The following is a 114,438-nucleotide window of genomic DNA, read 5'->3' as shown; positions in this document are numbered from 1 at the left end:
TGCGCGATGAGCGCACCGGCGGTGCCGACGCCAGCGGCGAACGCCAACGCGCCTTCATCGACAGCCTGCGTGCCAGCGCCATCGCGATCGAAACCGATGCCGCCAATCGCCAGCACTACGAATTGCCGCCGCAGTTCTTCACCCTGTGCCTGGGCCGCCGGCTCAAGTACAGCAGCTGCTACTGGGACGCCACCACGCCGGATCTGGATGCGGCCGAAGAACGCATGCTGGCGCTGTACGGTGAGCGCGCCGAACTGGCCGATGGCCAACGCATCCTGGAGCTGGGCTGCGGTTGGGGCTCGCTGACCTTGTGGATGGCCGAGCGCTATCCCGGCGCCACCATCACCGCGGTGTCCAACTCGCGTCCGCAGCGCGCGCACATCCTGGAGCAATGCCGGGTGCGCGGATTGAGCAACGTGCAGGTCATCACCGCCGACGTCAACGCGCTGGCGCTGCCGCCGGGCAACTTCGACCGCGTGGTGTCGGTGGAGATGTTCGAACACATGCGCAACTACCGCGAGCTGCTGGCCCGCGTCGGCAGCTGGCTGGCGCCAGGCGGCAAGCTGTTCGTGCATATCTTCTGCCACCGCGACCTGGCCTATCCGTTCGAAGTGGCCGGCGAAGACAACTGGATGGGACGGCATTTCTTCACCGGCGGGCTGATGCCGGCGGCCGATACCCTGCTGCATTTCCAGCAGGACGTGGTCATCGAACAGCGCTGGGTGCTGTCGGGCGAGCATTACGAAAAAACCGCCAATGCCTGGCTGGAAAATCAGGACCGCCACCGCGAGCAGATCATGCCGCTACTGCGGCAGACCTATGGCGACGATGCGCAGCGCTGGTGGCAGCGCTGGCGGATGTTCTGGCTGGCCTGCGCCGAGCTGTTCGGTTACGACCAGGGCCGCGAGTGGGGCGTGGCGCATTACCGCTTCGTCAAACGCTGATTACGCACGCGCGCGCATCGAAACGACGAGGCGGCCCGCGTGAGTGAAGCGCGACATGTCGGCGTTCCACTCATGGGGTGCGCCGACAAGCGCGCTGGCGATCCTGCCAAGCAAACGTGTGAGCGGTTCTTCGCCGCTGTCGTCCACCAACGCTGCGCTGCATGTCCGAGCGCATGCGCGCAGATGACACGGCGTCGGCGCGCGATCGAGCCGCGCGCCGCGCTGCGATCAGCTCGCCGCAGCGGTGATCACGATTTCCACCTTCCATTCCGGCCGCGCCAGTCTGGCTTCGACCGTGGCGCGCGCCGGGGTGAAGCCGTGCGGCACCCATTCGTCCCAGGCCTTGTTCATGCCGTCGAAATCGGCGATGTCGGCCAGGAAGATTTCCGCACGCAGGATCTTGGTCTTGTCGCTGGCCGCCTGCGCGAGCAACTTGTCGATTTCACCCAGCACCTGGCGGGTCTGCCCGGTGATGTCTTGGCTGGTGTCTTCGGCAACCTGGCCTGCCAGGTAGCACACGCCGCCATGGACGGTCATTTCCGACATCCGCGGACCCGCATCGAATCGCTGCAGCATTTTCAGACTTCCTACGGTTGATTGACCCGGGCATTGTCCCGCGAATGCGGCAAACGTGCAGCCCCGGCGCGCATGTGCTGCGCCAACCACGCCCCCACCCGCACCATCCAGGCCACGATCAACACGATGGCGCTCTTCTGGCTGATGCCCAGCGGCGCGCTGGTGACCGTGACGTGGAACAGCAATACCGCAAATGCGCACAGCCCCAGGCCGAACGCGGCGGCGAAGTGGCCTTGCCACATCCGGTCGCGGCGGAAGTACCAGGACTGCAGCAACACCGCCGCGATCACGCACAGAAACGTCATGTCGGCCGAGAGCAGGTGCACCGGCATCGCCGCATCGGGCGCCAGCTCCGGCATCCAGCTATCGCCGATCGACACCATGCACAGGCCCACCGCCGCCGCCCAGAACAGCCCCACCACGGTGCGGCTGCGCGCGGGCAGTGCAAGTGCCGCATGCAGGCCCAGCGCCATCCACGCCATCGCGGCAGCCAGCACGCAATAGGCCGTGCGCAACAGCAGGCCATAGGCGCCGTGCAGATACGCGCTCAGCTGTGCGTCGATCCAGTCCAGATCGCCGCGCAGCCATTGCAGCAGCAGGATCAAGGCGATGAAGGCCAGGCCCGTGCAGGCGGCGACTGCGCCGGCCTGCCCGGCCCAGCGTGGCGGGCGGGCCGACCCGGGTGGCATCGCAGTGCCGCTGTTGTGTTGATCTTCCATCAGCAGCCTGTCTGTGTTGCAACAGTCATCGTGTCCATATCGGTCTCCTGCGGCACGTGGGCGCGGCGATGCCCTATGATGCGCGCGGCCGTCCTGAGCCGACACCTGTCGGCGCGACCGAACCCTGCGTTCACCTCATTCGGCATCCACGCGATCACCCTGCATGTACCTTGACACCGACCGGCCCATGCAGAGCAACCGCCCGCGCGGCACGCACCGTGCATGTGCCCTTCTTCCCCTTCAGCAGATCCCGTTTCCCTCATGACGGATACCTCCGTGTCTTCCCAAGCGCCGGCCAGCGGCTGGCGCCGCGCCTTGCCGGTGATCATCAGCCTGGCAATCCTGGCAATGGCGCTGCACGCGCTGTCGGGGCAATTCACCGACCATGGCTATCGGCAGATCCGCCAGGCCTTCCGTGCACTGGGTGCCGGCCAGATCGCGCTCACCCTGTTGCTGGGCTTGAGCAGCTACGCCTGCCTGGTCGGCTTTGACTGGGTCGGGCTCAAGCGCACCGGCAAGCGGCTGCATCCGGCGCGCGTGGGCATCACCGCCTTCATGGCGCATGCGGTGGGGCAGACGCTGGGCTTTGCCGCCCTGACCGGCGGCGCGGTCCGCCTGCGCGGCTATGGCAGCGTCGGGCTGACCCTGGCCGAGATCGGCCAAGTGGTGCTGATGAGCACGCTGGGCTTCGTCTTCGGTGCCTGGGTGTTGCTTGGCCTGGCGCTGCTGCTGGAACCGGAAGCGGCTGCACGTGCATTGCCGATCACCGCAGAAGGCATTCGTATCGCCGGCATCGCCTTGCTGGTCGGCTACGTCGCGATGCTGGGGCTGGTCGGCAGACAGGGCCGCGAATTCGGGATCCGCAGTCATCGCTTCTGGCTGCCCGACCGCACCACGGTGCTGGGCGTGACCGCGCTGAGCGTGGTCGAGCTGGGCCTGGCGGCCGCCGCGTTCTACGTGCTGCTGCCGCCGGACCCGGGCACCGGCTACTTCGGGTTTATCGGCATCTGGCTGGTGGCGGTGGTCGCCGGGCTGATCTCCACGGTGCCGGCCGGCCTAGGCGTGTTCGAGTGGAGCCTGCTCAAGCTGCTGCCGCATGTCACCCCCGCCGCGGTGCTGGCGGCCGCGCTGGCCTACCGGGTCACCTACTACATCGTGCCGCTACTGATCTCGGTGGCGATGGCGGCAGCCTCCGGCCTGGGCGCACCGGTGCGCGCCAGCGCCAGCACTGCACGCACGGTATGGAAGGCCTTGCGCCCGTGGTTGCCGCAAATCCTGGCGTTGGCGGTGTTTGCAGTGGGTGCGGCGCTGGTCATCGACGGCACCTTGCCCACCCCGCGTGCGCGCCAGGAAGTGGCGCCGCTGCCGCTGATCGAAACCTCGCATCTGCTGGTCAGCCTGGGCGGCATGGTGCTGCTGCTGATCGGCCAGGGCCTGCAACGCCGCAGCCATGCGGCCTGGGTGCTGGCGCTGGGCGTGTGCATCCTGCTGCCGCCGCTGTCGCTGTTGCGCGGCAGCCATATCTCGGTGTCGTTGTCGGCGGCACTGGCCGCAGTGGCGCTGTGGGCGGCACGCCGCGAGTTCTACCGCCAGGGCGCGCTGCTGGACGAAGCCTGGTCGTGGCGCTGGCTGAGCAATCTTGGCCTGGTGCTGGTGGCCACGTTCTGGCTGCTGTTCTTCGTCTACAGCCACGTCGAATACAGCAACGACCTGTGGTGGGAGTTCGCCACCTCGGCCAACGCGCCACGTGCGCTGCGCGCGGCGCTGATCCTGTGCGTGGGCGTGATCGTGTTCGGCATGGCGCGCCTGCTGCGTGGCGGCCGCCGCCCGATGCCGTCCGCCGATGCGCAGACCCTGCAGACGCTGGCGCCGATCCTGGCCATCAGTACCGACACCCAGGCCTGCCTGGCGCTGACCGGCGACAAGGCCTTCCTGCTCGACGAGCAGCGCCGCGGGTTTGTGATGATGCAGCGTTACGGCGGCTCGCTGATCTCGATGGGCGACCCGGTCGGCCCGCCCGAGGTCGCGCGCGCACTGATCTGGCGCTTCCGCGAGGAGGCCGACCATATGGGCCTGCGCCCGGTGTTCTACCAGGTCGGCGAAAAATACTGGCAGACCTACCTCGACATGGGCCTGACCCTGGTCAAACTGGGCGAAGAGGCGATCGTGCCGCTGGAAGGCTTCACCCTCGAGGGCCGCGACCGCGCCGATCTGCGCCAGGCCTGGAACCGCGGCAAGCGCGGCGGCCTGACCTTCCGCATGCTGCAGCCCGAACAGGTGGACGCGGTACTGCCGCGTCTGTCCGAAGTGTCCGAGCAATGGCTGGAAGAAAAGTCCGGCGAAGAGAAGGGCTTCTCGCTGGGCAGCTTCGATGCGGACTACCTGCGCCGCTTCCCGGTGGCAGTGGCCGAGGCGGAAGGCGAAATCGTGGCCTTCGCCAACGTGTGGTGGGCGCCGGCCGGCGGCGAGCTGTCGGTGGACCTGATGCGGCACAGCGCACAGGCACCCAAGGGCACGATGGATTTCCTGTTCATCGAGCTGTTCCTGTGGGGGCAAGCCAACGGCTATACGCGCTTCTCGCTGGGCATGGCGCCGTTGTCGGGCCTGGCCGAGCATCGCCTGGCCGGCCGCTGGAATCGCTTCGCCAGCCTGGTCGCACGTCATGGCGAGCGTTTCTATGGCTTCAGCGGCCTGCGCCGCTTCAAGTCGAAGTTTGCCCCGACCTGGCGCCCGCGTTATCTGGTCGCGCCCGGCGGCATGCATCTGCCGGCGGCACTACTGGATGTCACCCGATTGATCTCGGCGGATCCGGGCCGGCAGGAGTAAGGCCGCTCAATACCTGCGGTTTTACGCGAATGCCTCGCTCTGCTGCGGGCGCTTGCACGTGTGCCTGAAGGCATTGCCTGCCGATCAGCGCTAGCAGTATCGGGAGCGTGGTGCCGCGTCCGGTGGCGGGACCGTGTGGCGACATGGATGTCGCCACCGAGCCTCCAGGGATGGATTCACGGCGTGTCCCGGCACCGGATGCGGCGCCGCGCCGCCGACCAGCTCCGCACACCGATCAATCTTGCGCACGACATCTGGCGTTCCACGCGAATGCTTCGGTCTACTGCGGGCGCTTGCACGCGTACCGGCGTGGGACACGCCGCAAGTACGTCCGTGTAGGCTCTGGCGCGGCATCCATGCCGCTCGAGGTCCCACGCCGGTACCCGCGCAAGCACCACCGGTTGTTGTGGGTTGCGGAAAGAAATGCCGGGGGCCTGCAGGGCTGCAGGGAGCCAAACCGAATGGTGACAACCAGGTCGTTGACCTGGTTCGGCCTGGAGTTGGGCCGAACCAGGTCAGACATGCCGCGCTCGCTTACGGCTTCGACAGCGCGTGCAGCTGCTCCATGATCACTTTGGCCAGGGTCGCGTAATCGCCCTTGAAGTGGTGATCACCCGGCAGCGCGACCCGCTTGGCGGCCTGTGCCGACAGGCTTGGGCAGAGCGCGTCCTGATCGTCCTGGCCGTAGATGCACACGGTGGTGCCGGCGGGCAGCCGCTGCACTTCCGGCGCGATCGGCAGGCCTTCGTCGTCCGAGCCCAGCCAGTTGCTGACGTGGAATTCGTAATCGGCCAGCTTGCCCACCGACAACAGCGCGGTCATGCGCAGGTTCTGCTTGGTCTGCGCCGGTAGCTTGTTGATCGCGGCCGGCAACACGTCCGCGCCCTGCGAGAAGCCGATCAGCACCACCCGCTGACGTTGCCAGCGCTGCGCATAGAAACGCGCGATGCGATCCAGATCGGTGGCAAAGCCCTGCGGTGTGCGCTCGGTCCAGAAGTAACGCAGCGAATCCAGGCCGACCACCGGGATGCCCTGCGCGGCTAACGCATCGGCCACCTCTTCGTCCAGACCTGCCCAGCCACCGTCGCCGGAGACGAAGATCACGAAGGTGTCGTCGTCGCTGTCGCCATCGGGCTTGGCCGGCAGCTCCACCACCGGCAGATCTTCCAGCCCGCCCGGTGGCGGCGGCAGCGCCACGCCCTTCTGCTCGCCCAGCGAACGTGCCGCCGCGCGCAGGCCCGGCAGGATGTCGCCCTGCGCCGAACGCGTGAACGTGCGTGCCTGCGGCACCTGCTTGAGGAAGCCGTCTTCGGCCGCGGCCGGGCAACGCTTGTCCTGGCTGCCGGCAAGCACCCAGGGAATCTGCAACGGCACCGGCAGCAGCGTGTTGCTGCCCGGGCGCACGCCCGGCTGGCAGATCGCCTGGTCGGACACCGTCGCCGGGCACAGCCCGTCGGTCAGCACGCCGGCCAGCACATGCGGCTTGGCTTGCGCCGCGATCGCATAGGCCAGCGCAGCCCCCTCGCCGTCGCCGACCAGCAGCGGCAGGCGGTAGGTGGGGATGTGGTAGAAGGCCTGCACGTAGCGCGAGAAATTTTCCACATCGCCGACCGAGAACGCGCAGGTACCGCCGGCCTTGCGCAGCACCGCGTACAGATGCGCGGTATCCACCATCGCCACCATCGCGCCATCGGCACGCAGGCTTTCTGCCTGGGTCTGGCGCTTGACGTTGTTGCCGGTGCCGGTCAGCCAGATCACCACGCGCTGCGGCTCGCCCTTGGGCATCAGCACCGGCACCTGCTCGAAGCGGCCGTGGCTCACTGGCTGCGTGGTCTGCGCAGCCGCCATGCCCGATAGCGTCAACACCGCCGCGCCGCAGAGCGCGCTCCACATCTCAAGTCGTCGCATGTCGCACCATCGGGAAAAGTGGTTCAAAGATAATCGTTCCAGGCGGCCACGCGAAGCGCGGCGCTTCGCTTATCGCGCATGTGCTCGCTGACGCGCTTCCCAGGCGGCCAAGGCCTGCCGGTAGCGCGCCAGGTCTTCCGCGTAAAGATCGTGCACGCACAGCGGGCAACCGCTTTCGCAGCACTCGTTGGGCGCAGGCGGCTCGGGCGGCTGCGGGCGTGGATCGTGATCGGAAGCTGCGCGGTCGTGCATGCGCGCATTGTAGCGTGCGCCACGGCTGCGCCTGGATGAACCACGGCGCGCAGCGTGCCAGGTCAGCGCCCCAGTCGCCGGCGCAGATTGGCCCGCGCCGCAGCGTCGCAGCGCGCATGGAAGTAGTCGCTCAGGAAGATGCGCGGACGCTCGAGCAGGCCGGCCAGAAAGCGCCTGCGGTTGAGCCGAAACAGCAGGCTGGGGACATGCCCACGGTATTCAGCGGCAATGCCCTCGTCATACGCATCGAACACCGCTGCCGGTGCGGCCAGGATCGCCATGTCGCAGTCCAGGAACAACGCCGCTTCGGCGTCCACGTCCGCCGGCTGCAGTTGTCCGTGGCGTGCGGTGAGCAGAATCAGGCGCTGCACGCGCTGCAGATCCACCGATGCCTGCGGCCACCAGCGCGGGATGCAGTCCACCGCCCAGTTGGCGGATTCCGCCTCGTTGTCGCTGCGTCCGGGCTGATACACCGCATCGTGAAACAGCACCGCCAGCCAGACCTCGACAGGCTGCTGCCAACCCGGCCCTGCGGCGACCTCGGCGTAGTGCTGCAGCAGCGCACGCACATGGCCGAAGTGGTGATAGGCACGCGGTGGCGTGGCATAGGCCTGTTCGAGCGCGGCCAGGTGCTCGGGCTGCAATGGCAATGGTGTGGTGGTGGCATCCATGCACGCAGGCTACCGCGTACGCCTCTGCCTGCACATCAGCGCAGCGCCCACTGCCCTTCGATCTGGTAACGCGACTGGCCCAGGAAGCTGCGCACCAGCGCGAACTCGCGCACTGTCCACGCCAGCGCATCGCAGCGCCGTTGCGGCAATGACTGGTTGCAATACAGCAGCGTCATGTGCGGCGTGTACTGCGCGTCGCCGGCAATGCCCGCATGCGCCAGCTGCCGGCCCAGCGCGCCCTGCAGTTCGTACAGCCCGCGCACCTTGTCTTCGCCACGCAACACGCATGGCAGCTGCGAGCGCCGTCCACCAAAGGTGCCAACCCGATCGAACTCCACCTCGAACGCATCCAGCATCACGCGCTCGGCTGCCTGACTGGCGCGGCTCACCAGCGAAGGCGGCAAGCCGCCCGCGTAATCGCCCAGATGATGCAAGGTCACATGCAAGCGCTCGCGCGCCAGCGGCTTGCCGTCGACATGACCGTTGTGCAGCAGCCCATCGGCGATTGCCGCGGCGCGTTGGGCGGTGGTCGCATCGGCCATCACCGCAAAGAAAAGCCGCTCGGTGGTCTTCTCCTCACCAAGGCCAAGCGACAACTGCGCCTCGGCCGAAGACAGGTACAGGAACTGCTGTTTCATGGGCTGATTCCACGACCGCGTACGCGGACCTGCCGGAAGAAGGGCGGCGGATACTAGCAGACCAAACGCATGCGTGGCACGCATTCACCATCAATGTAAAAACGTGGAACGCGTGTAATGCGTGGAACAACAATCGCGCAGCATTGGCCACCTGCGACACAAAAAGAAACGGGCAGCTTGCGCTGCCCGTTTCCGCCTTTATCGGTTCACTCCGCAAGCTGCATCACCTGGATGCGCCTGGGGTCACGCGCGCAGCTTATGCGGCGTTCTTCATCGCATGCTTGCGGTTACGCATTACGTCGTGGCATGCGCGCACTTCCGGCAGAAGACGCAGTGCGGCATCGCGTGCGGCGGCCGGGGTGTCCTGGTCGGCGATGGTTTCGTCGAATGCCTTCAGCAGACGGTCTTCGGACTCTTCCAGCTCGGCAACGTAGCCATACTTGGTATCGCCCAACGTGGCGCGCACCTTGCCGTAGAACTGCTGCATGCTGCCGACCATGGTGCCGCTGGTTTCCGGCTTGCCGCCGACCGACGCAACCACACTGCTCAGATTGCTGACGATGTCGGACTTCACGCCGGCGATGCGGCGGAACAACGTTGCAAGTTCCGCATCACCCACCTTGGCGGCCGCTTCTTCGTAGAAGTCCTTGCCGTCACGGGAAATGGCGATGAGGTCGTTGAGGCTATGCTCGGTCTTGCTCTGAATGCTCATGTGTCGCTCCTGGTTGCGATGGGCCAGCGCTGCGCAAGTTGTGGATGCGTTTGCGCTGGCTTTCGGGGATGAGGCAATCGATGTGCTGATTGCATGCCTTTGCGTTGTGTACGGCCCTAGCTTGGCGGGATACACATAATCGACATGTGAGTGATGTGGTGATTGTCCTCACGCGATCATGCAGGCAATGAATGGCGATTCATCGATGCCAAGAGCAGGTCAAACCTACTTTGGCTGCCGGCTCGCCCACATATTGTCGACCAGGTTGGGATAGGGACGACCGGCCTCCTCGGCGCGCTGCTTGGCAGCGGCTTTTTGGCTTGCGGTCAGCGGCGTGGAGGCGGATTTACCCTTGGGCTTGCCGCGCTTCCAGGGCGGTGGCGTGTGTTCGGTCATGGCGCTGTACGGTCCGCTTGCAGTGGAGCATGCAGTCTCGACGTGCGCTCGTGAGTTGGCCGTGGATATGGCCTTGCGTCCGGTACGGACCAACGTCGCAACCAGCACGCCATCTGCCAGCTCTGCCACTCATCACTCTAACTGCAGCAGGCAGTCGAGGCCGGCAGCGCCTCAGTAGCTCGCCAACGACGCGCGCTGGCGGCGCTCCTGCCAGACCGCCAGCGCATACACCAGCAAGCCGCCCAGCGCAGTGGCCGCGCCCACGTAGCCTGTCGAGGTCCATCCCCACCCGGCCGTGATCGCCATACCGCCCAGCCACGGGCCCAGCGCATTGGCGGTATTGAACGCGGCATGGTTGGATGCCGCTGCCAGGGTCTGCGCCTCCGCGGCCACATCCATCAGACGCGTCTGCAGTGCAGGTGCCAGTGCGCCCATGGTGCCGACCGCCACGATGGACACGAAGACCCACAGGCCCGACTGCGCAGCCAACGGAAAGGTCAGCATCACCACCACCGACCACACCAGCAATACCGGCACCGCGCGGAACTGCATGCGGTCGAACAGCCAGCCGCCCAGGATGCTGCCGAGCACGCCGCCGACCCCGAACGCCACCATCGCCAGCGGGATCCGCGCCGGCTCCACGCCGGTCACCGCGGTCAGGGTGGGCGCCAGATAACTGAAGACGCAGAACATGCCGGAAAAACCCACCGCGCCGATCGCCAGGGCCAGCCATACCTGCGGCTGATTGAACGCGCGCAGCTCACGCAACGGCTGTTGCCGCGGCTCGTCCGGCGCAGGCGGCAGGCGCGCCGCCACTGCCGCAACCGTGCACAGCGCAAGCACCGACACCGCCGCATAGGCCCACCGCCAGCTCACGATCTGGCCCAGCCAGGTCGCCAACGGATTGCCGACCAGCAAGGCGATGCTCAGGCCCAGCAACACCCGGCCCACCGCAGTGGCGCGTTGGTTGGGCGGGCTGATCGACGCGGCCACCAGTGAAGCAACGCCGAAGTACGCGCCATGCGGCAAGCCGGCGATGAAACGGCACAGCAACATCGTGTGATAGCTCGGCGCCAGTGCACTGGCCAGATTGCCCAGCGCGTAGAACACCATAAGCAGCAGCAACAAGGTGCGCCGCGGCCAGCGCGCGCCAATGATCGCCAGCAACGGCGCACCGACCACCACGCCCAGCGCATAGGCGCTGATCACGTGGCCGACCTGCGGCTCGCTGATCTGCAGGCCCTGCGCAATCTGGGTCATCAGGCCCATGGTGGAAAATTCGCTGATGCCGATCGCAAAGCCGCCCATCGCCAACGCAAACAGGATCAGCACGTAATCGCGCCGTGACACGGGCGGCGTTGAAAGATCGGTATCGGACATGCCCGACTCCAGAATGACGGGGCGGCTTATTATTGTGCAACGCAGCAATCGACGGAAGCACGGCGCCTGCTGCGATTCAGCGCCAAGCCCCGGCACGTCACAGTCTGGCCGCTTTCGACGCGCCAGGAGACGCTGTGTCCTATCGCTATCGCTCGAATCCGCTTTGCTCCGCCACCATCGCTAGGGGGCACTCGCGATCGGCGCGGTGTCGCGCCTGGCGCGTGATCCACACCCAATTGGTTGCTGATGTCCAAATCCACTGAATCCCCGTTGTTCTCCCCCGTGCGCCTGGGCGCGCTGGATCTTGCCAACCGCGTGATCATGGCGCCGCTGACGCGCAATCGCGCCGCCGCCGGGCAGGTGCCCTCGCCGCTCGCCGCCGAGTACTACGGCCAACGCGCCAGTGCCGGCCTGATCGTGGCCGAGGGCACGCAGATCAGCCCGCTGGGTCAGGGCTACCTGGATACGCCCGGCATCCATACCGCCGAGCAGGTCCAGGGCTGGCGTGCGGTCACCGATGAGGTGCATCGCCGTGGCGGCAAGATCGTGCTGCAGTTATGGCATGTGGGCCGCGTCTCGCACACCAGCGTGCTGCCGCCGGGCGAATCGCCGGTCGCGCCCAGCGCCATCCGCGCCGAAGGCAAGACCTACACCAAGGACGGCTTCCAGGATGTCTCCGAGCCGCGTGCGCTGGCGCTGGACGAAATCCCCGCTTTGATCGAGGACTACCGCATCGCTGCGCGCAACGCCATCGATGCCGGTTTCGATGGTGTGGAAGTGCACGCGGCCAACGGCTACCTGCTCGACCAGTTCCTGCGGGACGGCTCCAACCGGCGCACCGACGCGTACGGCGGCGACATCGAAAATCGCACCCGCCTGCTGACCGAAGTGGTGCAGGCGATCGCCGACGAGATCGGCGCCGAACGCACCGGTGTGCGGCTGTCGCCGGTCACACCGGTGTACGGCATGCATGACTCCGATCCGCAGCCGCTGTTCGAACGTGCGGTGGAGCGTCTCAACCTGATCGGCGGGCTGGCCTTCGTGCACGTGATCGAAGGCGCAACCGGCGGTGCCCGCGACAACGTCGCCTTCGACTATGCCGCGCTGCGCGCAAAGTTCGACGGCGCCTGGATCGCCAACAACAGCTACGACAAGGCGCTGTCCGACCACGCCATCAACAGCGGTTACGCCGATGCGATCGCCTTCGGCCGGCCGTTCATCGCCAACCCGGATCTGGTGCGTCGCCTGCGCGAGAACGCCCCGTTGGCCGAGCTCGACCAGGCCACCCTGTACGGCGGCGGTGCCAAGGGCTACACCGACTACCCCGCCCTGCCGAACTGAGCGCGGCTGCAAGACGCCTGCGCTCACCGCCAGGCAGGCGCGGCCGATGTCCGGAATCGGGATGTACCACGCGTACATTCCGGTTGCTGCGCGCCGTCCGCACTCACCTGACGCCTGCTCGCTCCGTTTTGTCAGCCGCACCAGGTCTCGCCGCCACAGCGGATCGACCGGTCCGCACGCGCACGTTGGACATGAGCACGTCGCCGGCCCGGTATTTCGTGCAAGCGCGATACGCATCCCTTGCCCGATCGCCTAGCGCTAGGCGGCGGCCATCGTGCATCTGCCAACTCAATCGTTGAACCGGCGCGCAAGGCCAGGCGCTTGTGCGTGTATTCGCCCCAGGCTCGGCGAATACGCAAACGCGTACACAGCACGCCCCCCTCGCAACGCGGATGCCTTCGCAACGTAGCCATACCGGTAGCAACCACATGACGCGTACACCCGGCCCCGCTAGGATCGTGCCGACACTGCCCTCTGGAATGCCGATGCGGCCCCTGCTCACTGCCATTGTTTTTTGCACGCTGCTGGTCTGCGGGCCAGCGCTTGCGGTGCCGTTCTGGGGCGCGCGCCAGTCCAGCCCTGCCGAAACGGCGCCGGCCGACCTCAAGCCGGGCGAATGGATCTGGGGCGGCGTCAGCAAGGGCTGGGGGCCGATGGCGGTGATTGTCAGCCTCACCGAGCAACGCGCGTATGCGTATCGCAACGGCATCCTGATCGGCGTTTCCACCATCAGCTCCGGCAAGCCCGGGCACGAGACACCGACCGGTGTGTTCACCATCCTGCAGAAGGACAAGGACCACCGCTCCAACCTCTACAACGCCGCGCCCATGCCCTATCAGCAACGCCTGACCTGGGACGGCGTGGCCCTGCACGCAGGCGGCCTGCCCGGTTACCCGGAATCGCATGGCTGCGTGCATCTGCCGTCGGAATTCGCGCGGCTGCTGTTCGACAATTCCAACATGGGCATGGTGGTGGTGGTCGCGCAGGCCGGTGTGGATGCGGACGCGGTGGTGCATCCCCGTGCGCTCAGCCCGATCGACCCGGCCACCGGCGCGCAGCGGGCATTGCTGCCGCTGCCCAACGGCCAGAGCTTTGCATGGCAACCGGCGCTGGCACCCACCGGCCCGATCTCGATGCTGGTCAGCAGCAGCGATCAGCAACTGGTGGTGTATCGCAACGGCGTGGAAATCGGACGCGCGCAGGTGGCGTTGCGCGCGCAGACCGGCGCCGCGCCGCTGGGCACGCAGGCGTTCATCGTCGGCCAGGGCTTCCTGCCTGGCGAAGTGCCCGGCTTGCCCGGTCAACGCATGCCCAACTGGATGCGCATCGGCATCCCCGGCAGCAGCGCCGCGGCAGGACAGCCGCTGGATGCCGACACCATCGCGCGGCTGCAGGTGCCGCCGGCATTCCTTGCCGGCCTGCTGCCGCTGCTGACGCCTGGTGTGGTGCTGGTGGCCACCGACCAACGCATCCTTCCCGAAACCACCGGCGGCAAGCTGCAGGTGCTGGATTCGGACCCGCCCGAGGCGCCCTGAGCGCAGGCTGCGCCGCGTTATCACGGCGGCGAGTTGCAAGCTGCGCGTGAGCTCGCGCGCACATGCGTGCAGCCCAGCATCGGCATGCACTCGTATGCGCTGGCGGTGCCGAGCACTGGCCGCCCGCCCGGCGTCGTTGAGCGCGCGACCCGACGCGCGTTGCTGCGATTGTCAGCGCGACCTGCTTGGCAGATGATGCGGACATCCCTCATTGCCAAGGATGTGCGTGATGCGTTTACTCACTGCGGTTCTGCTCGGCAGCACGCTATTCGGTTACGCGTCATCCACCGCAGCGGCCGAGTCGCTGCGCCCTGCCGCACCAAACGCCGAATGCCTGGATGCGCGCAAGGTGACGGAGCTGCATCAAGCCGATCCGCGCACACTGGCAGTGGCCGAACAGGGCGGGCGGCTGTTCCGCATCAGCCTGGCGCAGGACTGCCCGCTACTGGCCGCACAAGCGGATGCGAGCCTGCTGGCGGCGCACGGCTGGGTCTGCAACGGTGCGCCGGCATACGTGAGCTCGGGCCAGCAGCACTGCGCGGTCAGCCAGATCGCCACACTGAGTGCGCGCGAATACGCCAGTGCGGCACGACAACGCGACAGCGGCATTCCGACCCTGGACGGGGTCAGCGTGCGCGAAGCGCGCCGGCGCAATTTCGCCGGCTCGTCCAGCTACTGCTTCAATCCCAGCATGCTGCGTTCGTGGTCGGAAGACGGCCAGGGCCTGGTGGTGGAAGTCTCGCCACGTCACCCCGGCACGCATCGCCACTACCGTGTCGAACTGATGGACAGCTGCCGAGAACTCAGCGGCGCGCCGCCGATCCGCTTCGTCTCCGGCATGGGCCTGAATGCGATCTGCGGCAATCCCGGCGACAAGGTCGATGTGCTCGACGAAATGGCGCTTGCCGGCGCGGCTGCCGGATCCGGCCAGCAGGGCGATCTGAGCACCACGCGTGGCGGCCTGGCCGCGCGGATGCGCCAGAGTTGCACAGTGGCGGCGGTGTATCCGCGCGATTGAGCATGCCGCAACGTAGGAGCGCGCGTGCGTGCGATGAGGCGGTATCGATACCGCTTCATCGCGCGCAAGCGCGCTCCTACACACGCTGCAGGCGGTGTTGCAGCCTCCGCAACAGCCTCAGGCCTTGCGCAGGAAACAAGTCTTCAGCACCAGGCCCTTGATCTTTTCCGAATTGCCTTCGATGTGCTCGGCATCGTCCTCGACCAGGCGGATGTTGCGGATCAGCGTGCCCTGCTTGAGCGGAATCGATGAGCCCTTGACCTTCAGGTCCTTGATCACGGTCACCGTGTCGCCGGCCTGCAGCAGGTTGCCGTTGCTGTCGCGCACCACCGTCGCAGTCGCGGCGGACTCGCCCGCGCTCCATTCGAAGCCGCAGTCTGCGCAAATCAGCAACGCGCCATCGGCATAGGTATTGTCCAGGCCACATTGCGGGCAGGCGGGAACGGAAGACATGCGATTCCTAGGTTCAAAATGGGCGTGGATTGTAGCCTCCCGGCCGCGCGATCACGTCTCCGGCACGGCGCCGGCGCGATAGTGCAGCGCTTGTCGAATGCCCTGCAGGTCGCACGTGCCCAACCCATCGGTTCCCCAAGCCCCCGGCGCTGCGCCAGGATCCACCGCGCCTGCGGCTGGCAAACCGGGCGCGGCAAAGAAAACCGGCTCGCATCTGGTCGTCTATGTCGCGCTGGCCGGCAACCTTGCCATCGCGATCGCAAAATTCATCGCCGCAGGCATTTCGGGCAGCTCGGCGATGCTCAGCGAAGGCGTGCACTCGCTGGTGGACACCGTCAACGAAGTGCTGCTGCTGTATGGCCTTCGCCGCGCCGCGCAGGCCCCCTCGCCGACCCATCCGTTCGGCTACGGGCGTGAGCTGTACTTCTGGAGTTTCATCGTCGCGCTGCTGGTCTTCGCGATGGGCGCAGGCGTGTCGCTGTACGAGGGCATCGTGCATCTGCGCAATCCCGAGCCGGCCAAGAGCCATCTGCTCGCCTACATCGTGCTCGGTGTATCGATCGTGTTCGAAGGCATTTCCTGGGTGGTGGCGCTGCGCGAATTCCGCGCCAAGAAGGGCCGCATGGGCTATTTCCAGGCATTCCGGCAGAGCAAGGATCCCAGCACGTTCACCGTGCTGCTCGAAGACAGCGCCGCCTTGATCGGTTTGTTCATGGCGGTGCTTGGCCTGGCCGGCGCACAGCTGCTGGACATGCCCGAACTCGATGGCATCGCCTCGATCGGTATCGCCTGCGTGCTGGCCTTCACCGCATTCCTGTTGGCGCGCGAAACCAAGGGCCTGCTGATCGGCGAACCCGCGCATGCGCACGTCACCGAATCGCTGCTGCGCATTGCCGCCAGCGATCCGGATGTGCGCGCCGCCAACGGCGTACTGACCATGCAGATGGGGCCGAACCAGGTGGTTGCCGCGTTGAGCGCCGAGTTCGAAGACAGCCGCACCACGCCACAGATCGAAGCCTGCGTCGGGCGCATCGAAGCGGCCGCCAAGCGTCAGCACCCCGAGCTCACCGCGCTGTTCATCAAGCCGCAGACGCCGGAAACCTGGCACGCGCGCCGCGCCCAGATCGAACGTGGCGCCGAGAAGGATTAGCGCACGGCAGGGCGTGGAATGCGTGCATCGCCACGCGGCCAAACGCCGCGCGTGACGCGCATCGATCGGCTCATCTTCGCACCGACGCATCGCGCAGGAAGCAGCTGCATCGCAGCGGTGACATCGTCACCACCAAGCTGATCCTCGCCCTAACCGCAGCCCCGGCTGCGGTTGCATCATCCGGGTCGATTGCCTACGGTATGCGGGCACCACCTCTTGGCGTCGTGAGTCAGCCGACGCATCCCACTCGATCACAAGTCATGGAGGTTTCCGATGGAAATCAGCCAGGGTCGCGTTGCGACCATTCATTACACCCTTTCCGACGACAGCGGCCAGGTCCTGGACCGTTCGACGCCGGACACGCCATTGAGCTACCTGCACGGCGCCGGCAACATCGTGCCCGGCCTGGAACAGGCGCTGGACGGCAAGCGCGTCGGCGAGACACTCACTGCCGATGTCGTGCCCGAACAAGGCTATGGCCCGCGCCATGAGCAGTTGATCCAGCAGGTGCCGCGCAAGGCGTTCCCGACCGATGTCGAGGTCGTGCCGGGTGTGCAGTTCGAGGCGCGCACCCAGCAAGGCCCGGTGCTGGTCACCGTCACCGAGGTGGGCCCGGAGCAGGTCACCGTCGACGGCAACCATCCGCTGGCCGGGCAGACCCTGCATTTCGCGGTCGAAGTCATCGAGGTGCGCGAAGCCACCACCGAAGAACTGAACGAAGGCCAGGTCGCCAGCGTCGCGGCCTGATGGGGTGCGCCGCGTGCCTGCGGGCATGCGGCAGTTCGGCTGCTGCGACGTCCGAACGCAGCGCGATGGGCGTCGCCGGCGGCAGAAGTAGTAAAGTGCGCGGCCCGCTCACAGGCCCGCTTGCATGAAACTCGGCATCGACTTCGGTACCAGCAACTCCGCCGCTGCGGCGATCGTCGATGGCCAGGTGGTACCGGTGCGCTTCGGCGAGGCCCTGCAGTTCCGCACCACGGTGTATTTCCCCGAGACCATGCGCGACCCGGACGATTTCAGCCTGACCCCGGCGCTGGAGTACGAAGTCGAACGGCTGATCGACTCCGGCCGTCGCGACGCCGCCGCGGCTGGCCGCACGTCCAGCAACGACAGCCTGCGCCGCGACGCGATCCGCATCGTGCGCCGCCAGTGGATGGAAGAGCAGGTGCGCGAGCCGCGCAGCTCCGCCGCCCTGCTGCAGAACGCGGTCTACGGCGACGAAGCGCTGGATGCATATTTCCTGGAAGGCGAAGGCAGCCTGGTGCAGAGCCCCAAATCGATGCTGGGCTATAACCTGCATCCGCGTGCGCGCCAGACCATCACCGGCATCGCCACGCATGTGCTGGAACACATCCGGCTCACTGCCTCGCGCCAGTTCGACTTCAATATCCGCAGCGCCACGCTGGGCCGCCCGGTGCAGTTCCGCAGTTCCATCGGCGAGGCCGGCAACGCGCAGGCGCTGGAGATTCTGCAGACCGCCGCCATCGCGGCCGGCTTCGACAGCGTGGATTTCCTCGAAGAACCCGCAGCGGCCGCGATGCATTACCACGTCAGCCACGACAGCCGTCACGACACCGTGGTGGTGGACATCGGCGGCGGCACCACCGACATCGCCCATGCCAGCGTCGGCGGCAGCGCCGCGCCGCAGGTGCACCGCGCCTGGGGCATCGCGCGCGGCGGTACCGATATCGATCTGGCGCTGAGTCTGGCCGCCTACATGCCGCTGTTCGGCCGCGGCATCACCCGCGTGCCCACCCACCATTACGTGGAGGCGGCGATGGTGCAGGACATGACCCGCCAACGCGAATTCCGCCTGCACAAGTACCAGGACGTCCCTGCCCCGTTCGACAAGCGCCTGCAGGCGCTGCAGGACACCGGCAACACCGCGCGCCTGTACCGCGGCGTGGAAGCCTGCAAGATCGCGCTCAGCGAGCGCGACCAGCACCAGGCCGGGCTGGACTTCATCGAACGCGGGCTGGAGGTGGAGGTGCAGGCCAGCGCGCTGGTTGCGTCCGCTTCCAGCTACCTGGGCGAACTGGAAGGCTTGCTTGCACAGGTCCGTGCCGACCTGGACGCGCCGCCGGCCACGCTGTTCCTCACCGGCGGCATGTCGCGTGCCGGCTATATCCGCGACACGGTGGCAGCCGCGTTCCCGGAATCGCGCCTGGTGCAGGGCGATCCGTCCTTCGGTGTGGTGCAGGGCCTGGCCTGGGCGGCGGCACGCCAGGCCCGTCCGTCGGACGGTTAGGCAACGCGGGCGCCTATCCGTTACAATGCACGGTTGCTGCACACCGCTTAGCCGGCTTGTCAGCAAGGCACGCTTGCCGTGCCGCCGCGATTGCGCACCGAACGCGACCGCACTTCTCGACACCGCTTCCGCGCGCGCCACCCTAGCCGCACGCGGTGTCATCGCACTTCCCCGCTACAGGAGGCCACATGGCACGTCCCGCGACCAAGCAGAAATCCCAGCCCAGCATCGCTCGCAGCGAAGGCAAGTCGCAGCCGCTCAGTCGTGAGCGCATCGCTGCCGACATCGCCGCGTTCCGCAAGACCGGCGGCCGGATCGAAGTGCTCACCACCAACTTCGGCCCTGCGCGTAACGATGGCGACAAGATCGCCTAAGCGTCACCCGCCACAAGCCGAAGCGTTGTACCGACGTGCCACCGCAAGGTGGCACGTTCGTTTCCGGCCGCAGTTGGCGCAGCCGCTCAGTTGCCGTAATCGATGCGCACCGAACCGGAATGCGACTCGAGCTTGATGTCACCATTGCCGGCACCCAGCCGGGTTCTCAGGCTCTTGCCCGGGCCGTACTCCGGCCGCTCCACCTGCCCGGCCACCGAACGGATGTCGCCGCTGAACACCTCTACCTGCAGCGCTGCCGACACGTTGCGCGGCACGCCCAGGCTGATCGCGCCACTGACGCTCTCTGCAGCGATGCTGCCGCCCGGCGCCAGACCGGCCACCGTCAGCGCCGTTGCGCCGGACACGCTCTCGGCGCGCAGCTGCGATACCTGCCCCGCGCCGACCCGGATCTGGCCGGAAACGGACTCGACCGACACTACGCCGCTGGCGCCGGCCGGCGCATCGATCTGCCCGCTGACCGTGCCCAGGCTCAGCCGTGCGCTGGCCACCGTGCTGCGCAGCGCGCCGCTGACGGTTTCCAGTTGCGCTTCCCTGGCGCGTCCGGCTGCGACCACGTTGCCGCTGACCGACTTGAGCTGCAACCGCGCCAGATCGACCTGATCGACATCCACCGAGGCACTCACCGCCTCCACCTCCAGCAGCGCCGCGCGCGGAACCCGCAGCTCCAGTTGAGCCCCCCTGCTGTTGCGGTTGCTACGCGGGTAGATCACCTCGAACTGCAGCCGGTCCGGACTTTCATCCACCTCCAGGCGTTGCCCTTCGCCCAGGGTACCGGTCAGCGCCACGTCGTCGCGGTCCCAGCCGCGCACGCGGATCTGCCCGGCGATGTTGTCCAGCTCCACGCGCCCGCCGCGCGTTAGTGGATGACTCTGCTTCACGGTGGTCTGCGCTGCCGCCGGCAGTGCGCAAAACGCAATCAGCAACAACACGGATAGATGGGCGTAACGCATGGGCATGCTCCTCAGCTTGGAAAGGACGTCTCGCCCTGCGAGGCGAGACGGGTCAGTTGCAGGCGCTTGGCATAGGTGCGTTGCAGCTGCGACAACAGGAATGCAGAGCGCGGACTCTGCGCAATGGCGTGGTGGATGGCCTGCGCACTCTGGTCCAGCTCGGCCAGCGCCGGGCGCAGATCGGCCGGCACCTGCTGCACCGGCACTGCGTCGATGGCCTGCTGGTATTGCCCGGCCATTGCCTGTGCCTGCGCCACCAGGCCAGGGCGCGCCGACGCTGGCGCTGACGCCTGCGTCGAGCGATCGAGCCCTGGCACGATCGCCACCATGGCCAGCGCAGCAGCAAGCGCCACACCGAACGCGGGCCAGGCCCAGGCACGCTGGCGGCGCGGCTGCAGGGCAACCACGTTGGTGTGCGGCGTCAGTGCGGGCGCGATGCGCTCCCAAAGCTGTGCCGGTGGCTGACGTTGTTGCGGCAACGCACGCAGACGCGCGGACAACGCAGCGTCATCGGTTGCGTGCGAATCAAGCGGATCGTGGTTCATGCAATATCTCCCAGCCGCACGCGCAGCAGGCCGCGCGCGCGATGCAGTTGCGCCTTGGAACTGCCGACCGCCATCTGCAGTTCGTCGGCAATTTCCTGATGTTTCCAGCCCTCGATGTCGTGCAACACCAGTACCGCGCGTGCGCGCGGCGGCAGCGTTTCCAGCGCGCGCTCCAGATCCATCTGGGTGGCCTGGCAGGCTGCGGCACCTGGAATGGCAGCGAGGATCTCGCCATCGACATCGTCCACCATCTGATCGCCCGCAACCGAGCGCGCACGCAGCTCCATCAGGGCCGTATTGACGGCTAGCCGGTGCAGCCAGGTGCCCAGCGCGCTCTGGAAGCGGAACTGCGGCAAGGCCTTCCATGCGGCAATGAAGGTCTCCTGCAGCACATCGTCGGCACGCGCCGCATTGCCGCCGCATAGCCGCCACACCACCGCGTACAGGCGCGGCGCATGACGGCGGTAGATGGCCTCGTAGGCGGTGCGATCGCCGCCTGCGGCGGCACGCGCCATCGCCGCATCGTCGCGTCCGGCCGGACCGTCACAAGCTGAGGCATCGATGGGCATGGAGGTGTCGAGCATATCCACTTCGATGCGCCGGGCAGCGCAAAGGTTTAAACCGCGCCCAGGTATTTTTTCGAGCACGGTTCCAGTAGCGACCGACCGGCCTACTGCGCCGCCGCCCGGCGGGCGCGGCCGGTGGTCGGAATCGGCATGGACCCGTAGTGCCACTTCGGTTCCGAGCGTGCCGTTCTTACCCACCTGACGACTGCTCGCTCCATTTTTAGCCGCTCTAAACCTTTTCGCCGGCCGCCGCATCCAAGCCTGCGATGGCGCAATCCTGCGCCGCATCGTTTGCCGGGAGCACGGCCGTTGGCCGCTCCAGGCGCAGGCCCCCTGATCGGACGTCGCCATGCCGCATGTTCTCGGAATACTGCTGAGCCTGTGCTCCACCCAGTGCCCGGCCCCGCTGCCGATGGATGCAGTGCAGCTCACGTTGACGCCTGCGCGCCTGCAGGCCTGCCTGCTGTACTTGCCGTCGACGCGGTTGTCATGCGTCGAGCTGAACTCACCGGCACACTGGTTGCCGGTGCGCCGCGCCGAGCAGCTGTGGCGGCGCGTTGTCGCGTTGTCCGCGCATGGCCGCAGTTCAACACGTTGACCGGTTGCAGCGTCATCATGAATTTCGGTCGCTGCTGGATCGCCGTGTTGGCCTCCATCAATGCGCATGGCAGCGAGCGCCCCGGCCACGTACAGCTGAGATGCGGCAATCCATCGCAGCACCCTTGAATCAAGCTCGCTGCCGCCACCGCTGAGCGCGCGTTCACCCCGCGCACCAGCTGCGCAATGACGCCCCCGTTACAATGGACGGTCTCTGTGAACCAGCACGATCCGATGTCCGCGTCCGATGCTTTGCCCACCATGATCCGTAGCCTGCTGCCGCACTGGAATCCGCAGTGGCTGACCGTGGCAGTGCTGACGGTCCAAATCGTGCTGATCCTCACCGTTGCCGCGCTAGTTCGGTTACTGCTGCGGCAAGTGCTGCGCCGCCTGTGTACGCGCTACAGCCTGCCGGCGGAAATGATGATCGGCATCCGTCGCGTGGGCAGCTTCGTCATCTCCGTCACCGCGGTGCTGACGGTACTGAACGTGCTGGGCGTATCCAGCGGCACCTTGTGGACCGCGTTCACCGGATTCGCGGCGGTCGGTGCCGTGGCGTTCTTCGCGGCATGGAGCGTGCTGTCCAATATCTTCTGCACCTTCCTGATCATCACCACGCGCCCGTTCCGCCTGCACGACCACATCGAGCTGCTGGAAGGCGGCGACAAGCCCGGCCTGAAGGGCCGGGTGATCGACATCAACGTCATTTACACGACCCTGGAAGAAACCGGCGACCACGCCGGCAGCGTACTGCAGGTTCCCAACAGCCTGTTCTTCCAGCGCACCACGCGCCGTTGGCGCGAGACCAGCCACTTCAACGCCAACTGAGAGCGTCTGAAAAGACGTAGTGAGCCGTTATCGGGGGACTCGGTCGGCGCGTCGCAAGGACACGACGTGCGAATGTCGCATGTAGATCAAAGCGATGGCCGCAGCCGCTTTGCGGCAAGCGCAGTCGTTTGCCAGTTGCGCTGAAGCCGCGTGCAATCAACGCAGCTGGCTGTCCTTGCTGCCCCGACGGTTGTAGCCGCCTTGCGCCGCCTGCTCCTGGTCGTGCGCCTGCTGACAGTTCACGCACAGGTGCACGCCCGGCACTGCCTTGCGGCGCGCCTCGGGGATGGGTGCATCGCACTCCTCGCAGTGAGTCAGGCTCGGACCCTGATGCAGCTGGCTCCGCGCGCGCTTGATCGCATCCTCGACGGTCGCATCGATCTGGTCCTGCACCGCCCCATCACCTGCCCATCCGGTCGCCATGTTCGCCTCGGCTTGTCTGCTCAGAACTCAAATATGGGCATGCGCCCGGGCAAATCCAAGCCGGGCGTGCACAGCGCGCTCAAATCAGGTGCTTTAGCATCCGCCCATTCGCACTCTTCGAGGAAGTCGCAATGGAACAACACGTCCACCCATTCTCCGAATTATTTGCCCAGTTGGGCCTGCCGTCGGATGAGGTCAGCATCCGCAGCTTCATCGACGAACACTCTCCGCTGCCGGGCGACATGCGCCTGGAGGAAGCGCCCTTCTGGACACCGGCGCAGGCGCAGCTGCTGCGTGAAGAGCGCCTCGACGATGCCGACTGGATCGTGACCATCGATCAACTCAATATCGCCTTGCACACCACTGCCGAAGACACTGGCATCTGACCCGCGCAAGAACGCAGCGAGTGTCCTGCGCTAGACCTCGCTCTGCGGCCCCGCTTGTCATTGCGTTGGTTGATCAGCTTGCAGGAACAAAAAAAGGAGCGGCCACTGGCCGCTCCTTTGCACTCCGGGCGATGTAGCCGGCATGCGAACCGCATACCGATGCACGCCTCGGGCGTCAGGTCACCTTTTTGGCGATCGTCATGCCGAGTACGAACAGCACGGTGGCGATGATGATGCCGGCCCAGAACAGGAACTTGGCAATCCCCATTGCAGCGCCCGCCATGCCGCCAAACCCGAGCGCACCGGCAATCAGTCCGATGATGGCGAAAATAATGGCCCACTTGATCATGTTTGTTGTCTCCTCATCCGGCACGGTGCCGTGTTCAGTCGTGTGCTTGCGCAGTCGTGCCGCAAAACATGCGCTGCACGCTACGCATCCGGATGTGCCGCATTCGTGAATACGCCTGACACATGACGCCACAATCGCGTGTGCAGATTCGCCAGCAGCGCCTGCATCGGCGATCATGCGCAGCTCGCAGCAATCGATTGGCATGGACACTCTTCGCTATCTCGCCGGTTACCCGCCCGCCGTCCTGGATCAGGTGCGCGAGCTGATCGCGCAGGACAAACTTGCCCTGGTGCTGGCACGCCGCTACCCGGATCGCCACAGCATCCGCACCGACCGGCAGTTGTACGACTACGTCAAGGCCATGAAGGAGAGCTACATGCGCTCCTCGCCCCCCCTGCACAAGGCGCTCTACGACAACCATCTGCAGGTGGTGAAGCATGCGCTGGGCACGCATACGGCAATCTCGCGCGTCCACGGCAGCCGGCTCAAGGCCAGCCGCGAGATCCGCATCGCCTCGATCTTCCGCGATGCACCCGAACCGTTCCTGCAGATGATCGTCGCCCACGAGCTGGCGCATCTGAAAGAGGCCGATCACAACAAGGCCTTCTACCAGCTGTGCAACCACATGAGCCCGGACTACCATCAACTGGAGTTCGACCTGCGCCTGTATCTGACCCACCTGGCGCTGTCCACGGACGCTTGATCGCGCACCGACAAGGCAAGGCAGCCCATCGCCGCGACCACCCGTCCGTAGCGACCGGTCGCCCGCCGGGGACGCGCGACCTGCACTGATCTCGGCGAGCCCGCCGTCGACCTATGCGGGCCGCATCGGCGCTCGCATGGGATCAGGCACGACAGGGTTGCCGGCCTCTCCTAGAATGCCTCCATGCAGGCACCGTCCCTCCAGCAGCTTACCCAGGCCGCACAGACCGCCCACCCTGCAGCAATGACGGCGCTGGCACATGCATTGGTGCGCACCGGGCAGCCCGAGCAGGCGCTGGCCTGGTACACGCGCAGCGCTGCCGCAGGCGATGCCGGCGCGCAGATCGAAGCCGGCCGCATGCTGGCCTACGGTGTGGGTTGCGAGGTGGACCTGGCCCGTGCGCAGGAACACTGGCAACACGCCGAGCGCCAGGATGTTGCGGCAGCGCACTATCTGTTGGCGACCGTGGCCGTCACCGACGCCCTGTTGGTGCTCGACACGCAGGCGCAATCCCGCTTGCATGCAGCGGCCGCAGCCAACTACCCGCCTGCGCTGCGCGCGCTGGCCATCCAGCACGGCCGGATCGATCACCCCGCGCAGCAACGCAGCTGCGTTGCCTTGCTGGAGCGCGCCGCCGCAGCCGGTGACGCATTGGCTGCCGCGCTACTGGCCGAGCGCCTGCTGCGTGGCGAAGGCGTCCCGCCGCAACCCGACGCCGCGGCGCAGCTGCTGCGGCAATTGCAGCCGCTGGGTATCGCCGCGGCGCCTGCCGTGCAGATCACACCGCCGGATCCGCTCGTCGACGATCCGCGCATCCGTTTTGCTGCCCGACATGTCGCAACGCGCCGCCACGACGCGCCCATGATCGAAGAAGTCTGCGGCGTGCTGTCTGCCGACGAGTGCCGCTTGTTGATGTTGCTGGCGCGGCCGCACCTGCGCGCCTCCGAAGTGGTCGACCCCGACGATGCGCGCACGCGCCGCGCGCCTATCCGCACCAGCCGCGGTGCCACCCTGGACCCCATCCTCGAAGACTTTGCCGCGCGTGCGGCACAGGCGCGCGTGGCGGCCTGTGCGCAGCTGCCGCTGACCCATGCCGAAGCGCTGTCGGTGCTGTGCTACGCGCCGGGTGAGCAGTACCGCGCGCATCGCGACTACCTGCCGCCCGGCACGATCGCGGCCGACCGCCCCACTGCCGGCAATCGCCTGCGCACCGCCTGCGTCTACCTCAACGACGTCGACGCGGGGGGCGACACCGACTTCCCGGTCGCGGGCGTGCGCGTGCGTCCACGTGCCGGGTCGGTGGTGTGCTTCGACAATCTGCATGCCGATGGCCGCCCCGACCCGGACTCGCTGCACGCCGGCCTGCCGGTCAGCGCAGGAAGCAAATGGCTGGGAACGCTGTGGTTCCGGCAGCAGCGCTATCGGCATTGGTGAACAGATTCATACACTAGCCCCCGCCGACGTGGTTTAAAATGTTGCAGCGCGACGTGATCGGACAGGGTCTGCAGACGTCGCGTTTTTGTTTCCCATTGCACGGGTTCCGGCCCGGCCTCAGGGAAGGCACATCACGCAGCCCCGCGGAGCCTTCGATGCTTTTCGAAACCCTCGACACCACCGGCCACGAGCAGGTGATTTTCTGTCACAACCGCGACGCCGGCCTTAAAGCGATCATCGCGTTGCACAGCACCCGTCTCGGGCCCGCGCTGGGTGGCGTGCGCATGCGCCCCTACCCCAACAGCGAGGCGGCGCTGGACGATGCGCTGCGGCTCAGCCGCACCATGACCTACAAGAACGCGCTGGCGGGATTGAATGTCGGCGGCGGCAAGGCGGTGATCATCGGCGACCCAAAGAGTGACAAGAGCGAGGCGCTGTTCCGCGCATTCGGCCGTTTTGTCGACACCCTGGGCGGGCGCTACATCACCTCCGAAGACGTCGGCACCGACGTCAACGACATGGAACAGATCTACCTGGAGAGCGAGTACGTCACCGGCGTGCACCAAGTGCATCGCGGCTCCGGCGACCCGGCCCCGTTCACCGCCTACGGTGCGTTGCAGGCGTTGATGGCCTCGCTCAATCGCAGGCTCGGCCACGAGGAAGTCGGCAAGACCAGCATTGCGATCCAGGGCCTGGGCCATATCGGCATGGAGCTGGTGAAGCTGCTCAAGGAACGCGGCGCCAAACTGTATGTGGCCGATCTGAACCCGGCGCTGGTGGATCGCGCGGTGGCCGAATACGGTGCCGAAGCGGTCAGCATCGAGGAGATCTACCAGGTGCCGGCCGATGTATTCGCACCCTGCGCGCTGGAAGGCGCGATCAACGAAGACACGTTGCCGCGGCTGAAGGCCAAGATCATCTGCGGCACCGCCAACAACCAGCTCGCCAGCGCCGCCATCGGCGAAGAGCTGCACAAGCGCGGCATCCTGTATGCACCCGATTACGTGGTCAATGCCGGTGGCGTAATGAACGTGTCGCTGGAGATCGACGGCTACAACCGCGAACGTGCGATGCGCCTGATCCGCAGCATCTATCACAACCTGGAAAAGGTCTTCGACCTGTCCTCCCGCTTGGGCGTCGCGCCGCAGCAGGCGGCCGACCAGATTGCCGAGGCGCGTATCGAGGCGATCAGCAAACTCAAACTGCCGCTGGGCCGCACCGCACCGCGCTTCCTGCACAAGCTGCGCGGCGAGTGACCCACCTGTCCAGGCATCTTGCCTGGACAGATGAACCACCGATCAGGCGCGCCGATCAGAAATCGGCGCTGTAGCGCAGGCTCAACGCGCGATCGTCACCACGCTCGCCCACTCGCTGGTCGTAGCCGAAGCGCAACTGGCTCTGCGGCCCCAACGGCGCGGCCGCGGTGATGCCGAACAGACCACCCGAGCGCGCCGGCTGCATGCCGCGCAACGGCGCCCATGCGTCCACGCCGATGAAGCTGGCATCCAGCGTCAGGCCTTCGCTGCTCAACGCCTGCTGCCATTCGGCATAACCGCCCAGCTGCACGCCGCGCCAGCGATAGGACGAACGCAGGCCGGCCAGCACCTGGGTGCGCGAGGAGGTGCTGGCATCGGCACGCAAGCCGAAGCCGTCGCCACCGCTTTCGCGGAATCCCTCGCTGCGCAGACGCACGTAATCCAGCCCCATGTAGGGCGTCAGGCTGGCGCGCGCGCCACCCAGGCGATACCCGGTTTCCAGGTTGCCGCTGAGGTAACTGCCGCTATAGTCGCTGAAGGCACTGCTGCGGTCTTCGCCCAACTGCAGGCTGCGCTCGATCTGCCGGTTGACGTTGCCGAAACCCAACTGGCTCAGCGTGTACGCCGACCCCAGCGTAGTACCCCAGTACAGCTGCCCCTGCACCTGCCGATCGCGCCCGCGTGCACCGTCCAGATCGCCCAGGCTGTTGGAGCGCGTTTCGCCGAAGGCAAAGCCGGTGACTGCGCCCGACGCCAGGCGCAGGTCGTTGCCCATCATCCAACCGGAGGTGGCAAATCCTGCAGTGGTCACGCCACCCTCGCCCGGCCCACCGAGCGCACGCTGCCAGACACCCAGCATGCGCGGTTGCTGCGACAAGCCATCGAAATGCGAGGCCAACGCACGCCTGCCCAGATCGATGGTGTCGAAGGTCATCGCTGCCGACTCGGCATGCGCGCGGCCGGACAGACTGCGCAGCGAATCGGCGGCAGCCTTGGCATCCGGCGACTGCTGCAACGCCGCTGCGGCGCGGATGAACCCGCTGCTGATGCCGCCAGTGCCCTGCAGTTGCTGCGCATCCACCTGCTGGAACGCCTGCTCGACGCGGATTGCCGAATCCATCGCTGCCGTGCCGGTCATGCCCAGCGTGGCGGCGACGGCGGTGGCATTCAAGCTGCGCAAGGCAAGGTAAGCCGTATTGCTGTCGTACGTCAGCGAGGCATCAAGAAAAGTCACGGCCGCGCCGCGGCTGAGCGTGTCGAACGTACCCTGCAACCCGCTGCTGGCCTGCAACAGCGTGTAGGTCGCGTTGTCGACCACGTAATCGCGGCGGCCGAGCACTTGCAGATCACCTGCAATCGTCGCGGTCCCGGTCACGTTCACCCGGTCGCCCACGTTCAAGGCAAGGCGACCGTTACTGGCCTGGGTGTAGTTGCCCGCGATCGACAGCGTCGCACTGTTGACCTGCAGGGTGCCGGCGTTATCGACGCGTCCGCCGATCCTGCCCGCACCGATCAACGTCGCACCATTGGCGATACCAACGCGCGCACTCTGCAGACTGGCCGTCTGCAAGGTGCCGCCCAGCACCTGGGTGTCGCCGTTGAACGTATTGGCGCCACTGCTCAACACCAGCGTACCGGTGCCGCGTTTGGTCAGACCACCCGTCCCACTGATGTCGTTGGCCCAGGTGGAACGCAAGGTGTTGACGGTGACATCCACCGTGCCCCAATCAAAGCGCGCCGGCCCCAGCACCGCCTTGCCGACATTGAGCAGGCCGTAGCCGAAGGTCGGGTCGACGCCGGCCGCGCCCAGATCGGTGGCCGTTCCCAATAGCGTCTGCCGCACCAGATCGTTGCTGAAGTACGGAAACGCCTGCCACACCAGCGCAGCCGCACCGGAGACCAACGGCGCCGCAAACGAGGTGCCGCTGCCGTAGAAGTAGCGGATATTGCTGGCGGTCGCATCGGGGTCGAGGAACATCGAGGTGCCCGGCGCAACCAGGCAATAGCGCATCGCCACGCCACAGGCATTGGAGTACGAGGCCAGCTGCGTAGGATTGGCGGTGTCCAGCGCAGCGACGACCAGCCAGCCGCGCTCCAGATCGGCGGCAGGCAGCGTGCCATTCGGGCCCGGTTGGCTGGGCAGCGCAGCGGTATCGGACGGTTGCGATCGCGATTCGTTACCCGACGCAAACACCACCAACCCATCGTTGCCGATGACGAACGGCCGGTATTCCTGCGCAATCTGGTTGGTCACCGCCGGGTCGTTCCAATACAGACCGCCCCAGGAATTGTTCATGATGCGCACGCCGGCGCTGATCAGATCGGCATGCACCGGACCCAGACCAAGCGGGCCGTCGACCTCGTTGCCTTCGCCGCTACCGTCATCGTCCGGTGCTTCGTCGCTGATGATGCGTGCCGACACCAGGCCGGCGCCGCTGGCGATGCCGCCCGGCCACTGGCCCACTGCGCGCCCGGCTGCCAGCTGCGCGACCACCGTGCCGTGGCCCACCACGTCGCCCGCAGCGACGTTGTTCGTGCGCGGATCCACATAGATGAAGCTGTTGCTGACCCGTCCCTGCAAGGCCGGATGATTGGTATTGATGCCGGTATCGATCACGCCGATGCGATAGCCCGCACCGGTGAACCCCAATGCCTGCGCAGCGCGTGCGTTGGTCAGCGCCAGATGCGCGTCGAATGCAGGTTCCGGCGTCGTCGGCGGTGCCACCACCGGCGGCGGAGGCGGCGGCGGTGAAGTCGGCGGCGGTGGTGGCGGTGGCGACGTCGGTGGTGGTGCCGTCGGTGTGCTCGGACGAATACCACCGCCCCCACCACCGCCGCCACACGCGGTCAATGCCACGGCCAACGCCGAGGCCAGGACAGTCCTGGCGACGTCTATCTTCTTCATTTGGATGTTCTCCCCGAACCCATTCCATGGATAGGGCCCAATCCCGGGCCCGAACGCCGTCTTTATACTGCATCCTCACACGGCTGTCGCAGCTGATTGCGTAGCGAATGTCGCAGCGCCGGGAGCGTGCTGGCGCGAACCGAGCATGAGGCAGATAATCGTTTCACTTTAAACGGTATCTCCTTTATGTCCGACATCGTCATCGTTGCTGCCAAACGCACTGCCATCGGCTCGTTCCTTGGTCAATTCAACGGTGTGCCGGCGCCGACGCTCGCCGCCACTGCGATCCGCGGCGCGCTGGCGCAGTCCGGCGTCGCGCCGGCCGACATTTCAGAAGTCATCGTTGGCTGCGTCCTGCCGGCCAACCTGGGCCAGGCGCCCGCACGTCAGGCGGCCATTGCCGCAGGCATCCCCACCTCCACCGGCGCCACCACCATCAACAAGGTGTGCGGCTCGGGCATGAAGGCGATCATGTTCGGACACGATCTGATCAAGGCCGGCTCGGCCAGCATCGTGGTCGCCGGCGGCATGGAGTCGATGAGCAATGCGCCGCATCTGCTGCCCAATTCGCGCACCGGCAACCGCTACGGCAACTTCCAGGCGGTCGACCACATGGCCTGGGATGGTCTGACCAACCCTTACGACGGCCAGGCGATGGGCGTGTTCGGCGAGGCCACTGCCGAGAAGTTCGGTTTCAGCCGCGCCGATCAGGATGCGTTTGCGATCGCATCGGTCGAACGCGCGCAGGCTGCCCAGCGCAGCGGTGCGTTTGCCGATGAAATCGTTCCGGTCACCGTGGCCACGCGCAAGGGCGAGGTGGTCGTCGACAGCGACGAGCAGCCCGGCAAATCCGACATCGCCAAGATCCCGACCCTGAAGCCTGCCTTCAAGAAGGACGGCAGCGTCACCGCCGCCAGCTCGTCTAGCATCTCCGATGGCGCGGCGATCACCGTGCTGATGCGCGCAGACGAGGCGCAACGTCGCGGCATCGCACCGTTAGCGCGCATCGTGGGGCATGTCACCCACTCGCAGGAACCTGAGTGGTTCACCACCGCGCCGGTCGCTGCCATCCAGAAGTTGATCGGCAAGATCGGCTGGCAACTGGACGAGGTGGATCTGTTCGAAATCAACGAAGCATTCGCAGTGGTGGCGATGACGCCGATCGCCGAGCTGGGCATTTCGCACGACAGGGTCAACGTCAACGGTGGCGCCTGCGCTTTGGGGCATCCGATCGGCGCATCCGGCGCCCGCCTGGTGGTGACATTGGTGAATGCGTTGCGCACGCGCGGTGGCAAGCGCGGAATTGCGGCCCTGTGCATCGGCGGTGGCGAGGCGACTGCCATCGCTATCGAATTGATTTAATTGTTTTTAACGGCGATTTTGCAAAACTGAATGCGCGCACGCTTGACACTGGTCTTTGGACCGTCATCATGTCGGGGGCGCGCAATAGCGCGTTGCCTAATCTAACGACGAGGATTGAAACAATGACCATTAACAAGCTGCTGATCGCAATGGCTCTGGGCCTGGCCCTGACCGCTTGCTCGAAGCCGGAACAGGCTCAGGACGCTGCTGCTTCGGCTAACGAAGCTGCTGCCGACGCTCAGACCGCTGCTGACCAGGCTGCTGCCTCGGGCTCGCAGTCGGCTGACGCCGCTCAGGCTGCTGCCAACACCGCCGCTGCTTCGGCTGACACCGCTGCTGACGCTGCCCAGGCTGCTTCCGGCGCCGCCACCGACGCTGCTGCTGATCAGGCTGCCGACGCTGCCAAGACGGCTGAAAACACCGCCGAAGCTGCTAAGGACACCGCCGAAGAAGCCAAGAAGTAATCACTTCTTAGCTCCAAGCGAGTTCGGAAAAAGCCGCTGGTTTCCAGCGGCTTTTTCTTTGCCTGCGATTTATAGGCGCCTGACCAGCGTTGCCGTTCCTGCCCCGGAGCGGCTCCCTGTCGCGACGTGCACTGTGCATACCGCCCATTGGCTGAATGGCCGGCCGCGCATTGACGCCGGCTGCATCGGCCCGTGCATAAGCTCGCTCTTCCAACACCGGAACAGGAACAGGACCACCCATGAAGACGATCCGCATGCTGTCGCTGAGCGCCATCGCCGCTCTCACCCTCGCCGCTTGCCAGGGCCCTGACGCCGAGCAGGCGCAACGCGATGCTGCCTCCGCTGCCAAGCACGCTGCGGCTGCGACCGAACAAGCTGCCGATCGCGCCGCCGTGCAGGCCAAGGCCGCCACCGCCGATGCACGCGTGGCTGCACGCGAACTGGCCGCCGATGCGAGCCGCGCAACCGCCAATGCTGCAGACGCCACTGCCGACAAGACCCGCGAGATGGCCAACAAGGCCGAGCAGAACGCCGACAAGCACGACGCCGAACATCCGCAGCACTAATTGACCGTGTGACCGTATCAGCAGTTTGCGAACGCGCCGGCCAAATTGGGCCGGCGCGCTTGTTTCCCGCCAACGGCGACCTCGTGTTGTCGAGGCTGGCAGGCTAGCATTCGTCCATGCCCTCCTCTTTTACTGCGCGCCGCCGCAACCAGCTGGCGCTGGCGTTCTCTGCCCTGATCTTCATCGCCATCGGTATCGGCATCTTTGTCGGTGCCCGTCGCTCGTTGGCCGATGCAGCACTCGTCTCGCATACGCATGAAGTGATTGGCCGGGTCGACGAGATCCAGGCGCGTGTGCTGGACGCCGAATCGGCGCAGCGCGGCTTTCTGCTCACCGGCAACGATGCCTATCTGCTCGACTATCAGACCAGCGTCGAGCGCCTGCCGATCCTGCTCGACAACCTGCGTCGCCTGATTGCCGACAATCCCGGCCAGGTGCAGCACCTGGACACCCTGCAGCGACTGGTGGAAACGCGCCTGCAGCAGATCCAGCACGTGCTCGACGTGTACGCGCAGCAGGGCCTGGAGCCGGCTCGCGCCGGCATCCGGCAGACCGCCTTCCGCACCACCAGCGCGATCCGCGAGCAGGCGCTGACCATGGTGCAACGCGAGCAGGAGCTGCTGACCCAGCGCGCCGAAAGCAGCCGGCAGAGTGCGGCCTTGCTGCTGGTGCTGGCACTGGCCGGCATCCCGTTCGGGCTGGCGGTGGTCGGCACCGTCTATGCCTTGCTGATGCGCGAACTGCGGCATCGCTCGCAGGCCGAGAAACGCGCAGCGCAGGCCAATCGCGAGTTGGGCGACAGCGTCGTTGCGCTGCAACGCAGTACCGCCGATCTCAATCTGCTCAGCCGCTATACCGGCCTGTTGCAAAGCTGCATCAGCGCAGAAGAGGCGCTGATGGTGAGCAGCCGCACCCTCGCCAGCCTGCTGCCGGGCGTTGCCGGAAGCGTGTATCTGCTGCGTGCCTCGCAGGATCGCGCCGAGGCGATCAGCCATTGGGGCGAGCCGCTGGTGCACAGCGCGCCACATCTGCTGCCTGAAGAGTGCTGGGCGCTGCGCCGTGGACAACCGCACATCGTCGACGACCTGGGCCGGGATGCGCTGTGCGCGCATATCGGTACGCCCGAGCCCGGCAGCGCCGTCACCACCGCATGCCTGCCGATGTCCGCGCAAGGCACCCAGCTCGGCTTCCTGTTCCTGTCTTCGCCGGGTCCGGGGCCGATGCCCCGCCTGGAAATCGCCGAGGCGGCCGCCGAACAGCTGTCGCTGGCGCTGAGCAATCTACGCCTGCGCGAATCGCTGCGCCGGCAGTCGATTCGCGACCCGCTGACCGGGCTGTACAACCGCCGCTATCTGGAAGAATCGCTCAGCCACGAACTGGCGCGCTGCGCACGCCGCGGCCTGCCGTTGTCGGTGCTGATGCTGGACGTGGACCACTTCAAGCAATTCAACGACAGCCAGGGCCACGCCGGCGGCGATCTGCTGCTGGCGGCGCTGGGCGAGTTGCTGCTGACCCGGCTGCGTGCCGAAGACGTCGCCTGCCGCTACGGCGGCGAAGAGTTCACGGTCATTCTTCCCGAGGCTGATGGGGTCGAGGCGCTACGCGTGGCCGAGGACATCCGCGGCCATATCGCGACCCTGGCAGTCAGCGACGGTCCACGTTCGTTGCCGCGGGTGACGGCCTCGATCGGCGTGGCCAGCTTCCCGGTCGATGGCGAGCTGGGAGCCAGCCTGATCCAGAAGGCCGATGCAGCCTTGTATGTCGCCAAGCACGGCGGTCGTAACCGGGTCGAGCGGCATGGCGCCGCCACGCCCGCAGTGGACTGAGCACGCGCGCCATCGGTGCTGGTTTGCGTAACCCGTCACACAAAAGATCGGTCCGCGCGGCGATAGTCGGTTTTGACCCCCGAGCGAGGCAGTCCGATGTCGATGTGGCGCGATCAAGGTCCCAACAAGAAAGACGGCGTTTCCACAGCCCCTGAGGTCCCGGCTACCGATGGGCGGCTGTTCACTGCCGAGGCCAGCCCGGCACCCCCGGTGCCAGCCGCCGCGCCACCGAGCGCCGCGCCCGCAGCGGCCACACCGCAGCGCCAGAGCGAGGCCAAGGAATCGCTGATTGCCGCCGACATCAGTATCGAAGGCAAGATCGAGGGCGCCGGTCACGTGCGTCTGGCCGGCCGCTTCAAGGGCGATGTCAACGTCAAGGGCGATCTGACCATCGAGCGCGGCGCCAAGCTCAACGGCGGCGTGCGCGCCAACAAGGTGATCATCGCCGGAGAGCTGGAGGGCAATATCGAATCGGCCGCGCAGGTGGAGCTGCAGACCTCCGGCGTGCTGGTCGGCGACGTCAAGGCCGGCAGCCTGACCGTGGCCTCGGGTGCGCGCATGCGCGGCCAGGCCGATTTCGGCTGGGGCGAGGACACCGGCAAACCGGTCGTTACGGCCAAGCCGGTCGTCAGCGGAGACAGCGACGGCACATGAGTGCGCCCCGCCCGGGCACGCCCGGTGCCACGCGCAGCTGCCCGCACTGCAAGGCGACGATCCTGGAAAGCGCCAGCGTCTGCCCTGCATGCAAGCACCACCTGCGCTTCGACTCGGCGGCGGCGCAGCACGCACAGCCGGCACCGATCGTGCCGCTCAAGGTCGACGGCACCATTCGCCATCCCGCCGATGGCGACCCATGGGAATACACCGTGGTGGTAGTGGTGCGTAACGGCAAGGGCGAGGAGATTCGGCGCCAGGTCGTGGATGTCGGCGCAATGCAGGGCGGTGAAGAGCGCGGCTTTACGCTGGCGGTGGAGGCGACTGCGGTGCGTTCGCCTGGGCGGCGGTCGCGGCATTAGCGGTTTGGGCGGGGAATCGGGAATCGGGAATCGGGAATCGGGAATCGGGGTGGATGATGCGGGCCAGCGCCTGCATGGGTGTTCGATTTCCGAGTGCTGACTGATTATTCGGCGCGAGCTGGCGGCGGGCGTGCTGCATTGAAGGCCAGCTCATGCCACGCCAGGCGCTTGATCGATTCGATGGCCTTGCCTTGATCGCGCACTGGCTCGATTAGCGATTGCGATCTGCATCGGTGTACCGATGCGTGCCATTCCCATTCTCAGGATCTGCACACCGGCTTGGCCAGAGTTGCCGCATGCGCAACGGCAACGGACAACTTGGCGATCTGGTGGTGCTTGGCCCCGAAGGCCTGTATTGCCCGCAGGGCGACTTCCATATCGATCCCTGGCGGCCGGTGCCACGTGCGGTGATCACGCATGGGCATGGCGACCACGCACGCAGCGGCATGGGCGAATACCACTGCACGCACGAGAGCTTGCCGATCCTGCAGTGGCGCCTGGGCGAGCAGGTCTATCACACGCATGCCGACGGCGAAGCGTTCGAGCTGGGACGCGCGCGGGTGTCGTTGCATCCGGCCGGGCATGTGCTCGGCTCGGCGCAGGTGCGCATCGAGGTGGATGGCGAGGTCTGGGTTGCATCGGGCGACTACAAGCGCCAGCACGATCCCACCTGCAAACCGTTCGAAGTGGTGCCCTGCGACACCTTCATCACCGAGGCGACCTTCGGGCTGCCGGTGTATCGCTGGCCGGATACCGCCGATGTCGCGGCCGACATCGTCGCCTGGCGCCACGAATGCGCCGAACGTGGCGAGGCCGCCATTCTGTATTGCTATGCCTTGGGCAAGGCGCAACGCGTATTGGCGGAATTGCGCGCCTGGGATACGCAACCAGCCTTGCTGCATGGCGCGATCGCAGTGGGCGTGGAGGTGTATCGCCAGGCCGGCATCCCGATGCTGGACACCCAACCGGTCAGCGAACACGCGCGTGGCGCCGACTATGCAGGGCAACTGGTACTGGCGCCGCCATCGGCGGCCGGCAGCGCCTGGATCCGTCGCTTCCGGCACGCGCAACAGGGTTTCGCATCGGGCTGGATGCGCATTCGCGGCAATCGCCGTCGACGCAACTACGACCGCGGTTTTGTGGTGTCCGATCATGCCGACTGGCCGGACCTGCTGCGCACCATCGAAGACACCGGCGCACGGCGGGTGATCGCCACCCACGGCAACACCGATGCCCTGATCCAGCACCTGCTGGAACGCGGCGTCGCTGCCGAAGCCTTCCGTACCGATTTCGGAGCCGAGGAATGAACCCCTTGCCTGCACGTCGTTATGCGCGCGCGCGCCCACGGATCCGTTTGACCGGCGCACTCGCGTTCCGTCGCCACGCATTGGCGTTTCGCGTGCACCGCGCACTGCCGGCGGCGGTGATCGGGCCGCCACGGCCTTACCGGCGCCTGCGCTGCCTGGGCGCATTTACGCGGCGCGCGCTGGAACTGCGTGCTGCCGACAACCGCACCAAGCTGCAGGGCCCGGCGTGAAGCGATTTGCCGCGTTGTACCGCACCCTGGATCGCAGCACCGGCACGCTCGACAAGCGTGCGGCCTTGGTCGCGTATTTCCGCAGTGCGCCGCCGTTCGATGCGGCGTGGGCGCTGTACCTGCTGGCCGGTGGCAAGGTAGCCAGCACGCGCATGCGCATCGCCAGCAGCGGCGAACTGCGCGACTGGATCACCGACACCGCCGGCATCGCCGACTGGCTGGTGGCCGACAGCTACGACCATGTCGGCGATCTGGCCGAGACCCTTGCCTTGTTGCTGGACGACCCGATCACCGAAGCGGCCGATCTGCCGCTGGCCGAGTGGATCGAACAGCGGTTGCTGCCGATCGCCAACCAGGACGTGGAAGTGCGCAAGGCCTGCGTCGTGCAGGCGTGGCGCAGCCTGGCTTTCGATGAGCGCCTGGTGTTCAACAAGCTGCTCACCGGCGCCCTGCGCGTGGGGGTATCGCAGCGACTGGTGCAGCAGGCGCTGGCGGAGATGTCAGGGATAGAGATCGCGCGCATTGCACAGCGCATGCTCGGCAGCTGGCGGCCGCATCCGGGCTATCTGGCCACCCTGCTGACCGCCGAGGAACTGCCCGGCGATCGCCAGCAGCCCTACCCGTTCTTTCTCGCCTCGCCACTCGAAGCCGAGGTCGAAACGCTGGGCGCGGTCGATAACTGGTTGCTGGAATGGAAGTGGGACGGCATTCGCCTGCAGCTGATCCGGCGCGCCGGCGAAGCGGCGTTATGGTCGCGTGGCGAGGAACGCCTGGATGGCCGTTTCCCGGAGATCGAACAGGCCGCGCTGCAGTTGCCCGACGGCACGGTCATCGATGGCGAGCTGCTGGCCTGGCAACCGGAGCAGCCCTTGCCGATGCCGTTCACCGCCTTGCAGACGCGCATCCAGCGGCTCAAGCCCGGGCCGAAGACATTGGCGGCGGCGCCGGCGCGCGTGGTCGCTTACGACTTGCTCGAACTCGATGGCGAGGATTTGCGCGAGCGCCCCTTGCAGGAGCGTCGCGCATTGCTGGAAGGCGTGCTGAGCACGCTCGCCGACCCGCGCATCGTCGCTTCGCCGTTGGTGCAGGCCGATGACTGGCAGGCGGCCGCGCAGCTGCGCCTGGATGCACGCGAGCGCGGCGTGGAAGGGCTGATGCTCAAGCGCGCCAGCTCCAGCTACCAATCCGGCCGCCGGCGCGGCGACTGGTGGAAATGGAAGATCGACCCGCTCACCATCGATGCGGTGCTGCTGTACGCGCAAGCCGGACATGGCCGGCGAAGCACGCTGTACACCGACTACACCTTCGGGCTGTGGCACGAGGGCCAGCTGGTGCCGATCGCCAAGGCCTACTCGGGGCTGGACGACAAGGAGATCCTGCAGCTGGATCGCTGGATCCGCGCCAATACCACCGAACGCTTCGGCCCGGTGCGCGCGGTCACCGCGCACCATGTCTTCGAACTGGGGTTCGAAGCGGTCAACCGCAGCGCGCGGCACAAGTCCGGCATTGCGGTGCGCTTCCCGCGCATCCTGCGCTGGCGACAGGACAAGCCGATGAGCGAGGCCGACCACCTGAGCAGCCTGCAGGCGCTGGCACGGTGAGTGCTGCGGCGCAGACACGCGGCACGCCCTTGCAACAATGGCGTGCCTGGTTCGCGCAGCGCGGTTGGGCGCCGTTGCCGTTTCAACGCGATGTGTGGAAGCGCTATCTCGCGGGCGAGTCCGGCTTGCTGCATACCCCCACCGGCAGCGGCAAGACACTGGCGGCCTTCGGTGGGCCGCTGCTGGAGGCCTTGTCTACGCGTGGACGCAAGCCGGCGAGCAAGCCCGCCACGGCCGCGCGACGCCAGCAGCAACGCACGCTGCAGATGCTGTGGATCACGCCCCTGCGCGCACTCGCCGCCGATACCGCACGCGCGCTGCGCGAGCCGGTGGAGGCCCTGGGGCTGGATTGGCAGGTGGGCCTGCGTACCGGCGATGCCAGCGCGCGCGACAAGCGGCTGGCGCGCAGCGGCAAGCTCGATGTGCTGGTCACCACGCCCGAATCGCTGGCCCTGCTGTTGTCGTATCCCGACACCGCGCCGCAGCTGTCGGCGCTGCGCTGCGTGATCGTCGACGAATGGCATGAGCTGCTCGGCAACAAGCGCGGCGTGCTGCTGCAGCTGTGCCTGGCGCGGCTGCGCGGCTGGGCGCCGCAGCTGCGCATCTGGGGCCTGTCGGCAACGCTGGGCAACCTGGCGCAGGCGCGCGACGTGCTGTTGCCGCATCGCCCCGATGCCGCGCTGGTGTCGGGCGTCAAACCCCGCGCGATGACCCTGGAGACGCTGTTGCCCGACAGCGGCGAGCGCTTTCCGTGGGCCGGGCATCTGGGTCTGGCGCAGCTGGCGCGCGTGCTGCAGAAGATCATGCAGCAGCGCACCAGCCTGGTGTTCACCAATACGCGCGCGCAGGCCGAGTTGTGGCATCAGGCCCTGAGTGCGGTGTGGCCGGACGATCTGGCCACGCTCGCGTTGCATCACGGCTCGCTGGACCCGTCCTTGCGCGCGGCGGCCGAACAAGGCCTGCGCGACGGCAGCCTGCGTTGCGTGGTTGCCACCTCCAGCTTGGATCTGGGCGTGGATTTCCCCGCCGTCGATCAGGTGCTGCAGGTCGGCAGCCCCAAGGGCATTGCACGCCTGCTGCAACGTGCCGGCCGCGCGCGCCACCGTCCGGGCGAATCCGGGCATGTGGTGTGCGTGCCCTCGCATGCGCTGGAACTGGTGGAATACGCCGCTGCGCGGCGCGCCATCGTGCATGGCCAGATCGAGGCGCGGCCGCCACCGCGCCTGTCGCTGGACGTGTTGGCGCAGCACTGCGTGACCCTGGCATTGGGCGGCGGTTTTCAGGCCGATGCCTTGTTTGAGCAGGTGCGCGGCACCGATGCGTTTGCGGCACTGGACCACGCCACCTGGCAGGCGGTGCTGGATTTCATCGTGCAGGGCGGCAGCGCGCTGGCGCATTACCCCGATTTCCACAAGGTCGTGCGCGACGAGGAAGGCGTGTACCGGGTCATCGATCGGCGCGTCGCGCTGCGGCATCGCCTGTCCATCGGCACGATCACCAGCGACGGCAGTGTGCGCGTGCAGTTCCTGCGCGGCGGCCGCCTGGGCGCGGTGGAAGAGCAGTTCGTCGGCCGCCTGCGCCGTGGCGATCGGTTTCAGTTTGCCGGCCGTCTGCTGGAGCTGGTGCGGCTGGAAGACATGACCGCCTACGTGCGCGTGGCCAAGGGTGGCAGCGGCGTGGTGCCCAAATGGATGGGCGGGCGCATGCCGTTGTCCTCGGCCCTGGGGCGCGAGGTCGAAGCGGTGTTTGCCGATCCCGGAGATGCGCCGGAAATGCAGGCGCTGGCGCCGTTGCTGCGCCTGCAGGCCTCGCTGTCCTCACTGCCCGGCCCGGACCATTTAGTGGTGGAAAGCATCAAGGCGCGCGATGGCCGGCACGTGTTCGTGTATCCGTTCGCCGGCCGCCAGGTCAACGAAGGGCTGGCCGCGTTGCTGGCAGCACGCTGGGGCCGGCGTCAGCGCAATACCTTCAGTTTTGCTGCCAACGATTACGGATTCGTGCTGTCACCGGCGCAGGATGTGGAACTCGATGCAAACGTCTTGCAGGCGCTGCTGTCGCCGGAGGGCCTGTTTGCCGATCTGCGCGACAGCCTCAACCTGGGCGAACTGGCACGCCGCCAGTTCCGCGAAATCGCGCGCGTGGCCGGCTTGCTGTCGCCATCGCTGCCCGGCCGTGCACCACGCAGCCTGCGGCAGCTACAGGCCTCCAGCGGATTGCTGTACGACGTGTTGCAACGTTTCGACCCCGATCACCTTCTGCTTGCCCAGGCCGAGCGCGAAGTGTTCGAAGGCCAGCTCGAACTGGCGCGGCTTGCGCATGCACTGGAAGATTGCGCGCGGCGCGAACTGCGCCTGTGCAAACCGCGCAGCCTCACCCCATTGTCGTTTCCGTTATGGGCCGAACGCGTGCGCGGCCAACTGAGTACCGAAGACTGGAAGGCCCGCGTGTTGCGCGCTGCCGAACAACTGGAGCGTAAACATGGGCGATAGCGTGCAGTTGCAGCTTGCTGGCGAAACAGTGGAACTGCTGGGCGAACGCGCACTGTATCGACCGGCGCAACGCGCCTTGCTGATCGCCGACCTGCATCTGGGCAAGGCCGATGTGTTCCGTCGCGCCGGCATCGGCATGCCGGCTGGAGGCACCGCGCACGATCTGGAGCGACTGGATGCGCTGCTGCAACAGCGCACGGTGGACGCGTTATGGATACTCGGCGACCTGCTGCACGGCCCCGTACCGCGCGCGGCCTGGCATCGCCGCTGGAATGCATGGCGCGAGCGCCATTGCGCGTTGCGCGTGATCGCCATCCGCGGCAATCACGATCGCGCATTGGTGGGCGCCGACCTGCATATCGAAGCGGCCGGCGAACAGGTCGAAGATGGCCCCTTCGTGCTGCGGCACGATCCGCTGCCGCATCCAACCGGGCATGTGCTGTGCGGGCACCTGCATCCGCTGGCCGCGCTGCCCGGCATGTCGCGTCGCTGGCCGGCGTTCTGGTTGCGCGAGCGCGTCACCATCCTGCCGGCGTTCTCGCATTTCACCGCGGGCATCGTGCCAACGCTGGTCGAAGGCGAGCGCCTGGTCGCCTGCGTGGAAGACGACGCGCTGGCATTGCCGGTGCGTTAGCGGGCGCGGCACTGCGTTGACCGGTGCTTCTTCTATGCGGCCGCTTCGGCCTTGTCGACGGCAACACGCGGCACCGGTTGCGCCAACGCGTCCACAAAGTCCGGCGCCAGTGCCAGCTTGCCGAACCAGCCGTGCTGGGTGCCGCTGAGCACCCGCAGCATATGCCCGCGTCCGCCGGGCACGCGTCCCATCGGGCGCAGCAGCAGATCGCGTCCGTGCGCCCAGAGATCGCGCTCGGATTGGAACAACGGCGTTAGCCAACGGCTCCAGCGGTGATAGATCGCCACATGCGCCTGGCGCTCGCGCTGATAGTGCTGCAAGGCCGCATCCAGATCGGCGCCGACCCGCAAGGCCTCGCGCAGCGCCAACGCATCCAGCAGCGCCATGTTGACGCCCTGCCCCAGCTGCGGACTCATCGCATGCGCGGCATCGCCGGCCAGCACGAAGCGGCCGCGATGCCAGCGTGTCACCACCGCGTCGCGATAACTCGCACGCGCCAATGCGCCATGCACTTGCACGGTCTCCAGACGTGCATGTGCATCCGGCCACATCTGCGCAATCTCCTGCCGCCATGCGGCAATGCCGCGCTGTTCCCACGCGGCAAAATCGCTGCACGGCAGGCTCCAGAAAAAACTCAGCCGCGGGGTGGCGTCGCCCGGACGCGTGCCCACCGGCAGCAGGCCGATCATCTTGCGCGCGCCGATATAGCGCTGGCGCAACTCATCGACGAACGGCCAGTCATCGCGTGGCAGCAGGCACCATAACGCACCCCACGGATACACCCGATCCAGCCGCGTGCCCTGCGCCTGCGCGCGCAAGCTCGATGCAGATCCATCGGCGGCAATGATCAGATCGTAGGGGCCATGCCACTGCCCACGTTGATCCTGCACGCGCGCGCCGTCGTGATCGATCGCGGTGATCCGGGTATCTACATGCAACTGCGCGTGCTCCGGCCAGGCTTCGCGCAACAGCGTAAACAAGGCGCCGCGCTGCATCCCCAGGCCCATCAGCCGCGCATCCAGATCGCGGTACTGCATGTCCATCACCGCGCGTCCGCACGGCGTTTCGCCATACAGCCGGCGCACCGGTGCGCCATGCGCGAGCGCCTGCGGCAGCAGGCCCATCTTCCACAGCACCTGCAGGCCACTGGGCTGCAGCAGGAAGCCCGCTCCCACCGGCCCGGGCGTGGCGGCACGTTCGAACACGTCCAGCCGGTGCCCGTCGGCGCCCAGCAGCACGGCCAGTGCCTGCCCCGCCGTTCCATAACCCACTACCGCAATGCGCAATGCTCGCTGCACGTCCTTCGCTCCCTGGACGGCACCGACCCCGCATGGGCCGATGCAAAAAAAACCCCGCCGTGGCGGGGTTCTTCAACCGCACAATCGAGTCACATCACTCGACCGGCGTGATGTTCGAAGCCTGGGCACCCTTGGGGCCCTGGGTCACGTCATAACTGACGCGTTGGCCTTCCTGCAGGCTGCGGAAGCCCTTGGAGTTGATCGCGGAGAAGTGCGCGAAGACATCGGCGCTGCCGTCCTCCGGTGAGATGAAGCCAAATCCCTTGGCGTCGTTGAACCACTTGACGGTACCGTTCGGCATGGTGATGCGAGACCTTTGCAATAATTAATGGGTGGTGTACGGCGATGCGTACGCGCCGAGTATGCAAAGCTTATGCCCCGATGACAATCACCCGCGTGCAAGTTCGCCGATCAGCTCCGGCAATCCGGACGAGGCGGCATCGACGTTGGCCAACACCTCCGCCATGGTGATTTCCTGCGCGTCGCCACAGCCTGCCGCCCAGTTGGCCACGATCGCCAAACATGCATATTCCAGGCCTTTTTCGCGTGCAAGAGCCGCTTCGGGCATGCCGGTCATGCCGACCAGATCGCAGCCGTCGCGACGCATGCGGGCGATCTCTGCAATCGTTTCCAGTCGTGGTCCCTGGGTTGCGCCGTAACATCCGCCGGCGACCATTGCGACGCCGGTCACCTTGGCGGCGGCGATGACCTTGCTGCGGAACATCGGCGAATACGGATGGCCGAAATCCACGTGCTGCACCTCGCTGCCCGGCTCTTCGCAGAAGGTGGACACGCGGCCCCAGGTGTAATCGATCAGCTGATCCGGGCACGCCAGCACGCGCGGGCCGAACTGCTCGGTGATGCCGCCGACGGTATTGAGCGCCAGCACCCGCGCCGCACCGATTTGCTGCAGCGCAGCGATGTTTGCGCGGTAATTCACCTTGTGCGGCGGCAGCGAATGGCCTTCGCCATGACGCGCCAGGAACGCCACGCGGTGGCCCAGCAACATGCCCACGCGAATCGGGCCGGAGGGCGCGCCATACGGTGTTTCGATGTCGTGCGTCTGCACCTGATCCAGCTGTGCGAGCTTGTAGACGCCGGTGCCGCCGATGACGGCCAATGCGATGGAAGTGGAGGACACAAGCAACCTCTGCAACGAAAGACAGGACGGTGGCGCGCAGGCCTGCGCGCCGGGCTGCCCGCAGCGACGCGGGCAAACTGCGGCAGTTACTGCTTCATCGCGTAGATGGCGGGAATGCCGCGCAGCTGCTCGTTGACGTCCATGCCGAAGCCGAACACGTAACGGTCGGCCACTTCCACGCCGACATAGTCGGCGGCCACGCCAGGCACGCAGCGGTCGTGACGCTTGACGGTCAACACCGCCACGCGCACGTCGGTGGCGCCCTGCTCCAGGCACCACTGGCGCACGCCCTGCAGCGTGTAGCCCTCGTCGAGGATGTCGTCGACCAGGATCACCCGGCGACCGAACAGCGCAGTGGCCGGACGGTGCTTCCACACCAGCTCGCCGCCGGTGGTTTCGCCGCGGTAGCGGGTGGCATGCAGGTAATCGAACTGCAGGTCCTGGCCGCGTGCGCCCAGCTCCAGCGCCAGCTGCCCGGAGAACGGCAACGCGCCGTGCATGATGGTGAGATACACCGGCACTTCGCCGGCATAGTCGCGCGCGATCGCGTCGGCAATGCTGGCGACCGCCGCATCGATGGCAGGGCGGTCGACCAGCAGATCGGCTTGGGCCAGGGCCTGGGAAATGGTGAGCGTGGACATCAGGCAGTTGTTCCGAAAGAGGCGGAAAGGGGAGTGGTGAATGAGGCGTCGGAGCCGGCGAGCAGGCCATCCCAGCCCAGCGCGCCGCGGCCGATCAGGCCGATCAATGCTGCGGTGTTGAGGCTGCGGCCCTGCACGGCCTGCAGCGATTCGTCGACCAGTTCCGGGTGGCAGACCAGCACCACGTCGCAGCCGGCATCCAGATGCGCATGCACCCGGCCGGCCACGCCGCCGGCGCTGAACGAGGCGGCCATGCCGATGTCGTCGGAGAACACCACGCCGCGAAAGCCCAGTTGCCCGCGCAGGATCTGCTCGATCCAGCGCGGCGAATAGCCGGCCGGTTCCGCGGCGACCTGCGGGTAGACCACGTGCGCCATCATCACCGCGTCGGCACCGGCCTCGATGCCAGCGATAAACGGCAGCAGATCTTCGGCCAACAGGACCTCCAGCGGACGCGGGTCGCTGGCATGGTCGACGTGAGTGTCTTCCAGCACGGTGCCGTGGCCGGGGAAATGCTTCAGCGTGGCGGCCATGCCGGCACCGTGCAGCGCCTGCACATAGGCGCGGGTGAAGCTGGCCACGATCTGCGGATCGTCGCTGAAGGCACGATCGCCGATGGCCCGGTTGCCACGGCCCAGATCCACCACCGGCGCGAAGCTCAGGTCCACGCCGCTGGCACGCACTTCGCTGGCCATCAGCTGCGCATGCGCGCGCGCCGCAGCGAGCGCGGCCTCGGGGTCCTGCGCGTACTGCGCGCCGAAGCTCTGCAGCGGCGCCAGGGCGCTGTAGCCGTCGCGAAAGCGCTGTACGCGCCCGCCTTCCTGGTCCACGCAGATCAGCACCGGGCGCGGTGCGGCCGCGCGGATGGACGCGGACAGCTCGGCCACCTGCGTGCGCGAGGCGAAGTTGCGCTTGAACAGCACCACGCCGGCGACCGCGTCGTGCTGCAGCCAGTCGCGTTCCTGTGCGCTGAGTTCGGTACCGGCAACGCCGATCAGAAGCATGTTGGGGGACTCCCGGGCCAGGCGCCACGTTGGCGCAGCGCGGCATTGTCGCAGATGCGCGTTGCAGCGTCAGATCGCGCATTCAGGCAGGCCCATGTTTCGGGCCGTCTCGGCCCGGTCGCTGCCCTTCGGCTGCAGCTCAAAGCACCTCCAGATTCGCCCGCCAATGCGCGGCCTGCGCCTGCACCTGCTCCAGTACCTCCGGTGCCATGGCGTCGAGCTGCCGGTACGGCAGCGCCAGGCGCTCGTTGGCGCCCAGCAGCGTGCGCTGCCGCGCCAGGAAATCCCAGTACAGCGCGTTGTACGGGCAGGCCTGCGGGCCCACCCGTACCTTGCGCTGGTAGCGGCAGCCACCGCAGTAATCGCTCATGCGGTCGATATAGGCCGCGCCGCTGATATACGGCTTGCTGCCGAGCAGGCCGCCGTCGGCGAACTGGCTCATGCCGACCGTATTGGGCAGCTCCACCCACTCGAACGCATCGATGTAGATGCCCAGGTACCAGCGATGCAGGGCCTGCGGGTCCAGCCCCGCCAGCAGCGCGAAATTGCCGATCACCATCAGCCGCTGGATGTGGTGCGCATGCGCGTTGGCCAGCGAATTGCCGATCGCATCGGCCAGGCAGCGCATGCCGATCTGCCCGTCCCAGAACCAGTGCGGCAGCGGCGCATGCTGGTCGAGCCGATTGGACAGCGCGTAACCGGGCATCTGCGACCAATACACGCCGCGCACGTATTCGCGCCAGCCCAGGATCTGACGGATGAAGCCTTCCACCGATGCCAGCGGCGCATGCCCGTCATGCAGGGCCGCCTCCGCGCGCGCGATCACCTCGCGCGGATGCAGCAGTTTGACGTTGAGCGCGAACGACAGCAGCGAATGGAACAGCCGCGGGCTGCGCGTGCTCATCGCATCCTCGTAGCGACCGAAGTGCGGCAACGCATGCGTCATGAAGGCATCCAGGTGCTGCAAGGCTTCGTCGCGGTCCAGCGGCCACGGCAGCGCGTCGGCATTCGGCGCGCCGAAGCTGCGCACCCCGGCCGCCTCGATACAGCGCCACAGCGCGCGGTGATCGTGCGCGGCGCGCCACTCCTGCGGTGCGGGCGGATCGCCCGGCCATGGCGCACGGTTGTCGTGATCGAAATTCCAGCGTCCGCCTTCCGGCTCGCCTGCGGCATCAAGCAGGATCCGGTGGCGGCGGCGCATCTTTCGATAGAACACTTCCATGCGCCATTGGCCGCCAGCGCGAAAACACCCGGCCACCTCATCGCGCTCGGTCAGGAAATGTTCGCTGTCGACCATGCGCGTGGCGAACGGCTGCCGCGCGCACCAGTGCTGCAATGCTTCGTCCAGCCGCCATTCGTCCGGCGCCTGATACTCCAGTTGGCTGGCGCGGTAGTGCGCCATCAGCGCATCCAGATTGGCGGGAATCGATTGCCGATTGCTGGGGTTGTCGATGGCCACATAACGCACCCGATGACCGGCCTGCCGCAGGCGCGCGGCAAACGCGCGCATCGCTGCGAAGATCGCCAGGATCTTCTGCGCGTGGTGCAGCACGTAGTCGGTTTCCTCGCGCACTTCCATCAGCACGTAGACCACGCCCGCATCGGTGACATCGAACCAGCTGTGTTGCGGGTTGAGTTGATCGCCCAGGACCAGGCGCAGCGTGTGTGCAGCTCGCTGCGGGTGACGCTCGCCTGCGGTCGCGTCGGGGTCGCTCACCTATGCCGGACGCCTGCACGCACACAAAGCATCGCAACGATCGAGGTCGCACGCGCGGGCGCACTGTATTGCGGCACATGGTCTGTCATGCCTGCGCGGCCCGTTTGCGTTGGCGAACGGCCTGGCGTGCAGACGCGCTCTGCATCGACACGCCAGCGCATATCTCCCCCCGCGCATGCCACCGCATCACTCCTACCCGCTGCAGGCGGCATCGCCGGCACACACACGCGCAGCCAAGGCCATACCGCTCTGCCAGGCCCCTTCGACCTTGCCACCGGCCAACCAGTCGCCGCAGATGCCGATGCTCAGCGGCGCATCCCAGGCACAGCCGAGCTGCAAGGCGGGCTCAGTGCTGGCCACCGTCCAGCGATAGGCATTACAGGACGGCGGCAGGGGCAGGCCAAGCGCGGCCAACGCGGGCAACACGCTGGCAATCACCGTTTCAGGCGTTGCGTCCAGATGCGCCCGACTCCAGTCGGCAGTGGCATGCAGCAGCCAGGTTTCCACGCCATCCCTGCCCGGCTTGCTGGCGTTGCGTGCCACCCAGCGCAATGGACCGACGTTGACGAACAAGGCGTCGTACCCGGGGTCGACCGGCATGTCGAAACGCAGCACCACCGCCCAGGCCGGCTGCATCCGTGCGTTGGCGGCCGTCGTCGCCAGCGTGGGCGCGCTGTCCGCCAGCAATGCAGCTGCAAGCGGTGCCGGTACCGCCAGCAATACGGTGTCGAAGCAGCAGTTGCGTGTCGTTCCGTCTTCTGCCACCTCCAGTTGCCAGGTGTCGCCACTGCGCTGCAGCGATCGCACAGAGCTGCCCAACCGAATATTCAGGGCCGCCGCCAGCGCACGCGCCGGTGCGCCCATGTCCGGCACCCCGACAAAGCGCGTCAACCCGCCCTGCGACGCACGCATGTCGGCGCCATCCCAACTGGCGACGCGCGCAGGCCAGACCGCCGCGTCACCGCGCGCGATCCATGCATCCACCACTGCGGCAAACGCCGGGTCGCGGGCGGTGAAATACTGCGCGCCGTGATCGCACTGCCAGCCAGCGCCGCCACAGCTGCGCATGCGTCCGCCGGGCAGGTCGCCCTGCTCGAACAACGTCACGGTCAATCCCGAAGCCTGCAGCCGTTGCGCGCAGGCAAGCCCGGCCAGCCCGGCGCCGATCACCGCAACCGTCCTCGATGGAGTGGGCCGCGTCATCTCGTCAGCGGCAGGCCGTTGCAACACGCCGCGGGCCGTTCACACCGCGCAGCCGTCCGGCCCGCAGGCATCGGGACCACCGATTGGCGCCGATTCGGCCGCCAGCTGCAACAGTGCCTGCGCAAAGCTCTCCGGCGGCTGCGCACCCTGAATCAGGCTGCGTCCATCGATGACGAAACTGGGCACCGCACGGATTCCCAGCGCAGCGGCCTGCGCCAGTTGCGCCTCGACAGCGACGACGCCTTCGTCGGAGTCCAGCAGCGCGCGCACGCGGGCCTCGTCCAGACCGCCAGCGGCCCCGGCAGCCACCAGCGTTGCGGTCGCACCGACGTTTTGGCCTTCGGCAAAATGCGCATGGAATAACGCTTCGATCACGGCCTGGACATCGCCCTCGCGGCTGGCCAGCCAGATCAGCCGATGCGCGCGCAATGTGCTGACCTGCACCTGCCCACGCCCGAAATCGAACGGCAGGCCTTCGGCGCGCGCAGTGGCCTGGGTCTGCGCCAGCATCTGCTCCACGCGCGCGTCACCGCCGAACTTTTGCGCCAGCGCATCACGCAGCGGGGTCGGCTCCAGGCCAGCATCTGGGTCCAGCTGGAAGGCGTGGTAATGGATGTCCAACGCCGGTGCCTGCGCACCGAGCGCGGCCACCGCCTGCTCGAAACGGCGCTTGCCGATCCAGCACCAGGGGCAGACTACGTCAGACCAGATATCGATGCGCATGGGCGGGGACTGGAGATTCGTCATCGGGGATTCGCAAAGCATAAACCCAATACCAAGGCAGGGATTGGGGAGTCGCAACGCAATCAGCCCAAGTCCGACGCATCGCTTTAGCTTTTACGAATCCCGGATGCCCAATCCCGAATCCCGACTTACAAATCCCCGCTCCAGTGCTTGAACGGATGCGAGGCCAGCGCCAGGTTGTAATAGCGCACATCGTCGGTGACTTCGGCGCCGATCCAGTCGGGTTTGGCGAAGGCCTCGTCGGCATCGCCGAGTTCGATCTCGGCCACCACCAGCCCGGCGTTGTCGCCGAGGAATTCGTCCACTTCCCACACATGCCCCTGGTACTGGACCAGATGCCGACGTTTGTCGATCAGGCCGCCGACACACAGCGCCAGCAGCGCACGCGCCTCGACAACCGGAATCGGATATTCGAACTCCTGCCGGGTATGCCCCACCTCACGCGATTTCAGATTGAGAAACGCGCTCTCGCCCTGAATGCGCACCCGCACCGATGCGTTCTGCGCACCGCTGCGCAGCGCCGCCTGATCGTTGATATAGCCCTGCGCCATCGGGATCACCGCATGCGCGGCGCTGCGCCAGCCGTCGCCAGTCACGAGAAATTTACGTTCGATTTCAATGCCCATGTCCACAAGTATGGCGGGACCTGCTGAAAAATGCTGGCCGACGCAGCCTCGCGACCTCTACACTCCGCCCCCCTCTCATTCAAGGACAGAACGCCATGACAGGCAGCCGATACTCCACCATGCACATTGCGGCGCTCACTGCCGCATTGGTGTGCGCAACTGCCACAGCCGGCGCTGCTGCAGCCACGGTCTCGCTGGCCCAGGCGCAACAGGCACTAGATGCGGCCATCGCCGATGACATGGCAGCCGACCCGCAGACGCAGGGCGGCGAGCTCATGTCCGCCATGTTTCGTCCGCGCTTGACCGCATTGACCGGCTGCCTGCCGGCTGTCGACGCCAAACCGGAGACGCTGGATTGCATCGTCACCGGCCAGGCTGGGCCCAGCGAAAGACACATGACGCTGCGGTTTGTCCCGAAAGGGAACGCGTGGGCGTTGCAGCACAGCGAGAAGGAAATGGAAGTCGCCGCGCCGGTACCCCCGCAGGATCGCGTGCAGGTGCTCCTGCGCGATGTCATCAGCCAGTTGCTTGTGCAGGAGAACGACGCGGCGATGCGCACGCGCATTCAAGACGCCGCGCGTACGGCGCAAGTCTCCGGTATCGAGCACTGCAAACTGGGCAGGGAGGCGCCAGTGGTCGACTGCGACGTCATCGTTGAGGCCGAAGGCAAACGCGGCACGCGGCCGATGGCCTTCGCGTTGGTCGACGGGCAGTGGCAGAACGCCGTCGAAAAGAAAGACTAACAGCGGCTGACAAATTACTGCGCAATCGCGAAGCGGGCGACGGGTAACCGACGCCCGGAACATAAAGGCCTAGCGCTCAAACACCGCGATACTTTCCACATGCGCAGTATGCGGAAACATATCCATCGCGCCGGCGGCCTTGAGCGTGAAGCCCTGCTCGTTGACCAAGTAGCCGGCGTCGCGCGCCAGCGAGCCGGGGTGGCAACTCACATAGACGATGCGCTCGAACTTTTTCAGCGGCAGCTGCTGCAACACTTCCAGCGCGCCCGAGCGCGGCGGGTCCAGCAGCAGCTTGTCGAAGCCCTGCCGCATCCACGTCGCATTGCGCTGGTCCTGGGTCAGGTCGGCCGCATGGAACTGCGCATTGGCCAGACCATTGCGCTGCGCGTTGTCCCTGGCGCGCGCCACCAGCCCGGCATCGCCCTCCACGCCGACCACTTCGCGCACACCGCGCGCCAGCGGCAGGGTGAAATTGCCCAGCCCGCAGAACAGATCCAGCACGCGATCGTCCGGCCCGGCGTCGAGCAGTGCCAGCGCATGCGCGATCATCTTCTGGTTGAGCGAGGCGTTGACCTGGATGAAATCCAGCGGCCGGAACGCCAGCTCCACATCCCACTGCGGCAGGCGGAACGACAGCGGCACCTCCTGCGGCCATAGCGGATGCACGCTATCCACACCCCCGGGCTGCAGGAAGATCGCAAAGCCGTGCGCCTGGGCGAATGCGGTCAGCGCCTGCAGGTCGCGCTCGCTGAGCGGCTGCAGATGGCGGATGGTCAACACCACCGCATCGTCGCCGGCAATGAATTCGATCTGCGGGATGTCGCGCTTGCCGTCCAGGCCTTCGACCAGCGCCGCCAGCTGCGGAATCTTCTCGCCGATCTGCGGGATCACCGTGTAACAGACCGACAGATCGGCCACGAAGCGCGGATCCAGCTCGCGAAAGCCGACCAGGGTCTTGTCCTTCTTTTCGACGCGACGGACCGAAAAGCGGCCCTTGCGCCGATAGCCCCAGTTATCGCCGACCAGTGCCGGCAGCACCGCCTGCGGTGTGACGTGGCCGATGCGCTCCAGGTTGTCCATCAGCACGCGCTGCTTGGCCACGATCTGCTGCGACTCGTCCAGATGCTGCAGCACGCAGCCGGCGCAGACGCCGAAATGCGGGCAGCGCGGGGTCACCCGTTGCGGCGATGCCTCCAGCACCTCCACCGTCCTGGCCTCGTCGAAATGCCGGCTGCGCGCGGTGGGTTCGGCCCGCACCAGCTCACCGGGCAAGGCGCCACTGATGAAGGTGACTTTGCCGCCCTCGCCGTCGCGGCGGGCCACGCCGCGCCCGTCGTGGCTGAGGTCGGTGATCGCGGTCTGGAACGGAGTACGGTCGAAGCGGTTTCGGGTTCTGGCCACGTGGCGACGAGCTGCGGGCAAAAAGGGTGCGTATTGTCGCAGATGCGACCGATCGCGGCCGCTTCGCGCGATGGAACAATTGTCGCGCCCCGCAAACACAGGCACACTTCCGCTGCACGCGGCTGCTAGGACGCGGCATCGCTGACAAGGAGGCAGCATGAACATGGCGACACGCCAGGAACCCCAACCACGCCTCTTGCTGGTAGAGGACGACCCGATCAGCCGTGGCTTTCTGCAGGCGGTGCTGGAAGGTCTTCCCGCCCATGTGGATTGCGCAGACTCGCTGTCTTCGGCACTGGACCGCGCGCGCGCACGTCGCCACGACCTGTGGCTGATCGACGTCAATCTTCCCGATGGCACCGGCAGCGGCCTGCTGCGCGCTTTGCGCCTGCTGCACCCGGACGTGCCTGCACTGGCCCACACCGCGGACACCAATATGGCGATGCAACGCAGCCTGCAGTCCGATGGCTTTCTGGAAATGCTGGTCAAGCCGCTGACCTCCGATCGCCTGCTGCAGGCGGTGCGTCGCGGACTGGCGCGCGGCCGCTACAGCGTGGCGCCGGTGGGCGTGGTCGACATCGCCGCCAGCGATTGGGACGAAGCCGCCGCGCTCAGCGCGCTCAACGGCCAGCAACACCATCTCAACGCGCTGCGTGAATTGTTCCTGGCCGAGTTGCCGGGCACCCGCGACGCGGTGGATTCGGCCTTGCAGGTCAGCGACGATCAGGCGCTGCGCGGCCATCTGCATCGGCTGCAGGCCAGCTGCGGTTTTGTCGGCGCGGCGCGGCTTGCCGGCGCAGTGCGCCTGCTGCGCGGCGACCCGCATTCCAGCACGGCGCAGACCCAGTTCCATGCGGCGGTGGCTGCACTGCTGCACTGAAGGACGACTGCACCAATCTCCCTGGACCCGGCGCAGCGTCGGCGATCGGAACAGGCGACATTGAGCGCCACGCATGATGATGGGTCCGCATGGAATCCAACGCGCACCCGGCCACTGCTGCAAGACTGGTAGACCTGCCTTGCGACCCTCAACGCTGCCGCGCCAGATCCTCGAGCATTTCCCAGGATTTCAGCCCGCGTCCACTCAGGTGATGCAGCAGCACGCCCCGCATGCTGCGACGCAGGCCCGGCATGTCGTCGGCCGCCGGCATGACGTCCTGGCCCAACGCCAGCAGCGCCGCACCGGTGACGGTGTCGCGCCGGTCCTGCGCCATCGCCTCGCTCAGTACGCGCAGCGCGCCTTCCTGCGGATCGAGCCGGTAACGCGCCGCCGGGTCGATCGGTTGGCCGTCGCGGTCGTGCTGCAGATCGAACGCAAAGCCCAGGCCATCGAGCACATCGCGCTCGAACTGGCGCAGCCCCCAGGCCAGCGGCAGGCCGGATGCCAGATGCGCGCGCGCCTGCGCATAGCAATCGAACAACTCGGGCACCGGGTCGTTACGCGGCGCCAGGCGCAGCAACAATTCACTGATATAGAAACCGGCCAGCATCGATTCGCCCGCCAGGCGGGGGGCGGTATCCAGCGCCTCGGCCTGACGCAACTGGGCCAGTTCGCCGCGTTGCACCGCGGTGAACTGGATCAGTTGTAGTGGCTGCAGCGCGGCCCGCAAGGCCTGCTTGCGCGGCCCGTGCACCCCGCGCGCCAATAGCCCGACCCGACCATGCTGCTCGGTCAACACTTCCACCAGCAGGCTGGTCTCGCGCCAGGCCCGCACATGCAGGATGAAACCGCGTTCGTGTTCGATCAGCATGGTCTGTTATGCGACAAGGAGCGCGATTGCAGGACACAAGAGCTGCTACCGGCGATGACCGCCGTGAACCACTGCCCGCAGCGCAAATGATCACAGCCCTCAACGGCAGCAGCCGCGATGGCCAGGCGCGATCCAGTCCATGGAGACATCGCTTGCATCGCAGCTCCACGCCGTTGCCGGTTTAGGCGTTCGCATCGACAGGCTGTCAGCACGCCAGCAGCGCTGCGCCGGCTCAGGCGTCGGCCAGGGCCTCACTCGTATCCGAACGCCTTCAACGCCGCTTCGTCGTCCGACCAGCCTTCGCGCACGCGCACCCAGGTCTCCAGGAATACCTTGGCCCCGAACAGGCGCTCCATCTGCAGGCGCGCCTTACCGCCGATGTCCTTCAGACGGGTACCGCCCTTGCCGATCACGATCGCCTTCTGACCTTCGCGTTCGACCCAGATCACCGCGCCGATGCGCAGCAGCGCGCCATCTTCGGCAAAGCGTTCGATCTCCACCGTGGTGGCATACGGCAGTTCTTCGCCGAGCTGACGCATCAACTGCTCGCGCACCAGTTCCCCGGCCAGAAAACGCTGGCTGCGATCGGTGATCTCGTCCTCGCCGAACATCGCTTCGGCCTCCGGTACCAGCTTGAGCAGGTCCCCGACCAGCGCCTCCAGGCCCTTGCGCTTGAGCGCGGACACCGGATGCACCGCAGCGAACGTGCGCCCCTCGCTGACCTGGGCCAGAAACGGAAACAGCGCGGTCTTGTCCTTGAGCCGGTCGACCTTGTTGACCACCAGCACCACCGGCACTCCGGCGTCGCTCAGGACCTTGAAGGCCAGGGTGTCTTCGTCGTCCCAGCGGCCGGCTTCGATCACCAGCACTGCCGCGTCCACGCCTTCCAGCGAGCCGCGCGCGGCGCGGTTCATCACCCGGTTCATGGCGCGCTTCTGCTCGCGATGCAGTCCGGGCGTGTCGACCAGCACCAGTTGCCCTTCGGGAAAGGTGGCAATGCCCAGCAACCGATGGCGCGTGGTCTGCGGCCGGTTGGACACGATGCTGACCTTGGCGCCAACCAGGGCATTGGTCAGGGTGGACTTGCCGACATTGGGCCGGCCGATCACCGCAACGCTGCCGCTACGGTGGGGGGAAGAAGTTTCGCTCACGTGTTGGAATCCAGTTGTGCGATGACAAGGGTGGCCGCCTGTTGCTCGGCGAGGCGACGCGAGCTGCCCTGGCCTTCGGCGCGGGCGACGGGCTGTTCCAGGATGCAGGCGACATGGAACTGCTTGGCATGTTCGTCGCCGCTTTCGCTGATCAGCGCGTAGGTGGGCAATGGCAGCTGCCGCGCCTGCAGCCATTCCTGCAGCCGGGTCTTGGGGTCTTTCTCTGCCTTGCCCACCGGCAGCGCCGCCAGCGAGGGCTCGAACCACGGCAGCACCACGGCGCGGCAGCGTTCGAAACCGCAGTCCAGATAGATCGCCGCGACGATCGCCTCGACCGCGTCGGCCAGGATCGAATCGCGGCGATGACCGCCGGATTTCAGCTCGCCCGGCCCCAGCGTCAGCCGCTCGCCCAGATTGAGGGTGCGGCCGATCACTGCCAGTGCCCCTTCGCGTACGAGTTCGGCACGCGCGCGGGTCAATGCACCTTCGTCGGCCTTGGGCCAGCGCTGATACAGCGCCTCGGCGACCAGCAGGTTGACGATGCCGTCGCCGAGAAATTCCAGTCGTTCGTTATGCGGTGTCCCGGCGCTGCGGTGCCGCAGCGCCTGGGCGAGCAATCCCGGATCGGCAAACGCATGCCCGATCGGATCGCCGCGCTGGAAAGTCCTATTCGCCACCACGTCCCGTCATGTCCTGGGACGTCTCGAATTTACCGACGACATCCAGATTGCCGATCAATTCGCGGCGGACTTCGTAGTTGACCTTCATGCGCCAGCCACCGTCGACGCGCTCGAACTTGACGTCCTCTTTTTTGACGTTTTCCGAGTAGTTGATGTACAGCCGACGAAAGAACAGATCCTGCAACTTGGACGGATCCATGTTGGCGCTGTCGGGTTCCTTGGCCAGGCCTTTCATGGCCGTGCGCACCGAATAGTATTCCTGGTACATCGGAAACAGCTTCATTCCGATATACAGCGCGAACCCCACCACTGCCAGCACCACCACGAACGACGTCAACGTCATACCGCTTTGCTTGCGCTTCATTGTGCTTCCCCCGGCACGCCGTGCGTGCATTACTGGATTCCGGTTCCGATCCGCGACGGATCGAAACTCCCCTTGCAGAACCACCCTTCGCAATTGAGCCAGATCAGGAACGCCTTGCCGCGCAGGTTGGCTTCCGGCAGGAAGTGCGTCTGGGTCCAGAACCGGCTGTCTTCGCTGTTGTCGCGATTATCCCCCATCACGAAATAGCTGTCCGCCGGCACGGTCCAGTCGCCCTGCCCGGCCGGCATGTTGCGATCGACCCACTCCAGCACCGTGTGGGTGCGGCCCGGCAAATCCTCGACCAGCAAGGTGGTGCCGGTCATCTCGGCGCCCTTGCCCTTGCCGATGTATTCGCCCTTAACCGTGTAGCGCATCGGCTTGTCGTTGATGTATAGCGTATCGCCGTGGAAGCCGATCTTGTCGCCCGGCAGACCCACCACGCGCTTGATCCAGTTCTGGTCCGGCGCATGCGGCGGCTTGAACACCACCACGTCGCCGCGCTTGGGCTCGCCGGTCGGAATGAACTTGGTATTGGTGATCGGCAGACGGAAACCGTAAGCGAACTTGTTGACCAGGATGAAATCGCCGATCAGCAGATTAGGCATCATCGAACTGGACGGAATCTTGTACGGCTCGGCCACGAAGCTGCGCAGGATCAACACCACTGCCAGCACCGGAAAGAAGGCGCGCGAGTAGTCGATGATGGCCGGCTCGCTATCCAGCAGACCAGCGCGTGCCGCGCGGCGCTTGGCCAGGAACAGCTTGTCCAGCAGCCAAATGAAGCCGGTGCCCAGCGTCAACACAACCAGGGCAATTTCAAACCATTTCATTGATGTTCCTTCGGAACGGGATTTGGGATTGGAGATTGGGGATTCGCAAAAGCACGGGGCTGGCAAGTCGTTGCCAATCCCCAATCACGACTCCCGAATCCCTGCTACTTATCCATCTGCAAGACAGCCAGGAAGGCCTCCTGCGGAATCTCCACGCGGCCGACCTGCTTCATGCGCTTCTTGCCTTCCTTCTGCTTTTCGAGCAGCTTCTTCTTGCGCGAAACGTCGCCACCATAGCACTTGGCCAACACGTTCTTGCGCATCGCCTTGACCGTGGAGCGCGAGATGATTTGCGAGCCCACGGCGGCCTGGATCGCCACGTCGAACATCTGCCGCGGGATCAGATCCTTCATCTTTTCGCACAGTTCGCGGCCGCGCCGGTCGGCGTAGCTGCGGTGCACGATGATCGACAGCGCATCGACCTTGTCGCCATTGATCAGCGTATCCACGCGCACGAACGGGCCGGCGTCGAAACGCAGGAAGTGGTAATCCAGCGAGGCGTAACCGCGCGAGACCGACTTGAGCTTGTCGAAGAAATCCAGCACCACTTCGGCCATCGGCAACTCGTAGCTGATCTGCACCTGGCTGCCCAGGTAGTTGATACCGATCTGGGTGCCGCGCTTTTCCTCGCACAAGGTGATGATGTTGCCGACGTAATCGGGCGGGGTGAGGATGTTGGCGCGGATGATCGGCTCGCGGATCTCTTCCACGTTGTTGAGCGGCGGCAGCTTGGATGGATTGTCCATCGGGATGATGCTGCCGTCGGTCTTGAGCACCTCGTAGACAACGGTCGGCGCGGTCGAGATCAGGTTGAGGTTGTACTCGCGCTCCAGCCGCTCCTGCACGATCTCCATGTGCAGCATGCCAAGGAAGCCGCAGCGGAAGCCGAAACCCATCGCTTCGGAGCTTTCCGGCTCGAAGCGCAGCGCCGCATCGTTCAGGCGCAGCTTGTCCAGCGCCTCGCGCAGATCCGGGTAATCCTCGGCATCGACCGGAAACAGGCCGGCGAACACGCGCGGCTGCATTTCCTGGAAACCGGACAGCGCATGCGGCGCCGGGTCGGCCGCCAAGGTCAGCGTGTCGCCGACCGGTGCGCCGTGCACGTCTTTGATCGAGGCGTTGATCCAGCCCACTTCGCCGGCGCCCAGCGCGGCGAGCTCCTTGCGCTTGGGCGTGAACACGCCGACCTTGTCGACCAGATGAGTACGGCCGGTGGACATCACCAGGATCTTGCTGCCCGGCTTGATCTCGCCCTGCATCACGCGCACCAGCGACACCACGCCCAGGTAGTTGTCGAACCAGGAGTCGATGATCAGCGCCTGCAGCTTGTCGGTGTCGCGCGGCTTGGGCGGCGGAATCCGCTGCACGATCGCTTCCAGCACCAGATCGATGTTCAGACCGGTCTTGGCACTGACCGCCACCGCGTCTTCGGCGTCGATGCCGATCACCGCTTCGATCTCGGCCTTGGCCCGCTCGATGTCGGCGGTCGGCAGGTCGATCTTATTGAGCACCGGCACCACTTCCAGGCCCTGCTCCACCGCGGTGTAGCAGTTGGCGACCGACTGCGCTTCCACGCCCTGGGCCGCATCCACCACCAGTAGCGCGCCTTCGCAGGCGGCCAGCGAGCGGCTCACTTCATAGGAGAAGTCCACATGCCCGGGGGTGTCGATGAAGTTCAGGTGGTAGACCTGCCCGTCCTTGGCCGTATACGGCAAGGACACCGACTGCGCCTTGATGGTGATGCCGCGTTCGCGCTCGATCGGGTTGGAGTCCAGGACCTGGGCCTCCATCTCGCGCGCCTGCAGGCCGCCGCACAGCTGGATGATCCGGTCGGCCAGGGTGGATTTACCGTGGTCGACGTGGGCAATGATGGAGAAGTTGCGGATATTCCGCATTGAATCAGAGGACATTGAGGTGGGCGCCGGCGGTGCCGTCGTCAGGGTAACGCAGCATTATCGCACGCTTTGGAGCCGGGATTTGGGAGTGGGGATTGGGGATTCGAAAAGGCAGAACAAGAGCAGGCACCCGCGAACAGGAGCCTGCTTTTGCCAATCCCGAATCACCAATGACGAATCCCGGCTTCCCTCAGCCGCCGGCCTTCAGGGCCACATAGCTGGTCGCCTTGCCGTCGGTGACCAGCAGCATGACCACGTCGCCCTTCTTGTAGCTGGACAGGGCGCGGTTGAGGTCGGCGACGCTGCCGACCTTGGTGCGGCCGACGCGGGCGATGACCAGGCCCGGCGACAGCGGCGGTTGGGTGCTGCGCGCTGCCGCGCCAGTCACCGCCGCGATGCGCACGCCCTCGCCGGCCTCCAGGCCCAGGCGGCTGCGCTCGGCAGCAGTGAGATCGGCGACCTGCAGGCCGAGCAGCTCCACGCTGGCCGGGGCGCTGGGCTTGGCGTCGTCGGCCGCGGTACGCGGGGCGGCGTTGCCGGCGGGGTTGTCCAGCGTCGTCAGGGTGACGGCCACCTTGCGCGGCTTGCCATCACGCAACACGTCCAGGTTGACCTTGGTGCCCGGCGCCATCAGCCCGATCATCGGCGGCAGATCGCTGGCGACATCGATCGGCTTGCCATTGACGGCGCGGATCACATCGCCCACCTCGATTCCGGCCTTGGCGGCAGGGCTGCCGGGCGGAATGTCGTTGACCAGCGCGCCGCGTGTATCCGGCAGGCCCAGGCCCTGCGCCTTGAGCGAGTCGATCGGGCCGACCGCCACGCCCAGCATGCCGCGGCTCACATGGCCGGTGGCCTTGATCTGCTCGGCAGCGCTGAAGGCCAGGTCGATCGGGATCGCAAAACTAATACCCATGTAGCCGCCCGAGGCGGAGAAGATCTGCGAATTGATGCCGACCACCTCGCCACGCGTGTTGAGCAACGGGCCACCGGAGTTGCCCTGGTTGATCGCCACGTCGGTCTGGATGAAGGGCACGTAGCGCTGATCCGCATACGGATTGCTGCGCCCGGTCGCACTGACGATGCCGGCAGTGACCGAGTGGTCCAGGCCGAACGGCGAGCCGATCGCCACCACCCACTGGCCCGGCTTGAGCGTGTTGGAATCGCCCAGGCGCACCGTCGGCAGGCCCTTGGCCTCGATCTTGAGCAGCGCCACGTCGAACTGCTCGTCGCTGCCGACCACCTTGGCCTTGAACTCGCGGCGGTCGGTCAGCTTGACGGTGACCTCGCTGGCGCCATCGACCACATGGTGATTGGTCAGCACATAGCCGTCAGCGGAAATGATGAAGCCCGAGCCCATCGACTTGCCGGCGATGCCGCCATCGTCATCGCCGCCCTGGCCCGGCCCCTGCCGCGGCCCGCCCGGCATCTGGAAATCCGGCCCGAAGAAGCGGCGGAAGAATTCCGGCATCTGCTCGTCGCCGGGCATCGCGCCGCCGTCCTGCCCACCCGGACCACCACGCCGCTGGCGCGCCATGGCGTCCTTGCGGGTGATGGTGGTTTCGATATTGACCACACCCGGGCCGACCTGCTCGACCAGATTGGTGAAGTCCGGCAAGCCGGCCACCAGCTGCGGAGCCGGGGTGGCGCTGCGGTTGGCGGCAATCGGGGCAACATCCTTGGCCGCGGGCGCGGACTGCTGCGCGCAGGCGGCCAGCGGCAGGGTCATGGCGATCAGGCCGAACATCTGGGTGCGAATGCGGTGGTTCATCAGGTTGCCTCCGATGGCAGGGCGACAGGGGCCAAAGCCCCTGCCACTGCAGGGGTCCGGCACGATAACGGGAGGGAGGGCGCCGAACGGATGAAGATCGGCGGCGGCATCAATCCTGCGGCGGCTGCACCGGCAGCGGCCGGCTGGGCGCGGGGCTGGCAACACCCTGCGGCGCAGGCTCAAACGGATAGAACGCGGTGCCTTGTCCGCCTTGGCGGAAGCTGGCATTGAGCGGACTTTCACCGGCACCGGACAGCGCCGCACGCGGCCATGGGCGTGCCTGCAAGGTGGTATCTGGATGTGTGAACGGATTCGATGGCGCCGCCGCACTGGCCGTGGCCGTCGTCGCAGCGGGAGCAGCGGACGCCAGCATGCGGGTTGGCGCCTGCTGCTGGCGCGCGGCAACGCTGCGGGCGACCTGCTGGTTGCGTGTGGCCGCGCCACGGCGCGTGGATGCCAGCGCGGCGGCCGGCACCGCCGCGGCCAGCGCGGCCACCTCATCGGGGGCGGCCGGGCCGGGCTCAGCCGGAGCCTTCGGTGCTGCGGGCGTGGCGGGGGCCGGCGTGGCCGCCGGCAGCTGCGCTGTCGTGGCGAACACCGGGACCTGCTCGGCCGGCGGTACGGTCTCGGGCAGGCGCTCGCGCGCCATGAACAGGGCAATCGCTGCAACCGATGCCGCAATCGCCGCACCACCACCCCAGCGCCAGCGCGTGGCCGGACGCGTGGATGGCTGCGCCTGCGGCACCGGCTCATCGGCGATGGCGCTGCGCACGCGCGCGGCAAAATCCAGCGGTGCCGGCGCGCTGGCCGCACCGCGCAGCACATCGCCGCACAGCTGCCAACGCTCGTGGCAGCCGGCCAGTTCCTCGTCGTGGGCCAGACGGCGCAGCAGGAAGCGCGACTCGTCGGCGCTCAATTCGCCATCCACCAGCGCAGACAGCTGCTGGCGGTAGTGACGCTCGAACTTGTCGGTGGTGGACATGGCAGGGTTATGGCTCATACACGGTGTCGCTCACGGGTAGCGCTTTCGGTCTCCAACAGAGGCCGCAGCTCGATGTCGATGGCCTCGCGCGCCCGGAAGATGCGCGAGCGCACCGTTCCGATCGGGCAATCCATCTTTCGCGCGATTTCGTCGTAGCTCAGCCCTTCCACCTCGCGCAGGGTGATGGCCGACCGAAGTTCTTCCGGCAGGGCTTGGACCGCACGCATCACCGTTTGTTCCAGCTCCTGTCGCATCAATTCGCGCTCCGGGGTGTCGGTATCGCGCAGGCGGGTGGCACCATCGAACTGTTCGGCATCGCTGATCTCGATATCGTCGGTGGGCGGGCGGCGGTTGTGCGCAACCAGATGGTTCTTGGCAGTGTTGACGGCAATGCGGTGCAACCAGGTATAGAACTGCGAGTCGCCGCGGAAACTGTTGATCGCGCGGTAGGCGCGCACAAACGTATCCTGGGCCACGTCCTGGCACTCGCTCCAGTCGGCGATGTAGCGCCCGATCAACGCAACGATGCGGTGCTGGTATTTGCGCACCAGCACATCGAACGCTGCGCTCTCGCCGCGCTGCACGCGCCGGACCAGTTCCAGGTCCAGCTCCTGAGGTGTATCGACTTCGGCCATGTCGGGCCGCACTCCTGTCAGCCCACCGAAGTCGGGCAATGAGACAACCATTGAAAAGAAAAGTTCATACCGATCCGTACGATCGTCACGCATCAGACTAGCTGCACCGATGCGCCACTGGCGACGCCTCGCACGAGGCGCGCGCCGCCCTGCCGACAGGTATGGGTATTTGACGTGAAGGAAACAACCTCTGGATGATAACGACCTTTCCTTATATCTCCGGACGGCCAGACGCATGCTTCCAGGTTTCGACGGGCTCCGATTCAGCCATTGGCAGGCCGACCTGCGCGAGGACGGCGTGGTCGTGCTCAGCCTTGATCGTCAGGCCGCACCGGTCAACGCGTTTTCGCAGGAGGTGCTGCTCGAACTGGGCGCGCTGGTCGAACGCCTGGCGCTGGACCCGCCCAAGGGCGTGGTGGTGCGCTCGGGCAAGCCCAACGGCTTCATCGCCGGCGCCGACCTGAAGGAATTTCAGGAGTTCGACCGCAAGGGCACCGTCAACGATGCGATCCATCGCGGCCAGAGCGTCTTCCAGAAGCTGGCCGAACTGCCCTGCCCCACGGTCGCGGCGATCCATGGCTTCTGCATGGGCGGCGGCACCGAGATTGCGCTGGCGTGCCGGTATCGCGTGGCCTCCGACGATGCCAGCACGCGCATCGGCCTGCCGGAAACCAAGCTCGGCATCTTTCCCGGCTGGGGCGGCAGCGCCCGCTTGCCGCGCCTGATCGGTGCGCCAGCGGCGATGGACCTGATGCTGACCGGCCGCACCGTCGCGGCCAAGGCCGCCCGCGCGATGGGCCTGGTCGACAAGGTCGCCGCGCCCGCGGTGCTGGTCGATGTCGCGGCCGCGCTGGCGCTCACCGGCAGCAAACGCCCGTTCAAGCAGCGCGCCACCGCGTGGGCCACCAATACCTTGCTCGCGCGCAAGCTGCTGGCGCCACAGATGCGCAAGCAGGTCGCGCGCAAGGCGCGCAAGGAGCATTACCCGGCGCCCTACGCCTTGATCAATGTGTGGGAGCGTGCCGGCGGCAGCGGCATCCAGGCGCGCCTGGCGGCAGAGCGCAAGGCGGTGGTCAAGCTTGCCAGCACGCCGACCGCACGCAACCTGATCCGCATCTTCTTTCTCACCGAGCGCCTGAAAGCGCTGGGTGGCAAGGATGCCGGCGCTGCGGCGCCGGCTCCGATCCGCCATGTGCATGTGGTCGGCGCCGGCGTGATGGGCGGCGATATCGCGGCCTGGGCGGCGTACAAGGGCTTCGAGGTGACGCTGCAGGATCGCGAGCAGCGCTTCATCGATACGGCGCTGGGCCGCGGCGGCGAGTTGTTCGCTAAGCGCGTCAAGGACGAGGCCAAGCGGCCGGCGGTGGCGGCGCGCCTGCGTGGCGACCTGGCCGGCACGGGCGTGGCGCAGGCGGACCTGGTGATCGAAGCGATCATCGAGAACCCGCAGGCCAAGCGCGAGCTGTATCAGTCCATCGAGCCGCAGCTCAAGCCTGATGCCTTGCTGACCACCAACACCTCGTCGATTCCGTTGACCGAGCTCCGGGGGCATATCCAGCGCCCGGCGCAGTTTGCCGGCCTGCACTACTTCAATCCGGTATCGATGATGCCGCTGGTGGAAATCGTGCAGCACGACGGGCTGGATCCGGCCAACGTCGCGCGCCTGGCGGCGTTCTGCAAAGCGCTGGACAAATTCCCGGTACCGGTGGCCGGCACCCCGGGCTTCCTGGTCAATCGCGTGCTGTTCCCGTACCTGCTCGAAGCGGCGACCGCCTATGCCGAAGGCGTACCGGGCCCGGTGCTGGACAAGACCGCAGTGAAGTTCGGCATGCCGATGGGGCCAATCGAACTGATCGACACGGTGGGGCTGGACGTTGCCGCCGGCGTGGGCGCGGAGCTCGCACCGTTCCTGCACCTGCCGATTCCGGCGGCGCTGGCCACCGTGGAGCCGGGCAAGCGCGGCAAGAAGGACGGCCAGGGCCTGTATAAGTGGGAGAACGGGCGCGCGGTCAAGCCCGAGGTCGCCAGCGGCTACGAGGCGCCGGCAGACCTGGAAGATCGCTTGATCCTGCCGCTGCTCAACGAAGCCGTCGCCTGCCTGCACGACGGCGTGGTGGCCGACGCGGACCTGCTCGACGCCGGCGTGATCTTCGGCACCGGCTTTGCCCCGTTCCGCGGCGGCCCGATCCAGCACATCCGCAGTGTCGGCGCCGACGCCTTGCTGGCACGTCTGCAGGCACTGCAGGCGCGCTATGGCGAGCGTTTCGCGCCGCGCCCGGGCTGGCAGTCGCCGTTGCTGCGTGAACCGGTGGCGTGAGCCGTCGACGCTGTCTTCGACGTCGATCAGCCACGCAAGCGGCGGGCGATCGGCGACTGGGGTGATCTGCAGGTTGCAGCGCGGCAAGCCATCGACCCACGCTTCGCAGGCAGCAAAGAACAACGGCGAGCCAAGGCTCGCCGTTGTTTTTACCAACTTGCAACATGCCTCAGAAACGCAGACCCACACTGGTGAAGAAGTAACGGCCCGCCTGGTCGTAACCGGCGAGCGAGTTGCCGTTGAAGGTCAGGCTGCCGCCCACCAGCGGCGGCTCCTTGTCGGCGATGTTGTTGATGCCCAAGGTCCAGGTGACGTAATCGCCCAACTGCATCGAACCGGACAGGTCGAAGTAGTTGTACGCCGACACCTTGTTGTCCTGGTTCACCAGGCGTACGTCGGTTGTGCCACGGGTGCCGTCGGTGTTCTGGTAATCCAGCTCACCGATATAGCGCCAGCGCAGACTGACGGTGTAGCGATCGAAGCTGTAGCGCGTGCTCAGCACATGCCGCCATTCGGCACTGTTGCAGGCCACGTTGACCACGCCCGCGCAGTCGTAGGTCACTTCCTGCACACCCGGAACCGGCTCGTACTCCTGCTTGATGGCGTAGCTGCCCATCATCGAGGCGGTCAGGCGCCCGGGACCGACACTCCAGGCATACGAGGCGGTCAGATCCACACCCTGGAAATGCAACGAACCAAAATTATCCTGGGAATTGAGGATCAGACCGGACACGTCCGGGTCGCTACCGCGGAACAGATCGCCCGTGGTGGCATTGCGGCGCACGCGGCTGCAGATATCCGCATTACCGGTCACTCCGCATGCGGTAAGGATGTTGGACGAGCCGATGCTGCGGATCGCGTCGTCGATCTTGATGTCGTAGTAATCCACGCTCAGATCGAGCCCCTTGATCGGGCTGGCGGCAAAACCGACGGTCCAGGTGTTGGCCGTTTCCGGCTGCAATGTCGTATTGCCGCCGCCGATTTCGTTGTACTGGCCGGCCGGGTTGGCTGCAACGCGGCCGTATTGCGCCGCAGTCACACCGGTGTTGGCGCACTGGGCCTGGGTAAAGACCGGATTGGCACCGGCACACGGATCGCTACCACTCCATAGCCCGATCGTATTTTCGTTATACAGCTCGGTCACGTTCGGAGCGCGGATCGCACGGTTCCAGCCCGCGCGCAGGTGGTACTTGCCATCGACGAATGTTGCACCCAGACCGGCCTTGTAGGTACTCACGCCACCGGAGGTGTCGTAGTCCGAATAGCGATAGCCAAGCTGCATGTCGAGGTGATCCAGACTACCGGCCTGCGCCACCAGCGGCACCGCGCCTTCGAGGAACAGTTCCTTGACGCCGATGTCGCCGGACACATTGGAGGTCGGTCCACCCAGGCCGGTGAAGTTGCCGGTCTGCATGTTGCTGTCGGCCACCCGCTTGAAGGTCTCGTTGCGGGTCTCGACACCACCGACCAGACTGATTGGGTTATCGCCGGCCCACGGCAGGCTGTAGCCGAAATTGCCGGTCACATAAGCGTTGAACACGCGCATCGAGGTTTCGTAGTTGACGATACCCACGCCCTGCAACGCCTCTGCCTCTGCTGCGGTGACACTGTCGGTCCACACGCTGTAGGGCACGCAGCCATCGAACGAACCAGGCTGGCAGCCCAGTAGTGCATCGCGGACGCGCGTGGTCACGAAGTCGTTCCTGTTTTCCGACTTGGTGGTGCTGCGGTTGTAGGTGAACGAGGCGTCGTACGACCAGTTGTCGTTGATGTCACCCTGGGCGCCGGTGGTGATGCTGAAACTGTTGGTATCCGAGTCGGTGATGCGCGGGCCGCCTTCGACGTTGCGCTTGGCCACGTAGACGGTGAACTCGTCGTCGGTGATGCCCACATCGTTGCACAGGCTACCGATCACCGAGGTGGCGCAGTTGACGTTGAGGTCGGTGAAAAACGCACCCGACGGCGCGATCTGGGTCGAACTCTTGCGGTTGACGAACAAGGTTTCGAGATAGGGCTTGAAGTGCTCGTTGACCTCGTACTTGATGTTGGTGCCGGCCGTGTAGCGCGTGTCCGGACGCTGGTAGTAATTCAATGGCGCGAAGTTGTAGAGATTCGGAGATGCGACCTGCGACCAGGTGCCGCCGGCTGAAGGCTGCACGTAGAACGCGCCAGCCGACGGAGCGACGACATAGAAGTTGGCCGGATCTGCGGTGGCAGAGCCGCCGCACGCGGTGCCGCGGTTGCTCAATGCGCATGCGGAGTAATCGCGCTGGCCCTGCAGCAGTGGATCGTTCTCGCGCCAGGTGGCCCATGCGGTGGCATGCCCCGCCTCGCCGAAGCTGCCGCCGATGGCCAGGTCCATATTGCGGGAGATACCGTCGAAACCGGAATTTCCAGTTGGATAATCGTAACCGGCGTCGTCCATCAGGCCGCGCATCAAGGTGTTGCCGTTGTCGTGCTGGTAGGCGTTGTAGCCCATGTCGACACTGACACCTTCGAACTCGTCGTCGAGCACGAAATTGACCACGCCGGCGACGGCATCCGAGCCGTACACCGCCGAGGCGCCGCCGGTCAGGATGTCCACGCGGCGCACCAGCGCTGCCGGAATGATGCTGATGTCCGGACTCTCGCCGATGCCTTTGGGAATGCGCCTGCCGTTGACCAGGGTCAAGGTGCGCTGCGCGCCCAATCCACGCAGATCGAGGGTCGCATACCCCTGCGAGCCATTGTTGGCGAAGTTGTCGAAGCTCGCCGAGAGCTGCGGGTACTGATTGATCAGATCTTCGACCTTGGTCGAGCCGGTGTACTGGAATTCTTCCTTGTTGATCTCTGCCACCGGACTGGAGGCAGTCATCGTCTGGCTCTTGATGCGCGTACCGGTGACACTGATCGCGTCCAGGCTCTTGAGTTCCGTCGAGGGCTGCTCCTGCGCCATCACGGTTCCCGACAGGGCCAACGCCGCAGCGCCAACCGTGAGCGATACCCGGATGGCGTCGCGCAGCTTGGTGGTCTTCAATCTCATCTCTCTCTCCGAGAAGTTCGAACGGGTGAGCGCAACGCACTGCATCGGCATCTGAGGCAATGCCGGCACGTGCTGCGACGTCGTTGGCAAGCGCATCAAACTGCGCTTCCACACTGGCGAACGGCCGGACGAAAGAGCGCCCGAAAAAACGTTGCCAACCCGATGTTAAGACCACGTTGAGGAGAATTAAAGCGCCATTCAGAAATGCTCCGAATCGGTGCGGCGAATCCCCAAAAGAGTGCGGATGTCACGGAAAAAGCGGCCCTCTGGGGCTCTTTTCTCTCGTGGAGCCCGATTTCGCTTTGCTCGTTCGTTCGTTCGTTCGTTCGTCGGTCGCGAGCCAACCGCTCGCTCAGTTGCAAGAACTATTGGTCGGCCAGCGAGAAACTCTTACAACGCTTCGACGCCGGGCACGATCACGCCAGCTGCCTGAAGTCGCGTCAACACTGGCAGCAGTCCGTCCAGATGACGCCGAGAGCTATGCACCGAGCGTTGGTGGACATCGCCGCGCACCTGCGCTGCGCTCGCAGTCACGAACGGCACATGCTGCAGTTCGGTGATGGTGTCACTGCGCTCCAGCCCGCACCAGCTCAGCACCCGCGTGATCTGTTGGTCGGTGTCGCGCACCAACTCTTCGTAGTGCACGTCGAGAATGCTGCCGGGCAGCACCGCATGCCAGTGCCGCATGGTCTGCTGGTAGGCCAGGTAGTAATCCGCGAGCTCATCGAGCGCATACGAGAACGGATAGGCGTTGTAGAACAAGGTCTTGTACATCGCATAACAGGTGTCTAGCGGATCGCGCACCAGATGGATGATGCGTGCACGCGGCAGCGCGGCGGCAATCATGCCGCAATACAGGTAATTGACCGGCAGCTTGTCGATGAACACCGGATGGTCGTGCATCAGCTCACGGGCGCCGCGCAGATACTCCTGCCCAAGCGCCGCGAAATCGATCTGCAGCGATGCCTGGGCGGCGGTCAGTTCGGGATTGGTCGACAGTACGCCGGAGGTCGCACTGCCGAGCAACGCACCGAAATCCATCAGCTCCCCGGCCGAGCGTGCACCGCCGCGCTGGATCAGCAGGCGCTCCAGCAAGGTGGTGCCGGAGCGTGGCAAACCGACGATGAAGATCGCCCCCTCGCCCGCATGACCAGGTTGCAGTGCGCGCAAGGAAGCCGGGTCGTACGCCTCGCGCACCTGAGCGATATGCGCACACTCGGCAGCAACGTCGTATTGCAGTGTCTTGCGCTTGCAGGCCGCTGCGGTGGTCAATGTCGCGAACGACTCCGCATGCTGGCCCAGGTCCTCCAGCTCCTTGCTCAAGGCGTACAGACCGGCCGCTCGGGCGGATGGTTCCGATAGCGTGGTCAAGCGGTGACGCAGATCGTCCAGATGGTTGTGCTGCCCGGTCTGGCGCCGGAGCGTGGCGCGCAGGTACAAGGCATCGCCCGTGCCGGGTGCCAGTTGCAATAGCCGCTCCAGGGTGCGCTCAGCCGCATCGAATTCACCGCCAAAGAACTGCATCGTGGCAAGGTCGTACAGCAAGCCGGGCTGTTCTCCCAGCAATGTCATCGCATGCCGATACGCGTCGCGGGCGGCCGCCACCTCGTGGCAGCCACTGTACAGCGCACCGATCCGCCACCATGCAGCGCCGTCGGCGGCCGCCAACGCCTGCGCCTGGCCGGCGACAAGCCGGGCCTCGCGTCGGCGACGCAGCTGCAGCAGCAAGCTACCGTACTTGATCAACAGCGGGAGCGGTGACGTTGCAACCGCCGCGGCCTGTGCGATGCGGTCGGCTGCGGCCTGCGGATCGCCGTTGGCCAGCCGGGCTTCACTGGCAAGCTCCAGCAGATGCGCATTGCCAGGCTGCTCTGCGCAGGCGCGGTCGGCGAACACAGCTGCCTCGGCATAACGTCCCTGACGCAGCAGTTGATACCCGTTGTGCAACAGGGCGCGCAGCTGTCTCTCAGTCATTCGTTCTCTTCTGTTTGTTGCGATGCCGTCGTTGGCCTGGCTAGTCGATACGGCGGGCGCGTAGCGCCACACCGGCAGCGGTGACCAGCATGTAGCTTCCCATTGCGGCCTTGCGGATCACCACGACCTCGCCCTCGGCCAGCGGCCCGCGGCTGGTCGCTTCTGTCAGCGCCCAGCGCTGGCGACTGTCCAGCGACACGATACGTGTGCCGTCTGGCTGATACGCCACCGCTAGCACCTTCGCGGTGAGTTGCGCAGGTACTGATTGCTGCGCACCTGTCGCTGCCGAGGCCTGTTGGCTGCTGCGGCCGAATGCCCTGACTGCCCTATCCGCCTCCGCAGCCCGCACCGCCTGCGTTGGCGGGAAGCTGGCGTCATAGCAGGCCAGCCGCGGCAAGGGATCGAGTACTGCGGCGCAGCGATGCGTCGGCACGTCCTGCGCCGATGCCGCCCAGGCGCAGCTCAACACCGTCAGCCCCAACACCACTCGCTTGTGCATGCGCGCATCTTCACTCGTCGATTGCAGCAGAGCATACAAGGCAAGTGGCGAACGCAGGAAAGACCGCTCATCACCGTCCCGCCATGGGGCGATTGAATGCACCGACGGCGCCGCCTAAGCTGCAGGTCTCCAACCCGTTGCAAGATTGCCTGGAAAACGCCTTGGACCCGTCCTTGCAGCACGCCGCACGCTTACTGCAACAAGGCCATCTGGCGCAGGCAATTGTCGCTTATCGCCACATCCTGCAGACGCAGCCCCGCTGCGCCGATGCCTGGTACAACCTGGGATATCTGCTGCGCCAGACCGGCCAGGCATCCGCCGCACTGGACGCTTATGCGCAGGCATTGCAGCACGGTGCCGCGCTGCCGGAGCAAATCCATCTCAATCGCGCCGCGTTGCTGAGCGACCATCTACATCAGGAGGCGGCAGCGCTGAAGGAACTTGATCTGGCATTGCAGTGCCGGCCGGACTACGCCCCTGCCTTGCTCAATCTGGGCAACCTGCAGGAGGAGCTGGGCGCACGCGGCCAGGCGGTCGCCGCCTATCGCCGGCTGCTCGCCAATCCTCCTGTCGATGCCCAGACACGGGCGCTGCAGCTGCAAGCCACCGCACGCCTGCTGCACCTGGATCCTCCAACCCATGCGCAGGACACACGCCTGCTCGCACTTGCGCAGGCAGGCTCGGTCGCGGGGCAGGATCCTGCGTTGACGGCCACGCTGCTGCATGCACTGGCCCATGCCTATGACCGCCTCGGCCTGCACAGCCAGGCATTCGATGCGGCCAGTGCCGCCAACCGGCATGGCCATGCACATGCACGGCGCTACGACCCGATCCGCACACAGCAGCAGTTCGACAGCATCGCTGCGGTATTTGCCGATGCAAGCGACGCGCGCCAGCCACCGCCCATGGCCGCTGTCGACGACGCGGTACCGCCACTGTTTATCTGCGGCATGTTCCGCTCCGGCTCCACCTTGATCGAACAGGCCTTGTCGCGCCACTCCTGCATCGCCGCCGGGGGCGAACTGGATGCGTTGCCGCGACTGGTTGCACGGTCGCTGTCGCCGTTCCCGCAAGCCGCGCAGCATCTGTCCTCGCACACGCTGGCGCAGCTGGCCGCGGCCTATCGTCAACGCGTGGCTGCGGCCGTTCCCCAGCATGCGCAACTGCGTTACATCACCGACAAGCGCCCCGACAACTTTCTACTGATCGGGCTGATCAAGCAGCTGTTTCCGGCGGCCAGGATCGTGCACACACGTCGTCACCCGCTGGACAACGGGCTGTCGATCTTCATGCAGCAGCTCAATCCACAACGGTTTGACTATGCGGGCCGGCTGGAGGACATCGGGCATTTCTATGCCGCCTACCAGCGACTGATGGCGCATTGGCTGTCGCTGTACCCGGACAGCATCCATACCTTCGACTATGACGCCTTCGTCGCCGCGCCGGAACGCAGCCTGCGTGCACTGCTGGACTTTTTGCAGTTGCCCTGGGAACCGGATTGCCTGGATTTCCACAAGGCGCCTGGAGCCGTCAGGACAGCCAGCTACTGGCAGGTGCGCCAACCCCTGCATGGCGATGCATCCGGACGCTGGAAGCCCTACGCGACCCAACTCTCTCCGCTGCGCGCCACGCTTGCCCGGTTCGGCATCATACCTGCGGACTGAACCGGCCGACTACCGGCAACACCTCATCCCGCACGGTGGCGCGCAATCGCCGTCTCCATGGCATTGACCATCTGCCGCTCCTCCTGGCTCAGCAGCGGGTTCCAGACATCAAAGATCAGCACCGCACGCAGCTGCGCGCTCGTGTTGCGCGCCTCATGCTCGATCGAGTCGTCGAACACCAGCACCTTGCCGACCTCCCAGTGCCGCCAGTCGTAACCGACCCGGAAGCTGCAGCCCTCGGGCACGATCAACGGAAGATGCGCCACCAGACGTGCGTTGGTCTCACCATGGTGCGGCGGAATGACCGTCTGCGGCGCAAGCACCGAAAACATCGCGTTCGGGCACACGCCGTCGATCTGCGCCGCATCGACCAATGCCAACGCGGCGGCGGTTGCCGGGCACTGCCGCAGATGTTCATCCACCGGCTGTCCATGTGCCCACAACGGGTAGGAACTCCATGCCGGCGAATGGTTGAGCTCCTTCCACTGATTGACCGGCTGGTCCGGCGCGTAGGCGATGTAGGGCGCAAAGCCGCCCTTGTCCTCGCACATGACGGCGCGCAGTTCCTGCGCGATCGCCTCGGTCTGACGCTGTACTGCAGCGATCCAGGGGAACGCGTCCGGCGGGTGAAACGGCAGGGCTGGCAGTCGCGGGATGTACAAGCGGTTGGATTGGGAATGGAACGGGCGACTGCGCCCGCATGCGATCGCGGCTGCCTCCGCCCAGCGTCCTGCGAGCGCGGCGTCCAACGCGATGCCAGGAGCATCCAGGACGGCGCGCAATTGCGCCTCCAGCTCAAGCGTGTCCTGCTCCACTGCCTGCGTGGCCAGGGCCAGCTTGCGACGCAACACCGCCGGCCACTGCGGCTCCGGTGGCGCGACCTTCAGCGCATCGCGATAGACACCGGCGGCGGCGCGCGGGCGGCCGCGCGCCTGCAGGAATGCGGCCTTTGCCAGCAGCCCGGGCAGGAAGTACGCATCCAGCGCCAACGCCGCGCTGATGGCCTGCCATTCGCCCTCCACATCGCCTTGCGCCTGCTTCACCACCGCAATGGTCAGCACGACCATCGGATCGCCCGGGCTGCTTGCGCGTGCGCCTGCCAGGTACTCCAGCGCCGCCGTCGCATCGCCGCGCTGGTAGGCATGCACGCCCAGGCTGTACAAGGCCTGCGGGTGCGTCGGCGCCAACTGCCGCACCTGTGTCCACAACTGCTCGGCCTGTTGCCATTGCCCGGCCGATGCCGCCGCGCCCGCCTCGGCAATCAGCGCAGCAATGCGTTCGTTGCGTTGTTCGATCTGTACCGCCATCGCGCCGCCGGCCTCGCAGTCTTTCCCGGCTCGATCATACGGCCTGGGCGGCAGCTCGGCAGCCGGACGGCTCTTCCCTCTATCGGACAGGCTGGCCTGGCTGGGTCCTGCTCCAGGCAACGCCATTCGACCGCCGATCAGACAACAAGCCCACTGGCGGCGTGGTCCGCGTCAGTGCGAGTGGCCGCCGTGCGAATGCGCGTGACCACGGTGATCGTCATGCGCGGAGCCTTGCGCGGCCGGCGCCGCGCCACACGGCTCGGTGCCGCAGTCGCCGCTCTCCACCTGCAAGGTGACGTGGGTGATCTCGAAGCGCGCGTGCAGCAGCTCGGCGAGGGCGTCGCGCAGGCGGTCGCGGTCGGTGGTTTCACTGACCACCACGTGTGCGGTGAGTGCGGGCGTGCTTGAGGCCAGTGCCCAGACATGCAGGTCGTGCACGTCTTCGACGCCGGGGTAGCTGCTCAGCGCCTGCTGCACCTGCGGCAGATCGATGCCTTTGGGCACGCCTTCCAGCAGCACGTTGATCGCCTCGCGCAGCAGCACCCAGGTGCGCGGCAGCACCCACAGGCCGATCAGCACGGCCAGCACCGGGTCGATCCACTGCCAGCCGGTCCAGCGGATCAGCAACGCGCCGATGATCACCGCCACCGAGCCAAGCATGTCGCTCCAGACCTCGAGATAGGCACCCTTGACGTTGAGGCTCTCGCCGCTGCCGGCGTGCAGCAGCTTCATGGCGATCAGATTGATCACCAGGCCGAAACCGGCGATCAGCAGCATGCCGCTGGAGGAAATATCTTGCGGTGCGCGGAAGCGCTGCGCGGCCTCCCACAGAATGTAGGCGCCGACTGCGAACAACAGCGCGCCGTTCGCCAGCGCGCCGAGCGCTTCCAGCCGCACATAGCCATAGGTGCGGCGCGCATCGGCAGGACGACGGCTCAGGCGCACGGCAAGCAGAGCGATCATCAGGCCGACGGTGTCTGTGGCCATATGTGCGGCGTCGGACAGCAGCGCCAGGCTGTTGGTGATGAACGCACCGATGACTTCCGCCAACAGGAACGTGGCGGTAAGTCCCAGCGCCCACCACAGCGGTGTCTCGTGACGGATTTCGCTGGGTGCGTGGTTGTGGTCGTGTCCCATGGATGCGGTGGCCTCGTGCAATGCGCGCACCTTAGGCGCACGCGATGGCGGAGACTATTACACCCGGGCGTGATGACATCACATCACGCGAGCGCGGCGTTGCACCTTGTTGCCCAGGCCGGGTAGCGACTTGGAGCGGCCAACAGAACCTCTCAAACGCCGCAGCGATGGCGGCAACGTGTCGGCAACCCTCGCTTTCGTTAGCGGGTGGAGTGATGTCGTATTGGCGGTGACATTGCTCGGATAGAAAGAAGCTGATCAGACCCCACCTCATCGGACGGCTGCACTGCTTGCACTACTTCCACTGCTTGCACTGCTTGCACTGCTTGCAACCATGCGTACCTACCATCGTGACTGGTCCTTGCCCGCCTACCGTCGCGGGACCTTACGCGGCATGGATGCCGCGTAAGAGCCTACATGGACGTACTTGCGGCGTGTCCCGCGATGGTGGGCGGGCAAGGGCCCTGCAGCAAAACCACAGCGTCGAGTGCGCGGTGCCCTCACCGCTCGCGGGACACGCCGTGAACCCGTCCCTGGGGGCTCGGTGGCGGCATCCATGCCGCCACACGGTCCCGCAATCGGCGAGGACACCGCACCAGACAGTTTGCTGGCTGTCTTACTGAAAACCATGCACACCAATCAACTCGACAGGTCCTTGCCCGCCCACCGTCGCGGGACCTAACGCGGCATGGATGCCGCGTAAGAGCCTACATGGACGTACTTGCGGCGTGTCCTGTGATGGTGGGCGGGCAAGGACCTCGCAGCCAAGCCGCAGATCATCCGCTCTACAGCCGACTTCCCAGTTCGATCAACTCTCCAGACAGATGCGAACTGCCACTCCGGCTACTCCTCCTTGACGGTGGGCCTAAACGCTTTGTTAGCCGCTCTCAAACCTTGGCCACCAGCTTGATCACGCTGGAGAAATCCAGCGCACCGTTGCCGGCCTGGCTGTTCATCGCGTACAGATTGCGCGCCAGCTCGCCGAGCGGAATCGACACGCCCGCCTGCACTGCGGATTCGGCGACCAGCCCCAGGTCCTTGAGCATCAGATCGTTGCCGAAGCCGCCGCTGTAAGCGCGCGATGCCGGCGCGTTGGGCAACACGCCCGGCCAAGGATTGCACACTTCGGTGGCCCAGCTGCGCCCGGTGCTGACCGCCATCATCTGCGACAGCACCGCCGGGTCCAGCCCCTGCGCAACACCGAGCGCCAGCGCCTCGCCGGTGGCGGCCATGATCACGCCCAGCGCCATGTTGTTGCACAGTTTGGCGACCTGGCCGGCGCCGTTGTCGCCGACGTGGAAGATGTTCTTGCCCATTGCCTGCAACACCGGCCGCGCACGCTCCAATACCTGCGCGGCGCCGCCGACGATAAACGTCAGGCTGCCTGCCGCCGCGCCCGCCGTCCCGCCGGAGACCGGCGCATCCAGCACCGCCAGGCCACGCGCCTGCGCTTCGGCGGCGAGTTTGCGTGCGCTGGCGGGTGCGATGGTGCTGCAGTCGATCACCAGGGCAGCGGCAGGAATCTGCGCCAGAATCCCGGCCTCGCCCAGGTACAGCGCTTCGACATGGCGGCTGGCCGGCAGCATCGAGATCACGATCTCGGCGTCGGCCAGGGTGTCGTGTGCGGAGCTGGCGGCATGCGCGCCGGCAGCAACTGCCGCGTCCAGCGCAGCGGGCACCAGATCGAATACCCGCAGCTGGTGCCCGGCCTTGCTGAGGTTGGCGGCCATCGGCCCGCCCATATTGCCCAGGCCGATAAAAGCGATTTTGCTCATGGTGTGGTTTTCCAGGGTTGGGCGGCCATCACCAACTGGCGCGGCCGTCGAATGGTGTGCCCGGCCGCAGCGCAGCGCGGCAAACGGGCGCAGTGGCGTCCCTCGGTCCTGCAATGCGGATGCGGCTCATTGTCCGCATCCGCCAAGACCGTTCGCGGCGGCGTGTCAGCGACTCAACCTGCACCAAGATCGGCAAGCGGATGCCGTGCGGGTGGCCAGGGCGATTGCAGGAATGCCGCCGCCCATTGCGCATCGGCCTGCTCGAGCGCGGCAGGCTGCCACTGCGGCGTGCGGTCCTTGTCGATCAACAGCGCGCGAATGCCTTCGGCGAAGTCGCCATGCGCGGCGGCATGCAGCGCCACCACGTACTCGGTGCGAAAGGTGTCTGCCAGCGTGCCGGTGCCCGGGTGACGTTGCAGCTCCCAGGCCAGGCGCGCCGAGCCGGGGGCGCCGGCTGCCAGCGTGGCACGCGCGGCCTGCAGCCAGGCATCTTCGCTTTGCAGTGCCAGGATTGCGGCGACCACCTCCTGCAGCGTCTGGCCTGCCACCAATTGCGCGATCAGCGCCGCATGCACCTGCAGCGGGCCCGGCTCCAGCGGTTGCGCAATCCCGTGCAGGAATGCGCCGAGCTGGGCGCGATCCTCATCGGCATCGCCTGTCCAGGCATGCGCGTCCAGGGCGTCCAGCACTGCCGCGTACTGCGCATGTTCCAGGCGGACATCCGCAAGCCCGGCATAGATGGCATCGCTGGCATCCAGCGGCGCGCCGGTCAGTGCCAGAAACAATCCGGCGCCGTGCGGCACGCGGCGCAACAACCAACTGCCACCCACGTCGGGAAACAGGCCGACACTGATCTCCGGCATCGCCAGCCGCGAGCGCTCGGTGACCACACGATGGCTGGCGCCGGACATCAAGCCGATGCCGCCGCCCATGACGATGCCGTGGCCCCAGCACAGCAGCGGCTTCGGGTAGGTGTGGATGCGATGATCGAGCCGATATTCCTCTTCGAAGAACGCAGCGGCGTGCGCATTGCCCTGCGGTTGCGCGCGACGTTGCTGCGCGTCCGGCACCGCCTCACGATGCGCGCGCATGCTCTGGTACAGACCATGCAGGTCGCCGCCCGCGCACAACGCCTTCTCGCCGGCACCACGCAGCACCACGCAGGCAATCTGCGCGTCGTCGGCCCAGACGCGCAGCTGTGCATCCAGCAAGCGCGTCATCTGCAAGGACAGGCCGTTGAGCGTCCTGGGCGCATTCAAGGTGGCGATGCCGATGCGATGCCCGTCGGCGCAATCGCGTTGTTCGAACAGCACCGGGGCTTCTTCGGGGAGGCTCACATCCAGCATCAGCCACTGCTCCACTGCGGTGCGCGCTTCTCGAGAAAGGCCGCCACTCCCTCGGCCTGATCGGCCTGCTCGAACAGGTCGACGAAGGCTTCGCGTTCTGCCACCAGCGCGGCGGCATGCGTGCCGTGGCGGGTGGACTGCACCAGGCGCTTGCACGCCGCGACGCTGGCCGGACTCTGCTTGCCGGCGCGCTGTGCCCAGGCGATGGCCAGCGCGCGCGACTCGCCCGTGCCCACCACCTCTTCCACCAGGCCGATGCGGTGTGCTGTGGCGGCATCCAGACGCTCGCCGAGCAGGATCATGCGCTTGGCCCAACCCTCGCCGACCAGGCGCGGCAGGTTCTGGGTGCCGCCGGCGCACGGCAACAAGCCGACGCTGGCTTCCGGCAAGGCCAACTGTGCGTGTTGCTCGGCAATGCGCAGGTCGCAGGCCAGCGCGCACTCCAGGCCACCGCCCATCGCATAGCCGTTGATGGCAGCAATCGACACGCCGCGAAACGCGCTCAAGGCTTCGAAGGCTTCGCCAAAGCGACGCGCGGCCTCCCGTGCAGCAGCCTTGTCGCCATCGGCAAACTGCTTGAGATCGGCGCCGGCACTGAAGAACTTCTCGCCGTCGCCAGTGATCACCAGCGCGTAGATGCTGCGATCCGCATCCAGCGCGCGGACCAGATCGCGCAAGGCCGCAAGGCTGTGCACGGTCCAGGTGTTGGCTGGCGGATTGCGCAAGGTGACGATGGCGACATGGCCGTCGCGTTCGACATGTAAACCGGTATGCGTGCGTGTTGCCCAATCGCTCATCGCAATTCCTCCTCGCCGTTGAGCAGGTGGCGCGCAATGATCATGCGCATCACCTCGTTGGTGCCTTCCAGGATGCGGTGCACACGGCTGTCGCGCAGCAGGCGCTCGATCGGATATTCGCGGATATAGCCGTAGCCGCCGTGGATCTGCAAGGCATCGTCGCAGATCGCAAAGCCGGCGTCGGTGGCGAAACGCTTGGCCATCGCGCACCACACGGTGGCATCGTGGCTGCCGGCATCGAGCTTGCGTGCAGCGGTGTGCACCATCTGCCGCGCGGCCACCAGTTGCGTGGCCATGTCGGCCAGTTTGAACTGCAGCGCCTGGAAATCGGCCAGCTTCTTGCCGAACTGCCGGCGCTCGCCCATGTAGCGGCGGGCGGCGTCCAGCGCGCCTTGCGCCGCTCCCAACGAACAGGCGGCGATATTGATGCGGCCGCCATCCAGTGCCTTCATCGCCATCTTGAAACCTTCGCCTTCCTTGCCCAGCAGATTGCCGGCCGGAATGCGCACGTTCTCGAAGCTCACCCCGCGCGTGGGCTGGCTGTTCCAGCCCATCTTCTCTTCCTTGCGGCCGTAGCTGATGCCGGGCGCATCGGCGGGCACCACGAAGGCGCTGATGCCGCGCGCGCCGTCGTCGCCGGTGCGGGCCATCACCACCAGCACATCGGTGGCGCCCGCACCGGAAATGAAGGCCTTGCTGCCGTTGAGCACGTAGCTGTCGCCGTCGCGCTGTGCGCGCGTCTTGAGCGAGGCCGCGTCCGAGCCGGCACCCGGCTCGGTGAGGCAGTACGAACCCAGCTTGGCGCCGCTGGTCATCGCCTCGCCCCACTGCGCGCGCACCGCGTCGTTGCCGTAACTGGCGATCAACCAGGTGGCCATGTTGTGGATGCTGATGAACGCCGAGGTGGATGGATCGACCGTGGCGAGTTCCTCAAAGACCACTGCGGCATCGAGCCGGCGCATGCCCAGGCCGCCCACGCCCTCATCGGTGTACAGCCCGCAGAATCCCAGCTCGGCCGCCTTGGCGATCGCCTCGCGCGGGAAGTGGCTTTCCGCATCCCACTGCGCGGCGTGCGGTGCGAGTTCCTTGTCGGCAAAGTCGCGCGCGGCAGCGCGGAAGGCTTCCTGCTCGTCATTCAAATCGGCTGTATTGGCGTGTAGCTGGATGGCTGCATTCATGGCGATCGTGTCACTTGAGGGAGATGGTGGTGTTGACGCCGTGGCCCAGCGTTTCGTCGTCGAACCAGCGCGCGGTCACGGTCTTGGTCTGGGTGTAGAACATCACCACCTGCTTGCCGTACGGGCCCAGGTCGCCGAGCTTGGAGGCCCGCGATCCGGTGAACGAGAACAGCGGCACCGGCACCGGGATCGGCACGTTGATGCCGACCTGGCCCACGTCGATGTCTTCCTGAAAACGCCGCGCCGCCGCACCGGACTGGGTGAATAAGGCGGTGCCATTGCCATTGGGGTTGGCATTGACCAGGGCGATGGCCTCGTCCAGCGTGGCCGCCTCCAGGATCACCAGCACCGGTCCGAAGATTTCCTCGTCGTAGATGCGCATGCCCGGCCTCACGCCGGAGAAGATCGTCGGGCCGACGAAGTTGCCCTGCTCGAAGCCCGGCACGCTGGGCGCGCGCCCATCCAGTTCCAGTGTGGCGCCCTGTTCGACGCCGGAGGCGATCAAGCCTTCCACACGCTCGCGCGCCGCGCAGGAGATCAGCGGCCCGACCTCGGTGCCCGGCGCATTACCCGCCCCCAGGGTCAGGCCCTTGGCCTTGGCCACCAGCGCCGGAATCCATTGCCGCGCCTCGCCCACCAGCACCAGTGTGGATGCCGCCATGCAGCGCTGGCCGGCCGCACCGAAGGCGGCGCCGACCATCGCATTGAGCGTCTGTTCCTGATTGGCGTCCGGCAGCACCACGGCATGATTTTTCGCACCCATCATGCATTGCACGCGCTTGCCGGCCAGCGAGGCGCGCCGATAGACGTGCGTGCCGACCCTGGTCGACCCGACAAACGACAGCGCCTTGATGTCCGGGTGGTCGCACAACGCGTTGACCACGTCTTCGCCGCCGTGCACGACATTGAGCACGCCCTTGGGAATGCCCGCCTCCAGCGCCAGTTCCACCAGCCGCATGGTCACCATCGGGTCCTGCTCGGATGGCTTGAGCACGAAGGTGTTGCCGGTGGCGATGGCCATCGGAAACATCCACAACGGAATCATCGCCGGGAAGTTGAACGGGGTGATGCCCGCGCACACGCCCAGCGGCTGCAGCAGGCTATAGGTGTCCACGCCGTTGGCGACGTTGTTGGCCAGCTCGCCCAACTGCAGGTTGCCGATCGCCGCGGCGTGTTCCACCACTTCCAGCCCGCGGAACACATCGCCTTCGGCATCGGCCAGGGTCTTGCCCTGCTCGGCGCTCAACAACGCGGCCAGCTCGGGCATGTGTTCGCGGATCAACTGCTGGTATTTGAGGAAGATGCGCGCACGCGTGCCGATCGGGGTCTTGCGCCAGCTCACGAAGGCCTGGCTGGCCGCCGCCACCGCCGCGGCCACTTCGCCGCTGGTGGCGAACGGCACCTGTGCCAGCACCGACTGGTCGGCCGGGTTGACCACGTCCTGCCAGTGGGTGCTGGCGGAGGTGACGAACTGGCCGTCGATCAACAGGGAAACGCGCGGGACGGAATCACTCATTGCAGGGTCGCTCGCAGAAGGTTGCTACAGATACTTCGCATTGTTCGCACCGCGACCTGGCATTCCCAGCCCGAGACTGCTTAATCGCGCTAAGCTGCCGCCACTATTTTGCGAATCTTGCAAATGCCCCAGTCGCAACTCCCGCTCCGTCACCAGCTCGGCCTGCGCCTGCAGCGGCTGCGCCAGCGCCACGGCCTGACCCAGGCGGAGCTGGCGCGCCGGCTCGGGCTGTCGCCGAGCTACCTCAACCAGATCGAGCGCAACCAGCGCCCCCTGACCCTGGCAATCCAGCAGCGGCTCAAGGTCGCGCTGGGCGATCTGGACGGCCTGCTCGACCTGGACGACCCGGCCGCGCTGGTCGAGCCGCTGGACGAATCGCTGCGCAGCCTGGGCCACAGCCTGTCGGCCGCCGAGCTGCGCGTGCTCACCGGCAACCTGCCGCAGGTGGCCCAGGCCTTGCTGGACCTGCACCGCGCCCACCAGCACCTGCTCGAGCGCACCGCCGCACTGGAAATACAGATCGGCGCCGACCACGCCGCACTGCCCTCGCTGTCGCCGGGCGAGCAGGTGCGCGATTACTTCAACCGCGCGCACAACTATCTGCCGGAACTGGATGAGCGCGCCGAGGCGCTGTATGCCGAACTCGGCCTGACCTCGGACAACCTGCCGCTGCGGCTGCGCCAACGCCTGGCCGATCGCCACGGCCTGCTGGTGCAGGATGCGCCCGATCTGCACAGCGACAAGCGCAGTGTGGATACGCAGGCGCGCGTGCTGTGGCTGCCCGCGCATCTGCGCCCCGGCCAGCAGGCCTTCCAGATGGCCGCGCAACTGGCGTTGCTGGAATGCGCGCCCTTGCTCGACGCACGCATCGCCGACGCCGGCTTCGAAGATGCCGAGCGTATCGCGTTGTCGCGGATCGGGCTGTCGAACTATTTCGCCGGCGCGCTGGTGATGCCGTATGGCCAATTCCTGCGCAGCGCCCAACGCTCGCGGTACGACATCGAATGGCTGGCCGATCGCTTCGGCGTCGGCTTCGAGGCGGTCTGCCACCGGCTCAGCACCTTGCAGCGGCGCGGTGCGGCCGGGCTGCCGATCTTCTTCATGCGGGTCGATCGTGCCGGCAACGTGTCCAAGCGCCACTCGGCCACCGACTTCCACTTCTCGCATGTCGGCGGCGCCTGCCCGCTGTGGATCGTCTACGAAGCCTTCAACCAGCCCGACCGCATCCTGACCCAGATCGCGCGCATGCCCGATGGCCGGCGCTACTTCTGGCTCGCCCGCCAGGTCAGCAGCGGCGCACCGGGCTACGGCCGCCCGCGCAAGACCTTTGCGTTGGCGATGGGCTGTGACCTGCGCCATGCCGATCAACTGGTGTATGCGCGCGGCTGGGACCTGGACGCGGTGGACGATGCGGTGCCGATCGGCCCCGGCTGCCTGACCTGCGAACGCAACGACTGCGTGCAGCGCGCCTTTCCGGCATTGCCCCGATTATCTGCCAACGCGCGCTAGGCCGAGACCCGGTTCCGTCGCGTCGACCAGGCAACCGTGTTTCCCGGTACACGCAACTCACGCCGCAACTGTGACCAGGCAGACGCTACCGCTGCACTGCAGCATTCCAACGCGAGATAGCTCACGCAAAATGCTTCATTGGAATGGAATGGCTTGCGCTTCTACCCTGAAGCGGACACATGCAGGACAGGGGGACGTCAAGGCGATCGACCATCGTCGCAGCGTCACGCAAACGATCAATCAGCTCCACACCGCAGCAACCGCCATGCCCGCGTTGGACACGCCAACGCGCAGCCGCTCCACAGCGCCGCACCAGCGGCCACTATTTCATTCGGTAACTTTGTCCTGGGAGGGATCAAACGATGCCCGTTCACCACACTGGCCACCCGGCCAGCCGGCGTCTGCGCCGCACGCCCGTGCGCGACGTTCTCTGCACCACCATCGCCTGCGTGCTGGCCACCGCGTTCAGTGCGCAGGCACAGGACAGCGCGCCTGCCGCGCCGCCGGCCACTGATGCCACCACCACGGCTGCGCCGCCGGTCACGCTCGACAACATCACCGTGATCGGCCAGCGCGCCAGCCTGAATCAGGCGGTGCAGGCCAAGCAGATGTCCGATCACGTCATGGAAGTGATCTCTGCCGACAACATGGGCCAGATGCCCAACGTCACCGTGGCCGAAGCGCTGGTGCGCCTGCCCGGCGTCAACGGCACCCGCGACCGCGGCAACGAGAGCCTGGCCACCGTGCGTGGCCTTGGCCCGCGCATGACCATGGGCACCGTCAACGGGCGTGAAATCGCCTCCTCCGAGCCCAATCGCGCCGTGCGTTGGGAAGTGTTTCCCACCGAGATCGTCTCCACCGTCAAGGTCTACAAGACCCAGTCGGCGGACCTGGTCGCCGGCGGCCTTGCCGCGACGGTGGACATCTCCACCATCAGCCCGCTGGACTACACCGGCCCGGGCTTTGTCGGCACCGCCGGCCCGGTGTTCTACGACCACGCCAAGGACGTGGACGGCTATTCCCCGTGGGGCAGCCGCTTCGGTGCCAGCTGGGTGCACCAGATCAACGACAACCTCGCGGTTGCGCTCGGCGCCACCTACCAGAAGCAGAAGAACTCCAACTCCTCGATCGGCAGCTGGGGCTATACCGATGCCACCACCTCGCGCGACGTGGATGGCGACGGCCGCGTGGACCCGACCCCGTTCGGCGCGGCCGACCAGCTCAAGCTGACCGAGCAGACCCGCACCGGTGCGATGGGCACGGTGCAATGGCGTTCGGGCAACTTCGAGTTGAAGTTCGACGGCCTGTATTCGCGTATCGAGATCGACGAGGACCAGTTGCAGAACTGGTTCAACGGCCTGGCCTACAGCACCTTCTCGACCGGCGCCAATCCGTACACCACGCCGGGCTCGTCCTACACCATCGTCGATGGCGACGTGGTGGCCGGCACGCTGGCCAACTCGAACCTGCAGGTCGACCATGTGGTCAGCCACTACAACGAGGTCAAGACGCTCACCGCCGGCGGCCTCAACGCCAAGTGGAGCGGCGATGTGTGGACGCTGGGCAGCGACCTGTCGTTCTCGCAGGCCAAGCGTGACAACACCTGGCAGGCGGTGCGCTTCGGCAGCAACCCGGACACCGTCTCGTTCGATTTCCGCCGCAGCGTCACCCCCACCATCAGCACCAGCTCGGACACGCCCGAGTGGGGCATCGCCGGCCAGACCGAGCCGCAGGGGCTGCGCGACAAGATCGCCGCGCTGGCGCTCAACGCCAGCCGCCCGGTCGATGCCGCGGCGTTCACCTCGCTGGAATTCGGCGCACGCGCCGCGCGCCGCGAGAAGCAGAACCGCCGCTTCATCAGCAACCAGTCCGGTTACGACCAGCCGATCTCGGCGTACCAGGGCCTGATCTATCCGGTCACCATGCCGGACTTGAACGTGCCCACGCTGACCGGCGGCAACATGGATGCCATCGCCGAGATCGGCTTCGGCGGTTTCGACCCGGCCACGCTCGACGAGCAGTTGCTCGACCACTGGAACGTCAAGGAAGACGTGCGCGAAGCCTTCGCCAAGGCGGTGTTCAGCTCGCAGCTGTTCGGCACCGATGTCACCGGCAACATCGGCGTGCGCCTGGTCAACACCAAGACCACCAGCGACGGCTTCGATTCGGTCGGCACCACCGTGCAGGCGAGCAGCGACAGCAAGGAATATACCGACGTATTGCCCAGCGCCACCGTCAACTTCCTGATCGACGATCAACGCATCCTGCGCTTTGCGGTGGCCAAGGTCATCGCGCGTCCGCCGCTGGACGAGTTGCGCACCGGCCGGCGCCTGGATGACCCCAACGTCACCGTCGGCCAGCTCACCGGCAGCGGCGGCAACCCGCAGCTGGATCCGTTCAAGGCCACCCAGGTCGACCTGTCCTACGAGTGGTACTTCCACAAGGAAGCGCTGGCGGCGATTGCGGTGTATCGCAAGGAAGTGGATTCCAGCATCGGCTACCGCACCGACCGCGAAGTGATCAACGGCCTGGATTACCTGGTCAGCGCGCCGTTCAATGGCGGCGGCGGGCATATCAATGGTGTGGAACTCACCTTCCAGACGCCGTTCTACTTCATCCCGCACATGGAAAACTTCGGCGTCTACTCCAACTTCTCGCTGGTCGATTCCAACCTCAAGGAATTCTCGCCGGAAGACAACCCGCTGCCGCTGAGCGGGCTGGCACGCAAGACCGGCACCTTCGACCTGTGGTACAGCAACGGCAGCTTCGAAGCGCGCGTGGGTTACAAGTACCACAGCCCCTACACCGTGGTGTACGGCTGGAATGCGGCGCGGCTGGCACGGTTGCAGAGCGAAGGCACGGTGGATCTGAGCCTGAACTGGCAGTACAGCAAGCAGCTCGGTTTCCGCTTCCAGGCCGGCAACCTCACCAACGAACCGCTGCGCGCCTACACCGACAACAAGCCCAACCGTCTGGCCAATCAGGACGACGGCGGCTATCAGGTGTTCGGCCGTCGCTACTCGCTGGAAGCGACCTACAAGTTCTAAAGCACCGCTGACACCGCTGCTGCACGCCTGCTCCACCACTGCGCACGGTGTGCGCAATCGCCTACGTTACTGACGTTGTGATTGCGCGCACCGCCCGCACGACGGCACCGCCGCATGCGGCAGGCTGTCACCCGCTCCACGTTTCATCTGTCGAGGAATTGCATGCGCTCCACACGCCGCCTCTGGACGCCCGCGCTGCTCGCGCTGGCCATCTCCACCTTCGCACACGCCGCCCCGGCCCCCGCCACGCTGTATCTGGGCGCGGACCTGTCCTACGTCAACGAGATGGAGGAATGCGGTGTGCAATACCGCGAGAACGGCGTGGTCAAGGACCCGTTCGAACTGTTCCATGCGCACGGTGCCAATCTGGTGCGCGTGCGGTTGTGGAACGATGCCCGCTGGACCCGCTACAGCGACCTGTCCGACGTCAAGAAGACCATCGCACGCGCACGCGCGCAAGGCATGCAGGTGCTGCTGGACCTGCACTATTCCGACGACTGGGCCGACGGCGAAAAACAGCTGATTCCCAAAGCCTGGGCCAGCATCACCGATACCGATGAACTGGCACGCACGCTGTACGGCTTCACCTATGACACGCTCAGCGCGCTCGACCGTGCCGGCCTGATGCCGGAGCTGGTGCAGGTCGGCAACGAAAGCAATTCCGATCTGATGGACAGCAAGCCGTGGGACAAAAAGCGCCCCATCGACTGGCAGCGCAACGCCAAGCTGTTCAACGCCGGCATCAAGGCGGTACGCGACATCGGCGCACGCTCTACGATCAAGCCGCGGGTGATGCTGCATATCGCCCAGCCGGAGAATGTGGAACCGTGGTTTGCCGCCGCGACCAAGGCCGGCGTCACCGACTACGATCTGATCGGCATCAGCTACTACCGCAAGTGGTCGACCCAGTCGATGGCCGAGCTGGGCAAGACCATCAAGCGCCTGCGCGGCCGCTTTGATGCCGACGTGGTGGTGGTGGAAACCGCCTATCCGTGGACGCTGGACTCCGGCGACACCTCGCACAATCTGCTCGGCCAAGACTCGCTGATTCCCGGCTACCCGGCCACGCCGCAGGGTCAGTTCCGCTACATGGTCGATCTCACCCAGCTGGTGATCGATACCGGCGGCGCCGGCGTCGTGTACTGGGAGCCGGCATGGACCAGCAGCAGCTGCAAGACCCGCTGGGGTACCGGCTCGTCGTGGGAAAACGCCAGCTTCTTCGACTTCAAGCACGCCAATGAAGTGCTGCCGGCGATCGACTTCATGCGCCACCCGTATACCGGCGTACCTGCAACGACAAGCACCCCCGCTGCGGGCACGCCAGGCAACGCTGCGGATACCGACAAGAGGACCCAGCCATGACCGGCATCAATCGCCGCGAGCTGCTGCGCGGCATGCTCGCCAGCGGCGTAAGCGCCGCACTTCCGGTCGGTACGGCCGGTGCGTTGCTGCCCGCCATCGCAGCTGCTGCACCAGCTGCAGGTAACACCGCCACGCCGCTTGCCGCGCTCGGCGATGCAGCCCTGGCACCACGCGAACGGCTGCTGTTCGACTTCGGCTGGCGCTTCCATCTGGGCCATGCCAGCGACCCGTCGCGCGACTTCGAGTTCGGTACCTTCCAGCGCAGCTTCGCCAAGGCCGGCAAGGACACTGCGACCGCCGCGCAACTCGCCTTCGACGACAGTGGCTGGGAACTGCTGGATCTGCCGCACGACTGGGCCGTCACCCTGCCCTTCCGGCAGGAACCGATCTCGGCCACCATCACCGAGGAAGATCCGGCCGCCGCGCACGGCTACAAGCCGCTGGGCACGAGCTTTCCGGAAACAAGCGTGGGCTGGTATCGCCGCGTGCTGCAGATTCCCGCAGACGATCTGGGCAAGCGCATCAGCCTGGTGTTCGACGGCGTGTTCCGCGACTGCGTCGTGTTCTGCAATGGCCACATCGTCGGGCGCAACGCCAGCGGCTATTGCGGCTTCGAGGTCGACCTCAGCGACGTGCTCGACTACGGCAAGCCCAACCTGATCGCGGTGCGTGTGGATGCCACGCTGGGCGAAGGCTGGTTCTACGAAGGCGCCGGCATCTATCGCCATCTGTGGTTGCACAAGACTGACCCGCTGCATCTGCCGCAGGACGGCGTGTTCGTGCGCAGCACGCTGCAAGGCGCCACCGCAACCGCGCAGCTGTCCACCGAGGTGCGCAACGACGGCAGCGCCCCGCGCCAGTGCACGGTGCAGGCGCGCGTGACCGCACCGGATGGACGCGTCGTCGCACAGGCAGCCAGCACCGCGGTCACCGTTGCACCCGGCCAGGTGCACCTCGTCGAACAGACCCTGCCGCTCGGCGAAGCGGCGCTATGGTCGATCGACACTCCGCAGCTCTACCGCCTGACCACCAGCGTGCACAGCGACGGCAAGGCGGTCGATGCGCTGGTCACCCCGTTCGGCGTGCGCACGGCCGTCTTCGATGCACAGCGCGGCTTCCTGTTGAACGGTACGCCACTCAAGCTGCACGGCACCAACAATCACCAGGACCACGCCGGCGTCGGCACCGCCATCCCCGACAGCCTGCACGAATGGCGCCTGCGCCAGCTCAAGTCGATGGGCTGCAACGCGTACCGCAGCTCGCACAATCCGGCCACGCCCGAACTGCTCGCGCTGTGCGACCGGCTCGGCATGTTCGTGATCGAGGAAACCCGCCGCATGTCCACCGACCCCGAGGCGATGGGCGAGCTGGAGACGATGGTGCGGCGCGGGCGCAATCATCCCAGCGTGATCCTGTGGTCGCTCGGCAACGAAGAGCCGCAGCAGGTCACCGAGCGCGGCGCACGCATCGTCAGCCGCATGCAGCAACGCGTGCGCCAGCTCGATCCCACCCGTCCCACCACTTTCGCCATGGACAAGGGCTTTGGCGATGGCGTCGGCCAGGTCGTGGATGTGGTCGGCTTCAACTACCGCACCAGTCAGATGGATGGCTTCCACGCGCAATATCCGCACATTCCGATCTACGGCAGCGAAACCGGCAGCACGGTGTCGGTGCGTGGCAACTACCGGCGCGACGATGCGCGCGGCTACACCCGCGCCTACGACACCGACCACCCATGGTGGGCCAGCACCGCCGAAGCCTGGTGGAGCTATGTCGCGCAGCGCCCGTATATCGCTGGCGGCTTCATCTGGACCGGCTTCGATTACCGCGGCGAACCCACGCCCTACAACCGCTGGCCGAATGTCGCCTCGCAGTTCGGCGTGCTCGACAGTTGCGGGTTTCCCAAGGACAACTACTGGTACTACCGCGCGCAATGGACCAGCGAACCGGTGCTGCATCTGTTCCCGCACTGGAACTGGGACGGCCTGCTGCAGCCCGATGACAAGGGCCGCATCCAGGTCTGGTGCCACAGCAATCTCGAAGCGGTGGAACTGCTGGTCAACGGCGTCAGCCAGGGCCTGCAGCAGGTGCCGGCCTACGGCCATGTCGAATGGCGCGTGGTCTACGCACCGGGCGTGATCGAGGCACGCGGCTATCGCGGCGGCAACTTGGTGCTCAGCGAACGCCGCGAGACGGCCGGCAAACCGGCAGCGATCCGCCTGAGCTGCGACCGCAATGCAGTGCGCGCGGATGCCGAAGACGTGGCGGTGGTCAAGGTGGAGATCGTCGATGCGCAGGGCCGCCTGGTACCGACCGCCGACAGCCTGGTGCAGTTCGCGCTGCGCGGGCCTGCGCGGTTGATCGGCGTGGGCAACGGCGACCCCGCCAGCCATGAGGACGACAAGGCGCCGCAACGCAAGGCCTTCAATGGACTGTGTGCGGCCCTACTGCAGAGCACGCGCAGCGCCGGCAGCATCGTCTTGCAGGCCACCGCACCCGGCCTCGCCGCTGCCACCCTGCGCCTGGATGCCGACAAGGCCAAACCGCGCGCATCGGTGGCCTGACGCAGGCCGTAGCAGCGGCTGCAGTGATTATCAGGAACCATGTCAGCACCAACCCACCGCAGGGCTGGGAGCCATGACTGGCTCCCGGCACAGTCAGTCGCCTGCGCCCGCGTGCGCAGGCGACATGCAGTGGTTACACCCGCCCGGCCCATCGCTGTTACCCCCGGCGACTGGACCACTGGCGGGCGGGTTCACGCATCCGTGCTCCCTGCATCCGGCGCACGCGGAAAGTAGCGGCTGAGCTTTTCTTCCCACGCCTGGAACTGCTCAAGCGTGTAGGCATCCATCGGCCGCGGATCGGCAGCGACCGCTTTTTTCTGCGCCACATACGCGATGCGCTGGGACGACAGCTCGTCCCACGCCTTGCGCAGCATCACCGGATCGGGATGCGAGACCATCATCGCTTCCAGCAGCGTGGCCTGCGCCACGCGTGCGGCCAGCAGGTCGCTGAGCGCCTCGGTCACGGCCTGCATCCACTCTTGCTGTTTCTGTTCCATACCCAACCGATCGCTTGCCTCGTGCGCCGCGCACCATAGCGCGTCATCCGGAACGGCGGTGTGCAAGCACGGTTCAAAATTCAGGTCACCACGTGATGCGAACACGTGATTGATCTCTGCATCGCTTCGCCTGATCCATCTCATGCCCGCGACACTGCATCACCGCAACGATGTGCTCCCGCGCGGCGCGTGGCGGCGCGGGAGCGCAAGCCTCATCGCAAGCGCGAGAACGCACCGATACCCGCGATCGCCAACCGGTCGGCGGGCACCGCCGTCTCCGCGAACGACAGCCGCAGGTAGCGGATCTGGCGGACCTCGGGGAAATTCAGGCGCTGGGTCGAGAGCGCATAAGCGATATTGGACAGCTCGCCGGCGCCAGCCGGCTGCCAGTGCTGCCCATCTTCGCTGGTTTCAGCGCGATAGCCTTTAGGCGGCGCCGCACCGTTCATCACCGTGCGCGAGGGTGTGAGGCTGAAGCCGGCAACCTGACGCAGCGCACCAAGGTCGATGGTCGCTTGTACGGGATGACCTGGCGTGGGAGCGGGCGTGATCCAGATCGTGCTGGCATCGTCGTCGAGCAACGTGTCCGCCCCTGGCGCGCTGGCCTCGACAATTCGCCAGCCGGCGGTGGACAGCACGTCTGGCGCGTTCGCGGTCGGCCGCGCGACCGGCACGGGCGCAACGGCGCGGAACAGCGCGAATTCGCTGATCGCCGGGCACACCGGCGCCTCCAGCACGACCAGGCGCACCCGGCGTGCGGCGACCGGGCGGTCCAGCCGCACGATGCGCTGTGCACCGATGCACTGCGCTTCGGCCAGCCGCCGCCACTGCCCATCGACCTCGGCTTCGACCGCGAAGCGGGTGACGCGCACGCCCAGCGGCAGATACTCGCGCAGCCGGATCAGATCGAAGCTGTGCACAGCCGACAATTCCAGCGTCAGCGTCGGCGTGGTGACCTCGTTCGGCGTGGACCAGTAGCTGTCCGGCTGGCGGTCGAGGACGCGCGCCGGCTCGAACCCGGGGCCACGCGATGCGCTGGCACTGGCCTTGGCACCCTTGGCCAGATCGATGGCGAAGCTGGCGCGGATGGCGTCGCCGAAACTCTGCAGCACCGCCACATCGTGGTCGGGGATGCGGCCGCGTCGATCGGGCGGAAGATTGAGGTTCATGTTGGTGCCGCGCGCGACCGAGGTGTCGAAATAGCGCACCAGATTCTCCGGGCTGCGCACCTTGCCGTCTTCATCGGCATGGTAGAACCAGCCAGGGCGGATCGAGGTGTTGGTTTCGGCCGGCCACCACAGCGCCCCGCCGCGCACACCGGAATTGCCGTTTTCCTGGGTGTACGGGGCATTGGGCATGGTTGGCCAGCTCGGATCGCCGGCGATACCGTCCTCGTTGCCGCCCCAGCGGATATCGGCGCCGAGCGGGTCGAAGGTGCAGGCCATCGGCTGGTGCCGATGCACCAGCTCGATCATCCGTGGCCAATTGTAGTAAGCGGGCGCATCGATCTTGCGCGATTCGCGCGCTCCACCGTAGTAACCGTCGCCGCCATTGGCGCCGTCGAACCAGAACTCGAACAGGTCGCCATAGCCTGTGCAGAGTTCGACGATCTGCTTGCGGAAATAGTCGAGATAGCCGGGACGCCCATACTCGGCATGATTGCGATCCCAGGGGGACAGGTAGATGCCGAACGCCAGGCCAGCGCGTCGACACGCCGCTGCCATTTCGCCGACGATGTCACCCTTGCCGTTCTTGTAGGGCGAGTTCCGGATGCAATGCTCGGTCAGGCGCGTCGGCCAAAGACAAAACCCATCGTGATGCTTGGCCGTAAAAATGAGCCCTTTCAGATTGCCGGCCTTGGCAGCAGCAACAATTTGATCGGGTGAAAAATCGCTGGGATCGAATTTGCGCGGATCCTCGTCGCCGTAGCCCCATTCCTTGTCGGTGAAGGTGTTCATCGCAAAATGCACGAAGGCGTATTGCTCCCACCGATGCCAGCGCAGCTGTCGCGCGCTGGGCACCGCACCCCACGGCGCGGGGCTGCTGGCGCGTGATGTTTGCGCGATGCGAGCTGCCGAGGCACTGAAGCTGGCGGCGGCCACCACACCCGTGGCAAGAAAGGTACGACGATCGATCATTAGCGCCTCCGACTTTGCACAAGTTTCGATCTTAGCTTTTCCCAAGGCGAAAGAGTCCCAAAGCAACAGGCGGTTTGTGCAATGCGCCGCGCACACGCGGGCCTTTGCGCGGCGAGCGCCGAACAGCGCGCCAAGCAAGCCGGGCATGCGTCGTTTGATGGCTGATGGCCGCGCCGCACGCTGCGTTGTTGGGGTCGCATGGCTGCATCTTGCGTACGCGAAGCGCGTTCCGCGAACAGAACGGACACTGGCTAGCCGACGACAACCAATAAGGACCGCACGACAGCGTCGGCGTGCCAACACCTGCCAAGTTTTGTCATCAACATTGACCTTAGAGGTCTCATCTTGGCTGGTACTGACTTGCGGAAGTCCACAGGTCGTGGCGTAGCAGCACGTGCTCGGGCTGACCGAGCCACACGCTCAGGGATCAGGCCGCCCAGCCGGCAGCCGTGCGCACTAGCGGCGATGTCGGATTCATCTGCGACAGCGCCGGTATGCGTTGAGCGATCCGGCAATGGACGTTTGAAGGCCCCGGCCCGATGGCCAATCGCCCACCGGGACCCAGGGCCGGCACCCTCTCGACCGCCAGCGCAAGGATTTGTCGGTGCGTGGGCTTAAACTTGCATCCGCGCCGACGTGAGGCGGCTCCTGGTTCCGTCACAACATCCCGTGCCAGTCCAACGCTTCGTCCGTTTCGTCGCAACATCGATTGATCTCGTTTGGAGGGTCGTCGCAACAGCCTCGCAACAAATCACCGTTACTCGCCGCTGGCGACCCTGATTGACCGCCACATCCCGGAAGAACATTTCTTGCAAAGCACTGACACAAAAGAAAAAACCAAGAACACCGGTGGGGCTGCAGAGCACACCCCGCTGATGAAGCAATTCTTCGCCGCCAAGTCGGACTACCCCGACCTGCTGCTGTTTTTCCGCATGGGCGATTTCTACGAGCTGTTCTACGACGATGCGCGCAAGGCTGCGCGGCTGCTCGACATCACCCTGACCCAGCGCGGCAGCTCCGGCGGTGCGCCGATCCCCATGGCCGGCGTGCCGGTGCATGCCTACGAGGGCTATCTGGCGCGGCTGGTGGCGTTGGGCGAGTCGGTGGCGATCTGCGAGCAGATCGGCGACCCGGCGCTGGCCAAGGGTCTGGTCGAGCGCAAGGTGGTGCGCATCGTCACCCCCGGCACGGTCACCGACGAGGCGTTGCTGGACGAACGTCGCGACACCTTGCTGATGGCGATCGCGCGCAGCAAGCAAGGCTACGGCCTGGCCTGGGCCGATCTGGCCGGCGGGCGTTTTCTGGTCAACGAAGTGGACAGCGTGGACGCGCTGGAAGCGGAGATCGCACGCCTTGAACCGGCCGAGCTGCTGGTGCCCGACGAAGACAACTGGCCGGAGTTCCTGCGCGGCCGCGTCGGCGTGCGGCGGCGGCCAACGTGGTTGTTCGACGCCGACAGCGGCCGGCGCCAGTTGCTGGCGTTCTTCAAGTTGCACGATCTGTCCGGCTTCGGCATCGACGACAAGCCCTGCGCTACCGCCGCCGCTGGCGCGCTGCTGGGCTATGTCGAGGAAACCCAGAAACAGCGGCTGCCGCATCTGACCTCCATCGCAATGGAAGTGGCCAGCGAAGCGATCTCGATGAACGCGGCCACGCGCCGGCATCTGGAGCTGGACACGCGCGTCGATGGCGACACCCGCAACACCTTGCTCGGGGTGCTGGACAGCACGGTCACGCCGATGGGCGGGCGCCTGCTGCGGCGTTGGCTGCACCGCCCGCTGCGCCTGCGCGAGGTGCTGGTGCAGCGCCACCACGCGGTCGGCACCCTCATCGACAGCGGCGCCGATGCCGACGTGCGCGAGGCCTTCCGCGCGCTGGGCGATCTGGAACGCATCCTCACCCGCGTGGCGCTGCGCTCGGCGCGCCCGCGCGATTTTTCCACCTTGCGCGATGGCCTGGCGCTGTTGCCGAAGGTACGCGCGATCCTCGCACCACTGGATTCGCCGCGCCTGCAGACGCTGCACGCCGAACTCGGCGAGCACGATGCCACCGCGCACCTGTTGATCAGCGCGGTGGCGGACCAACCGCCGCTCAAGCTCAGCGACGGTGGCGTGATCGCCACCGGCTACGACGCCGATCTGGATGAGTTGCGCCGGCTGTCCACCAATGCCGATCAATTCCTGATCGACCTGGAACAGCGCGAACGCGCCAGCAGCGGCATCGCCACGCTCAAGGTCGGCTACAACCGCGTGCATGGCTATTACATCGAGATCAGCAAGGGCCAGGCCGAGAAGGCCCCGCTGCACTACAGCCGCCGGCAGACCCTGACCAACGCCGAGCGCTACATCACCGAAGAACTCAAGAGCTTCGAGGACAAGGTGCTGTCGGCGCGCGAGCGCTCGTTGTCGCGCGAAAAACTGCTGTACGAAGGCCTGCTCGATGCACTCGGCAGCGAGCTGGAAGGTCTCAAGCGTTGCGCGAGTGCATTGAGCGAACTCGACGTGCTGGCCGGATTCGCAGAACGCGCGCAGGCACTGGATTGGTCGCAGCCGGAACTGGACAGCGCCCACTGCCTGCACATCGAACGCGGACGCCACCCGGTGGTGGAAGCGGTGCGCGACCAGCCGTTCGAACCCAACGATCTGGAGCTGCATGCCGACCGCCGCATGCTGGTCATCACCGGCCCGAACATGGGCGGTAAATCGACCTACATGCGCCAGAACGCCCTGATCGTGCTGCTGGCGCACATCGGCAGCTATGTGCCGGCCAGCCGCGCGGTGATCGGGCCGATCGACCGCATCCTCACCCGCATCGGCGCGGGCGACGATCTGGCGCGCGGGCAATCCACCTTCATGGTGGAAATGGCCGAGACCAGCTACATCCTGCATCACGCCACGCCGCAATCGCTGGTGCTGATGGACGAGATCGGCCGCGGCACATCCACCTACGACGGCCTGGCGCTGGCCGATGCCGTCGCACGCCATCTGGCGCATACCAACCGCTGCTACACGCTGTTTGCCACGCATTACTTCGAGCTCACCGCACTGGCCGACGAGTCGCATGCCGGCGGTGCCAGCGGCATCGCCAACGTGCATCTGGACGCAGTCGAACACGGCGAGCGCCTGGTGTTCATGCATGCGGTCAAGGACGGCCCGGCCAATCGCAGCTTCGGCCTGCAGGTGGCCGCGCTCGCCGGATTGCCCAAGGCCGCGGTGACCCAGGCGCGTCATCGTCTGGCCGAACTGGAACAACGCGGCGGCGAAAGCCATGTCGCGCAGATGGCGCCGGCCGCATTGGACGCCCCGCAACAGTTCGGCCTGTTTACCGCGCCCTCGTCCGCTGCGCAGGAAGCGCTGCAGGCGCTGGACCCGGACGAACTCACGCCCAAGCAGGCGCTGGAAGCCTTGTATCGGTTGAAGGCGTTGCTTTGAGTGCGGGGAATCGGGAATCGGGAATCGGGAATCGGGAATCGTAAGAGCGTAGTTGCCTGGCTCTAAGCCTTGCGGGGTTGGTCAACCCGTTGCCGTGTTGTTGTCGGAGGAAGTGGCTTGACTGCCACTGTGCGGTATCGCTGCCCTCGCCCTGCATTGCGACGCGTGCCGTGTTGCTCTGCTGCCGCGACGGGCGCACGCTGCGGCAACGTTTTGTCCAACCGGAGACACCCATGACCACGTCCGCCTCGTTGACCGATCAACTCGCCGCGCAGTTGCAAGGCCCGCAGTTGCAGCAACTCGCCAGCCGGCTCGGCATTGCGCCCGAGCAGGCGCAATCGGCGGTGCAGACCGCGCTGCCGCTGTTGATGGGCGCCCTGGGCCGTAACAGCCAGCAGGCCGGCGGCACCGATGCGTTGCTGGGTGCCTTGCAGCGCGATCATGCCGGCAGCCCGGACATCGGCAGCCTGTTCGGTGCGCTGCTGGGCGGCTCGGCCAGCGGTGCGCAAGGCAATGGCGCCGGTATCGTGGGGCATCTGTTCGGCGACAGGGCGCCGCAGGCTGCCGCCGGTCTGGGCCAGGCCACCGGCCTGGAAACCGGCAAGGCCAATCAACTGCTGCAGTTGCTGGCGCCCATCGTGATGGCCTATCTGGCCAAGCGTTTCCTCGGCGGCAATGCCGCTGCCAGCAGCCAGCTCGGCCCGGCCCTGGCGCAGGAACAGCAGCGCGCCAGCAGCGACACCGGGATCAACGGCTTGCTGGGCAGCGTGCTGGATCAGGACGGCGACGGAAAGCTTGGACTGGGCGATGTCATGAAGCTCGGCGGCAGCCTGTTTAGCAAGCGCTGAGATCGCAGGCACGGGTCGGTTCGGCACCGGCGTGCCATCCATAGCGTCTCGCTATCGATATGGTTGAATAATTCGAATTCCCCAACCGATCGATGCTGCTTATCGTGTGCGCACGCCACCACGATGAGTCCGCCTGATGCGTCTGTCTGCCAGTCACAGTCTGCATATCGACCTATACCGGCGCCTGCAGGCAGGCGCTAGCATCGGCACACCCGGCGACCATTCTCGATAACCCCACGGCCGCATCTGCGCCTTCGATCGATGACCACCGCTGACGCATTGCCCACCTTTTCGATTCCACCAGCACGTGTCCGCAGTTTCGGCACACAGCTCCCCAAGTGCTCACGCACACAGGTATTGCCATGACAACCGAAGCAAAGTGCCCTTTCAATCACGCCGTCGTCGGTACCGGAACCACCAACCGCGATTGGTGGCCCAAGCAGTTGCGCGTGGACCTGCTCAGCCAGCATTCGAGCAAGTCCAACCCGCTGGGCCAGACCTTCAATTATGCCGAGGCGTTCAAGCGCATCGATCTGGCCGCACTCAAGCAGGAACTGCGTGCGCTGATGACCGACTCGCAGGACTGGTGGCCGGCCGACTTCGGCCATTACGGGCCGCTGTTTGTGCGCATGGCCTGGCATAGCGCCGGCACCTACCGCATCGGCGACGGGCGTGGCGGCGGCGGTCGCGGCCAGCAGCGCTTCGCACCGCTCAATAGCTGGCCGGACAATGTCAGCCTGGACAAGGCGCGCCGCCTGCTGTGGCCGATCAAGCAGAAGTACGGCCAGGCGATCTCCTGGGCCGACCTGATGATCCTCACCGGCAACGTCGCGCTGGAAAGCATGGGCTTCAAGACCTTCGGCTTTGCCGGTGGCCGCGAAGACACCTGGGAACCGGATCAGGACCTGTACTGGGGCCGCGAAACCAAGTGGCTGGGTGGCGACGAGCGCTATTCGCGTGGTTCGCCCGGCGTGGACGAAGCGCACGGCGTGCTGGTGAAGGACGACGACAGCGAAGTGCCGCACACCCGCGATCTGGAAAATCCGCTGGCCGCCGTGCAGATGGGCCTGATCTACGTCAATCCGGAAGGCCCGGACGGCAAGCCCGACCCGGTTGCCGCCGCGCGCGACATCCGCGACACCTTCGCACGCATGGCGATGAACGACGAAGAGACCGTGGCGCTGATCGCCGGCGGCCACACCTTCGGCAAGACCCACGGCGCCGGCCCCGCCGACAACGTCGGTGCCGAGCCGGAAGCCGGCGAGCTGGAGAGCCAGGGCCTGGGCTGGCACAACCGCTACGGCAGCGGCAAGGGCGCCGACACCATCACCAGCGGCCTGGAAGTCACCTGGACCACTACCCCGGCACAGTGGAGCAACGACTTCTTCGACCATCTGTTCAAGTTCGAGTGGGAACTGAGCAAGAGCCCGGCCGGCGCCCACCAGTGGGTGGCCAAGAATGCCGACGCCATCATTCCCGACGCGCACGATGCAGCGAAGAAGCATCGGCCGACCATGCTGACCACCGATCTGGCGCTGCGTTTCGACCCGGCCTATGAGGCCATCTCGCGTCGCTTCCACGAACACCCCGACCAGTTCGCCGACGCGTTCGCCCGGGCCTGGTTCAAGCTTACCCACCGCGACATGGGCCCGCGCTCGCGTTACCTGGGAACCGAAGTGCCGAGCGAAGAACTGCTGTGGCAGGACCCGGTGCCGGCCGTCGACCACCCGCTGGTCGATGCGCAGGACGCCGCCGCCCTCAAGCAGACCATCCTCGATTCCGGCCTAAGCGTGGCGCAGCTGGTGTCAACCGCGTGGGCGTCGGCATCGACCTTCCGCGGCTCGGACAAGCGTGGCGGCGCCAACGGCGCACGCATCCGTCTGGCACCGCAGAAGGATTGGCAGGCCAACCAACCCGCGCAGCTTGCACAGGTACTGGGCACGCTGGAGCGCATCCGGGCCGACTTCAACGGCGCGCAGGCGGGCGGCAAGCAGATCTCGCTGGCCGACCTGATCGTGCTGGCCGGTAATGCCGCGGTCGAACATGCCGCACGGGCCGCTGGTCACAGCGTCACCGTGCCGTTCGCACCCGGCCGCACCGATGCCTCGCAGGAGCAGACCGATGTCGAATCGTTCGCGGTGCTGGAACCGGTGGCCGATGGCTTCCGCAACTACGCCAAGCAGCGCTATGCGGTGCCCGCGGAGGCATTGCTGATCGACAAGGCACAGCTGCTGACGCTGACCGCGCCCGAGTTGACCGTGCTGGTCGGCGGCCTGCGCGTGCTCGGTGCCAATGTCGGCGACTCCAGCCATGGCGTGTTCACCGCCCGCCCCGGCGTGCTGAGCAACGACTTCTTCGCCAACCTGCTCGACATGCGCACCGAGTGGAAAGCCACCTCCGAATCGAAGGAGATCTACGAAGGCCGCGACCGCAGCACCGGTGAAGCCAAGTGGACCGGCACGCGCGTGGATCTGGTGTTCGGTTCCAACTCGATCCTGCGTGCGGTGGCCGAGGTCTATGCCAGTGCCGACGCACAGGAGAAGTTCGTCCAGGACTTCGTCGCCGCCTGGACCAAGGTAATGCAGCTGGATCGTTTCGATCTGGCGTGAGTGGCAAGGCGCACGCCCTCGTGCGTGCGCCTGCAGCTCTCTGTTTAACTACACGCAAGAGATCGACTTGGCACACTGAAGATGTTTGTAGAGCGGCTGTTCTGCGGCTTGGCTGCAAGGCCCTTGCCCGCCCACCGTCGCGGGACACGCCGCAAGTACGTCCCTGTAGGCTCTTACGCGGCATCCATGCCGCGTAAGGTCCCGCGACGGTGCGCGGGCAAGGACCCGTCGAGATGGTCGGTGTGCCTTGTATAAGAGCAGAGCATGACGTGCGCTGGTCGGATACTGTGCGGCTTGCACCAACACCGCCACCACTCGACCGCTAGCCAGCCGGCCAGGTCTTATGAGCGGTTCTCAAGCTTCTGATCGATGGTTCTGCACCGGCTACATCGCGCACCACAACAGAAAACGGCGCTTCCCACCTCAATGGGAAAGCGCCGTTCTTTCTTGATTGACCAGCGTGGCGAAGACCCAGGCGTTTCTTTTTCCACCATCCAATTGCAGCGGACAGACTACGCAGTCCTACAACGCGTCGATATCGCCAAGCGCGTTGATCAGCCGGCGTGCGCGCTTGTCCGGCTTGCCCTCGGGCGCGCGATAGCCGGTACGTTCGGCGGCGCGCTGCAGCCGCCATTGCGCCCGCGCCTCGCGTGAGGCATCGCTTTCCACATACAGCGTCTGTGCGACCGGTGCCGGGCCGCGCACATCGCTCAGCGCGGCAACGGTGATTTCGAAGATCTCGCCGCCACGGTCGATGCGCAGCTGCTCGCCGCTGCGCAGCGTGCGCGAGGGCTTGGGCCGCTGGCCGGCAACGTCCACCTTGCCGTTGTCCACCGCCGTCTTGGCCAGGCTGCGCGTCTTGAAGAAGCGCGCCGCCCACAGCCAGACATCCAGCCTGACCGTCGTCGCTTGTTCCACCAGTTGAGTCATCGCGTTGTGCTTGCCGTCGGGTCCAATGGGCTGCTGGCCGCTGCCGTGAGCGCCACTGCATCGGCGCGTCGCAACGGGCTGCGTTGAGCGGGAAATATCTGGGCAAGCCCGCTGTAACTCAAGCGTCGCTGCCGTCCAAATACAGCCTTCCTTTCACGCTCTGGCTGACTCATACAGACTGGTCCGCACAGCGTGCTCCGTGTCATCGGCCTGGCGGCTTCACGCTCCTGCGGCGGTTAGTACTTGCCTGGCGACAGCACGCCTCACACCTGCCAATGCTAGTGTTCGCAGCTTCCGCACCACGGCGCGCCTGCGATGCCCAAATCCGCAATCCTGACCGAAGGCCCGATCGGCAAGAATCTGCTGCTGTTTGCGATGCCGATCCTTGCCGGGAACATCGCGCAATCGCTCAATGGCTCGATCAATGCGATCTGGGTGGGCCGCTACCTCGGCGAGGCGGCACTGACTGCGGCGGCCAACGCCAACAGCATCATGTTCTTCCTGATCGGCTCGGTGTTCGGCATCGGCATGGCCTCGACCATCCTGATCGGCCAGGCGATGGGTGCGCGCGATATCGCGCAGGCGCGCAAGGTCATGGGCACCAGTGCCAGCTTCTTCGGCGGGCTGTCGGCGCTGATCGCGGTGCTGGGCTGGTTTCTGGCGCCGCATCTGTTGACCGCCATGGGCACACCGCCTGCATCGCAGACATTGGCCGAGGAGTACCTGCGGGTGATCTTCCTGGCGATGCCGCTGATCTATGTGTTTGCGTTCCTGTCGGCGGCACTGCGCGGTACCGGCGATGCCCGCACGCCGTTCCGCTTCTTGCTGGTGTCGGTGGTGCTGGACATCGTGTTCAACCCGCTGCTGATCTTCGGCCTGGGCCCGTTCCCGGCGCTGGGCATCGCCGGCGCGGCCTGGGCCACCTTGCTGGCGCAGGCGGTGGCACTGGGCGGTTTGCTGCTGTATCTGCGCAGCAAACGCCATGTGCTGTGGCTGGGCCGCGCCGATCTGCACCTGTTCCGCATCGCGCCGACCATCCTGCGCGCGCTCATCGTCAAAGGCGTGCCGATGGGCCTGCAGATGGTGCTGATTTCGCTGGCCATGATCGCGATGATGACGATGGTCAACGGCTTCGGTACCGACACCGCAGCCGCCTACGGCGCCGCGTTGCAGCTGTGGACCTATGTGCAGATGCCGGCGATGGCACTGGGCGCGGCGTGTTCGACGATGGCCGCGCAGAACGTGGGCGCGGGATTGTGGACGCGCGTGGATGCGACCGCGCGCACCGGCATCGCGGCCAACTTCCTGATGACCGGCGTACTGATCGGGCTGCTGATCGTGTTCGATCGCTGGACGCTGGCGCTGTTCCTGCCGACCGACAGCCCGACACTGGAGGTCGCGCGGCATCTCAACCACATCGGGATCTGGTCGTTCCTGCTGTTCGGCGTGAGCTTCGTGGTTTCCGGCGTGGTGCGGGCCACCGGTGCGGTGATCCCGCCGCTGCTGATCCTGGCCTTCGGTCTGTGGGGTGTTCGCGTGCCGCTGGCAAACGCCTTGATTCCGCATCTGGGAGCCGACGGCATCTGGTGGAGCCTTCCGATCAGCTCGCTGTGTTCGATGCTGCTGTCGCTGGCGTATTACCGCTGGGGCGGCTGGCGCAAGGCACGCATGCTGACCACGCCGGCAGATCCTGCCGAACTGGCCGCGGCTGCCGAAGTGCCGGCGCATCCGGCCTCGCCAGTCGCCGATACCGCGCCCATCGCGGGCGCGCCGCTTCCCCGCCAGCGCTGACGCCAGGCGGCACGCTGCCACACCGGCCGACATCACGCGAAAGCAGGAGCAGGACGCTGTATTGAAATGATCAAGACAGCGCGCAGGGATTTCTTGAGTGATCGGCCCAGCCGACGGACGCCATCGCTCGCCAAGTCGCCACGAAAAGACATCCCGCCCCACTGCGCAACATCCGCGCGCTCACGTGTAAACCTGTGAGCATCGCGTACGCACAACCGGCGAATCCCTAATCCCTAATCTCGATTCCCCAATGCCGATTCCCGATTCCCACAACACAAACGGCCGCCCGAAGGCGGCCGTCTGGCAACAGCAGGACAAGCCTGCCAGTGACTCACTCAGCCTTGGCAGCAGCCTGGCGAGCGGCCTTGGCCTGTGCAGCGGCGGCCAGATCTTCCTTGATGCGGGCAGCCTTGCCTTCCAGACCACGCAGGTAGTACAGCTTGCCGGCGCGCACCTTACCGCGACGCTTCACTTCGACCGAGTCGATGATGGCGCTGTGGGTCTGGAACACGCGCTCGACGCCGAAGCCGTGCGAGATCTTGCGCACGGTGAACGCGGAGTTCAGGCCGGCGTTCTTGGTACCGATCACGACGCCCTCATAGGCCTGCACGCGCTCGCGGTTGCCTTCCTTCACCTTGACGTTCACCACGACGGTGTCGCCCTGGTTGAACTCGGGAAGCTTGCGCTGAATCTGGGCGGCTTCGAAGTCAGCCAGGATGGTCTTGTTGAGTTTGCTCATGATGGGCACCGCGTGTCTGGTGATATTGGACCGGCAGTCGCCGCACGGCGATTGCTCGAGGTTCGTAGGAGGGCCAGACGCAAGGCTGGCCAGCAAGCCGCGTATTGTACCCCAATCGATAGTGCAAGAGCTAGGGGTGAGCCCTTATTTCTCGTCGCCCGGGGCGAGTTCGCGGCGAAACTCGTCCAGCAGACGGCGATCGTTCTTGTCCAACCCGGCCTCATCGAGCAGGTCCGGGCGACGCAACCAGGTCCGGCCCAGCGACTGCTGCCGACGCCAGCGCGCAATTGCAGCGTGATTGCCCGAGCGCAAGACTTCCGGCACATCGCCCCAGTCATGGGTCGATGGATGGCTGTAGTGCGGGCAGTCGAGCAGGCCTTGCGGGCCTTCGAAACTGTCCTGGGCTGCGGATTCGGCGTCGTTCAACACACCCTCCTGCAACCGCGTCACCACATCCACCAGCACCGCCGCGCCAAGCTCGCCACCGGACAACACGTAGTCGCCGATGGAGATTTCCATATCCACCGCCTGCGCCAGAAAGCGCTCGTCCACGCCTTCGTAGCGCCCGCACAGCAACACCATGCGTGGCAACTGCGCCAGCTCGCGAGCGAGCGGCTGGGTGAGCGGCCGCCCCTGCGGGCTGAGATAGATCACCGGCGCTGGACGCGCATCTGCCGCTTGCACCGCGTCCAGACAGGCCCGCAACGGCTCGATCAACATCACCATGCCGGGCCCACCACCGAACGGACGATCGTCCACCCGGCGGTAATTGCCCTGCGCATGCTCGCGCGGATTCCAGCCCTGCAATTCCAGCAAGCCACGCTCCTGCGCCCGCCCGACCACGCCGAACGCCGCGCATTGCGCGATGAACTCGGGGAACAGGCTGATGACGTCGATGCGCACTGGGGAATCGGGAATCGGAAGTGGAAAATGGGTAAAGCAAGAGCGGAGCGGCGCGATGCGCCATTCCGGTCAGAAATCCGGATCCCAGTCCACCACGATCAGGTTGGCTTCGAAGTCGACCGACTTGACGAAATCCGGCAGCACGAACGGCACCAGCCGCTCGCGATCGCCACGTACCACCATCACGTCGTTGGAGCCGGTGGAGAACAGGTGCGACACCGTGCCGAGCTTGACGCCTTCGACGGTTTCCACCTGCAGCTCTTCCAGATCCACCCAATAATATTCATCGGGCTTGGGTGGTGGCAGCACGCTGCGCGCGACGTAAATCTCGGTTCCGTGCATGGCTTCGACGGTGTCGCGGTCAGTGACGTCGGGGAACACCGCAATCAGATTCTTGCCCTGATCGCGCCCACGTACGCCGCTCACGACCGATTCCTGCCCCGAGGGCGTCCGCACGATCCACGGCTGATACCGGAAGATCGCACTGCGCGGCTCGGTCCAGGATTCGAGCTTGAGCTCGCCCTTGACACCAAAAGCGCCGACAATCCTGCCTAACAGGATGCGGCGCTCGGTCGGCTTCATCTGCGTCGACTCTGGGCCAGGCGATGACGCCCGGCCCTCCAGGATCAGGCCGCAGCGGCCTGGGACTTGGATGCTTCGCGATACAGGTTGCGCACCTTGTCGGTCAGCTGGGCGCCCTGGCCGACCCAATGGTCGACGCGAGCAACGTCCAGCACGACGCGCGGTTCTGCGCCCTGCGCAACCGGGTTGTAGTAACCCAGACGCTCGATGTTGCGGCCGTCGCGCGCGCTGCGCACGTCGGTCACGATGATGTGGTAGAACGGACGCTTCTTGGCGCCGCCGCGGGTCAGTCGAATCTTGACCATGGTGTCGTTTTCCTGAGTTGCCCAGTCGCCAGAATGGCGCGGTAAGCCGGCGATTATAGCGGGCTCCGGCGGCGAAGCCAAGTCACCCCGGAATTGCTCAGATCCCCTGCCAGGCCTGGGTCTGCAGGGCTTGTTCCAGCAATGGCAGCTGCGCGGCCTGCGCCGGCCACGACGCCGCGCCGACTTGCACGATCGCCTGCTGACCGCGCGCGTTGCAGCTGAAGGCGCCATCAAAGCCGCCCAGCTCGCTCAGCACGACCGGGCGAAACTCCTGCTGGATACCGAGCGTCTGCAGGCCGGCCTGCAGCAGACGCTGCTGGGTGCCGGGCAGCGCCGGCCCTTGCGGCCACACCACCCTGCCCTGCTGCCACACGCCCAGATTCCAGAAGGCGCCCTCCAGCAGATGCGCCTGCGCGTCGATCAGCAATGCATCGTCGTAGCCGGCCGCCATGGCCTGGCGACGCAGATGCAGCAGCGCGAAGGTGCCGACATGCTTGTGCCGAGGTTGCTCGCGCACATGACGGACCGGCTGCACGCGCAGCGCGGTGGTTGGCATCCGGGCTGCGGGCGCGATGGAGATCAGCACATCGAGCGCAAGCTGGCGCGATGGATCGCGCAGGTCGAAATCCTGCGCAAACACGGTGATGCGCACGCTGGCGTCTTCGCAGTTCGCAGCCGACAACGCAGCGCGCAACTGGACGCGCAGGGATGCCTCTTCGATCGATGCACCGAACAAGGCAGCGCCGTCGTGTTGCAGTCGTTGCAGATGCAGGTCCAGCCCGCGTACCGCACCGCCGCGCACCTGCAGCGTGGTGAAGTGGCCGTAATTGATCAATGCGGCCGCGCCCAACTGCTGCGCTGTCGCCACTGCGCCGTTGCAGAAGATCAGCGGCACAACAGCGCCTGTGCTTCAGCCCACCACTGGGTTAGCAATTGCGCGGCAGGCTGGGCCTGTGCCATCCAGGCCGATTGGCCAGCCCAGGCCTGCATGGCGTCCAGCCGGTTGTCGCGCGCGGCGGCCTGACGCATCGGTGCGGTCAGCGCGCGCTGCACCGGATACGGCGCCGACACTGGCGCCTCGGCGGCAATGGCAGCACGCACATAGGGCGTGGCGAGCGCACGCCCCAGCCGGCCGGAAAATGCACGGGTCGGCTGGGTCTGTTCCGGCTCGGCCTGGGCCAGGGCGTCGGCCCAGGCACTGGGCAGCGCCGCCTCGGGCGTGCGCAGCAGGCCGGTACCGATCTGCACGGCGCTCGCGCCCAGCGTCAGCGCCGCGGCAATGCCGCGCGCATCGGCGATGCCGCCTGCGGCGATCACCGGAAGATCCAGGTGATCGACCAATCGCGGCAATAAGGCGAACAACCCGGTCATCTGCCGCTCGGCGTGAGCGGCGTCGAATGCACCGCGATGCCCACCGGCCTCGGCGCCCTGCGCAACCACCGCATCGGCACCGGCCGCCTGGGCCGCACGCGCTTCGTCCAGCGTGGTGGCGCAGGCAAACCAGGCAATGCCGGCGTTTTTCAGCCGCGCAACCTGATCGGGCCGAAACACGCCCATGATCGATGAGGCGACGGCAGGCCGTGCGGCGAGCAAGGCGTCGAACTGGGCATCGAAGTCGGCCGGTGTTGCATCGCCCGCATCCTCGGGAACCGGCGGCCCCCACTGCGACACAAACGCACGCACGCGCGCCTCTACCGCGGCGTCGCGCACAGGTGCCGGATCGGGAATCCACAGATTGACCTGCGCAGGCCCGGCGCTCGCGTCGCGAAACGCCGCCATCCACGCCACGATGTCCTGCGGTTGCGACAACACCGCACCCATTGCGCCCATGCCGCCGGCGTTGGCAACCGCCGCAGACAGCGGCACAGGGCAGGCGCCTGCCATGGGACTGAGCAGGATGGGAAGGCCTAAACCAAAACGCTGCTGGAAGGCGTCGATCTGCGAAAACGAACCCATCGTGCGCGGCCTGAAGTGATGACGCGTCATGCGCGAGTTCAACGCCACGCGTGCCTGTCGAAGGACTTACCGCGCGCGTCGCCGATTGAAACTCAACGGAACGGCATGCCGCCGCGGCCGCCCATGGCGCCCATCATGCCCTTCATGTTGCGCATCAGGCCCTTCATGCCGCCGCCGGCCAGCTTGCCCATCATCTTTTCCATCTGCTGGTACTGCTTCATCAGCTTGTTGACGTCGGCCGGCTGCATGCCGGAGCCGCGGGCGATGCGGGCGCGGCGTGAGCCGTTGAGCAGCGCCGGGTTGCGGCGCTCCTTCTTGGTCATCGAGTTGATGATCGCGATCATGCGCGGCACTTCCTTGCCGGTGACCTGCTGCTTGACGTTGTCCGGGATCTGGCCCATTCCCGGCAGCTTATCCATCAGCCCATGGATGCCGCCCATGTTCTGCATCTGCTCAAGCTGTTCCTTCATGTCGTTGAGGTCGAACTTCTTGCCTTTGGCGACCTTGGCGGCGAGCTTGGCGGCCTTTTCCTGGTCGACGCTGTGCTCGACCTGTTCCACCAGCGACAGCACGTCGCCCATGTCCAGGATGCGGCTGGCGACGCGATCGGGATGGAACACGTCCAGGCCGTCGGTCTTTTCGCCGGTACCGACGAACTTGATCGGCTTGCCGGTGATGTAGCGCACGCTCAGTGCGGCACCGCCACGGGCGTCGCCGTCGGTCTTGGTCAGCACCACGCCGGTCAGCGGCAGCGCCTCGCCGAAGGCCTTGGCGGTGTTGGCCGCGTCCTGGCCGGTCATCGCATCGACCACGAACAGGGTTTCGGTCGGGTTGACCGCGGCGTGCAGCGCCTTGATCTCCTCCATCATCGCCGCATCGATGGCCAGGCGGCCGGCGGTATCGACCAGCAGCACGTCGGCGAACGACTTGCGCGCATCGCTGATGGCGGCGCGCACGATGTCGACCGGCTTCTGCGAGGCGTCGGACGGGAAGAACAGCACGCCGACCTGCTCGGCCAGGGTCTTGAGCTGCTCGATCGCGGCCGGACGGTAGACGTCGGCCGAGACCACCATGACCTTCTTCTTGCGCTTTTCCTTCAGGTGCTTGGCGAGCTTGCCGACCGTGGTGGTCTTGCCCGCGCCCTGCAGGCCGGCCATCAGGATGATCGCCGGCGCCGGCACGTTGAGGTTGAGGTCGGTGGCGGCCGCGCCCATCACGGCGGTCAGCTCGTCGCGGACGATCTTGATCAGCGCCTGGCCCGGGGTCAGCGACTTGAGCACTTCCTGACCGACCGCGCGCACCTTGATGCGCTCGATCAGCGCCTGCACCACCGGCAGCGCGACGTCGGCTTCGAGCAACGCGATGCGCACTTCACGGGTGGCTTCGCGGATGTTCTCCTCGGTCAGGCGGCCGCGGCCGCGCAGGCGCTCCATGGTGCCGGAGAGACGTTGGGTAAGGGACTCGAACATGCGCAAGGGACCGCGTGAGGGGAAACGGGCGTCGATTATAGCGGCACCGGCCAGCCGGCCGCCCCAGCGGCCGCCCACCGCCCGACCGGCGAAGCCAACCCGCAAGCAGCCTCACCAACGCGCAGCAATGCGCACAGCCAACCAGCGCAGCAGCGCTAGGACAGGAACGGCAACTGCAGTGCCAGCGGGTAGCCCCTGCCCGCTCGCGCTCCGCCCCCCGCACGCCAGCCCACCTCCAGCCCCCGCAGCTCGCAACTGCTTTTCCCGAATCCCGAATCCCGAATCCCAGCCCCCAATATGCGAAACTTCCACGATGACAATCGTTCTCATCGCGTTCGCCTTGTATCTGCTGGCCACGGCGCTGCTCACCCGCTCGGTGCTGCGCGATGGCAACCAGGCGCCTGCCCGCTGGCTGATCCCGGCACTGGCGGCCGTGGCGCTGCACGCCGGGTACCACGTGCTGGTGGCGCTGCGCACCGCCGGCGGGCCGGACATGCATTTCTTCGCGGCGCTATCGCTGTGCGGCCTGGGCATGGCCGCGCTGACGGCAGTGTTCGGCGCGCGCGGGCGCATGGCGGCGGTGGGCGTGGTGGTGTTCCCGCTGTCGGCAATCCTGCTGGCCTGCTATCACGCTTACGGCCACGAACCGAGCTCGGACCTGGGCTGGCGGCTGGAACTGCACGCGTGGATGGCGCTGCTGGCCTACGCCACGCTGGGCATTGCCGCGTTGCTGGCGATCATGCTGTGGCTGCAGGAGCGCGCCCTGCGCCGCCGCGACTTCCACACCTGGCTACGCGCGCTGCCGCCGCTGACCGAGCTGGAGACGCTGCTGTTCCGCACGATTACGGTCGGCTTCGTGCTGTTGAGCCTGACCCTGCTGACCGGCCTGCTGTTCGTGCAGGACTTCCTGGCGCAGCGGCTGCTGCACAAGACCGTACTCAGCATCCTGTCGTGGATCGTGTTCGGTGCGCTGCTGATCGGGCGCTGGCGCAATGGCTGGCGCGGCACCAAGGCGGTGCACTGGACGTTGACCGCGATGGCGCTGCTGGTGTTGTCGTTCTTCGGTAGCAAGTTCGTGATCGAGCTGGTGCTGGGGCCGCGCTGACCGCGTTGGCTTCAGGCACGTCCCGGCCCCGCCGTCGCTGCGCCACCCGCGCTCAGGCGTCCAGCGCAGCGCTCACCACCGCCCACGGCTGATCCGGCCCCGGGCTGGCGAAGTGATAGGCGATGCGGCGGCGATAGACCTGCCTGGGCCGCAGGATCGTCGACGGGAAGTTGGGGTGATTGGGCGCGTCCGGGTAGTCCTGCGGCTCGAGGCAGACGCCGCGGCCGAGTCCGGGATGGTGGTCGTCCAGATGCTGGCCTTCGTAGAGTTGCACCGCCGGCGCGTCGCTGCTGATGCGCAGCGCCACGCCACTGTGCGGCGAGTACAGCTCGGCAACGCAATCGGCTCCGGCGGCCAGCACCAGGCATTGGTCGTAGCCCTTGCCGAGCACCACCTGCGGGTGCGACGGATTGATCTTGTCGGCCAACGCCGCAGCATGGCGGAAATCGAACGGCGTACCAGCGACGGAGGCGATTTCGCCGGTCGGGATCGATTCGGCATCCACCGGCAGATAGCGATCGGCTGGCACCCGCAGCACCTGCAGCGCGGCGCGCCGATGCGGGTCGCCGGATAAATTGAAGTACGGGTGATGGGTGAGGTTCAACGCGGTGGCGGCATCGCAGTGCGCCTCGAAGTCCAGCCGCAGGCTGCGTCCTTGCAGCTGCAGCCGCGCACGCACCTGCAGATTGCCGGGATAGCCTTCTTCGCCATCGGGCGAGTCGTAACCGAGCAGCACCTGGTCCGGCGCCTGCTCCAGCACGCTCCACACGCGCCGACCGAAGCCGCGCAGGCCGCCGTGCAACTGGTTGCGCCCTTCATTGGCCGCCAGCGTGTGGGTGACCCCATCCAGCGTGTAGCGCGCGCCGGCGATACGGTTGCCGTAGCGGCCGACCAGGATATTGAGGCTGTCGCCATCGGCGGCGTAGGCCGGCAGATCCGGTAATGCCAGCAGCAGCGGCACCACTCCGTGCTCGGTGGTCAGCCGCAGCGCATGCAGGATGCCGCCGTAGGTGAGCACCTCCGCCTCCAGCCCGGCAGTGCTGCGCAGCGTGAGCGCGTGGACTTCGACACCGTCTGGCAACTGCCCGAACACTCGCTGCATGGATCGTCCTGCCGATACTGGAAGCTGGCGAGCATAGCGGGGGAGCGCGGTCGCCGACCATGCCCCGGCGCACATCCTGGCGTGCGACGTGATGACCATGTCGGCGAGACCTGCGCCAGCCTCTGGCTGATCGATCGCGATACAGCGACAACCTGCCATTGCAGGCACTAGGCTAGCGACGCGCCCGCCCCGCAGCGGCGTGTGACTACCTCGATCGATCAGCACAGGAGCGCCAAGCCGATGCAGTGGATTTCCCTCACTTTGCGAATCTCACCGGGACGGCTGTTGCAGGCTGTCGTTGGCGCGGCCTTGCTCGCCAGCGCGCTCGCCGCCCCCGCGGCCGAGGTCAAGGTGACCGGCACGCTGCGCGTGGACCAGCCCGGTGCACAGGTGTCGCGGCAGCTGTTCGGCCAGTTCGCCGAGCATCTGGGCACCGGCATCTACGGCGGGGTGTGGGTCGGCGAGGACTCGGCGATTGCCAATACGCGCGGCTATCGCAACGATGTGCTGGCAGCGTTGAAGGCGATTGCGGTGCCCAACATCCGCTGGCCCGGCGGCTGTTTTGCCGACGAATACCATTGGCGCGATGGCGTCGGTGCGCCGGCCAAGCGCCCGGTCAGCGTCAACACGCACTGGGGCGGCGTGGAAGAGTCCAACCGCTTCGGCACGCACGAGTTCATGGACTTCACCGAACTGCTCGGCACCCAGGCCTATATCGCCGGCAATGTGGGCAATGCGGCGCCGGACGAGATCGCGCAGTGGGCCGAATACATGACGGCACCGACCCGCTCGAGCCTGGCCAACGAGCGCCGCGCCAATGGCCGCGACGCACCGTGGCAGGTGCCCTACTTCGGCGTCGGCAACGAGCTGTGGGGCTGCGGCGGCAACATGCGCGTCGAATACGCGGCCGACGTCTATCGGCGCTACCAGACCTTCGTCAAGGCGCCGGCCAATCAGAAGATCCTCAAGATCGCGCCCGGCCCCAACAACGACGATTACCACTGGACCGAGGTGATGATGCGCGAGGCCGGCACGCTGATGGACGGCCTGAGCCTGCATTACTACACCGTGCCAGGTGGCTGGCCACCGCGCGCCTCCTCCACCGACTTCGACGAAGCCGCCTGGATCGACACGCTGTCGCGCACGATGGTGATGGACGAGCTGATCCGCAAACACAGCGCGATCATGGACCGCTACGACCCGGGCAGGAAAGTCGCGCTGGTGGTGGACGAATGGGGCACCTGGTACGCCGGGCTGCCGGATGCGAACCCGGGCTTCCTGCATCAGCAGAACACGCTGCGCGATGCACTGGTGGCGTCGTTGAACATCGACATCTTCAGCGCACATGCCGAGCGCGTGCGCATGGCCAATATCGCGCAGATGGTCAATGTGCTGCAGGCGATGATCCTCACCGACGGCGACAAGATGGTGCTGACGCCCACCTACCACGTGTTCGCGCTGTACAAGCCCTACCACGACGCCACCCAGCTGCCGTTGCAACTAAGTACACCCGAGTATCGCCATGGCGACGTCCACGTGCCCGCAGTGCACGGCTCGGCGGTCAAGGCCAGGGATGGACACGTCTATATCGCCCTGACCAATCTGGATGCGACGTCGGCCGCGAGCGTCAATGTGGAGGTGGATGGCCTGACGGCGAGCGGGGTGACCGGGCAGATTCTGACCGGGCCGGCGATCACTGCGCACAATACCTTTACGCAGCCGCGCACGGTGGAACCCAAAGCGTTCGATGGGGCACGCGTGCAAGGCAACGCAGTGACTGTCGCGCTGCCGGCGCGCTCGGTGGTGATGCTCAAGCTGGAGTGAGCGATGGCAGCGGCAGCATCAACTGCCGCCTTAGTCGTTGGTCAAGAACGACAACTGCGCAAACTGCGTCTTCAGCGTCGTTCGCTCTCAAGCAACGTGGCATCCATCACGCATCAGCACGTCACGCCCGCGTGGTGCGCCCTGTCGAACAGAGCACAGACCAGGCGCTCTCCAGATGTCGAATGCTGGCTACACCCCGGTTGCTGCGTGAGCCGGCGTCAGTGCAGGCTCGGCAGTACGCCATTGCACTGGAAGGCGTTCGAGCACGTGTTCCATGAAGGCGCGCACCTTCGGGGTGAAGTCGCGGCGATCGGCGACGCAGAGGTAGATCCGCAGCGGCTCCGGTAATGCCTGGGCGGTGCTGGCGAGATCGGAGACAAACAGCGGCTGCAGCTCGCCGCGCTGCAGGTAAGGCTGCACGACATAGGCGGCCAGCCGCGCGATGCCGCCGCCGGCAGCGGCCATGGTGGCGAGCGCGTCGATATCGTCGCTGACCATCGCCTTGCCCAGTTCCGGCTGGAAGCGCACGCCATTACGCACGAAATTCCACGGCAGGCAGCGCCCGTCGACCGGGTAACGCAGCAGCAGGCAATCGTGATACTTCAAGTCGTCCGCGCCCTGCGGCGTCCCGCAGCGCGCCAGATACTCCGGCGCTGCGCAGACCACCAGCGGTACCTGGGCGATGCAGCGTGCGACCAGACCGTCTTCCAGCTGCGCCTCAATGCGCAGGCTGACATCCACGCTTTCCTGCGCGTGCTGCACGGCCCGGTCGGTGCACAACAGCTCGATCTCCAGCTGCGGGTACTGCTGACGCAGGGCCGGCAGCATCGGGGCGAGCACGTGCCGTGCGAAGGCCGCGGTGCTGGCCACCCGCAAACGCCCCGCCGGCGCCTGCTGCGGCCCGGCCACTGATTGGCGCGCGCGCTCCAGGTCGCGCTCCAGCTGCCGCACCTGCTCGAAGTACAGCGTGCCGCGCTCGGTCAGCGCCAGGCTGCGCGTGGTCCGGTGCAGCAGACGCACGCCCAGGTGATGCTCCAGACGCGCGATGTTCTGGCTGACCGCAGCCGCACTGATGCCCAGCAACTTGGCGCCTCCGGCAATGCTGCCGGCATCTACAGTGCTGACAAAGCTACGGATGGACTGAAGAATGTTCATTGGCTAGGCAAGTATTACCAAACGATTCGTAAGTTTTTCTTACGTAAGCCGCAAGGCTACGCGATCTACCCCGCCCGCAGTGGCGTCTCTACAGTGCTTCCCATCACGCCGATCCGCGGCAACCGAGGCCACTGCATGTCGTCATCTCCCCCCTCCTCCTCATTGCTGCGCCCGCGCTGGAAACTCGGCGTGCGCACCACCCCGTTTGTGTTCGCGTTCTATATGGCCGCGATCATGGCCTTGCTGATGTGCCTGGTGATCACCGGCGCCAACACCGGCCTTGCCCACGGCTACCTGTGGCGCGTGCTGGACGCTTACCGCATTGCGATGCCCACCGCGTTCTGCTGCGTGCTGGTGGTGCGACCGCTGGTGATACGGCTGGTGGCCTGGACGGTGCACGCCGGGCATTGAGTCCGGCGTATGCGGGATGCGCGAAACGCTGCCGCGGGCAATGTGCCGATGCATCCGCAAGGCCATCGATGTGCCGCAGCACGTGGCTTGCCGGCCACGGTGGCATTCCGATGGCGTTCCCAGCGCCGTAGCCACTCCAGAGCCTGCCAACGCGTGCATGCGTTGGCGCTCGGAGCATCTGCCGGCTTGAACGCATTGACCTAGACGCCGCAGATGCGGTCGCGCCCGCAACGAAACATCCGCAGCCAGCTGCTGCCACGCAGCATCCGGCGCATGTAGTCTGCGACCGCCGTCATGCCAATGATGGATTATTCCGGAATGAACACCACGGAACTGAAACGCGCTACACAATTGCTTTGACACTGAAGTAGCCGCTGCGCAGCGTCACTTCTCCATGGACGTCGGTCCACTTTTTGGAGACGCACGCAATGAACACGCTACGCAGTGTCGCTGTGCAGTTCGCCCTGCTGTGCGCAGCGGCGATGCCACCAGGCGCGCACGCGCAAACTCTGGTCTGGGAAGATAACTTCAATGGCCCCGGCATCGATGGCAACAAGTGGACCTATGACGTCGGCAACGGCTGCCAGATCGGCCTGTGCGGCTGGGGCAACGGGGAGATGCAGTACTACACCAGCCGCGCCGAAAACGCGCGCATCGATAACGGCCGGCTGGTGATCGAAGCGCGACGCGAAGCATTCCATGGCATGCCGTTTACCTCGGCGCGTCTCAAGACCGAAGGCCGCATGCACTTCAAATACGGCACGCTGGAGGCGCGCATCAAGACGCCGGTGGTGGGCAACGGGCTGTGGCCGGCGTACTGGATGCTGGGCACCATCGGCGTGTGGCCAGGTCGCGGCGAGATCGACCTGCTGGAAGCCGGCATGGCCGCGGCGATCGCCAATGGCACCGCCAATCGCCGTATCGGCGCCGCGGTGCACTGGGACTACAACGGCCAGCAGGCCGACTACGACACCAGCTACACCAGCCCGGTGGATCTGCATGCCGACTTCCATGTGTACCGCATGACCTGGGACCCGCAGTTCATCCGCGTGTCGATCGACGGCCAGCAGTACTTCGAGTTTGCGATCTCCAATATCGAAGGCGCCTCGCTGCACGAATTCCATCAGCAGCAGTATCTGCTGCTCAATCTCGCCGTGGGCGGCACCTATACCGGCATCACCTCGCCTGCGGCGGTGACCGCGCCGTTGCCGGGCAGGATGGAGATCGATTACATCCGCCTGTATCAAAACCCCGGTTCGCAACTGTATGTAGGTGCGCAACACGCAGCGCCTGCGGGGCGATTCGGCGTGTTCACCGAGCAGGCCGATACTAGCGGGCGGCTCAACTTCGGCCAGGATGCCGAGCTGTATCTGTGGAACAACCTCACCCCGATTGCGCAGGCGCCGTTCGAAGGCAGCAACGTGATGGCCTACCGCGCCAACGCCGGTGCCTG

General features: G+C 66.3%; 99 protein-coding genes and 2 other RNA genes (2 of these 101 only partly in view). 44 read left to right on the top strand and 57 right to left on the bottom strand.

The features are described 5' to 3' along the window. Nucleotides 1–944: the 3' portion of an SAM-dependent methyltransferase gene (locus AC1PLA_RS07180; protein ID WP_039528333.1), read on the top strand. The gene continues 127 nt to the left of window position 1, outside the view; only the last 944 of its 1,071 coding nucleotides appear in the window; its start codon lies off the left edge, out of view; it ends in the stop codon at nt 942–944. Between the two features lie 228 nt (nt 945–1,172). Here the strand turns inward: AC1PLA_RS07180 and AC1PLA_RS07175 are convergent, their stop codons facing one another. Together AC1PLA_RS07175 and AC1PLA_RS07170 are read right to left on the bottom strand one after the other, a co-directional pair. Then, nucleotides 1,173–1,520, bottom strand: coding sequence for a RidA family protein (locus AC1PLA_RS07175; RefSeq protein ID WP_047125701.1), 348 nt, complete (start codon nt 1,518–1,520; stop codon nt 1,173–1,175). A gap of 11 nt (nt 1,521–1,531) precedes the next feature. Further along, nucleotides 1,532–2,239: a DUF998 domain-containing protein gene (locus AC1PLA_RS07170; protein ID WP_481105867.1), complete on the bottom strand. Its 708-nt coding sequence runs from the start codon at nt 2,237–2,239 to the stop codon at nt 1,532–1,534. Nucleotides 2,240–2,500: 261 nt separating this feature from the next. Here AC1PLA_RS07170 and mprF point away from each other — a divergent pair, with 261 nt between their 5' ends. Continuing rightward, complete coding sequence (mprF, locus tag AC1PLA_RS07165) at nt 2,501–5,065, top strand: bifunctional lysylphosphatidylglycerol flippase/synthetase MprF (protein WP_102583649.1); 2,565 nt, start codon at nt 2,501–2,503, stop codon at nt 5,063–5,065. 534 nt (nt 5,066–5,599) lie between these two features. Here mprF and AC1PLA_RS07160 read toward each other — a convergent pair. The 7 genes from AC1PLA_RS07160 to AC1PLA_RS07130 all read right to left on the bottom strand — a co-directional run bounded on the left by AC1PLA_RS07160 (nt 5,600) and on the right by AC1PLA_RS07130 (nt 11,022). Then, nucleotides 5,600–6,973 carry a virulence factor gene (locus tag AC1PLA_RS07160; protein ID WP_026064579.1) on the bottom strand — a complete coding sequence of 458 codons (1,374 nt, stop codon included), beginning with the start codon at nt 6,971–6,973 and terminating at the stop codon, nt 5,600–5,602. Between the two features lie 69 nt (nt 6,974–7,042). After that, the gene (locus tag AC1PLA_RS07155; RefSeq protein WP_016903504.1) at nt 7,043–7,225 is read right to left on the bottom strand and encodes an oxidoreductase-like domain-containing protein; all 183 of its coding nucleotides are present in this window, start codon (nt 7,223–7,225) and stop codon (nt 7,043–7,045) included. A 62-nt stretch (nt 7,226–7,287) separates the two neighbouring features. Further along, nucleotides 7,288–7,896 (bottom strand): HD domain-containing protein, encoded by a 609-nt coding sequence (locus AC1PLA_RS07150; RefSeq protein WP_024937993.1) that lies wholly within the window; start codon nt 7,894–7,896, stop codon nt 7,288–7,290. Nucleotides 7,897–7,931: 35 nt separating this feature from the next. Further along, nucleotides 7,932–8,534, bottom strand: a complete 603-nt coding sequence (locus tag AC1PLA_RS07145; RefSeq protein ID WP_481105866.1) for a 2'-5' RNA ligase family protein — start codon at nt 8,532–8,534, stop codon at nt 7,932–7,934. A gap of 256 nt (nt 8,535–8,790) precedes the next feature. After that, complete coding sequence (locus AC1PLA_RS07140) at nt 8,791–9,246, bottom strand: PA2169 family four-helix-bundle protein (RefSeq protein ID WP_024937995.1); 456 nt, start codon at nt 9,244–9,246, stop codon at nt 8,791–8,793. A gap of 225 nt (nt 9,247–9,471) precedes the next feature. Beyond that, nucleotides 9,472–9,642: a hypothetical protein gene (locus AC1PLA_RS07135; RefSeq protein WP_039511547.1), complete on the bottom strand. Its 171-nt coding sequence runs from the start codon at nt 9,640–9,642 to the stop codon at nt 9,472–9,474. A gap of 171 nt (nt 9,643–9,813) precedes the next feature. Continuing rightward, nucleotides 9,814–11,022 carry an MFS transporter gene (locus tag AC1PLA_RS07130; RefSeq protein ID WP_481105865.1) on the bottom strand — a complete coding sequence of 403 codons (1,209 nt, stop codon included), beginning with the start codon at nt 11,020–11,022 and terminating at the stop codon, nt 9,814–9,816. 246 nt (nt 11,023–11,268) lie between these two features. Between AC1PLA_RS07130 and AC1PLA_RS07125 the strand changes: the two genes are divergently transcribed. The 4 genes from AC1PLA_RS07125 to AC1PLA_RS07110 all read left to right on the top strand — a co-directional run bounded on the left by AC1PLA_RS07125 (nt 11,269) and on the right by AC1PLA_RS07110 (nt 14,916). Beyond that, entirely contained in the window at nt 11,269–12,363 is a 1,095-nt protein-coding gene (locus tag AC1PLA_RS07125; protein ID WP_026064809.1) for an alkene reductase, read from the top strand. A gap of 61 nt (nt 12,364–12,424) precedes the next feature. Further along, a non-coding RNA gene (locus AC1PLA_RS07120) (sX9 sRNA) lies at nt 12,425–12,500 on the top strand. 342 nt (nt 12,501–12,842) lie between these two features. Then, nucleotides 12,843–13,898 (top strand): L,D-transpeptidase, encoded by a 1,056-nt coding sequence (locus AC1PLA_RS07115; RefSeq protein WP_104573824.1) that lies wholly within the window; start codon nt 12,843–12,845, stop codon nt 13,896–13,898. 229 nt (nt 13,899–14,127) lie between these two features. Then, nucleotides 14,128–14,916: a hypothetical protein gene (locus tag AC1PLA_RS07110; protein WP_245230631.1), complete on the top strand. Its 789-nt coding sequence runs from the start codon at nt 14,128–14,130 to the stop codon at nt 14,914–14,916. Between the two features lie 117 nt (nt 14,917–15,033). Here the strand turns inward: AC1PLA_RS07110 and AC1PLA_RS07105 are convergent, their stop codons facing one another. Further along, a complete protein-coding gene (locus tag AC1PLA_RS07105; RefSeq protein WP_039520205.1) occupies nt 15,034–15,369 on the bottom strand; it encodes a zinc ribbon domain-containing protein YjdM in 336 nt (111 codons plus the stop codon). 115 nt (nt 15,370–15,484) lie between these two features. On the opposite strand from AC1PLA_RS07105, the gene AC1PLA_RS07100 reads away from it, so the two are divergent. From AC1PLA_RS07100 to AC1PLA_RS07085, 4 genes are all read left to right on the top strand, one after another. Beyond that, entirely contained in the window at nt 15,485–16,519 is a 1,035-nt protein-coding gene (locus AC1PLA_RS07100; RefSeq protein WP_257998706.1) for a cation diffusion facilitator family transporter, read from the top strand. A gap of 273 nt (nt 16,520–16,792) precedes the next feature. Next, nucleotides 16,793–17,266 (top strand): FKBP-type peptidyl-prolyl cis-trans isomerase, encoded by a 474-nt coding sequence (locus AC1PLA_RS07095; protein WP_481105864.1) that lies wholly within the window; start codon nt 16,793–16,795, stop codon nt 17,264–17,266. Between the two features lie 124 nt (nt 17,267–17,390). Continuing rightward, a complete protein-coding gene (locus tag AC1PLA_RS07090; protein ID WP_481105863.1) occupies nt 17,391–18,767 on the top strand; it encodes an Hsp70 family protein in 1,377 nt (458 codons plus the stop codon). Nucleotides 18,768–18,955: 188 nt separating this feature from the next. Continuing rightward, nucleotides 18,956–19,141: a hypothetical protein gene (locus AC1PLA_RS07085; RefSeq protein ID WP_010366034.1), complete on the top strand. Its 186-nt coding sequence runs from the start codon at nt 18,956–18,958 to the stop codon at nt 19,139–19,141. A gap of 86 nt (nt 19,142–19,227) precedes the next feature. On the opposite strand, the gene AC1PLA_RS07080 is transcribed toward AC1PLA_RS07085, so the two are convergent. The 3 genes from AC1PLA_RS07080 to AC1PLA_RS07070 are packed head-to-tail and all read right to left on the bottom strand — an operon-like array spanning nt 19,228 to nt 21,241. Further along, entirely contained in the window at nt 19,228–20,112 is an 885-nt protein-coding gene (locus AC1PLA_RS07080) for a DUF4097 family beta strand repeat-containing protein (RefSeq protein ID WP_481105862.1), read from the bottom strand. 11 nt (nt 20,113–20,123) lie between these two features. Next, a complete protein-coding gene (locus tag AC1PLA_RS07075) occupies nt 20,124–20,657 on the bottom strand; it encodes a hypothetical protein (protein WP_481105861.1) in 534 nt (177 codons plus the stop codon). Next, complete coding sequence (locus tag AC1PLA_RS07070; RefSeq protein WP_481106171.1) at nt 20,654–21,241, bottom strand: RNA polymerase sigma factor; 588 nt, start codon at nt 21,239–21,241, stop codon at nt 20,654–20,656. The genes AC1PLA_RS07075 and AC1PLA_RS07070 overlap by 4 nt, the downstream gene beginning before the upstream one ends. 132 nt (nt 21,242–21,373) lie before the next feature. On the opposite strand from AC1PLA_RS07070, the gene AC1PLA_RS07065 reads away from it, so the two are divergent. The 3 genes from AC1PLA_RS07065 to AC1PLA_RS07055 all read left to right on the top strand — a co-directional run bounded on the left by AC1PLA_RS07065 (nt 21,374) and on the right by AC1PLA_RS07055 (nt 22,648). Further along, a non-coding RNA gene (locus tag AC1PLA_RS07065) (sX9 sRNA) lies at nt 21,374–21,449 on the top strand. 123 nt (nt 21,450–21,572) lie between these two features. Beyond that, nucleotides 21,573–21,821, top strand: coding sequence for a hypothetical protein (locus tag AC1PLA_RS07060; protein ID WP_481105860.1), 249 nt, complete (start codon nt 21,573–21,575; stop codon nt 21,819–21,821). Nucleotides 21,822–22,054: 233 nt separating this feature from the next. Continuing rightward, nucleotides 22,055–22,648, top strand: coding sequence for a mechanosensitive ion channel family protein (locus AC1PLA_RS07055; protein WP_039530084.1), 594 nt, complete (start codon nt 22,055–22,057; stop codon nt 22,646–22,648). A 156-nt stretch (nt 22,649–22,804) separates the two neighbouring features. Here the strand turns inward: AC1PLA_RS07055 and AC1PLA_RS07050 are convergent, their stop codons facing one another. Further along, a complete protein-coding gene (locus AC1PLA_RS07050; RefSeq protein WP_024938007.1) occupies nt 22,805–23,071 on the bottom strand; it encodes a DksA/TraR family C4-type zinc finger protein in 267 nt (88 codons plus the stop codon). A 131-nt stretch (nt 23,072–23,202) separates the two neighbouring features. On the opposite strand from AC1PLA_RS07050, the gene AC1PLA_RS07045 reads away from it, so the two are divergent. Further along, nucleotides 23,203–23,457 (top strand): DUF2789 domain-containing protein, encoded by a 255-nt coding sequence (locus AC1PLA_RS07045; protein ID WP_481105859.1) that lies wholly within the window; start codon nt 23,203–23,205, stop codon nt 23,455–23,457. 175 nt (nt 23,458–23,632) lie between these two features. Here AC1PLA_RS07045 and AC1PLA_RS07040 read toward each other — a convergent pair whose 3' ends face one another. Then, on the bottom strand, nt 23,633–23,806 hold the full coding sequence (locus AC1PLA_RS07040; protein ID WP_228912051.1) for a DUF1328 domain-containing protein: 174 nt from the start codon (nt 23,804–23,806) through the stop codon (nt 23,633–23,635). A gap of 175 nt (nt 23,807–23,981) precedes the next feature. Between AC1PLA_RS07040 and AC1PLA_RS07035 the strand changes: the two genes are divergently transcribed. The 3 genes from AC1PLA_RS07035 (at nt 23,982) to AC1PLA_RS07025 (ending at nt 27,199) form a co-directional block, all read left to right on the top strand. Beyond that, nucleotides 23,982–24,509: a YgjP-like metallopeptidase domain-containing protein gene (locus AC1PLA_RS07035; protein WP_481105858.1), complete on the top strand. Its 528-nt coding sequence runs from the start codon at nt 23,982–23,984 to the stop codon at nt 24,507–24,509. A 183-nt stretch (nt 24,510–24,692) separates the two neighbouring features. Further along, the gene (locus tag AC1PLA_RS07030; RefSeq protein WP_481105857.1) at nt 24,693–25,943 is read left to right on the top strand and encodes a 2OG-Fe(II) oxygenase; all 1,251 of its coding nucleotides are present in this window, start codon (nt 24,693–24,695) and stop codon (nt 25,941–25,943) included. Nucleotides 25,944–26,098: 155 nt separating this feature from the next. Beyond that, nucleotides 26,099–27,199 (top strand): Glu/Leu/Phe/Val dehydrogenase dimerization domain-containing protein, encoded by a 1,101-nt coding sequence (locus AC1PLA_RS07025; protein ID WP_024938010.1) that lies wholly within the window; start codon nt 26,099–26,101, stop codon nt 27,197–27,199. Between the two features lie 55 nt (nt 27,200–27,254). Here AC1PLA_RS07025 and AC1PLA_RS07020 read toward each other — a convergent pair whose 3' ends face one another. Next, a complete protein-coding gene (locus tag AC1PLA_RS07020; RefSeq protein WP_481105856.1) occupies nt 27,255–30,104 on the bottom strand; it encodes a S8 family serine peptidase in 2,850 nt (949 codons plus the stop codon). 186 nt (nt 30,105–30,290) lie between these two features. Between AC1PLA_RS07020 and AC1PLA_RS07015 the strand changes: the two genes are divergently transcribed. The 11 genes from AC1PLA_RS07015 (at nt 30,291) to pdeM (ending at nt 41,599) form a co-directional block, all read left to right on the top strand. Further along, nucleotides 30,291–31,466, top strand: coding sequence for a thiolase family protein (locus tag AC1PLA_RS07015; RefSeq protein WP_481105855.1), 1,176 nt, complete (start codon nt 30,291–30,293; stop codon nt 31,464–31,466). 122 nt (nt 31,467–31,588) lie between these two features. Continuing rightward, on the top strand, nt 31,589–31,930 hold the full coding sequence (locus AC1PLA_RS07010; protein WP_039528386.1) for a hypothetical protein: 342 nt from the start codon (nt 31,589–31,591) through the stop codon (nt 31,928–31,930). 239 nt (nt 31,931–32,169) lie between these two features. Further along, nucleotides 32,170–32,496: an XAC1346 family secretion chaperone gene (locus AC1PLA_RS07005; protein ID WP_016904095.1), complete on the top strand. Its 327-nt coding sequence runs from the start codon at nt 32,170–32,172 to the stop codon at nt 32,494–32,496. A 116-nt stretch (nt 32,497–32,612) separates the two neighbouring features. Then, nucleotides 32,613–34,322 (top strand): diguanylate cyclase, encoded by a 1,710-nt coding sequence (locus tag AC1PLA_RS07000; protein ID WP_481105854.1) that lies wholly within the window; start codon nt 32,613–32,615, stop codon nt 34,320–34,322. Between the two features lie 96 nt (nt 34,323–34,418). Then, nucleotides 34,419–34,976, top strand: a complete 558-nt coding sequence (locus AC1PLA_RS06995; protein ID WP_481105853.1) for a bactofilin family protein — start codon at nt 34,419–34,421, stop codon at nt 34,974–34,976. Beyond that, entirely contained in the window at nt 34,973–35,338 is a 366-nt protein-coding gene (locus tag AC1PLA_RS06990; RefSeq protein WP_016903723.1) for a hypothetical protein, read from the top strand. Before AC1PLA_RS06995 ends, AC1PLA_RS06990 begins: the two co-directional genes overlap by 4 nt. A gap of 296 nt (nt 35,339–35,634) precedes the next feature. Then, complete coding sequence (locus AC1PLA_RS06985) at nt 35,635–36,645, top strand: ligase-associated DNA damage response exonuclease (protein ID WP_065031828.1); 1,011 nt, start codon at nt 35,635–35,637, stop codon at nt 36,643–36,645. Further along, a complete protein-coding gene (locus tag AC1PLA_RS06980; RefSeq protein ID WP_166768131.1) occupies nt 36,642–36,875 on the top strand; it encodes a hypothetical protein in 234 nt (77 codons plus the stop codon). Before AC1PLA_RS06985 ends, AC1PLA_RS06980 begins: the two co-directional genes overlap by 4 nt. After that, complete coding sequence (locus AC1PLA_RS06975) at nt 36,872–38,476, top strand: ATP-dependent DNA ligase (RefSeq protein ID WP_481105852.1); 1,605 nt, start codon at nt 36,872–36,874, stop codon at nt 38,474–38,476. The genes AC1PLA_RS06980 and AC1PLA_RS06975 overlap by 4 nt, the downstream gene beginning before the upstream one ends. Further along, nucleotides 38,473–40,965, top strand: coding sequence for a ligase-associated DNA damage response DEXH box helicase (locus AC1PLA_RS06970; RefSeq protein ID WP_481105851.1), 2,493 nt, complete (start codon nt 38,473–38,475; stop codon nt 40,963–40,965). Before AC1PLA_RS06975 ends, AC1PLA_RS06970 begins: the two co-directional genes overlap by 4 nt. Continuing rightward, nucleotides 40,955–41,599, top strand: coding sequence for a ligase-associated DNA damage response endonuclease PdeM (gene pdeM, locus AC1PLA_RS06965; RefSeq protein ID WP_481105850.1), 645 nt, complete (start codon nt 40,955–40,957; stop codon nt 41,597–41,599). Before AC1PLA_RS06970 ends, pdeM begins: the two co-directional genes overlap by 11 nt. Nucleotides 41,600–41,631: 32 nt before the next feature. Here the strand turns inward: pdeM and AC1PLA_RS06960 are convergent, their stop codons facing one another. From AC1PLA_RS06960 to AC1PLA_RS06920, 9 genes are all read right to left on the bottom strand, one after another. Next, on the bottom strand, nt 41,632–42,897 hold the full coding sequence (locus AC1PLA_RS06960) for an FAD-dependent oxidoreductase (RefSeq protein ID WP_481105849.1): 1,266 nt from the start codon (nt 42,895–42,897) through the stop codon (nt 41,632–41,634). A 94-nt stretch (nt 42,898–42,991) separates the two neighbouring features. Next, nucleotides 42,992–43,198: a transcription antiterminator/RNA stability regulator CspE gene (gene cspE, locus AC1PLA_RS06955; protein WP_003488188.1), complete on the bottom strand. Its 207-nt coding sequence runs from the start codon at nt 43,196–43,198 to the stop codon at nt 42,992–42,994. A gap of 87 nt (nt 43,199–43,285) precedes the next feature. Beyond that, complete coding sequence (locus AC1PLA_RS06950) at nt 43,286–44,038, bottom strand: S-methyl-5'-thioinosine phosphorylase (RefSeq protein WP_481105848.1); 753 nt, start codon at nt 44,036–44,038, stop codon at nt 43,286–43,288. Nucleotides 44,039–44,124: 86 nt separating this feature from the next. Beyond that, nucleotides 44,125–44,679: a hypoxanthine-guanine phosphoribosyltransferase gene (locus AC1PLA_RS06945; RefSeq protein ID WP_016903731.1), complete on the bottom strand. Its 555-nt coding sequence runs from the start codon at nt 44,677–44,679 to the stop codon at nt 44,125–44,127. Then, nucleotides 44,679–45,683: a beta-N-acetylhexosaminidase gene (gene nagZ / locus AC1PLA_RS06940; protein WP_481105847.1), complete on the bottom strand. Its 1,005-nt coding sequence runs from the start codon at nt 45,681–45,683 to the stop codon at nt 44,679–44,681. The genes AC1PLA_RS06945 and nagZ overlap by 1 nt, the downstream gene beginning before the upstream one ends. Before the next feature lie 139 nt (nt 45,684–45,822). Beyond that, nucleotides 45,823–47,400 (bottom strand): cryptochrome/photolyase family protein, encoded by a 1,578-nt coding sequence (locus AC1PLA_RS06935; protein ID WP_481105846.1) that lies wholly within the window; start codon nt 47,398–47,400, stop codon nt 45,823–45,825. A 192-nt stretch (nt 47,401–47,592) separates the two neighbouring features. Then, on the bottom strand, nt 47,593–48,627 hold the full coding sequence (locus AC1PLA_RS06930) for an NAD(P)/FAD-dependent oxidoreductase (RefSeq protein WP_481106170.1): 1,035 nt from the start codon (nt 48,625–48,627) through the stop codon (nt 47,593–47,595). Nucleotides 48,628–48,642: 15 nt separating this feature from the next. Beyond that, a complete protein-coding gene (locus AC1PLA_RS06925) occupies nt 48,643–49,326 on the bottom strand; it encodes a DsbA family oxidoreductase (RefSeq protein ID WP_481105845.1) in 684 nt (227 codons plus the stop codon). 149 nt (nt 49,327–49,475) lie between these two features. After that, nucleotides 49,476–49,973, bottom strand: coding sequence for a CYTH domain-containing protein (locus tag AC1PLA_RS06920; RefSeq protein ID WP_024938027.1), 498 nt, complete (start codon nt 49,971–49,973; stop codon nt 49,476–49,478). Between the two features lie 119 nt (nt 49,974–50,092). On the opposite strand from AC1PLA_RS06920, the gene AC1PLA_RS06915 reads away from it, so the two are divergent. After that, on the top strand, nt 50,093–50,716 hold the full coding sequence (locus AC1PLA_RS06915) for a hypothetical protein (RefSeq protein ID WP_481105844.1): 624 nt from the start codon (nt 50,093–50,095) through the stop codon (nt 50,714–50,716). Nucleotides 50,717–50,785: 69 nt separating this feature from the next. On the opposite strand, the gene rlmD is transcribed toward AC1PLA_RS06915, so the two are convergent. After that, nucleotides 50,786–52,117, bottom strand: a complete 1,332-nt coding sequence (rlmD, locus tag AC1PLA_RS06910) for a 23S rRNA (uracil(1939)-C(5))-methyltransferase RlmD (RefSeq protein WP_481105843.1) — start codon at nt 52,115–52,117, stop codon at nt 50,786–50,788. A 157-nt stretch (nt 52,118–52,274) separates the two neighbouring features. On the opposite strand from rlmD, the gene AC1PLA_RS06905 reads away from it, so the two are divergent. After that, nucleotides 52,275–52,997 (top strand): Hpt domain-containing protein, encoded by a 723-nt coding sequence (locus AC1PLA_RS06905; RefSeq protein WP_481105842.1) that lies wholly within the window; start codon nt 52,275–52,277, stop codon nt 52,995–52,997. Between the two features lie 148 nt (nt 52,998–53,145). On the opposite strand, the gene recO is transcribed toward AC1PLA_RS06905, so the two are convergent. From recO to rpoE, 9 genes are all read right to left on the bottom strand, one after another. Continuing rightward, entirely contained in the window at nt 53,146–53,868 is a 723-nt protein-coding gene (recO, locus tag AC1PLA_RS06900) for a DNA repair protein RecO (protein ID WP_184611031.1), read from the bottom strand. 251 nt (nt 53,869–54,119) lie between these two features. Then, nucleotides 54,120–55,019 carry a GTPase Era gene (era, locus tag AC1PLA_RS06895; protein ID WP_024938032.1) on the bottom strand — a complete coding sequence of 300 codons (900 nt, stop codon included), beginning with the start codon at nt 55,017–55,019 and terminating at the stop codon, nt 54,120–54,122. After that, the gene (gene rnc / locus AC1PLA_RS06890; RefSeq protein ID WP_039511552.1) at nt 55,016–55,696 is read right to left on the bottom strand and encodes a ribonuclease III; all 681 of its coding nucleotides are present in this window, start codon (nt 55,694–55,696) and stop codon (nt 55,016–55,018) included. The genes era and rnc overlap by 4 nt, the downstream gene beginning before the upstream one ends. After that, the gene (locus AC1PLA_RS06885) at nt 55,686–56,093 is read right to left on the bottom strand and encodes a DUF4845 domain-containing protein (RefSeq protein WP_024938034.1); all 408 of its coding nucleotides are present in this window, start codon (nt 56,091–56,093) and stop codon (nt 55,686–55,688) included. The genes rnc and AC1PLA_RS06885 overlap by 11 nt, the downstream gene beginning before the upstream one ends. Then, nucleotides 56,093–56,893, bottom strand: coding sequence for a signal peptidase I (gene lepB, locus AC1PLA_RS06880; RefSeq protein ID WP_011036465.1), 801 nt, complete (start codon nt 56,891–56,893; stop codon nt 56,093–56,095). The genes AC1PLA_RS06885 and lepB overlap by 1 nt, the downstream gene beginning before the upstream one ends. Nucleotides 56,894–56,997: 104 nt before the next feature. After that, nucleotides 56,998–58,788 (bottom strand): translation elongation factor 4, encoded by a 1,791-nt coding sequence (gene lepA / locus AC1PLA_RS06875; protein WP_481106169.1) that lies wholly within the window; start codon nt 58,786–58,788, stop codon nt 56,998–57,000. A gap of 190 nt (nt 58,789–58,978) precedes the next feature. Next, on the bottom strand, nt 58,979–60,559 hold the full coding sequence (locus tag AC1PLA_RS06870; RefSeq protein ID WP_104591177.1) for a DegQ family serine endoprotease: 1,581 nt from the start codon (nt 60,557–60,559) through the stop codon (nt 58,979–58,981). A 109-nt stretch (nt 60,560–60,668) separates the two neighbouring features. Next, complete coding sequence (locus AC1PLA_RS06865; protein WP_481105841.1) at nt 60,669–61,559, bottom strand: sigma-E factor negative regulatory protein; 891 nt, start codon at nt 61,557–61,559, stop codon at nt 60,669–60,671. Further along, nucleotides 61,556–62,176 carry an RNA polymerase sigma factor RpoE gene (gene rpoE, locus AC1PLA_RS06860; protein WP_016903799.1) on the bottom strand — a complete coding sequence of 207 codons (621 nt, stop codon included), beginning with the start codon at nt 62,174–62,176 and terminating at the stop codon, nt 61,556–61,558. The genes AC1PLA_RS06865 and rpoE overlap by 4 nt, the downstream gene beginning before the upstream one ends. A gap of 235 nt (nt 62,177–62,411) precedes the next feature. Here rpoE and AC1PLA_RS06855 point away from each other — a divergent pair, with 235 nt between their 5' ends. Further along, on the top strand, nt 62,412–64,493 hold the full coding sequence (locus tag AC1PLA_RS06855) for a 3-hydroxyacyl-CoA dehydrogenase NAD-binding domain-containing protein (protein WP_104600855.1): 2,082 nt from the start codon (nt 62,412–62,414) through the stop codon (nt 64,491–64,493). 169 nt (nt 64,494–64,662) lie between these two features. Here the strand turns inward: AC1PLA_RS06855 and AC1PLA_RS06850 are convergent, their stop codons facing one another. The 3 genes from AC1PLA_RS06850 to AC1PLA_RS06840 all read right to left on the bottom strand — a co-directional run bounded on the left by AC1PLA_RS06850 (nt 64,663) and on the right by AC1PLA_RS06840 (nt 69,988). Then, nucleotides 64,663–67,515 (bottom strand): TonB-dependent receptor, encoded by a 2,853-nt coding sequence (locus AC1PLA_RS06850; protein WP_481105840.1) that lies wholly within the window; start codon nt 67,513–67,515, stop codon nt 64,663–64,665. A 390-nt stretch (nt 67,516–67,905) separates the two neighbouring features. Continuing rightward, entirely contained in the window at nt 67,906–69,489 is a 1,584-nt protein-coding gene (locus tag AC1PLA_RS06845; protein ID WP_481106168.1) for a tetratricopeptide repeat-containing sulfotransferase family protein, read from the bottom strand. Between the two features lie 40 nt (nt 69,490–69,529). Further along, nucleotides 69,530–69,988 (bottom strand): hypothetical protein, encoded by a 459-nt coding sequence (locus tag AC1PLA_RS06840; RefSeq protein ID WP_481105839.1) that lies wholly within the window; start codon nt 69,986–69,988, stop codon nt 69,530–69,532. Between the two features lie 161 nt (nt 69,989–70,149). Here AC1PLA_RS06840 and AC1PLA_RS06835 point away from each other — a divergent pair, with 161 nt between their 5' ends. Next, the gene (locus AC1PLA_RS06835; RefSeq protein WP_481105838.1) at nt 70,150–71,652 is read left to right on the top strand and encodes a sulfotransferase family protein; all 1,503 of its coding nucleotides are present in this window, start codon (nt 70,150–70,152) and stop codon (nt 71,650–71,652) included. Between the two features lie 23 nt (nt 71,653–71,675). Here AC1PLA_RS06835 and AC1PLA_RS06830 read toward each other — a convergent pair whose 3' ends face one another. The 7 genes from AC1PLA_RS06830 to AC1PLA_RS06800 form a co-directional block, all read right to left on the bottom strand. Continuing rightward, complete coding sequence (locus tag AC1PLA_RS06830; RefSeq protein ID WP_481105837.1) at nt 71,676–72,959, bottom strand: aspartyl/asparaginyl beta-hydroxylase domain-containing protein; 1,284 nt, start codon at nt 72,957–72,959, stop codon at nt 71,676–71,678. Nucleotides 72,960–73,130: 171 nt separating this feature from the next. Continuing rightward, nucleotides 73,131–74,096: a cation diffusion facilitator family transporter gene (locus AC1PLA_RS06825; protein ID WP_349779128.1), complete on the bottom strand. Its 966-nt coding sequence runs from the start codon at nt 74,094–74,096 to the stop codon at nt 73,131–73,133. A gap of 887 nt (nt 74,097–74,983) precedes the next feature. Continuing rightward, on the bottom strand, nt 74,984–75,886 hold the full coding sequence (gene mmsB / locus AC1PLA_RS06820) for a 3-hydroxyisobutyrate dehydrogenase (RefSeq protein ID WP_349779256.1): 903 nt from the start codon (nt 75,884–75,886) through the stop codon (nt 74,984–74,986). A gap of 158 nt (nt 75,887–76,044) precedes the next feature. Beyond that, a complete protein-coding gene (locus AC1PLA_RS06815) occupies nt 76,045–77,232 on the bottom strand; it encodes an enoyl-CoA hydratase/isomerase family protein (protein WP_193552793.1) in 1,188 nt (395 codons plus the stop codon). After that, nucleotides 77,217–78,014, bottom strand: coding sequence for an enoyl-CoA hydratase (locus AC1PLA_RS06810; RefSeq protein ID WP_481105836.1), 798 nt, complete (start codon nt 78,012–78,014; stop codon nt 77,217–77,219). The genes AC1PLA_RS06815 and AC1PLA_RS06810 overlap by 16 nt, the downstream gene beginning before the upstream one ends. Then, nucleotides 78,011–79,192 (bottom strand): acyl-CoA dehydrogenase family protein, encoded by a 1,182-nt coding sequence (locus AC1PLA_RS06805; protein ID WP_102583613.1) that lies wholly within the window; start codon nt 79,190–79,192, stop codon nt 78,011–78,013. The genes AC1PLA_RS06810 and AC1PLA_RS06805 overlap by 4 nt, the downstream gene beginning before the upstream one ends. 10 nt (nt 79,193–79,202) lie before the next feature. After that, nucleotides 79,203–80,708 (bottom strand): CoA-acylating methylmalonate-semialdehyde dehydrogenase, encoded by a 1,506-nt coding sequence (locus tag AC1PLA_RS06800; RefSeq protein WP_104552914.1) that lies wholly within the window; start codon nt 80,706–80,708, stop codon nt 79,203–79,205. A gap of 123 nt (nt 80,709–80,831) precedes the next feature. On the opposite strand from AC1PLA_RS06800, the gene AC1PLA_RS06795 reads away from it, so the two are divergent. The 4 genes from AC1PLA_RS06795 to galA all read left to right on the top strand — a co-directional run bounded on the left by AC1PLA_RS06795 (nt 80,832) and on the right by galA (nt 89,190). Further along, on the top strand, nt 80,832–82,217 hold the full coding sequence (locus AC1PLA_RS06795) for a short-chain fatty acyl-CoA regulator family protein (protein WP_481105835.1): 1,386 nt from the start codon (nt 80,832–80,834) through the stop codon (nt 82,215–82,217). 362 nt (nt 82,218–82,579) lie between these two features. After that, on the top strand, nt 82,580–85,264 hold the full coding sequence (locus AC1PLA_RS06790; protein WP_481105834.1) for a TonB-dependent receptor: 2,685 nt from the start codon (nt 82,580–82,582) through the stop codon (nt 85,262–85,264). Between the two features lie 162 nt (nt 85,265–85,426). Further along, nucleotides 85,427–86,626, top strand: coding sequence for a glycoside hydrolase family 53 protein (locus AC1PLA_RS06785; RefSeq protein ID WP_481105833.1), 1,200 nt, complete (start codon nt 85,427–85,429; stop codon nt 86,624–86,626). After that, nucleotides 86,623–89,190, top strand: a complete 2,568-nt coding sequence (galA, locus tag AC1PLA_RS06780; RefSeq protein ID WP_481105832.1) for a beta-galactosidase GalA — start codon at nt 86,623–86,625, stop codon at nt 89,188–89,190. Before AC1PLA_RS06785 ends, galA begins: the two co-directional genes overlap by 4 nt. A 191-nt stretch (nt 89,191–89,381) precedes the next feature. Here the strand turns inward: galA and AC1PLA_RS06775 are convergent, their stop codons facing one another. After that, nucleotides 89,382–89,687, bottom strand: coding sequence for a hypothetical protein (locus AC1PLA_RS06775; RefSeq protein WP_016903192.1), 306 nt, complete (start codon nt 89,685–89,687; stop codon nt 89,382–89,384). A 212-nt stretch (nt 89,688–89,899) separates the two neighbouring features. Beyond that, entirely contained in the window at nt 89,900–91,825 is a 1,926-nt protein-coding gene (locus tag AC1PLA_RS06770) for an alpha-L-fucosidase (protein ID WP_481106167.1), read from the bottom strand. Nucleotides 91,826–92,700: 875 nt separating this feature from the next. Between AC1PLA_RS06770 and mutS the strand changes: the two genes are divergently transcribed. The 3 genes from mutS (at nt 92,701) to katG (ending at nt 98,713) form a co-directional block, all read left to right on the top strand. Further along, nucleotides 92,701–95,256: a DNA mismatch repair protein MutS gene (gene mutS / locus AC1PLA_RS06765; RefSeq protein ID WP_349779135.1), complete on the top strand. Its 2,556-nt coding sequence runs from the start codon at nt 92,701–92,703 to the stop codon at nt 95,254–95,256. A gap of 233 nt (nt 95,257–95,489) precedes the next feature. Continuing rightward, nucleotides 95,490–96,104: a DUF937 domain-containing protein gene (locus AC1PLA_RS06760; protein ID WP_102583605.1), complete on the top strand. Its 615-nt coding sequence runs from the start codon at nt 95,490–95,492 to the stop codon at nt 96,102–96,104. 362 nt (nt 96,105–96,466) lie between these two features. After that, nucleotides 96,467–98,713 carry a catalase/peroxidase HPI gene (gene katG / locus AC1PLA_RS06755; protein WP_481105831.1) on the top strand — a complete coding sequence of 749 codons (2,247 nt, stop codon included), beginning with the start codon at nt 96,467–96,469 and terminating at the stop codon, nt 98,711–98,713. A gap of 522 nt (nt 98,714–99,235) precedes the next feature. On the opposite strand, the gene AC1PLA_RS06750 is transcribed toward katG, so the two are convergent. Beyond that, nucleotides 99,236–99,643: an RNA-binding S4 domain-containing protein gene (locus tag AC1PLA_RS06750; protein ID WP_016903197.1), complete on the bottom strand. Its 408-nt coding sequence runs from the start codon at nt 99,641–99,643 to the stop codon at nt 99,236–99,238. A 315-nt stretch (nt 99,644–99,958) separates the two neighbouring features. Here AC1PLA_RS06750 and AC1PLA_RS06745 point away from each other — a divergent pair, with 315 nt between their 5' ends. Further along, on the top strand, nt 99,959–101,434 hold the full coding sequence (locus tag AC1PLA_RS06745; RefSeq protein WP_481105830.1) for an MATE family efflux transporter: 1,476 nt from the start codon (nt 99,959–99,961) through the stop codon (nt 101,432–101,434). Between the two features lie 331 nt (nt 101,435–101,765). Here the strand turns inward: AC1PLA_RS06745 and rplS are convergent, their stop codons facing one another. The 7 genes from rplS to ffh form a co-directional block, all read right to left on the bottom strand. Further along, a complete protein-coding gene (gene rplS, locus AC1PLA_RS06740) occupies nt 101,766–102,173 on the bottom strand; it encodes a 50S ribosomal protein L19 (protein ID WP_005989873.1) in 408 nt (135 codons plus the stop codon). A gap of 144 nt (nt 102,174–102,317) precedes the next feature. Further along, nucleotides 102,318–103,076: a tRNA (guanosine(37)-N1)-methyltransferase TrmD gene (trmD, locus tag AC1PLA_RS06735; RefSeq protein ID WP_039520068.1), complete on the bottom strand. Its 759-nt coding sequence runs from the start codon at nt 103,074–103,076 to the stop codon at nt 102,318–102,320. A gap of 69 nt (nt 103,077–103,145) precedes the next feature. Then, entirely contained in the window at nt 103,146–103,658 is a 513-nt protein-coding gene (gene rimM / locus AC1PLA_RS06730; protein ID WP_016901486.1) for a ribosome maturation factor RimM, read from the bottom strand. Between the two features lie 44 nt (nt 103,659–103,702). Further along, on the bottom strand, nt 103,703–103,963 hold the full coding sequence (gene rpsP / locus AC1PLA_RS06725) for a 30S ribosomal protein S16 (protein ID WP_011036396.1): 261 nt from the start codon (nt 103,961–103,963) through the stop codon (nt 103,703–103,705). Between the two features lie 97 nt (nt 103,964–104,060). Then, a complete protein-coding gene (locus AC1PLA_RS06720) occupies nt 104,061–104,858 on the bottom strand; it encodes an aminotransferase class IV family protein (RefSeq protein WP_481105829.1) in 798 nt (265 codons plus the stop codon). Continuing rightward, a complete protein-coding gene (locus tag AC1PLA_RS06715) occupies nt 104,849–105,919 on the bottom strand; it encodes an NAD(P)H-dependent flavin oxidoreductase (protein WP_481105828.1) in 1,071 nt (356 codons plus the stop codon). Before AC1PLA_RS06715 ends, AC1PLA_RS06720 begins: the two co-directional genes overlap by 10 nt. 92 nt (nt 105,920–106,011) lie before the next feature. Then, entirely contained in the window at nt 106,012–107,388 is a 1,377-nt protein-coding gene (gene ffh / locus AC1PLA_RS06710; protein WP_016901489.1) for a signal recognition particle protein, read from the bottom strand. Nucleotides 107,389–107,701: 313 nt separating this feature from the next. Here ffh and AC1PLA_RS06705 point away from each other — a divergent pair, with 313 nt between their 5' ends. Further along, entirely contained in the window at nt 107,702–108,493 is a 792-nt protein-coding gene (locus AC1PLA_RS06705; protein WP_016901491.1) for a cytochrome C assembly family protein, read from the top strand. A gap of 52 nt (nt 108,494–108,545) precedes the next feature. Here AC1PLA_RS06705 and AC1PLA_RS06700 read toward each other — a convergent pair whose 3' ends face one another. Beyond that, nucleotides 108,546–109,595: an aldose epimerase family protein gene (locus AC1PLA_RS06700; RefSeq protein WP_481105827.1), complete on the bottom strand. Its 1,050-nt coding sequence runs from the start codon at nt 109,593–109,595 to the stop codon at nt 108,546–108,548. Between the two features lie 240 nt (nt 109,596–109,835). Between AC1PLA_RS06700 and AC1PLA_RS06695 the strand changes: the two genes are divergently transcribed. Next, a complete protein-coding gene (locus AC1PLA_RS06695) occupies nt 109,836–111,419 on the top strand; it encodes an alpha-N-arabinofuranosidase (RefSeq protein WP_481105826.1) in 1,584 nt (527 codons plus the stop codon). A gap of 189 nt (nt 111,420–111,608) precedes the next feature. Here AC1PLA_RS06695 and AC1PLA_RS06690 read toward each other — a convergent pair whose 3' ends face one another. Then, the gene (locus AC1PLA_RS06690; RefSeq protein WP_481105825.1) at nt 111,609–112,574 is read right to left on the bottom strand and encodes a LysR family transcriptional regulator; all 966 of its coding nucleotides are present in this window, start codon (nt 112,572–112,574) and stop codon (nt 111,609–111,611) included. Nucleotides 112,575–112,709: 135 nt separating this feature from the next. On the opposite strand from AC1PLA_RS06690, the gene AC1PLA_RS06685 reads away from it, so the two are divergent. Together AC1PLA_RS06685 and AC1PLA_RS06680 are read left to right on the top strand one after the other, a co-directional pair. Continuing rightward, nucleotides 112,710–112,985 carry a DUF2798 domain-containing protein gene (locus AC1PLA_RS06685; protein ID WP_481105824.1) on the top strand — a complete coding sequence of 92 codons (276 nt, stop codon included), beginning with the start codon at nt 112,710–112,712 and terminating at the stop codon, nt 112,983–112,985. Between the two features lie 428 nt (nt 112,986–113,413). After that, nucleotides 113,414–114,438: the 5' portion of a glycoside hydrolase family 16 protein gene (locus AC1PLA_RS06680; RefSeq protein ID WP_481105823.1), read on the top strand. 325 nt of this gene lie beyond the right edge of the window; the window shows 1,025 of its 1,350 coding nt (coding positions 1–1,025); it begins with the start codon at nt 113,414–113,416; the stop codon falls past the right edge of the window.

Source organism: Xanthomonas sp. NCPPB 1826 (genome assembly GCF_056725285.1).
Note: the sequence above shows the minus strand (reverse complement) of the source record. Positions and strands in the feature narration are given on the sequence as shown.

Excerpts from the sequence above, each read along its gene's own strand:
- AC1PLA_RS07175 (WP_047125701.1), bottom strand. The coding sequence starts at position 1,520 with ATGCTGCAGCGATTCGATGCGGGTCCGCGGATGTCGGAAATGACCGTC.
- AC1PLA_RS07170 (WP_481105867.1), bottom strand. The coding sequence starts at position 2,239 with ATGGAAGATCAACACAACAGCGGCACTGCGATGCCACCCGGGTCGGCC.
- mprF (WP_102583649.1), top strand. The coding sequence starts at position 2,501 with ATGACGGATACCTCCGTGTCTTCCCAAGCGCCGGCCAGCGGCTGGCGC.
- AC1PLA_RS07160 (WP_026064579.1), bottom strand. The coding sequence starts at position 6,973 with ATGCGACGACTTGAGATGTGGAGCGCGCTCTGCGGCGCGGCGGTGTTG.
- AC1PLA_RS07155 (WP_016903504.1), bottom strand. The coding sequence starts at position 7,225 with ATGCACGACCGCGCAGCTTCCGATCACGATCCACGCCCGCAGCCGCCC.
- AC1PLA_RS07150 (WP_024937993.1), bottom strand. The coding sequence starts at position 7,896 with ATGGATGCCACCACCACACCATTGCCATTGCAGCCCGAGCACCTGGCC.
- AC1PLA_RS07145 (WP_481105866.1), bottom strand. The coding sequence starts at position 8,534 with ATGAAACAGCAGTTCCTGTACCTGTCTTCGGCCGAGGCGCAGTTGTCG.
- AC1PLA_RS07140 (WP_024937995.1), bottom strand. The coding sequence starts at position 9,246 with ATGAGCATTCAGAGCAAGACCGAGCATAGCCTCAACGACCTCATCGCC.
- AC1PLA_RS07135 (WP_039511547.1), bottom strand. The coding sequence starts at position 9,642 with ATGACCGAACACACGCCACCGCCCTGGAAGCGCGGCAAGCCCAAGGGT.
- AC1PLA_RS07130 (WP_481105865.1), bottom strand. The coding sequence starts at position 11,022 with ATGTCCGATACCGATCTTTCAACGCCGCCCGTGTCACGGCGCGATTAC.
- AC1PLA_RS07125 (WP_026064809.1), top strand. The coding sequence starts at position 11,269 with ATGTCCAAATCCACTGAATCCCCGTTGTTCTCCCCCGTGCGCCTGGGC.
- AC1PLA_RS07115 (WP_104573824.1), top strand. The coding sequence starts at position 12,843 with ATGCCGATGCGGCCCCTGCTCACTGCCATTGTTTTTTGCACGCTGCTG.
- AC1PLA_RS07110 (WP_245230631.1), top strand. The coding sequence starts at position 14,128 with ATGCGTTTACTCACTGCGGTTCTGCTCGGCAGCACGCTATTCGGTTAC.
- AC1PLA_RS07105 (WP_039520205.1), bottom strand. The coding sequence starts at position 15,369 with ATGTCTTCCGTTCCCGCCTGCCCGCAATGTGGCCTGGACAATACCTAT.
- AC1PLA_RS07095 (WP_481105864.1), top strand. The coding sequence starts at position 16,793 with ATGGAAATCAGCCAGGGTCGCGTTGCGACCATTCATTACACCCTTTCC.
- AC1PLA_RS07090 (WP_481105863.1), top strand. The coding sequence starts at position 17,391 with ATGAAACTCGGCATCGACTTCGGTACCAGCAACTCCGCCGCTGCGGCG.
- AC1PLA_RS07085 (WP_010366034.1), top strand. The coding sequence starts at position 18,956 with ATGGCACGTCCCGCGACCAAGCAGAAATCCCAGCCCAGCATCGCTCGC.
- AC1PLA_RS07080 (WP_481105862.1), bottom strand. The coding sequence starts at position 20,112 with ATGCGTTACGCCCATCTATCCGTGTTGTTGCTGATTGCGTTTTGCGCA.
- AC1PLA_RS07075 (WP_481105861.1), bottom strand. The coding sequence starts at position 20,657 with ATGAACCACGATCCGCTTGATTCGCACGCAACCGATGACGCTGCGTTG.
- AC1PLA_RS07070 (WP_481106171.1), bottom strand. The coding sequence starts at position 21,241 with ATGCTCGACACCTCCATGCCCATCGATGCCTCAGCTTGTGACGGTCCG.
- AC1PLA_RS07060 (WP_481105860.1), top strand. The coding sequence starts at position 21,573 with ATGCCGCATGTTCTCGGAATACTGCTGAGCCTGTGCTCCACCCAGTGC.
- AC1PLA_RS07055 (WP_039530084.1), top strand. The coding sequence starts at position 22,055 with ATGTCCGCGTCCGATGCTTTGCCCACCATGATCCGTAGCCTGCTGCCG.
- AC1PLA_RS07050 (WP_024938007.1), bottom strand. The coding sequence starts at position 23,071 with ATGGCGACCGGATGGGCAGGTGATGGGGCGGTGCAGGACCAGATCGAT.
- AC1PLA_RS07045 (WP_481105859.1), top strand. The coding sequence starts at position 23,203 with ATGGAACAACACGTCCACCCATTCTCCGAATTATTTGCCCAGTTGGGC.
- AC1PLA_RS07040 (WP_228912051.1), bottom strand. The coding sequence starts at position 23,806 with ATGATCAAGTGGGCCATTATTTTCGCCATCATCGGACTGATTGCCGGT.
- AC1PLA_RS07035 (WP_481105858.1), top strand. The coding sequence starts at position 23,982 with ATGCGCAGCTCGCAGCAATCGATTGGCATGGACACTCTTCGCTATCTC.
- AC1PLA_RS07030 (WP_481105857.1), top strand. The coding sequence starts at position 24,693 with ATGCAGGCACCGTCCCTCCAGCAGCTTACCCAGGCCGCACAGACCGCC.
- AC1PLA_RS07025 (WP_024938010.1), top strand. The coding sequence starts at position 26,099 with ATGCTTTTCGAAACCCTCGACACCACCGGCCACGAGCAGGTGATTTTC.
- AC1PLA_RS07020 (WP_481105856.1), bottom strand. The coding sequence starts at position 30,104 with ATGAAGAAGATAGACGTCGCCAGGACTGTCCTGGCCTCGGCGTTGGCC.
- AC1PLA_RS07015 (WP_481105855.1), top strand. The coding sequence starts at position 30,291 with ATGTCCGACATCGTCATCGTTGCTGCCAAACGCACTGCCATCGGCTCG.
- AC1PLA_RS07010 (WP_039528386.1), top strand. The coding sequence starts at position 31,589 with ATGACCATTAACAAGCTGCTGATCGCAATGGCTCTGGGCCTGGCCCTG.
- AC1PLA_RS07005 (WP_016904095.1), top strand. The coding sequence starts at position 32,170 with ATGAAGACGATCCGCATGCTGTCGCTGAGCGCCATCGCCGCTCTCACC.
- AC1PLA_RS07000 (WP_481105854.1), top strand. The coding sequence starts at position 32,613 with ATGCCCTCCTCTTTTACTGCGCGCCGCCGCAACCAGCTGGCGCTGGCG.
- AC1PLA_RS06995 (WP_481105853.1), top strand. The coding sequence starts at position 34,419 with ATGTCGATGTGGCGCGATCAAGGTCCCAACAAGAAAGACGGCGTTTCC.
- AC1PLA_RS06990 (WP_016903723.1), top strand. The coding sequence starts at position 34,973 with ATGAGTGCGCCCCGCCCGGGCACGCCCGGTGCCACGCGCAGCTGCCCG.
- AC1PLA_RS06985 (WP_065031828.1), top strand. The coding sequence starts at position 35,635 with ATGCGCAACGGCAACGGACAACTTGGCGATCTGGTGGTGCTTGGCCCC.
- AC1PLA_RS06980 (WP_166768131.1), top strand. The coding sequence starts at position 36,642 with ATGAACCCCTTGCCTGCACGTCGTTATGCGCGCGCGCGCCCACGGATC.
- pdeM (WP_481105850.1), top strand. The coding sequence starts at position 40,955 with ATGGGCGATAGCGTGCAGTTGCAGCTTGCTGGCGAAACAGTGGAACTG.
- cspE (WP_003488188.1), bottom strand. The coding sequence starts at position 43,198 with ATGCCGAACGGTACCGTCAAGTGGTTCAACGACGCCAAGGGATTTGGC.
- AC1PLA_RS06945 (WP_016903731.1), bottom strand. The coding sequence starts at position 44,679 with ATGTCCACGCTCACCATTTCCCAGGCCCTGGCCCAAGCCGATCTGCTG.
- nagZ (WP_481105847.1), bottom strand. The coding sequence starts at position 45,683 with ATGCTTCTGATCGGCGTTGCCGGTACCGAACTCAGCGCACAGGAACGC.
- AC1PLA_RS06925 (WP_481105845.1), bottom strand. The coding sequence starts at position 49,326 with ATGCGCATCGATATCTGGTCTGACGTAGTCTGCCCCTGGTGCTGGATC.
- AC1PLA_RS06920 (WP_024938027.1), bottom strand. The coding sequence starts at position 49,973 with ATGGGCATTGAAATCGAACGTAAATTTCTCGTGACTGGCGACGGCTGG.
- AC1PLA_RS06915 (WP_481105844.1), top strand. The coding sequence starts at position 50,093 with ATGCACATTGCGGCGCTCACTGCCGCATTGGTGTGCGCAACTGCCACA.
- AC1PLA_RS06905 (WP_481105842.1), top strand. The coding sequence starts at position 52,275 with ATGAACATGGCGACACGCCAGGAACCCCAACCACGCCTCTTGCTGGTA.
- recO (WP_184611031.1), bottom strand. The coding sequence starts at position 53,868 with ATGCTGATCGAACACGAACGCGGTTTCATCCTGCATGTGCGGGCCTGG.
- AC1PLA_RS06885 (WP_024938034.1), bottom strand. The coding sequence starts at position 56,093 with ATGCACGCACGGCGTGCCGGGGGAAGCACAATGAAGCGCAAGCAAAGC.
- lepB (WP_011036465.1), bottom strand. The coding sequence starts at position 56,893 with ATGAAATGGTTTGAAATTGCCCTGGTTGTGTTGACGCTGGGCACCGGC.
- lepA (WP_481106169.1), bottom strand. The coding sequence starts at position 58,788 with ATGCGGAATATCCGCAACTTCTCCATCATTGCCCACGTCGACCACGGT.
- AC1PLA_RS06870 (WP_104591177.1), bottom strand. The coding sequence starts at position 60,559 with ATGAACCACCGCATTCGCACCCAGATGTTCGGCCTGATCGCCATGACC.
- AC1PLA_RS06865 (WP_481105841.1), bottom strand. The coding sequence starts at position 61,559 with ATGAGCCATAACCCTGCCATGTCCACCACCGACAAGTTCGAGCGTCAC.
- rpoE (WP_016903799.1), bottom strand. The coding sequence starts at position 62,176 with ATGGCCGAAGTCGATACACCTCAGGAGCTGGACCTGGAACTGGTCCGG.
- AC1PLA_RS06855 (WP_104600855.1), top strand. The coding sequence starts at position 62,412 with ATGCTTCCAGGTTTCGACGGGCTCCGATTCAGCCATTGGCAGGCCGAC.
- AC1PLA_RS06850 (WP_481105840.1), bottom strand. The coding sequence starts at position 67,515 with ATGAGATTGAAGACCACCAAGCTGCGCGACGCCATCCGGGTATCGCTC.
- AC1PLA_RS06845 (WP_481106168.1), bottom strand. The coding sequence starts at position 69,489 with ATGACTGAGAGACAGCTGCGCGCCCTGTTGCACAACGGGTATCAACTG.
- AC1PLA_RS06840 (WP_481105839.1), bottom strand. The coding sequence starts at position 69,988 with ATGCACAAGCGAGTGGTGTTGGGGCTGACGGTGTTGAGCTGCGCCTGG.
- AC1PLA_RS06830 (WP_481105837.1), bottom strand. The coding sequence starts at position 72,959 with ATGGCGGTACAGATCGAACAACGCAACGAACGCATTGCTGCGCTGATT.
- AC1PLA_RS06825 (WP_349779128.1), bottom strand. The coding sequence starts at position 74,096 with ATGGGACACGACCACAACCACGCACCCAGCGAAATCCGTCACGAGACA.
- AC1PLA_RS06810 (WP_481105836.1), bottom strand. The coding sequence starts at position 78,014 with ATGAGCGATTGGGCAACACGCACGCATACCGGTTTACATGTCGAACGC.
- AC1PLA_RS06805 (WP_102583613.1), bottom strand. The coding sequence starts at position 79,192 with ATGAATGCAGCCATCCAGCTACACGCCAATACAGCCGATTTGAATGAC.
- AC1PLA_RS06800 (WP_104552914.1), bottom strand. The coding sequence starts at position 80,708 with ATGAGTGATTCCGTCCCGCGCGTTTCCCTGTTGATCGACGGCCAGTTC.
- AC1PLA_RS06795 (WP_481105835.1), top strand. The coding sequence starts at position 80,832 with ATGCCCCAGTCGCAACTCCCGCTCCGTCACCAGCTCGGCCTGCGCCTG.
- AC1PLA_RS06790 (WP_481105834.1), top strand. The coding sequence starts at position 82,580 with ATGCCCGTTCACCACACTGGCCACCCGGCCAGCCGGCGTCTGCGCCGC.
- AC1PLA_RS06785 (WP_481105833.1), top strand. The coding sequence starts at position 85,427 with ATGCGCTCCACACGCCGCCTCTGGACGCCCGCGCTGCTCGCGCTGGCC.
- galA (WP_481105832.1), top strand. The coding sequence starts at position 86,623 with ATGACCGGCATCAATCGCCGCGAGCTGCTGCGCGGCATGCTCGCCAGC.
- AC1PLA_RS06775 (WP_016903192.1), bottom strand. The coding sequence starts at position 89,687 with ATGGAACAGAAACAGCAAGAGTGGATGCAGGCCGTGACCGAGGCGCTC.
- AC1PLA_RS06770 (WP_481106167.1), bottom strand. The coding sequence starts at position 91,825 with ATGATCGATCGTCGTACCTTTCTTGCCACGGGTGTGGTGGCCGCCGCC.
- mutS (WP_349779135.1), top strand. The coding sequence starts at position 92,701 with ATGAAGCAATTCTTCGCCGCCAAGTCGGACTACCCCGACCTGCTGCTG.
- AC1PLA_RS06760 (WP_102583605.1), top strand. The coding sequence starts at position 95,490 with ATGACCACGTCCGCCTCGTTGACCGATCAACTCGCCGCGCAGTTGCAA.
- katG (WP_481105831.1), top strand. The coding sequence starts at position 96,467 with ATGACAACCGAAGCAAAGTGCCCTTTCAATCACGCCGTCGTCGGTACC.
- AC1PLA_RS06750 (WP_016903197.1), bottom strand. The coding sequence starts at position 99,643 with ATGACTCAACTGGTGGAACAAGCGACGACGGTCAGGCTGGATGTCTGG.
- AC1PLA_RS06745 (WP_481105830.1), top strand. The coding sequence starts at position 99,959 with ATGCCCAAATCCGCAATCCTGACCGAAGGCCCGATCGGCAAGAATCTG.
- rplS (WP_005989873.1), bottom strand. The coding sequence starts at position 102,173 with ATGAGCAAACTCAACAAGACCATCCTGGCTGACTTCGAAGCCGCCCAG.
- rimM (WP_016901486.1), bottom strand. The coding sequence starts at position 103,658 with ATGAAGCCGACCGAGCGCCGCATCCTGTTAGGCAGGATTGTCGGCGCT.
- rpsP (WP_011036396.1), bottom strand. The coding sequence starts at position 103,963 with ATGGTCAAGATTCGACTGACCCGCGGCGGCGCCAAGAAGCGTCCGTTC.
- AC1PLA_RS06715 (WP_481105828.1), bottom strand. The coding sequence starts at position 105,919 with ATGGGTTCGTTTTCGCAGATCGACGCCTTCCAGCAGCGTTTTGGTTTA.
- ffh (WP_016901489.1), bottom strand. The coding sequence starts at position 107,388 with ATGTTCGAGTCCCTTACCCAACGTCTCTCCGGCACCATGGAGCGCCTG.
- AC1PLA_RS06705 (WP_016901491.1), top strand. The coding sequence starts at position 107,702 with ATGACAATCGTTCTCATCGCGTTCGCCTTGTATCTGCTGGCCACGGCG.
- AC1PLA_RS06700 (WP_481105827.1), bottom strand. The coding sequence starts at position 109,595 with ATGCAGCGAGTGTTCGGGCAGTTGCCAGACGGTGTCGAAGTCCACGCG.
- AC1PLA_RS06695 (WP_481105826.1), top strand. The coding sequence starts at position 109,836 with ATGCAGTGGATTTCCCTCACTTTGCGAATCTCACCGGGACGGCTGTTG.
- AC1PLA_RS06690 (WP_481105825.1), bottom strand. The coding sequence starts at position 112,574 with ATGAACATTCTTCAGTCCATCCGTAGCTTTGTCAGCACTGTAGATGCC.
- AC1PLA_RS06685 (WP_481105824.1), top strand. The coding sequence starts at position 112,710 with ATGTCGTCATCTCCCCCCTCCTCCTCATTGCTGCGCCCGCGCTGGAAA.